At 73.6% G+C, this 110920-nt stretch carries 109 protein-coding genes and 2 pseudogenes (1 of these 111 cut by a window edge); 60 read left to right on the top strand and 51 right to left on the bottom strand.

Features of this window, described 5'->3' with window-relative positions; translation table 11 throughout:
- The 4 genes from ACFVU7_RS15120 to ACFVU7_RS15105 all read left to right on the top strand — a co-directional run.
- Positions 1-852, top strand: the 3' portion of a protein-coding gene (locus ACFVU7_RS15120; protein ID WP_388045350.1) for an amidase. Its footprint begins 540 nt before the window's first position; 852 of the gene's 1392 nt are visible here — the last part of the coding sequence; its start codon lies off the left edge, out of view; it ends in the stop codon at positions 850-852.
- 48 nt (positions 853-900) lie between these two features.
- Positions 901-1470, top strand: a complete 570-nt coding sequence (locus tag ACFVU7_RS15115) for a TetR/AcrR family transcriptional regulator (protein WP_117485868.1) — start codon at positions 901-903, stop codon at positions 1468-1470.
- 184 nt (positions 1471-1654) lie between these two features.
- Complete coding sequence (locus ACFVU7_RS15110) at positions 1655-2209, top strand: hypothetical protein (protein WP_388045349.1); 555 nt, start codon at positions 1655-1657, stop codon at positions 2207-2209.
- Positions 2210-2406: 197 nt separating this feature from the next.
- A complete protein-coding gene (locus ACFVU7_RS15105) occupies positions 2407-2529 on the top strand; it encodes a hypothetical protein (protein ID WP_388045348.1) in 123 nt (40 codons plus the stop codon).
- Between the two features lie 145 nt (positions 2530-2674).
- Here ACFVU7_RS15105 and ACFVU7_RS15100 read toward each other — a convergent pair whose 3' ends face one another.
- Together ACFVU7_RS15100 and ACFVU7_RS15095 are read right to left on the bottom strand one after the other, a co-directional pair.
- Positions 2675-3130 (bottom strand): hypothetical protein, encoded by a 456-nt coding sequence (locus ACFVU7_RS15100; protein ID WP_388045347.1) that lies wholly within the window; start codon positions 3128-3130, stop codon positions 2675-2677.
- 85 nt (positions 3131-3215) lie between these two features.
- Entirely contained in the window at positions 3216-3647 is a 432-nt protein-coding gene (locus ACFVU7_RS15095; RefSeq protein WP_387825353.1) for a GNAT family N-acetyltransferase, read from the bottom strand.
- Positions 3648-3794: 147 nt separating this feature from the next.
- Between ACFVU7_RS15095 and ACFVU7_RS15090 the strand changes: the two genes are divergently transcribed.
- The 15 genes from ACFVU7_RS15090 (at position 3795) to hypE (ending at position 18701) form a co-directional block, all read left to right on the top strand.
- Positions 3795-5483, top strand: a complete 1689-nt coding sequence (locus ACFVU7_RS15090) for an enoyl-CoA hydratase-related protein (protein ID WP_074002683.1) — start codon at positions 3795-3797, stop codon at positions 5481-5483.
- A 132-nt stretch (positions 5484-5615) separates the two neighbouring features.
- The gene (locus tag ACFVU7_RS15085) at positions 5616-6707 is read left to right on the top strand and encodes a hydrogenase expression protein HypE (protein WP_375873127.1); all 1092 of its coding nucleotides are present in this window, start codon (positions 5616-5618) and stop codon (positions 6705-6707) included.
- Positions 6708-6864: 157 nt separating this feature from the next.
- Positions 6865-8652 carry a nickel-dependent hydrogenase large subunit gene (locus ACFVU7_RS15080; RefSeq protein ID WP_375873128.1) on the top strand — a complete coding sequence of 596 codons (1788 nt, stop codon included), beginning with the start codon at positions 6865-6867 and terminating at the stop codon, positions 8650-8652.
- Positions 8649-9122: a hypothetical protein gene (locus ACFVU7_RS15075; protein ID WP_049652591.1), complete on the top strand. Its 474-nt coding sequence runs from the start codon at positions 8649-8651 to the stop codon at positions 9120-9122. The genes ACFVU7_RS15080 and ACFVU7_RS15075 overlap by 4 nt, the downstream gene beginning before the upstream one ends.
- The gene (locus ACFVU7_RS15070; protein WP_241852897.1) at positions 9119-9766 is read left to right on the top strand and encodes a DUF5947 family protein; all 648 of its coding nucleotides are present in this window, start codon (positions 9119-9121) and stop codon (positions 9764-9766) included. Before ACFVU7_RS15075 ends, ACFVU7_RS15070 begins: the two co-directional genes overlap by 4 nt.
- Positions 9763-10407 carry a DUF6084 family protein gene (locus ACFVU7_RS15065; RefSeq protein WP_388045346.1) on the top strand — a complete coding sequence of 215 codons (645 nt, stop codon included), beginning with the start codon at positions 9763-9765 and terminating at the stop codon, positions 10405-10407. The genes ACFVU7_RS15070 and ACFVU7_RS15065 overlap by 4 nt, the downstream gene beginning before the upstream one ends.
- The gene (locus ACFVU7_RS15060; RefSeq protein ID WP_388045345.1) at positions 10404-11831 is read left to right on the top strand and encodes a hypothetical protein; all 1428 of its coding nucleotides are present in this window, start codon (positions 10404-10406) and stop codon (positions 11829-11831) included. The genes ACFVU7_RS15065 and ACFVU7_RS15060 overlap by 4 nt, the downstream gene beginning before the upstream one ends.
- Positions 11828-12349: a hydrogenase maturation protease gene (locus ACFVU7_RS15055; protein ID WP_074002680.1), complete on the top strand. Its 522-nt coding sequence runs from the start codon at positions 11828-11830 to the stop codon at positions 12347-12349. The genes ACFVU7_RS15060 and ACFVU7_RS15055 overlap by 4 nt, the downstream gene beginning before the upstream one ends.
- Positions 12343-12447 (top strand): DUF6893 family small protein, encoded by a 105-nt coding sequence (locus ACFVU7_RS15050; protein ID WP_388045344.1) that lies wholly within the window; start codon positions 12343-12345, stop codon positions 12445-12447. The genes ACFVU7_RS15055 and ACFVU7_RS15050 overlap by 7 nt, the downstream gene beginning before the upstream one ends.
- Before the next feature lie 116 nt (positions 12448-12563).
- On the top strand, positions 12564-12920 hold the full coding sequence (gene hypA, locus ACFVU7_RS15045) for a hydrogenase maturation nickel metallochaperone HypA (protein WP_375873133.1): 357 nt from the start codon (positions 12564-12566) through the stop codon (positions 12918-12920).
- 31 nt (positions 12921-12951) lie between these two features.
- The gene (gene hypB, locus ACFVU7_RS15040; protein ID WP_388045343.1) at positions 12952-13773 is read left to right on the top strand and encodes a hydrogenase nickel incorporation protein HypB; all 822 of its coding nucleotides are present in this window, start codon (positions 12952-12954) and stop codon (positions 13771-13773) included.
- Entirely contained in the window at positions 13770-16118 is a 2349-nt protein-coding gene (gene hypF, locus ACFVU7_RS15035) for a carbamoyltransferase HypF (RefSeq protein WP_388045342.1), read from the top strand. The genes hypB and hypF overlap by 4 nt, the downstream gene beginning before the upstream one ends.
- 6 nt (positions 16119-16124) lie before the next feature.
- Positions 16125-16430, top strand: a complete 306-nt coding sequence (locus ACFVU7_RS15030; RefSeq protein WP_074002677.1) for a HypC/HybG/HupF family hydrogenase formation chaperone — start codon at positions 16125-16127, stop codon at positions 16428-16430.
- Complete coding sequence (gene hypD, locus ACFVU7_RS15025; RefSeq protein WP_074002676.1) at positions 16427-17596, top strand: hydrogenase formation protein HypD; 1170 nt, start codon at positions 16427-16429, stop codon at positions 17594-17596. Before ACFVU7_RS15030 ends, hypD begins: the two co-directional genes overlap by 4 nt.
- Positions 17597-17681: 85 nt before the next feature.
- Positions 17682-18701, top strand: coding sequence for a hydrogenase expression/formation protein HypE (hypE, locus tag ACFVU7_RS15020; protein WP_388045577.1), 1020 nt, complete (start codon positions 17682-17684; stop codon positions 18699-18701).
- Positions 18702-18767: 66 nt separating this feature from the next.
- Here hypE and ACFVU7_RS15015 read toward each other — a convergent pair whose 3' ends face one another.
- The 9 genes from ACFVU7_RS15015 to ACFVU7_RS14975 all read right to left on the bottom strand — a co-directional run bounded on the left by ACFVU7_RS15015 (position 18768) and on the right by ACFVU7_RS14975 (position 25379).
- Positions 18768-19589 (bottom strand): hypothetical protein, encoded by an 822-nt coding sequence (locus ACFVU7_RS15015; RefSeq protein WP_388045341.1) that lies wholly within the window; start codon positions 19587-19589, stop codon positions 18768-18770.
- A gap of 96 nt (positions 19590-19685) precedes the next feature.
- Positions 19686-19988: a hypothetical protein gene (locus tag ACFVU7_RS15010; protein WP_049652574.1), complete on the bottom strand. Its 303-nt coding sequence runs from the start codon at positions 19986-19988 to the stop codon at positions 19686-19688.
- Positions 19989-20112: 124 nt separating this feature from the next.
- Positions 20113-21063, bottom strand: coding sequence for an SDR family NAD(P)-dependent oxidoreductase (locus tag ACFVU7_RS15005; protein ID WP_388045340.1), 951 nt, complete (start codon positions 21061-21063; stop codon positions 20113-20115).
- 124 nt (positions 21064-21187) lie between these two features.
- Positions 21188-21676: a hypothetical protein gene (locus tag ACFVU7_RS15000; protein ID WP_388045339.1), complete on the bottom strand. Its 489-nt coding sequence runs from the start codon at positions 21674-21676 to the stop codon at positions 21188-21190.
- Positions 21677-21830: 154 nt separating this feature from the next.
- Positions 21831-22301 carry a prolyl oligopeptidase family serine peptidase gene (locus tag ACFVU7_RS14995; protein WP_388045338.1) on the bottom strand — a complete coding sequence of 157 codons (471 nt, stop codon included), beginning with the start codon at positions 22299-22301 and terminating at the stop codon, positions 21831-21833.
- Entirely contained in the window at positions 22289-22555 is a 267-nt protein-coding gene (locus ACFVU7_RS14990; RefSeq protein ID WP_388045337.1) for a hypothetical protein, read from the bottom strand. Before ACFVU7_RS14990 ends, ACFVU7_RS14995 begins: the two co-directional genes overlap by 13 nt.
- A 91-nt stretch (positions 22556-22646) precedes the next feature.
- Complete coding sequence (locus tag ACFVU7_RS14985; RefSeq protein WP_049649109.1) at positions 22647-23258, bottom strand: hypothetical protein; 612 nt, start codon at positions 23256-23258, stop codon at positions 22647-22649.
- 142 nt (positions 23259-23400) lie between these two features.
- On the bottom strand, positions 23401-24099 hold the full coding sequence (locus ACFVU7_RS14980; RefSeq protein ID WP_388045336.1) for a response regulator: 699 nt from the start codon (positions 24097-24099) through the stop codon (positions 23401-23403).
- A complete protein-coding gene (locus ACFVU7_RS14975; RefSeq protein ID WP_388045335.1) occupies positions 24096-25379 on the bottom strand; it encodes a sensor histidine kinase in 1284 nt (427 codons plus the stop codon). Before ACFVU7_RS14975 ends, ACFVU7_RS14980 begins: the two co-directional genes overlap by 4 nt.
- Positions 25380-25543: 164 nt before the next feature.
- Here ACFVU7_RS14975 and ACFVU7_RS14970 point away from each other — a divergent pair, with 164 nt between their 5' ends.
- From ACFVU7_RS14970 to ACFVU7_RS14960, 3 genes are all read left to right on the top strand, one after another.
- Positions 25544-26512 carry an ABC transporter ATP-binding protein gene (locus ACFVU7_RS14970; protein WP_388045333.1) on the top strand — a complete coding sequence of 323 codons (969 nt, stop codon included), beginning with the start codon at positions 25544-25546 and terminating at the stop codon, positions 26510-26512.
- On the top strand, positions 26509-27291 hold the full coding sequence (locus tag ACFVU7_RS14965; protein ID WP_053111925.1) for an ABC transporter permease: 783 nt from the start codon (positions 26509-26511) through the stop codon (positions 27289-27291). The genes ACFVU7_RS14970 and ACFVU7_RS14965 overlap by 4 nt, the downstream gene beginning before the upstream one ends.
- Before the next feature lie 126 nt (positions 27292-27417).
- Positions 27418-28065 (top strand): 2'-5' RNA ligase family protein, encoded by a 648-nt coding sequence (locus ACFVU7_RS14960; protein ID WP_049649113.1) that lies wholly within the window; start codon positions 27418-27420, stop codon positions 28063-28065.
- A 73-nt stretch (positions 28066-28138) separates the two neighbouring features.
- Here the strand turns inward: ACFVU7_RS14960 and ACFVU7_RS14955 are convergent, their stop codons facing one another.
- On the bottom strand, positions 28139-29041 hold the full coding sequence (locus tag ACFVU7_RS14955; RefSeq protein WP_380744691.1) for a dihydrodipicolinate synthase family protein: 903 nt from the start codon (positions 29039-29041) through the stop codon (positions 28139-28141).
- A complete protein-coding gene (locus ACFVU7_RS14950; protein ID WP_388045332.1) occupies positions 29041-29838 on the bottom strand; it encodes an aldolase in 798 nt (265 codons plus the stop codon). Before ACFVU7_RS14950 ends, ACFVU7_RS14955 begins: the two co-directional genes overlap by 1 nt.
- Before the next feature lie 297 nt (positions 29839-30135).
- Here ACFVU7_RS14950 and ACFVU7_RS14945 point away from each other — a divergent pair, with 297 nt between their 5' ends.
- Positions 30136-30717, top strand: a complete 582-nt coding sequence (locus ACFVU7_RS14945; protein WP_388045331.1) for a helix-turn-helix domain-containing protein — start codon at positions 30136-30138, stop codon at positions 30715-30717.
- 128 nt (positions 30718-30845) lie between these two features.
- Here the strand turns inward: ACFVU7_RS14945 and ACFVU7_RS14940 are convergent, their stop codons facing one another.
- Positions 30846-31658 carry a hypothetical protein gene (locus ACFVU7_RS14940; protein ID WP_388045330.1) on the bottom strand — a complete coding sequence of 271 codons (813 nt, stop codon included), beginning with the start codon at positions 31656-31658 and terminating at the stop codon, positions 30846-30848.
- 536 nt (positions 31659-32194) lie between these two features.
- Here ACFVU7_RS14940 and ACFVU7_RS14935 point away from each other — a divergent pair.
- The gene (locus ACFVU7_RS14935; protein ID WP_380744684.1) at positions 32195-34132 is read left to right on the top strand and encodes an ABC transporter ATP-binding protein; all 1938 of its coding nucleotides are present in this window, start codon (positions 32195-32197) and stop codon (positions 34130-34132) included.
- A 65-nt stretch (positions 34133-34197) separates the two neighbouring features.
- Here the strand turns inward: ACFVU7_RS14935 and ACFVU7_RS14930 are convergent, their stop codons facing one another.
- Positions 34198-35037 (bottom strand): SDR family oxidoreductase, encoded by an 840-nt coding sequence (locus ACFVU7_RS14930; RefSeq protein WP_388045329.1) that lies wholly within the window; start codon positions 35035-35037, stop codon positions 34198-34200.
- Positions 35038-35131: 94 nt separating this feature from the next.
- On the opposite strand from ACFVU7_RS14930, the gene ACFVU7_RS14925 reads away from it, so the two are divergent.
- The 3 genes from ACFVU7_RS14925 (at position 35132) to ACFVU7_RS14915 (ending at position 37697) form a co-directional block, all read left to right on the top strand.
- Entirely contained in the window at positions 35132-35497 is a 366-nt protein-coding gene (locus ACFVU7_RS14925; protein ID WP_388045328.1) for a winged helix-turn-helix transcriptional regulator, read from the top strand.
- A 158-nt stretch (positions 35498-35655) separates the two neighbouring features.
- A complete protein-coding gene (locus tag ACFVU7_RS14920; protein WP_388045326.1) occupies positions 35656-37107 on the top strand; it encodes a DUF4157 domain-containing protein in 1452 nt (483 codons plus the stop codon).
- A 179-nt stretch (positions 37108-37286) separates the two neighbouring features.
- Positions 37287-37697, top strand: a complete 411-nt coding sequence (locus ACFVU7_RS14915) for a hypothetical protein (RefSeq protein ID WP_387825417.1) — start codon at positions 37287-37289, stop codon at positions 37695-37697.
- Between the two features lie 309 nt (positions 37698-38006).
- Here ACFVU7_RS14915 and ACFVU7_RS14910 read toward each other — a convergent pair whose 3' ends face one another.
- Positions 38007-38465, bottom strand: coding sequence for a hypothetical protein (locus ACFVU7_RS14910; protein ID WP_388045324.1), 459 nt, complete (start codon positions 38463-38465; stop codon positions 38007-38009).
- A 467-nt stretch (positions 38466-38932) separates the two neighbouring features.
- On the opposite strand from ACFVU7_RS14910, the gene ACFVU7_RS14905 reads away from it, so the two are divergent.
- Both ACFVU7_RS14905 and ACFVU7_RS14900 read left to right on the top strand, forming a co-directional pair.
- Positions 38933-39523, top strand: a complete 591-nt coding sequence (locus ACFVU7_RS14905) for an isochorismatase family protein (protein ID WP_388045322.1) — start codon at positions 38933-38935, stop codon at positions 39521-39523.
- Between the two features lie 146 nt (positions 39524-39669).
- Complete coding sequence (locus ACFVU7_RS14900; RefSeq protein ID WP_388045320.1) at positions 39670-40470, top strand: ADP-ribosyltransferase; 801 nt, start codon at positions 39670-39672, stop codon at positions 40468-40470.
- 116 nt (positions 40471-40586) lie between these two features.
- Here the strand turns inward: ACFVU7_RS14900 and ACFVU7_RS14895 are convergent, their stop codons facing one another.
- Both ACFVU7_RS14895 and ACFVU7_RS14890 read right to left on the bottom strand, forming a co-directional pair.
- Positions 40587-41195 carry a recombinase family protein gene (locus ACFVU7_RS14895; RefSeq protein ID WP_388045318.1) on the bottom strand — a complete coding sequence of 203 codons (609 nt, stop codon included), beginning with the start codon at positions 41193-41195 and terminating at the stop codon, positions 40587-40589.
- 28 nt (positions 41196-41223) lie between these two features.
- Positions 41224-42072: an AraC family transcriptional regulator gene (locus tag ACFVU7_RS14890; RefSeq protein WP_388045316.1), complete on the bottom strand. Its 849-nt coding sequence runs from the start codon at positions 42070-42072 to the stop codon at positions 41224-41226.
- A gap of 93 nt (positions 42073-42165) precedes the next feature.
- On the opposite strand from ACFVU7_RS14890, the gene merB reads away from it, so the two are divergent.
- A complete protein-coding gene (merB, locus tag ACFVU7_RS14885; protein ID WP_388045314.1) occupies positions 42166-42873 on the top strand; it encodes an organomercurial lyase in 708 nt (235 codons plus the stop codon).
- Positions 42874-43051: 178 nt separating this feature from the next.
- Here the strand turns inward: merB and ACFVU7_RS14880 are convergent.
- The 5 genes and pseudogenes from ACFVU7_RS14880 to ACFVU7_RS14860 form a co-directional block, all read right to left on the bottom strand.
- Positions 43052-43447, bottom strand: a pseudogene (locus ACFVU7_RS14880) (Tn3 family transposase); the annotation flags it as partial.
- Between the two features lie 175 nt (positions 43448-43622).
- Complete coding sequence (locus ACFVU7_RS14875) at positions 43623-44108, bottom strand: NUDIX domain-containing protein (RefSeq protein ID WP_074003274.1); 486 nt, start codon at positions 44106-44108, stop codon at positions 43623-43625.
- A 124-nt stretch (positions 44109-44232) separates the two neighbouring features.
- On the bottom strand, positions 44233-45129 hold the full coding sequence (locus ACFVU7_RS14870) for a helix-turn-helix transcriptional regulator (RefSeq protein ID WP_388045575.1): 897 nt from the start codon (positions 45127-45129) through the stop codon (positions 44233-44235).
- 36 nt (positions 45130-45165) lie between these two features.
- Entirely contained in the window at positions 45166-45972 is an 807-nt protein-coding gene (locus ACFVU7_RS14865; protein ID WP_388045312.1) for an SDR family oxidoreductase, read from the bottom strand.
- A gap of 221 nt (positions 45973-46193) precedes the next feature.
- A complete protein-coding gene (locus ACFVU7_RS14860) occupies positions 46194-46487 on the bottom strand; it encodes a DUF1330 domain-containing protein (RefSeq protein ID WP_388045310.1) in 294 nt (97 codons plus the stop codon).
- A gap of 158 nt (positions 46488-46645) precedes the next feature.
- On the opposite strand from ACFVU7_RS14860, the gene ACFVU7_RS14855 reads away from it, so the two are divergent.
- Positions 46646-47548, top strand: a complete 903-nt coding sequence (locus tag ACFVU7_RS14855) for a LysR family transcriptional regulator (protein WP_388045308.1) — start codon at positions 46646-46648, stop codon at positions 47546-47548.
- A gap of 68 nt (positions 47549-47616) precedes the next feature.
- On the opposite strand, the gene ACFVU7_RS14850 is transcribed toward ACFVU7_RS14855, so the two are convergent.
- A complete protein-coding gene (locus tag ACFVU7_RS14850) occupies positions 47617-48120 on the bottom strand; it encodes an NUDIX domain-containing protein (RefSeq protein ID WP_388045306.1) in 504 nt (167 codons plus the stop codon).
- Positions 48117-49493 carry an NUDIX domain-containing protein gene (locus ACFVU7_RS14845; RefSeq protein WP_388045304.1) on the bottom strand — a complete coding sequence of 459 codons (1377 nt, stop codon included), beginning with the start codon at positions 49491-49493 and terminating at the stop codon, positions 48117-48119. The genes ACFVU7_RS14850 and ACFVU7_RS14845 overlap by 4 nt, the downstream gene beginning before the upstream one ends.
- 434 nt (positions 49494-49927) lie before the next feature.
- On the opposite strand from ACFVU7_RS14845, the gene ACFVU7_RS14840 reads away from it, so the two are divergent.
- Positions 49928-50494: a dihydrofolate reductase family protein gene (locus ACFVU7_RS14840; RefSeq protein ID WP_117485808.1), complete on the top strand. Its 567-nt coding sequence runs from the start codon at positions 49928-49930 to the stop codon at positions 50492-50494.
- Between the two features lie 532 nt (positions 50495-51026).
- Here the strand turns inward: ACFVU7_RS14840 and ACFVU7_RS14835 are convergent.
- A complete protein-coding gene (locus tag ACFVU7_RS14835; protein WP_388045302.1) occupies positions 51027-51758 on the bottom strand; it encodes a hypothetical protein in 732 nt (243 codons plus the stop codon).
- A gap of 580 nt (positions 51759-52338) precedes the next feature.
- Here ACFVU7_RS14835 and ACFVU7_RS14830 point away from each other — a divergent pair.
- A complete protein-coding gene (locus tag ACFVU7_RS14830; protein ID WP_388045300.1) occupies positions 52339-56889 on the top strand; it encodes an FG-GAP-like repeat-containing protein in 4551 nt (1516 codons plus the stop codon).
- A 200-nt stretch (positions 56890-57089) separates the two neighbouring features.
- Positions 57090-57869, top strand: coding sequence for an SDR family NAD(P)-dependent oxidoreductase (locus tag ACFVU7_RS14825; protein ID WP_117485803.1), 780 nt, complete (start codon positions 57090-57092; stop codon positions 57867-57869).
- Positions 57870-57908: 39 nt separating this feature from the next.
- Here the strand turns inward: ACFVU7_RS14825 and ACFVU7_RS14820 are convergent, their stop codons facing one another.
- The 3 genes from ACFVU7_RS14820 to ACFVU7_RS14810 all read right to left on the bottom strand — a co-directional run bounded on the left by ACFVU7_RS14820 (position 57909) and on the right by ACFVU7_RS14810 (position 60815).
- Positions 57909-58451, bottom strand: coding sequence for a HEAT repeat domain-containing protein (locus ACFVU7_RS14820; RefSeq protein WP_388045298.1), 543 nt, complete (start codon positions 58449-58451; stop codon positions 57909-57911).
- Positions 58452-58520: 69 nt separating this feature from the next.
- Positions 58521-59711, bottom strand: coding sequence for an alpha/beta hydrolase family protein (locus tag ACFVU7_RS14815; protein ID WP_388045296.1), 1191 nt, complete (start codon positions 59709-59711; stop codon positions 58521-58523).
- A gap of 252 nt (positions 59712-59963) precedes the next feature.
- Positions 59964-60815 (bottom strand): LysR family transcriptional regulator, encoded by an 852-nt coding sequence (locus tag ACFVU7_RS14810; protein ID WP_388045294.1) that lies wholly within the window; start codon positions 60813-60815, stop codon positions 59964-59966.
- Between the two features lie 126 nt (positions 60816-60941).
- Between ACFVU7_RS14810 and ACFVU7_RS14805 the strand changes: the two genes are divergently transcribed.
- Both ACFVU7_RS14805 and ACFVU7_RS14800 read left to right on the top strand, forming a co-directional pair.
- Positions 60942-61451, top strand: a complete 510-nt coding sequence (locus ACFVU7_RS14805) for a cupin domain-containing protein (RefSeq protein ID WP_388045292.1) — start codon at positions 60942-60944, stop codon at positions 61449-61451.
- A gap of 59 nt (positions 61452-61510) precedes the next feature.
- Positions 61511-61873, top strand: coding sequence for a DoxX family protein (locus tag ACFVU7_RS14800; protein ID WP_388045290.1), 363 nt, complete (start codon positions 61511-61513; stop codon positions 61871-61873).
- Between the two features lie 27 nt (positions 61874-61900).
- On the opposite strand, the gene tgmC is transcribed toward ACFVU7_RS14800, so the two are convergent.
- From tgmC to tgmA, 3 genes are read right to left on the bottom strand one after another with little or no spacing between them, the layout of a single operon-like run.
- Entirely contained in the window at positions 61901-63043 is a 1143-nt protein-coding gene (gene tgmC, locus ACFVU7_RS14795) for an ATP-grasp peptide maturase system methyltransferase (RefSeq protein WP_388045288.1), read from the bottom strand.
- Positions 63040-63984, bottom strand: a complete 945-nt coding sequence (gene tgmB, locus ACFVU7_RS14790) for an ATP-grasp ribosomal peptide maturase (protein WP_388045286.1) — start codon at positions 63982-63984, stop codon at positions 63040-63042. Before tgmB ends, tgmC begins: the two co-directional genes overlap by 4 nt.
- 20 nt (positions 63985-64004) lie before the next feature.
- The gene (gene tgmA / locus ACFVU7_RS14785) at positions 64005-64280 is read right to left on the bottom strand and encodes a putative ATP-grasp-modified RiPP (RefSeq protein WP_049649147.1); all 276 of its coding nucleotides are present in this window, start codon (positions 64278-64280) and stop codon (positions 64005-64007) included.
- Between the two features lie 635 nt (positions 64281-64915).
- On the opposite strand from tgmA, the gene ACFVU7_RS14780 reads away from it, so the two are divergent.
- Complete coding sequence (locus ACFVU7_RS14780) at positions 64916-67729, top strand: hypothetical protein (RefSeq protein WP_388045284.1); 2814 nt, start codon at positions 64916-64918, stop codon at positions 67727-67729.
- A gap of 286 nt (positions 67730-68015) precedes the next feature.
- Complete coding sequence (locus ACFVU7_RS14775) at positions 68016-68960, top strand: hypothetical protein (RefSeq protein ID WP_388045282.1); 945 nt, start codon at positions 68016-68018, stop codon at positions 68958-68960.
- A gap of 90 nt (positions 68961-69050) precedes the next feature.
- Here the strand turns inward: ACFVU7_RS14775 and ACFVU7_RS14770 are convergent, their stop codons facing one another.
- The gene (locus tag ACFVU7_RS14770; RefSeq protein WP_380742382.1) at positions 69051-69602 is read right to left on the bottom strand and encodes a hypothetical protein; all 552 of its coding nucleotides are present in this window, start codon (positions 69600-69602) and stop codon (positions 69051-69053) included.
- Between the two features lie 277 nt (positions 69603-69879).
- Between ACFVU7_RS14770 and ACFVU7_RS14765 the strand changes: the two genes are divergently transcribed.
- From ACFVU7_RS14765 to ACFVU7_RS14755, 3 genes are all read left to right on the top strand, one after another.
- Entirely contained in the window at positions 69880-70599 is a 720-nt protein-coding gene (locus ACFVU7_RS14765) for a DUF4232 domain-containing protein (protein ID WP_388045280.1), read from the top strand.
- 53 nt (positions 70600-70652) lie between these two features.
- Complete coding sequence (locus tag ACFVU7_RS14760) at positions 70653-70793, top strand: hypothetical protein (RefSeq protein ID WP_388045278.1); 141 nt, start codon at positions 70653-70655, stop codon at positions 70791-70793.
- Positions 70794-71029: 236 nt separating this feature from the next.
- On the top strand, positions 71030-71521 hold the full coding sequence (locus ACFVU7_RS14755; protein ID WP_388045276.1) for a glycosyltransferase: 492 nt from the start codon (positions 71030-71032) through the stop codon (positions 71519-71521).
- Between the two features lie 162 nt (positions 71522-71683).
- On the opposite strand, the gene ACFVU7_RS14750 is transcribed toward ACFVU7_RS14755, so the two are convergent.
- Positions 71684-72580, bottom strand: a complete 897-nt coding sequence (locus tag ACFVU7_RS14750) for a DUF2690 domain-containing protein (RefSeq protein ID WP_388045274.1) — start codon at positions 72578-72580, stop codon at positions 71684-71686.
- Positions 72581-72813: 233 nt separating this feature from the next.
- Between ACFVU7_RS14750 and ACFVU7_RS14745 the strand changes: the two genes are divergently transcribed.
- From ACFVU7_RS14745 to ACFVU7_RS14725, 5 genes and pseudogenes are all read left to right on the top strand, one after another.
- The gene (locus ACFVU7_RS14745; protein ID WP_388045272.1) at positions 72814-73536 is read left to right on the top strand and encodes a CHAP domain-containing protein; all 723 of its coding nucleotides are present in this window, start codon (positions 72814-72816) and stop codon (positions 73534-73536) included.
- 152 nt (positions 73537-73688) lie between these two features.
- Positions 73689-73916: a hypothetical protein gene (locus tag ACFVU7_RS14740; protein ID WP_049659115.1), complete on the top strand. Its 228-nt coding sequence runs from the start codon at positions 73689-73691 to the stop codon at positions 73914-73916.
- Positions 73913-74095 (top strand): hypothetical protein, encoded by a 183-nt coding sequence (locus ACFVU7_RS14735; RefSeq protein ID WP_388045270.1) that lies wholly within the window; start codon positions 73913-73915, stop codon positions 74093-74095. Before ACFVU7_RS14740 ends, ACFVU7_RS14735 begins: the two co-directional genes overlap by 4 nt.
- A gap of 66 nt (positions 74096-74161) precedes the next feature.
- Positions 74162-74611: pseudogene (locus ACFVU7_RS14730) on the top strand (alcohol dehydrogenase catalytic domain-containing protein); the annotation flags it as partial.
- 255 nt (positions 74612-74866) lie between these two features.
- Positions 74867-76030 (top strand): Fic family protein, encoded by a 1164-nt coding sequence (locus ACFVU7_RS14725; protein ID WP_388045574.1) that lies wholly within the window; start codon positions 74867-74869, stop codon positions 76028-76030.
- Positions 76031-76065: 35 nt separating this feature from the next.
- Here the strand turns inward: ACFVU7_RS14725 and ACFVU7_RS14720 are convergent, their stop codons facing one another.
- Together ACFVU7_RS14720 and ACFVU7_RS14715 are read right to left on the bottom strand one after the other, a co-directional pair.
- On the bottom strand, positions 76066-76707 hold the full coding sequence (locus ACFVU7_RS14720) for a nucleotidyltransferase domain-containing protein (protein ID WP_388045268.1): 642 nt from the start codon (positions 76705-76707) through the stop codon (positions 76066-76068).
- A gap of 90 nt (positions 76708-76797) precedes the next feature.
- Positions 76798-77424, bottom strand: a complete 627-nt coding sequence (locus ACFVU7_RS14715) for a class I SAM-dependent methyltransferase (RefSeq protein WP_388045266.1) — start codon at positions 77422-77424, stop codon at positions 76798-76800.
- Between the two features lie 259 nt (positions 77425-77683).
- Between ACFVU7_RS14715 and ACFVU7_RS14710 the strand changes: the two genes are divergently transcribed.
- Together ACFVU7_RS14710 and ACFVU7_RS14705 are read left to right on the top strand one after the other, a co-directional pair.
- On the top strand, positions 77684-78892 hold the full coding sequence (locus tag ACFVU7_RS14710; RefSeq protein ID WP_388045264.1) for a cytochrome P450: 1209 nt from the start codon (positions 77684-77686) through the stop codon (positions 78890-78892).
- Positions 78886-79119 (top strand): ferredoxin, encoded by a 234-nt coding sequence (locus tag ACFVU7_RS14705; protein WP_388045262.1) that lies wholly within the window; start codon positions 78886-78888, stop codon positions 79117-79119. Before ACFVU7_RS14710 ends, ACFVU7_RS14705 begins: the two co-directional genes overlap by 7 nt.
- Positions 79120-79169: 50 nt before the next feature.
- On the opposite strand, the gene ACFVU7_RS14700 is transcribed toward ACFVU7_RS14705, so the two are convergent.
- Both ACFVU7_RS14700 and ACFVU7_RS14695 read right to left on the bottom strand, forming a co-directional pair.
- On the bottom strand, positions 79170-79784 hold the full coding sequence (locus tag ACFVU7_RS14700) for a TetR/AcrR family transcriptional regulator (RefSeq protein WP_049653081.1): 615 nt from the start codon (positions 79782-79784) through the stop codon (positions 79170-79172).
- A gap of 95 nt (positions 79785-79879) precedes the next feature.
- Positions 79880-81103: a glycosyltransferase gene (locus tag ACFVU7_RS14695; protein WP_388045259.1), complete on the bottom strand. Its 1224-nt coding sequence runs from the start codon at positions 81101-81103 to the stop codon at positions 79880-79882.
- A 123-nt stretch (positions 81104-81226) separates the two neighbouring features.
- Here ACFVU7_RS14695 and ACFVU7_RS14690 point away from each other — a divergent pair, with 123 nt between their 5' ends.
- Complete coding sequence (locus ACFVU7_RS14690) at positions 81227-82141, top strand: hypothetical protein (protein WP_388045257.1); 915 nt, start codon at positions 81227-81229, stop codon at positions 82139-82141.
- Positions 82142-82174: 33 nt separating this feature from the next.
- On the opposite strand, the gene ACFVU7_RS14685 is transcribed toward ACFVU7_RS14690, so the two are convergent.
- Complete coding sequence (locus ACFVU7_RS14685; protein WP_388045256.1) at positions 82175-84841, bottom strand: NACHT domain-containing protein; 2667 nt, start codon at positions 84839-84841, stop codon at positions 82175-82177.
- A 247-nt stretch (positions 84842-85088) separates the two neighbouring features.
- Here ACFVU7_RS14685 and ACFVU7_RS14680 point away from each other — a divergent pair, with 247 nt between their 5' ends.
- The 6 genes from ACFVU7_RS14680 to ACFVU7_RS14655 all read left to right on the top strand — a co-directional run bounded on the left by ACFVU7_RS14680 (position 85089) and on the right by ACFVU7_RS14655 (position 91517).
- Positions 85089-86705, top strand: a complete 1617-nt coding sequence (locus tag ACFVU7_RS14680; protein ID WP_388045255.1) for an SMI1/KNR4 family protein — start codon at positions 85089-85091, stop codon at positions 86703-86705.
- A gap of 10 nt (positions 86706-86715) precedes the next feature.
- A complete protein-coding gene (locus tag ACFVU7_RS14675) occupies positions 86716-86886 on the top strand; it encodes a hypothetical protein (protein ID WP_388045254.1) in 171 nt (56 codons plus the stop codon).
- Positions 86887-87053: 167 nt separating this feature from the next.
- Positions 87054-88313 (top strand): phophatidylserine decarboxylase associated domain-containing protein, encoded by a 1260-nt coding sequence (locus ACFVU7_RS14670; RefSeq protein WP_388045252.1) that lies wholly within the window; start codon positions 87054-87056, stop codon positions 88311-88313.
- Positions 88314-88402: 89 nt separating this feature from the next.
- Positions 88403-90010 (top strand): M4 family metallopeptidase, encoded by a 1608-nt coding sequence (locus tag ACFVU7_RS14665; RefSeq protein ID WP_388045251.1) that lies wholly within the window; start codon positions 88403-88405, stop codon positions 90008-90010.
- A gap of 24 nt (positions 90011-90034) precedes the next feature.
- Complete coding sequence (locus ACFVU7_RS14660; protein WP_388045250.1) at positions 90035-90505, top strand: GNAT family N-acetyltransferase; 471 nt, start codon at positions 90035-90037, stop codon at positions 90503-90505.
- 37 nt (positions 90506-90542) lie between these two features.
- Positions 90543-91517 carry a D-alanine--D-alanine ligase gene (locus tag ACFVU7_RS14655; RefSeq protein WP_388045249.1) on the top strand — a complete coding sequence of 325 codons (975 nt, stop codon included), beginning with the start codon at positions 90543-90545 and terminating at the stop codon, positions 91515-91517.
- Between the two features lie 20 nt (positions 91518-91537).
- Here ACFVU7_RS14655 and ACFVU7_RS14650 read toward each other — a convergent pair whose 3' ends face one another.
- Positions 91538-91942, bottom strand: coding sequence for a hypothetical protein (locus ACFVU7_RS14650; RefSeq protein ID WP_074003226.1), 405 nt, complete (start codon positions 91940-91942; stop codon positions 91538-91540).
- A gap of 264 nt (positions 91943-92206) precedes the next feature.
- Between ACFVU7_RS14650 and ACFVU7_RS14645 the strand changes: the two genes are divergently transcribed.
- Positions 92207-92959, top strand: coding sequence for a sirohydrochlorin chelatase (locus ACFVU7_RS14645; protein WP_388045248.1), 753 nt, complete (start codon positions 92207-92209; stop codon positions 92957-92959).
- Positions 92960-93014: 55 nt separating this feature from the next.
- Here ACFVU7_RS14645 and ACFVU7_RS14640 read toward each other — a convergent pair whose 3' ends face one another.
- From ACFVU7_RS14640 to ACFVU7_RS14590, 11 genes are all read right to left on the bottom strand, one after another.
- Positions 93015-94025, bottom strand: a complete 1011-nt coding sequence (locus tag ACFVU7_RS14640) for a hypothetical protein (RefSeq protein WP_388045247.1) — start codon at positions 94023-94025, stop codon at positions 93015-93017.
- Positions 94007-95278: a hypothetical protein gene (locus ACFVU7_RS14635; protein ID WP_388045246.1), complete on the bottom strand. Its 1272-nt coding sequence runs from the start codon at positions 95276-95278 to the stop codon at positions 94007-94009. The genes ACFVU7_RS14640 and ACFVU7_RS14635 overlap by 19 nt, the downstream gene beginning before the upstream one ends.
- 36 nt (positions 95279-95314) lie before the next feature.
- Positions 95315-95638, bottom strand: coding sequence for a chaplin family protein (locus ACFVU7_RS14630; protein ID WP_388045245.1), 324 nt, complete (start codon positions 95636-95638; stop codon positions 95315-95317).
- 208 nt (positions 95639-95846) lie between these two features.
- Entirely contained in the window at positions 95847-97052 is a 1206-nt protein-coding gene (locus ACFVU7_RS14625) for a S8 family serine peptidase (protein WP_388045244.1), read from the bottom strand.
- A 42-nt stretch (positions 97053-97094) separates the two neighbouring features.
- Positions 97095-98561: an alkaline phosphatase family protein gene (locus tag ACFVU7_RS14620; protein WP_388045243.1), complete on the bottom strand. Its 1467-nt coding sequence runs from the start codon at positions 98559-98561 to the stop codon at positions 97095-97097.
- Entirely contained in the window at positions 98558-99736 is a 1179-nt protein-coding gene (gene eboE / locus ACFVU7_RS14615) for a metabolite traffic protein EboE (RefSeq protein WP_388045242.1), read from the bottom strand. The genes ACFVU7_RS14620 and eboE overlap by 4 nt, the downstream gene beginning before the upstream one ends.
- A 29-nt stretch (positions 99737-99765) precedes the next feature.
- Positions 99766-100653 carry a TatD family hydrolase gene (locus tag ACFVU7_RS14610; protein WP_388045241.1) on the bottom strand — a complete coding sequence of 296 codons (888 nt, stop codon included), beginning with the start codon at positions 100651-100653 and terminating at the stop codon, positions 99766-99768.
- Entirely contained in the window at positions 100653-101393 is a 741-nt protein-coding gene (locus tag ACFVU7_RS14605; protein WP_388045240.1) for an EboA domain-containing protein, read from the bottom strand. Before ACFVU7_RS14605 ends, ACFVU7_RS14610 begins: the two co-directional genes overlap by 1 nt.
- The gene (locus tag ACFVU7_RS14600) at positions 101390-102334 is read right to left on the bottom strand and encodes a sugar phosphate isomerase/epimerase family protein (RefSeq protein ID WP_388045239.1); all 945 of its coding nucleotides are present in this window, start codon (positions 102332-102334) and stop codon (positions 101390-101392) included. Before ACFVU7_RS14600 ends, ACFVU7_RS14605 begins: the two co-directional genes overlap by 4 nt.
- Complete coding sequence (locus tag ACFVU7_RS14595; protein ID WP_380776231.1) at positions 102331-103200, bottom strand: SCO3242 family prenyltransferase; 870 nt, start codon at positions 103198-103200, stop codon at positions 102331-102333. The genes ACFVU7_RS14600 and ACFVU7_RS14595 overlap by 4 nt, the downstream gene beginning before the upstream one ends.
- Positions 103197-104393, bottom strand: coding sequence for an inositol-3-phosphate synthase (locus tag ACFVU7_RS14590; protein WP_074003217.1), 1197 nt, complete (start codon positions 104391-104393; stop codon positions 103197-103199). Before ACFVU7_RS14590 ends, ACFVU7_RS14595 begins: the two co-directional genes overlap by 4 nt.
- A gap of 334 nt (positions 104394-104727) precedes the next feature.
- Between ACFVU7_RS14590 and ACFVU7_RS14585 the strand changes: the two genes are divergently transcribed.
- From ACFVU7_RS14585 to ACFVU7_RS14570, 4 genes are all read left to right on the top strand, one after another.
- Positions 104728-106842: a hypothetical protein gene (locus ACFVU7_RS14585; RefSeq protein ID WP_074003216.1), complete on the top strand. Its 2115-nt coding sequence runs from the start codon at positions 104728-104730 to the stop codon at positions 106840-106842.
- Complete coding sequence (locus tag ACFVU7_RS14580) at positions 106839-107879, top strand: ferritin-like domain-containing protein (protein ID WP_074003215.1); 1041 nt, start codon at positions 106839-106841, stop codon at positions 107877-107879. Before ACFVU7_RS14585 ends, ACFVU7_RS14580 begins: the two co-directional genes overlap by 4 nt.
- Positions 107880-108030: 151 nt before the next feature.
- Positions 108031-109428, top strand: coding sequence for a carotenoid oxygenase family protein (locus tag ACFVU7_RS14575; protein ID WP_388045238.1), 1398 nt, complete (start codon positions 108031-108033; stop codon positions 109426-109428).
- Positions 109429-109454: 26 nt separating this feature from the next.
- A complete protein-coding gene (locus ACFVU7_RS14570; protein WP_388045237.1) occupies positions 109455-110783 on the top strand; it encodes an aldehyde dehydrogenase family protein in 1329 nt (442 codons plus the stop codon).
- Positions 110784-110920: the final 137 nt, after the last annotated feature.

The raw sequence follows: 110920 nt of genomic DNA, 5'->3' as shown, positions 1-110920 counted from the left end.
AACGGGGTGGTCGGCCTCAAGCCGACCTACGGGCTGGTGCCCCGCCACGGCATCACCCCGCTGTCCTGGTCGCTCGACCACGTCGGCCCGATCACCCGCACCGTGGAGGACGCGGCGCTGGTCCTGGCCGCCCTCGCCGGGCACGACCCGCGCGACCCCGCCTCGGTGGCCGCCCCCGCCGTCGACTACCGGCCGGAGCGGGAGCCGGACCTGACGGGCGTGCGGATCGGCGTGCCGGTCAACCACTACGTCGACCACGTCGACCCGGAGGTGGCGGCCGCCGTCCACCACGCCGTCGCGCGGCTGGAGGCGCTCGGTGCCCGGCCCGTCGAGGTGGAGGTCCCGCTGGCCCGCTACCTCCTGCCCACCCTGTGGGGCCTGGTGGCGCCGGAGGCCTCCGCCTACCACGCCCGCACCCTGCGCACCGTCCCCGAGCTGTACCAGGCGGACGTCCGGGTCCTGCTGGAGGCCGGCGAGCTGATCGACGCGGGCGACCACCTGCGCGCCCAGCGCGCCCGGACGCTGATCCGCGACGCGTGGGCACGGGTCCTGGAGGAGGTCGACGTGATCGCCGCCCCGACGGTGCCGACCACGGCGGTCCGGGCCGGCCAGGAGACGGTCACCTGGCCGGACGGCACCTCCGAGGGCGTCGCCGACGCCTACGTCCGGCTCTGCGCCCCGGCCAACGTCACCGGCCTGCCCGCCCTGACCGTCCCGGCCGGCCACGACGCGGCGGGCCTGCCGATCGGCCTGCAACTGCTCGGGCGGCCCTTCGACGAGCGCACGCTGCTGCGGGTGGGCCACGCCTACGAGCGCACGCAGCCCGCGCGGGCGCTCGCACCGGTGGTCTGAGCGGGCCCGGCCCGCCTTAACGCAAAGGCGACGCTTTAAGATAACGGTATGAGTCCTCGCCAGATGGCCCGCCCGGGCGGGCGCAGCGCCCGCGTCCAGGAGGCGGTGCACACCGCGGTCCGCGAGCTGCTCGCGGAGGTGGGCCGCGAGGCGCTCACCGTACCGATGGTCGCCCAGCGGGCCGGCGTCACCCCGTCCACGGTCTACCGCCGCTGGGGCGACCTCGCCGAGCTGCTGTCGGACGTCGCGGTGGAGCGGCTGCGCCCGGACACCGAACCGGAGGACCGCGGCGGCCTGCGCGCCGACCTCACCGCCTGGGCCGAACAGTTCCTCGACGAGATGGCCTCCGCCTCCGGCCGCGCCTACGTCCGCGACGCCCTCCTCGGCGACCCGGACGGCGGCAACGCCGGCCAGTGCTCGGCCTACGCCGCCGACCAGCTCGGCCTCGTCCTCGCCCGGGCCCGCGCCCGCGGCGAGGACACCCCCGAGGTCGAGACCGCCATGGACCGCCTCGTCGCCCCCCTGATGTACCGCATCCTCTTCCGCCCCTCCGGCCTCACCCCCGCCTACGCCCGCCACCTGGTCACCGACCTCCTCGGCACCCCGGACGGGGCGTAGGGCCCGCCGACGGGCAGAGTCCGGCGCGGTGTGCCCGGCCCGTCCGCTGTGCCCGCCGGGGCGCGGACGGGTCCGGGCGGCCGCCGCGATCCGTCACGCCGTCCTCGCACGCCTCCCGGGCGGAGGCGCTCCGTGGCACCGTCAGTATGCAAAGCAGTTCGGGGTTCCCTCGTCGGAGGTTCGCATGAACGCTGTTCCGTCCCGAGTCGTGTTCTCCCGCCTGGCCGCCACGGCCGGGGCCGTGGCGCTGGCCGGCGGGCTCCTCCTCGTCCCGGCGAGCGCGCCGGCCCGTGCCCAGGGGGTGGTGGACGTGCAGTGCACCGGCACGTTCACCGACGAGTTCACCCCCGCGCTGACCAACCAGCCGCAGAACGTCACCATCGCCACCCAGAACTCCTACGCGACGTGCGTGACCGGCCTCCCCGGGTCGAGCTCGGTCACCAACAACGAGCCCGGCGAGACCTGCCTCAACGTGCTCCACACCCTCACCCCGTTCGACGAGACCATCACCTGGAGCGACCAGACCACGAGCACCGTGCACTGGGCCTCCGTGGAGGACACCGGCGGCGCCGCCACCTTCACCGGCACCGTCACCGCCGGCCGCTACCTGGGCGATGCCGCCGTGAAGGCCACCGAGGCCGCCGACATTACCGGGACCAACCCCGAACTGTGCCCGGTCGGGGGCGGAACCATCACCGGTGCCAGCGGCCCCGCGAACCTGACCCTGACCTCGGTGTGACGAAGTCCGGACCCGTCCGGCCCGTGGTCCGTCGGCGGCAACGCGTCCGAAATTCTGAAATGACATCAAGTCGACGATGTCATCGACAGGTTGGCATCAAGAGGGATGCTCTGGTCCACCGAGGGCGATAGCCCGGTGACGGTTGGTCATGGCAGGATCGGCGCGGGTCGACACCGTGTCGACCGAAAGGAGGAGCTATGGCCGAGGACAGCAAGGCGAAGCCGTCCGGCTCGTACGCGGGCACCGAGATCACGATCGAGGGCGAGGAGCACCTCATCCTTCGGGAGGACGAGATCCAGGTGGTCGCCGACTCCGAGTGACACGCCCACGCTTCGGTGCGGGAGAAGGGCCCCGCCGGTCGCCACCGGAAGGGCCCTTTCTGCTGCGCCGCCGCAGGACGTAGGCGCGCCCTCCGCCGTCTCCGGGCCGGATGAAACCGGCCGGGCGGACGGCCGAAGCGGCCGCCTACGGCTGCGGGGGCCCCGCGAGGATGATCGGCCAGTCGCCGTCGGGGCCGAGGAGGTCGTCGAGCGGGGCGTCCGGCGGGCCGAGGAGGACGGCGGCGCCTTCGGCGAGCCGCTCGGCCACGTCCGGGGTGACGGCGGTCTCGGCGCGCAGCACGAGGACGGCTGCCGGGTCGGCGGCCGAGCGGAGCGGGAAGCCGGCCGGGTCGATCTCCGCCCGTTCCAGGACGGCCGGGTGGACGGCGACGGCGACGGTCAGCAGGCCTCCGTCGTAGCTGTGTTCGGCCCAGCCGTCGGTCTGCACCAGGTAGAGGACCTCGTCGCCCTCGTAGCAGTGCCCGCCGAGGCGCTCCAGGGCCCGTTCCCCCGGGGTGCCGTCGGGGTCGACGACCAGGGCGGCCGCCGGGGTGTCCGGCTCGTCGGGGTCGAGGCCGGAACGGACGTGGAGTCGGGTCATCGGGGCACCTCCGGGGTCGTGCGGGCGGGCGGCGGGTCGGGCACCAGTACACACCGCGCCACCGACAGTGCGGGCCGTCGGGCCGTCAGCGCCCGCCCATCAGGCGGTACATGCCGATCGAGTCGTGGGCGGCGGTGTCCGCGAAGCCGAACTTCTCGTAGAGGAAGCGCGCGGGCCCGTCCGCGATCAGCGAGACGTACGCGGTGGCGGGTGCCCGGCGCTCCAGTTCCCCGGTGAGGGCGGCCATGATGCGCTTGCCGAGGCCGTGGCCCTGGTGCGCGGGGTGGACGCAGATGTCGGTGACCTGGAACGCGGTGCCGCCGTCGCCGATGATCCGCCCCATGCCGACGGGCTCGCCCTGGTGGTGGAGGACCACGCCGTACCAGGTGTTGGGGAGGGCGAGCGCGACCGCCTCGGGGGCCTTGTCGGAGAGGCCGGCGTCGGTGCGCAGGCGGCGGAAGACCTCGACGGTGGGCACGCCGGGGCGGATTTCGTAAGGGTCACTACTCGGAGTCATACCTTACATGCTACCCGCTCGGCCCCGCCGCCCGGCTCCGGCCGCTCGGGTGAACGCGCGGCGCGACATACCGGACGGGACGGGGCGTCACGGGGGCGGAAGCGATGATCGCCGGGTTCCCGGAACCCCACCCCGTCGGAGTCGTACATGCGGATTCTTCTCCTCGCCAGCGCGTTCAACAGCCTCAGCCAGCGGCTGCACGCCGAACTGCGCGACCGGCTCCACACCGTGGACGTCCAACTGGCCGGTGACGACGAGGAGTTGCTCGACGCGGTGCACCGCCTGAAACCCGACCTGGTGCTCGCGCCGATGCTGCGCACGGCGATCCCGCGCGAGCTCTGGTCACAGCTCACCTGCCTGGTCGTCCACCCCGGCCCGCCGGGCGACCGCGGCCCGTCCTCCCTCGACCGGGCCGTCCAGGAGGGCCGCACCGACTGGGGCGTCACGGTGCTGCAGGCCGAGGCGGAGCTGGACGCCGGGCCGGTCTGGGCCTGGGCGCCCTGCCGGCTGCCCGGGTACGGCAAGAGCGACCTGTACCGCAACGAGGTCGCCGACGCGGCGGTGGCGGCCGCGCTGCTCGCCGTCGAACGCTTCGCCTCCGGCGGGTACGCGCCGGAGCCGCAGTCCGGCCCCGGCTGGAGCGGCACCGTACGGACCCGGCCCGCGCTGCGCCAGGAGGAGCGCCGGATCGACTGGGCGGCCGACCCCACCGAGGCGGTGCTGCGCAGGCTCCGCGCGGCGGACTCGCGCCCCGGGGTGCTCGACGAGCTGTGCGGCGGCGCCTGGTACCTGCACGGCGGGCACCGCGAGCCGGTGCTGCGCGGCCGCCCGGGCGAGCTGATCGCCACCCGGGCCGGCGCCGTCTGCCGGGCCACCTCGGACGGCGCGGTCTGGATCCCCGAGCTCCGCCGCCGCACCCCCGGCGGCCCGGCGGGCGTCAAGCTCCCGGCGGCCACGGCCCTCGGCGGGCTGCTGCCGGCGCTGCCGGAGGTGGCGGCGCCGCTGATGCCGGGGGAGGGGGACGGCCCGGTCTGGTCGGACCTGCGCTACCGCGAGGACGGCCCGGTGGGCTTCCTGCGCTTCTCCTTCCCGGGCGGCGCGATGTCCACCGGCCACTGCCGCCGGCTGCTGGCCGCGTACCGCTTCGCCGCGGCCCGTCCGACCTCGGTGCTGGTGCTCGGCGGCGGCCGGGACTTCTTCTCCAACGGCATCCACCTCAACGTGATCGAGGCCGCGCCGGACCCGGCCGTCGAGTCCTGGGACAACATCACCGCGATGGACGAGCTGGTCGACGCGGTGCTCACCACCACCGACCGGCTGGTGGTCGCCGCGGTCGGCGGCAACGCGGCGGCGGGCGGGGTGATGCTGGCCCTGGCGGCGGACGAGGTGTGGTGCCGCGCCGGCTCCGTCCTCAACCCCCACTACCGGCTGATGGGGCTGCACGGGTCGGAGTACTGGACGTACACCCTGCCGCGCAGGGTCGGCGCGGCGGCGGCCGAGCGGCTGACCCGCCAGGCGCTCCCGGTCTCCGCGGCGACGGCCGAGCGGATCGGCCTGGTCGACCGGGTGCTGGCCTGCGGGCCGGAGGAGTTCGGGCCGTCCGCGGCCCACCTGGCCGGGCTGCTCGCCGCCTCGCCCACCGCCCAGCAGCGGATCGCGGCGAAGAAGGCCGCGCGCGAGGCCGACGAGCGGACGAAGCCGCTCGACGCGTACCGGGAGGAGGAGCTCGCGGTGATGCACCGGCAGTTCTTCACACCCGAATCGCCGTATCACGCGCTGCGTTCCGCGTTCGTCCACAAGCGCCCGGTGCCGACGGGGCCCGCCGCGCGAGCGTGACCCGAACGGCCCCGCCGGGCTTGCCTCCCCGGGCGCCGGCTCCCGCCGCGCGGACCGGCGCCCGGCCCGGACCGTTGCTAAGACTGGCTTCGAGCCATTCCCTCCGGCTCCCATCCCCGAGGAGGCATCCTCATGGGTGCTGCAACAGCTCCAACCGCTTCGACGGCCGGGACGGCCGAGGCCGCCGCGAAGCCCGACGCCGACGCGGTGCACATCCTCTGGATCAACGCGGGCCTCAGTTGCGACGGCGACTCCGTCTCGCTGACCGCCGCGATGCAGCCGAGCATCGAGGAGATCGTCACCGGCGCGCTGCCCGGCCTTCCCAAGGTCGCCGTGCACTGGCCGCTGATCGACTTCGAGTGCGGCCCGGTCCAGGGCGCGGACAACTTCGTCGAGTGGTTCTTCAAGGCCGAGCGCGGCGAGATCGAGCCGTTCGTGCTGGTCGTCGAGGGGTCCATCCCCAACGAGAAGATCAAGAAGGAGGGCTACTGGTGCGGCTTCGGCGACGACCCCGCCACCGGCCAGCCCATCACCACCAGCGAGTGGCTGGACCGGCTCGCCCCGAAGGCGACCGCCGTGGTGGCGATCGGCACCTGTGCCACGTACGGCGGCATCCACGCGATGGCCGGCAACCCGACCGGCGCGATGGGCGTGCCGGACTACCTGGGCTGGGACTGGAAGTCCAAGGCCGGACTGCCGATCGTCTGCGTGCCGGGCTGCCCGATCCAGCCCGACAACTTCGCCGAGACGCTCACCTACCTGCTGTACCAGCTGGCCGGCTCCGCGCCGATGATCCCGCTCGACGACAAGCTGCGGCCCGCCTGGCTGTTCGGCGCCACCGTGCACGAGGGCTGCGACCGCGGCGGCTACTACGAGCAGGGGCAGTTCGCCACCGACTACGGCACGCCCGAGTGCCTCGTCCGGCTCGGCTGCTGGGGCCCGGTCGTCAAGTGCAACGTCACCAAGCGCGGCTGGACCAACGGCATCGGCGGCTGCCCGAACGTGGGCGGCATCTGCATCGCCTGCACCATGCCGGGCTTCCCGGACAAGTTCATGCCCTTCATGGACCCGCCGCCCGGCTCGCACGTCTCCACCGCCGCCAGCAGCGCGTACGGCTCGGTGATCCGCCGGCTGCGCGCGATCACCCAGAAGACCCTCGACAAGGAACCCAAGTGGCGCCGCACCGGCAGCCGCCTGACCACGGGCTACCGCCCGCCCTGGTGACGCCGCGGGGCCGCACACCGCCCGGTGTGCGGCCGCCGCCTTCCCCCGCCCCGTCCGCCGGGATCCCCTCCGCGGAGACCCCGCTCCCACGGCCCCCGTCCGCACGGCCCCCGCTCGCCGAGGCCCCGCTCCCAGAGACAAGGACACGACAGACACGATGGCAACACCGACCACCAGGGCGGCCGGCGACGGCAGCGGCCTGACCGAGATGTCCTGGGACCCGATCACCCGGATCGTGGGCAGCCTGGGCATCCACACGAAGATCGACTTCAAGCAGAAGCGGGTCGCGGAGTGCTACAGCACCTCCTCGGTCTTCCGCGGCTACAGCGTCTTCATGCGCGGCAAGGACCCGCGCGACGCCCACTTCATCACCAGCCGGATCTGCGGGATCTGCGGCGACAACCACGCCACCTGCTCCGTCTACACGCAGAACATGGCGTACGGGGTGAAGCCCCCGCACCTGGGGGAGTGGATCATCAACCTCGGTGAGGCCGCCGAGTACATGTTCGACCACAACATCTTCCAGGAGAACCTGGTCGGGGTCGACTACTGCGAGCGGATGGTCCGCGAGACCAACCCCGGCGTCCTGGAGCTCGCCGAGCGCACCGAGTCCCCGCACGCCGGGGACCACGGCTACAAGACCATCGCCGACATCATGCGCTCGCTCAACCCGATCGAGGGCGAGTTCTACCGCGAGGCGCTCCAGGTCAGCCGGTACACCCGCGAGATGTTCTGCCTGATGGAGGGCCGCCACGTGCACCCCTCCACGCTCTACCCGGGCGGCGTCGGCACCGTCGCGACGGTGCAGCTGTTCACCGACTACCTGACCCGGCTGATGCGCTACGTCGAGTTCATGAAGAAGGTCGTGCCGCTGCACGACGACCTCTTCGACTTCTTCTACCAGGCCCTGCCCGGCTACGAGGAGGTCGGCCGGCGCCGGGTCCTGCTCGGCTGCTGGGGCAGCCTCAACGACCCGGACCACTGCGACTTCACGTACCGCAACATGACGGACTGGGGCCGGCGGATGTTCGTCACCCCCGGTGTCGTGGTGGACGGCAAGCTCGTCACCAACGACCTCACCGAGATCAACCTCGGCATCCGCATCCTGCTCGGCAGCTCCTACTACGAGGACTGGCAGGGCAAGGAGCTGTTCGTCACCCACGACCCGCTCGGCAACCCCGTCGACCCCCGGCACCCCTGGAACCAGCACACCATCCCGCAGCCGCAGAAGCGCAACTTCGACGACAAGTACAGCTGGGTGATGTCCCCGCGCTGGTTCGACGGCAAGGACCACCTCGCCCTCGACACCGGCGGCGGCCCGATCGCCCGGCTGTGGTCCACCGCGCTGTCCGGGCTGGTCGACATCGGCTACGTCAAGGCCACCGGCCACAGCGTGCAGATCAACCTGCCCCGCTCGATGACCAAGCCCGAGGTCACCTTCGAGTGGAAGATCCCGCAGTGGAGCAACGCCATCGAGCGCAACCGCGCCCGCACCTACTTCCAGGCGTACGCGGCCGCCGCCGCCCTGCACTTCGCCGAGAAGGCGCTCGACGAGGTCCGCGCCGGGCGCAGCCAGACCTGGGAGCGCTTCGAGGTGCCGGACGAGTCGATCGGCTGCGGCTTCACCGAGGCCGTGCGCGGCGTGCTCTCGCACCACATGGTGATCCGCGACGGCAAGATCGCCAACTACCACCCGTACCCGCCCACCCCGTGGAACGCCAGCGTCCGGGACAGCTACGGCACGCCCGGCCCGTACGAGGACGCGGTGCAGAACACCCCGATCTTCGAGGAGAACCCGCCGGACACCTTCAAGGGCATCGACATCATGCGCGCGGTCCGCAGCTTCGACCCCTGTCTGCCCTGCGGCGTGCACATGTACGTCGGCGGCGGGCGCACCGTGCAGACCATGCACGTGCCCACCGGCCTGAGCGGGCTCACCGCATGACGGCCGAGCAGACCGGGCTGCGGATCCAGCAGGCCCTGGACGCGCTGGCCGACAGCGGCGCCGACGCCGAGCGGGCCGGCGAGCAACTGGTCCGCGACCTCATGGAGTTCTACGGCCAGGGCCTGGCCCGGCTGGTGCCGGCACTGCCCCCGCCCGCCCTGGACCGGATGCTGGACGACCCGGTCGTGGCCGGGCTGCTGCTCCTGCACGACCTGCACCCCGAGGACCTCCCCGCCCGGATCGAGCGGGCGCTCGCGGCCCTGCCCGAGCGGGTCGAGGCGGCCGGCTTCGACCCGGCCACCGGCGTCCTGCGGCTGCGCCGCACGGCCACCGGCTGCGGCTGCGGCGAACAGGAGGCGCAGGCCGTCCTCGCCTGCCACGCGCCCGAGGTGACGGCCGTGGAACTGGAACGCGCCCCGCAGCTGCTCCAGATCGGCACCCGCCCGCCGCAGCCCGCGGAGGCGCGATGAACACCCGCCGGATCTCCCGCGACGGGACCGCCCTGCTGCACCGGCTGCGCGAACCGGCGCCGCCGCGTCCCGAGCAGTGCGCGTTCTGCGGCCGGGACCTGCCCGGCGGCCACCGCCACCTGGTGGACGTCGAGGACCGCGCCCTGGCCTGCGCCTGCACCGCCTGCGGCCTGCTGTTCCAGCAGCCGGGCGCGGCCGGCGGCCGCTACCGCACCGTGCCGGACCGCTACCTCGCCGACCCGGAAAGGGAGTTGGACCAGCAGGCCTGGACGGTGCTGGGCATCCCGGTGGGCACCGCCTTCCTGTTCCGCAGCACCGTGATGGACCAGCTGCTGGCCTTCTACCCCGGCCCGGCCGGCGCCACCGAGAGCGAACTGGACGAGCAGGCCTGGCACCGCGCCCTCGGCGGCAGCCGGCTGGCCGCCGCCCTGGAACCCGACGTGGAGGCGCTGCTGGTGCGCCGCACCGAGGAGCGCGTGGCGTGCTTCCTGGTGCCGATCGACATCTGCTACGAGCTGGTCGGCCGGCTGCGGCGGTGCTGGCACGGCTTCGACGGCGGTGCCGAGGCGCGGGCCGAACTCGACGCGTTCTTCGCGCGCCTGGCCGACCGGGCCCGCCCGCTGCCCGCGGAGGTGACGGCGTGACGGCGCTTGGCTTCGCCTGCACCGGCGTGCGGTCCGACCCGTACGCGGCCGGTCCGACCCTGGTGTTCCGGCTGCGGATCACGGCCCCGGCCGACACCCGGGTGCACGCCCTCGCCCTCCAGTGCCAGCTGCGGATCGAACCGGTCCGCCGGCCGTACGGCGAGGCCGAGGGCGGGCGGCTGGCCGACCTGTTCGGCGGACGGGAGCGCTGGGCGACCACGCTCAACCCGATCCAGTTCGCCACCGTGCCGCTGCTCGTCCCCGGCTTCACCGGCGAGACCGAGATCGACCTCGCGGTGCCCTGCACCTACGACCAGGACGTCGCCTCGGCCCGCTACTTCCGGGCGCTGGACGGCGGCGAGGTGCCGCTGCTGCTGCTCTTCTCCGGCACCGCCTTCGCCGGCCCCGGCGGCTTCCAGGTCAGCCCGGTGCCCTGGGACCGGGAGGCCCGGGTGCGGATGCCGGTGCGGGTCTGGCGGGAGGCGATCGACCGGCACTTCCCCGGCAGCGGCTGGCTGCGGCTGCCGGAGGATGTCATGGCCGAGCTGCTGGCCTACCGCTCGCGGCGGGCCCTGCCCTCCTGGGAGGCGACGGTGCGCGAGCTGCTCACGGCCGCGGCGATCGGGGAGGGGGCCCGGTGAGCGGCCTCCCGGAGCGGATCGAACGAGGCTTCGCGGCCGCCCGGCAGATCGCCGACGCGGTGCTGCTGGAGGGCTACGTCCTCTACCCGTACCGCGCCTCGGCGGCCAAGAACCGGCTGCGCTGGCAGTTCGGCGTCCTGGTGCCGCCCGAGTACACCGCGCAGGGCGGCGAGCACTCCCACCAGCGCACCGAGTGCCTGATGGAGGCGCGCGACGGGGACCGGCTGGCGGTCGAGCTGCGCTTCCTACGGGTCCAGCGGCGCACCGTCGAACAGGCCACCGCCGCCGGCTTCGAGTCCGTGGAACGGCTGGAACTGGCCGACCGGGACCTCGTCGAATGGGACGAGGGCGTCGAGGAGCGGATCGAACTCCTGGTACCGGTCGAGGAGTTGGCCGGCGAGGGGGTGCAGCGGCCGTTCCGGCTGCCGGGCGTCGGCGAGACCGGGCTGGTGCACGAGCGGGACGCCGTCGTCGGCCGGGTGATACGGCGCCGTGAGCAGGTCGACGGGCTGCTCTGGCTGCGGGCCGAGGAGCTGCCCGGCCCGTACCGGGCGCAGCGGCTGACCGTGGAGGTGGAGAACAGCTCCGCCTGGCGGCCGTCCCGGCACGCCACCCGCGACCAGGCGCTGCCGCGATCGCTGGTCTCCGCGCACCTGCTGCTCGGGCTGGAGTACGGCCGCTTCCTGTCCGTCACGGACCCGCCCGAGTGGGCCCGCCCGGCCGTCGAGCGGTGCCGCAACGAGCGCACCTGGCCGGTGCTGGCCGGGCCGGAGGGCGAGCGCGGGGTGGTGCTGTCCTCGCCGATCATCCTGGAGGACCACCCGCGGATCGCCCCGGAGAGCCTCGGCACCCTGTACGACGCCACCGAGATCGACGAGATCCTGGCGCTGCGGACGGCGGCCCTGACCGAGGAGGAGAAACGCGAGGCCCGGGGCACCGACGACCGGGCCGGCGCGGTGATCGACCTGGCCGAGTCCATGCCGCCCGAGGTGCTGGACCGGCTGCACGGCGCGATCCGCGGGCTGCGCGAGGCCACCGGCGGCACCGCCCTCGGCCGTCCCGAGCAGCCCTGGTGGGACCCGGGCGACGACCCCGGGGTCGACCCCGAGCGGGACCGGGTGCTGGTCGACGGCCACCAGGTGGGCGCCGGCAGCCGGGTGCTGCTGCGGCCCGGACGGCGGCGCACCGACGCCCAGGACCTCTTCCTGGACGGGCGGACCGGCATCGTGGAGGCGGTGCTGCACGACCTCGACGGCTCGGTGCACCTGGCCGTCACGGTGGAGGACGACCCGGGTGCCGACCTGTGGCGGGCCCAGGGGCGCTTCCGCTACTTCCAGCCCGACGAGGTCACGCCGCTGGACGGGACCGCCCCGGTGGACGGGGCCGCTGTGCTGGACGGAGCCGCTCCGGTGGAGGGGCCATGACGGACCGCACGGTGCTGGTCGCCGGGGTGGGCAACATCTTCCTCGGCGACGACGGCTTCGGGGTCGAGACCGTACGGCGGCTGTCCGCCCACCCGCTGCCGGCGGGCGTCGAGGTGGTCGACGTCGGCGTGCGCGGCGTCGACCTGGCCTACCGGCTGCTCGACGGCCACCGCACCGCCGTCCTGGTGGACGCCGTCCACCGGGGCGGGGCGCCCGGCACCCTCTACCTGATCGAGGCGGCCGCCGAACAGCCGCCGGAACCGCCCGCCCTCGACGGGCACCGGATGGGGCCCGACGCCGTACTGGCCCTGCTCGCCACGCTCGCCGCCGGCACCGGCGGCGAGCCGCCCGAACGCGTCCTGGTGGTCGGCTGCGAGCCGGCCTCGCTGGAGGAGGGCATCGGGCTCAGCGAGCCCGTCGCCGCCGCCGTGGCGGAGGCGGTGCGAATGGTCCTGCGGGTCGTGGACGAGGCCACGCAGCCGGAGAAGCAGCCGGAGAAGGAGACAACACCATGCTGAGGAAACTGTTCTGCGCGGCCCTGCTGGCCGGGATCGGCGCACTGGTCTGGCAGAACCTGCCGGACCTCAGGCGGTACGTGCGCATCTCCCGGATGTGAGGCGCGCACTGCTGCGAACGGCGCAGCCCCGCGGACGGTGGCGGCGCGGCTGCGGGCCGCCGCCGCCACCGAGCCCTGTAATGGGGCGCGTTGCCGCCCGCTCCGGGAAGGGACCCATGCACGAGATGTCGATCGCCGAAGCCGTCGTCGAGCAGGTGGACACGGCCGCGCGCGAACACGGGGCCCCCGGGGTGGCACGGGTGCGGCTGCGGGTCGGCGAGCTGGCCGGCGTGGTGCCCGAGGCCCTCGACTTCTGCTTCGAACTCGCCTGCGCCGGAACGCTGGTGGCGGGCGCGGCGCTGGACACCGAGTCCGTCGCGGCCCGGGCCCGCTGCGCCCCCTGCGCGGTCGAGTGGGCGGTCGGCATGCCGCCGGACCTCGGCTGCCCGAGCTGCTCCGGCGGTGGCGGCGTGGAGCTGCTGTCCGGCCGCGAGCTGCAGATCCTCGACGTCGAGTGGGCCCAGGAGCTTTGACGTCCGGGCCGAACCAGAAAGGCTGATGCCGATGTGCCGCACGGTCGACCTCCGTCAGGCGGTCCTCGCCCGCAACGACGACAGCGCCCGCGGACTGCGGGCGGCACTGGCCGCGCGGGGGACGGTCGCGGTGAACCTGCTCTCCAGCCCCGGCAGCGGCAAGACCGCCCTGCTGGAGGCCGAGTTGGGGCTCGCCCGGCGACGCGGGGTGCCCGTCGCCGCGCTGACCGCCGACCTCGCCACCGAGAACGACGCGCGCCGGCTGGCCCGCTCGGGCGCCCCGGTGAAGCAGGTGCTCACCGACGGGCTCTGCCACCTGGAGGCGCGGATGCTCGCCGGGCACCTGGACGGCTGGCTGCCGGACGACTGCCGGCTGCTGTTCGTGGAGAACGTCGGCAACCTGGTCTGCCCGGCCTCCTACGATCTCGGCGAGACGCTGCGGGTGGTGCTGGCCTCGGTGACCGAGGGCGAGGACAAGCCGCTCAAGTACCCGACGGCCTTCGGGCTGGCCAACCTGGTGCTGGTGACGAAGACGGACCTCGCGGCGGCGGCCGAGTTCGACGAGGCGGCGTTCCTGGCCAACGTCCAGCGGGTCAACCCCGGGGTGGAGGTGCTGAACACCTCGGCCCGGACGGGCGAGGGCGTCGGGGCGCTGCTGGACCGGGCGCTCGGCGTCCTGGCCGGGGCGCGGCCGCACCGGCCGGTGATGGCCGCGGCGGCGCCGCACGACCACGGGCACTCTCACGACCACGACCACGGGCACGGGCATGACCACGGGCACGACCACGGGCACGGAGATGACCACGGGCACGATCACGGCCACGGCCACTCCGCCGTGGGGGAGCGCGCGTGACGGCCGCCCACCCTGGTCTCGACCGCGAGCGGCGGCGGGTCGCCGTCCGCGGCCTGGTGCAGGGGGTCGGCTTCCGGCCGTTCGTCCACACCCTGGCCGGTGAACTCGGACTGGCCGGCACCGTCACCAACACCGGCGAGGGCGTCCTGGTCGAGGTCGAGGGCAGCCCGGACGCGCTGGACGCCTTCTGCCGGCGGGTGGCCGGCGACGCGCCGCCGCTCGCCCAGGTGCACGCGGTGGAGCACGCGCCGCTCGCCGCCACCGGCGCCACCGGCTTCCGCATCGTCCCCTCCCGGCCCGACGGCGCCCGCGCCACCCTGATCCCGCCCGACACCGCCGTCTGCGCCGACTGCCTGGCCGAACTCGCCGACCCGGCCGACCGCCGCCACCGGCACCCGTTCATCAGCTGCACCAACTGCGGCCCCCGGCACACCATCGTCACCGGCCTGCCGTACGACCGGGCCAACACCACCATGGCCGGCTTCCCGCTGTGCCCGGACTGCGCCCGCGAGTACGCCGACCCCGCCGACCGCCGCTTCCACGCCCAGCCCGTCGCCTGCCACGCCTGTGGGCCCCGGCTCGCGCTGACCGTGCCCGGACGCCCCGACCTCGGCGGGGAGCAGGCCCTGGCGGAGGCCCGGCGGCTGCTGGCCGACGGCGCGGTCCTCGCCGTCAAGGGCATCGGCGGCTACCACCTCGCCTGCGACGCGCGCGACGCCGCGGCCGTCGCCCTGCTGCGCCGGCGCAAGCGGCGCGGCCGCAAGCCCTTCGCCGTGATGGCCCGCGACCTCGCCACCGTCGAGGGCCTGCTGCCCGTCGACCCGGTCGAGCGGGAACTGCTCACCGGTCCGGTCCGGCCGATCGTCCTGCTGCGCCGCACCGGCCTGCCGGTGCCCGAGGGCGTGGCCCCGGGCAGCCCCGACCTCGGAGTGATGCTCCCGTACACGCCGCTGCACCACCTGCTGCTCGCCGCCCCCGGGCCGGACCTGCTGGTGATGACCAGCGCCAACCTCTCCGGCGAGCCGATCGTCACCGAGGACCGGGAGGCGCTGGAGCGGCTCGCCCCGCTGGTCGACGGCTGGCTCGGCCACGACCGGCCGATCCACGTGCCCTGCGAGGACTCGGTGGTGCGGGTGGTGGACGGCGAGCAGCTGCCGCTGCGCCGCTCGCGCGGGTACGCGCCGCTGCCGATCCCGCTGCCGGTGCCCGTGCGCCCGGCGCTGGCGGTCGGCGGGGACCTGAAGAACACGTTCGCGCTGGCCCGGGACGGCTACGCCTGGCTGTCCGGCCACATCGGCGACATGGACGACCTGGCCACCCTGCGGGCCTTCGACCGGGCGGTCGAGCAGCTCGGCACGGTCAGCGGCGTCCGGCCCGAACTGCTGGTCGCCGACCGGCACCCCGGCTACCGCTCGCTCCGGCACGCCGAACGGACCGCCGCCGGCCGGCCGGTGCACCGGGTGCAGCACCACCACGCCCACATCGCCGCGGTGATGGCCGAGCACGGACTGGACGGCAGCCGCCCGGTGCTCGGGGTGGCCTTCGACGGCACCGGCTACGGCGCGGACGGCGCGGTCTGGGGCGGCGAGGTGCTGCTGGCCGACTACGACGGGTTCCGCCGCCTCGCCCACCTCGGGTACGTGCCGCTGCCGGGCGGGGATGCGGCCGTCGAGCGCCCGTACCGGACGGCGCTCGCCCACCTGCGCGCGGCCGGGCTGCCCTGGCTGCCGGAGCTGCCGCCGGTCCGGGCCTGCGGAGCGGCGGAACGCGGGCTGCTGGACCGGCAGTTGGAGCGGCGACTGAACTGCCTGCCGAGCTCCAGCATGGGGCGGCTGTTCGACGCGGTCTCCTCGCTCGCCGGGGTCTGCCACCGAGCCGGGTACGAGGCCCAGGCGGCGATCGAACTGGAGGCGGCGGCCTGCGGGTCCGGCCGCGCGGACGGCCCCGGGGCCGGGTCGGCGGCGCGGGCGGACGAGGGCTACGCGTTCGGGTTGTCGGCGCGGGCCGGCGGCTGGACCGCCGACCCCGGGCCGGTGCTGGCCGCCGTGGTGGCCGACGTGACCGCGGGCGCCCCCGCGGGCCTGGTCGCCGTCCGCTTCCACCGCGCGGTGGCCGACCTGGTCCGGCGGAGCTGCGCGGCCGTCCGGGACCGGTACGGCATCACCACGGTGGCGCTCAGCGGCGGGGTCTTCGCCAACGCACTGCTCTCCTCGGCCTGCGCGAGCGGCCTCGGGGAGGACGGATTCACGGTACTGCGGCACCGCCGGGTGCCGCCCAACGACGGTGGTCTGGCGCTCGGCCAGCTGATGGTGGCCGCCCGGTCGACGGCCACCCGGGAGGAGTGAGAGCGGATGTGTCTGGCTGTGCCCGGCAGGGTGACGGAGATCGGGGAGCGGGACGGGGCGAGGATGGCGGTGATGGACTTCGGCGGAGTGGTCAAGGACGTGTGCCTGGAGTACCTGCCGGACCTGGCGGTGGGGGACTACGCGATCGTCCACGTGGGCTTCGCGCTGCAGCGCCTGGACGAGGAGTCGGCCCGGCGCACCCTCGCCCTCTTCGAGGAACTCGGGCTGTTGCAGGAGGAGTTCGGCGATCCCTGGGAGGCCGCCGGGGCGGCGGCGGGCTCTGGGACCGAGGCTGAGGAGGCCGGACGGTGAAGTACCTGGAGGAGTTCCGCAACCCCGAGCTGGCCGCCGGGCTGATCGCCGACATCAGGGCGACGGTCACCCGGCCGTGGGCGCTGATGGAGGTCTGCGGCGGCCAGACGCACAGCATCATCCGGCACGCCATCGACCAACTCCTGCCGGAGGAGGTCGAGTTGATCCACGGGCCGGGCTGCCCGGTGTGCGTCACCCCGCTGGAGACGATCGACCGGGCCCTGGTGATCGCGGCCCGGCCGGGGGTGGTCTTCTGCTCCTTCGGCGACATGCTGCGGGTGCCCGGCACCGACCGGGACCTGTTCCGGGTCCGCGGCGAGGGCGGCGACGTCCGGGTGGTGTACTCGCCGCTGGACGCCCTGCGGATCGCCCGGGAGAACCCGGACCGGGAGGTGGTCTTCTTCGGCATCGGCTTCGAGACCACCGCCCCGCCGAACGCCATGGCCGTCCACCTGGCCAGGAAGCAGGGGCTGCGCAACTTCAGCATGCTGGTCTCGCACGTCCGGGTGCCGCCCGCGATCGAGGCGATCATGGACTCGCCGGACTGCCGGGTCCAGGGCTTCCTCGCCGCCGGGCACGTGTGCAGCGTGATGGGCACCGCCGAGTACCCGGCGCTGGCCGAACGCCACCGGGTGCCGATCGTCGTCACCGGCTTCGAGCCGCTGGACATCCTGGAGGGAATCCGGCGCACCGTACGGCAGTTGGAGCGCGGCGAGCACACCGTCGACAACGCCTACCCGCGGGCCGTCCGCCCCGAGGGCAACCCGGCGGCCCGCGCCATGCTGGAGGACGTCTTCGAGGTCGCCGACCGTCCCTGGCGGGGCATCGGCGTGATCCCGCGCAGCGGGTGGCGGCTCTCCCCGCGCTACCGCGACCACGACGCCGAGCACCGCTTCGACGTCGGCGGGATCACCACCCGCGAACCCGCCGCCTGCCGCAGCGGCGAGGTGCTGCAGGGGCTGCTGAAGCCCCACCAGTGCGAGGCCTTCGGCACCGTCTGCACACCGCGCACGCCGCTCGGCGCCACGATGGTGTCCAGCGAGGGGGCGTGCGCGGCGTACTACCTGTACCGGCGGCTGGGCGTACCGGGGACGTCCGTCCGGGCCCAGGAGCCGCAGGAACGTCGGGAGCTTCAGGCGCCTCAGGAGGCGGGTCGCGTTGGCTGACACCGAACTGCTCAGCGGGCCCGGCACCGACCCGGGCACGGACCCGGGCGCCGAGCGGCCCGACTTCTCCGGCTGGAGCTGCCCGCTGCCGCTGCGCGACCACCCCCGGGTGGTGATGGGCCACGGCGGCGGCGGGGCGATGTCCGCCGAGCTGGTGGAGAACCTGTTCGCGCCGGCCTTCGGCGGCCCCGTGCTCGCCGGGCTCGGCGACTCCGCGGTGCTGGAGCTGGGCGGCGCCCGGCTCGCCTTCTCCACCGACTCCTACGTGGTGCGGCCGCTGTTCTTCCCCGGCGGCTGCATCGGCGACCTCGCCGTCAACGGCACGGTCAACGACCTCGCCATGAGCGGGGCCCGGGCGGCCTACCTGTCCTGCGGCTTCATCCTGGAGGAGGGGGTGGAGATGGCCGTGGTGGACCGGGTCGCCCGGGCGCTCGGCGCCGCCGCCCGTACCGCCGGGGTCGAGATCGCCACCGGGGACACCAAGGTGGTCGAGGCCGGGCACGGGGACGGTATCTACCTGAACACCGCCGGCATCGGGCTCGTCCCGGCCGGGGTCGACATCAGGCCGCAGCGCGCCCGCCCCGGCGACGTGGTGATCGTCAGCGGGTCGATCGGGCTGCACGGGGTCGCGATCATGAGCGTCCGGGAGGGCCTGGAGTTCGGGGTCGAGGTGCGCAGCGACAGCGCGGCGCTCGGCGGCCTGGTCGAGGCGATGCTCGCGGCCACCGCCGACCTGCACGTGCTGCGCGACCCCACCCGGGGCGGCCTGGCCGCGGCGCTCAACGAGATCGCCGTCGCCGCCGGGGTGGGCGTGGTGCTCAGCGAACGGGCCGTCCCCGTCCCGGAGCCGGTGGCCAACGCCTGCGCCGTGCTGGGCCTGGACCCGATGTACATCGCCAACGAGGGCAGGCTGGTCGCCTTCGTCCCGCGCCTCTCGGCGGACGCGGTGCTCGCCGCCATGCGCGCCCACCCGCTCGGCGCGGAGGCGGTGGTGATCGGTGAGTGCGTCGCGGAGCACCCGGGAATGGTCGTCGCCCGGACCGGCTTCGGCGGCACCCGGGTGGTCGACCTGCCGATGGGCGAGCAGCTGCCGCGGATCTGCTGAGGGCCCGACCGGTTGCGCCGCCGCCCCGGGAGGCGATTCCCGGGGCGGCGGCGTACGCGGTCGGGGTCAGTCCAGGAAGCGGCGCAGCGAGTCCGCCATGGCCCGGACGAAACCCTCCCGGACCTCCTCGGCGACCAGGTCGAGGGAGAGGTAGGGGTTGAGGTCCTCCAGCTCGACCAGGAGCAGGCGCCCGTCCGGCGCGCGGCAGGCGTCCACCCGCTGGATCCCGTGGGCGAGCGTGTTCCAGTCGACGAAGCCGCGGGCGAACGCGAGGTCGGCGGCGCTCGGCTCGTACGGCTCCAGGACCCAGCGCCGGGCCGGGTCGGGCGTGTGGAGGGCGTACTGGAAGGCGTCGTCCACGAAGTAGAACGAGACCTCGTACCGGAAGTCGATCCGTGGCTGGACCAGCACCTCGCCCCACTCGACGCCGTCCAGCTCCTCGCGGGTGAGGAAGCGCAGGCCTATGCTGTCGGCGCCCTCCTCGGGCTTGACCGCGTAGCGCTCGGCGGCGGGCAGCCGGTCGAGGTCCTGCGGCCGGTCGACGGTGGGGATGACCGGGTGGCCCGACGCGGTCAGGTCCAGCAGGTACCGCTTCCCGGCCATGTCGCCCCGCCCGGTCAGCGGGTTGTAGACGCGTACGCCGTCGGCCAGCGCCTGGGAGCGGAACCGGGCGTACTCCTCCCGGTAGTGCAGCACCGGGCCGCTGTTGCGCACCACGACCCCGTCGAAGCGGCCCATCAGGGACCGGGCGTCGAGCGGGTGGCACAGGGCCAGGTCGAAGTGCTCCCGCAGCCGGGAGGTGAGGAGGACGTCCTCGTCGCCGTAGCGCCGGCCGCGGGCGGGGTAGGCCAGGTCGGTCACGTACAGCAGGCTGGGCCGGTCGGGCACGGGGGCTCCCTCGGTCGGTGGTGAGGGAGCGAATCTACCGGCCGACCGGAATCCCGCCGTCCCCGCCGCCTGTCGGTGCGGCGTCCGTGCGTCGGCTCAGGCCTGGAAGGTCCATTCGTTCACCAGGTCGAGGTTGCGGAACACCGGCGGCCCGTCGCACAGGGCGGCGGCCCGCGCGGCGAACTCCGAGGTCTCAGGGCGGTCGGAGTTCCGCATCGCCGCCTCGTGGGAGGGGAACTCCACGATGTTCAGGTACACGTTCTCGCCGTCGCGGTCACGGGTCTGCAGCGAGCGGGTCGCCAGCCGGTGGCCCGCGTTCTTCTCGACCCAGCTGTCGAGCAGGGCGTTGAACTCGTCGATCCGACTCGTCCGGTACTCGATGATCTGGATGAACCTCACGGGTCAACCTCCTCGGCTCCGCGCGGGGCAGCTGGCCGCCCCCTCCAGGGTCCCCCCGGCGCGTGTGCCCTGCCACCTCCTGGGATGGACGGGCACCGGGGGAGCCGCTGGGACGAAGCCGCCGCTACAGGAGGGCCAGGTCGGGCTCGACGCCGGCCGCTTCGCAGCTGGCGTCCCACAGGCGCGCGGCGAGGGCCGGATCGGTCATGTGGGCGCGGACCGGCTCCAGCTCCGGTGCGCCGCGCAGGCCGAAGGCCCTGGGCCCCCACAGCTGTCCGCCGCGCACCCGCGGGTCCAGGACGGCCCGGACGATCGGCCAGGCCCCGCGGTCCTTGCCCTGGAGCAGCAGCCCGGCGGGCGCGCCCCGCAGCCGGCTGCCGCGGGTCGCCGCGTGCACCCCCGGGCGGGCCGGGGTCAGCGAGTCCAGGGCGCCGCCGGGATGCGCCACCAGGCTGAGCACGGTGCTGCCGCGGGCGCGCAGGCGGCGGTCGAGCTCGAAGGCGAAGGACATCTGCGCCAGCTTCGACCGGCCGTAGGCGCGCTTCGGGCGGTAGTCCCGGGCCGACTGGAGGTCGTCCGGGTCCAGCCGCTCGGAGCGCGCCGCGAAGCTGCCCACCGTCACGACCCGGGCGGCGGGCGCCGCGGACAGCAGCGGCGCCAGGGCCCGGGTCAGCGCGACGTGCCCCAGGTGGTTGACCCCGAACATCAGCTCGTGGCCGTCCTTCGTCGTGCACCGCGGCGGATCGTCGAGCGCGACACCGGCGTTGTGGACCACCGCGTCGAGGCGGTCGAGTCCGAGACCGTCCGCGGCGGTCCGCACGGACGCCAGGTCGGCGAGGTCCAGCCGGAGATGGCGCAGCCGCGCGCCGGGGACGCGGGAGCGGATCGAGGCCATGGCGGCCGAGGCCTTCGCCCCGTCCCGGCTCCCGAGCACCACGACGGCCCCGGTCCCGGCGAGCTGCTCCGCGACGAAGTAGCCGATCCCGGCGTTGCCCCCGGTGACCAGGAAGGACCTGCCGGCGGCGGAGGGCAGCCGGTGGACGTCCCACGGCCGGCTGGGGTAGGTGGAGGACATGACGGGGGCTCCTTCGGCTCGGGCGGTGCGTCGTCGGCGACGCACCGCCCGGCCAATGAACAACGCGCCACCCACAGACCGCTGATGGATCACCGTCACCACCGGCAGACCGCCGACACCGTGCCTAGTACAGGTCGGAGCTGCGGATCGTCGCCCAGCTGATGCTCCGGCCGCCGCTGGGGTTGACGAAGACGACCTTGAGGCCGCCGAGGGCGGAGACCGCGAGGCTGGCCTTCGCCAGGGAACTGGGCTTGAAGGTGTCGGCGCTCCAGCAGGGGTGGCTGTTGACGTCGTAGACGACGAAGTTCCCGTCGCCCTGCATGATCGCCTTGTAGCCGCAGCCCCAGGTCTTGGGCGCCTGCCACACGGCGTGGACGAGACTCGGGTCCTGGTAGGCCCGGTAGAGGACGAGGTTGCCGTCGTTCTGCAGGACCAGCTGGGTGTCGCCCGCCTCGATGTGGCCGCCGCGGTAGAGGATGCCGGGCTCGTCCAGGTACGAGGCGGGCGGGCCGTCGGCGTGCGCGGTCCCCGCCGACGCCACCGTCCCGACCAGGGCCAGCATGCCGGCCGCGATCCCGAGCACGGTGTGCCGCAGCTTCTTCGTCGTCCTCATGTCCCCGTGTGCCTCTCTCGTCCGTTCGCGCCCGTGAACGTGTGGGGCGCGCTCTGCGGGATCGATCGTGCGTGACGGCGGTAGACAGACGATCAACGCCCAGGTGGACCGGCGTCAGCCGAGGGCCCTGGGCGAGCGGACCTCGGCCATAGGCCTAAGCGGGCTCCACGTGGCTGTCCGCGGCGGCCGCGGTGGGGGCGGGGACCGTTCGGAGGGTGGGATCGCCGGGGCGGGACTGGGCGAGCAGCCAGTCGTAGACCTCGGGGTCGTCGTACGTCCGGGTCCAGGAGTCGTGGCCGACCCCCGGGTAGCGGGTGAACCGCACCGGGCCGCCCAGTGCGCGCAGCGCGTCGACCAGGCGCTCGGTGTGCGAGACCGGGATGACCTCGTCCTCCTCGCCGTGGAAGGTCCAGACGGGGACGGCGGTCAGGCGCGGAGCGGACTCCCGCAGCCAGGAGCCGCAGACCGGTACGGCGGCGGCGAACCGGCGCGGGTACCGGGCGGCGAGCGCCCACGAGCCGGTGCCGCCCATGCTGAGGCCGGTCACGTACCGGCGGTCCGGATCGATCCGGACCTCCCGCTCCACCTCCGCCAGGAGGGCGGCGAGGCTGCTCAGCTCCGCCACCCAGGAACTGTGGGCCGGGCACTGGGGGGCCAGCACCACGAACGGCAGCCGCGCCCCTCGGCGATCTGCCGGACCGGGCCGTGCGCGGCCAGGACCGCCGGGTCCTCGCCGCGCTCCAGGGCGCCGTGCAGGAAGAGCAGCAGCGGCCACGGCCCGGGCCCGTCCTGGTAACCGTCCGGCAGCGACAGCAGGTACCCCAGGTCGTTGCCGTCGTCGTCGACGGCGAACCGGCGGTGCTGGAACGGTGCGGACATGGGGTTTCCTCCCGGACGCCGGGTCAGGGGCGGGGCCGCCCCCGTCACCTGTACCCGGTCGGCGCCCCGGTATCGCCCGGTGGCGGCCGCGTCAGGAGGTGGTCCGGGCGGTGCAGGTGCCGAGCTGGTCGCCGGGCCGGAGGGTGCCGTCGCCGAAGGTCTGGTTCATGACGGTGGCGAACTCGGGCAGGACGCTCATCCAGATGTCGGAGAGCGCGAGGTTGACGCGCGGCGGCAGCACGGACTGCACGTCCGGGCTGATCCGGGGCCGGGTGGGGATGTTGTACACCGGGAGGCGGGTGCCGGCGGGATCGCTGCTGGTCTGCACGACGAACGTGCTGTCGCCGGAGAGGCTGCCTTCGAGGTTCGAGACCTGCACGTAGTGGCCGGAGGCGTCGGTCAGGGTGAAGCCGCCCTTGGCCGCCGTCCGGATGTAGACGGAGTTCGCCAGGGTGACGGGGTTGCCGACGGAGGTGAGGTCGATGGTGACCGTCCCGGTGGCGTCGACGTCCCGGAAGGACGCGGCGTTGCCGCCGGGTGTGAGGGCCTTGAAGGTGATGCCGGGCTTCGCCCAGGTGAGCGTGCACTCGGCGCTGCCGGTGGCCATGTTCAGGGTGACGGGGGCGCCCGCGAAGGCGACGTGGGCGAGGGCTATGGTGCCGACGAGGCCCGCGGCGAGGGCGGCGACGGTTTTCGGGGACATCTGCGGGGACTCCTGGTGTGGCGGGTGGCTCCCCCCGGGCTCCCAGCGTTCCGGGCCCGCTGACGGGCGGCAAACCCGCTGCGCCGAGTAGCGTCATCACCCGCTGTCACGGGTGGCGGGGTCCAGGAGCCCGGGGCGGCTGTCAGGCGACCAGGGCCGCCCGGTAGGCGGTGATCACCAGGTGGACGCGGTCGCGGGCGGCGAGCTTTGCCAGCAGGTGGCCGACGTGGGTCTTGACCGTGCCCGTGCTGACGCACAGCCGCTCGGTGATCTCGGCATTGGTGAGCCCGCGGCCGATCAGCGTGAGCACCTCCAACTCCCGTCCGGTGACGGCCTGGAGGACCCGCTGCCGCTCGCCGTCGCCGTCCGCCGGCGGTTCGGCGGGGCCGGTGGAGGCGGCGGTGAACGCGCGGATCAGCCGACGGGTGACGCTCGGGGCGAGCAGCGCCTCCCCGGCGGCGACCACCCGGATCGCGGTCAGCAGGTCCTCGGGCGGGGTGGACTTGAGCAGGAAGCCGGAGGCTCCGGCGCGCAGCGCGCCGTAGATGTACTCGTCCAGGTCGAAGGTGGTGAGGACGAGGATCCGTACGCCGCTCTCGGCGGTGATCCGCCGGGTGGCCGCGAGGCCGTCGGTGCCCGGCATCCGGATGTCCATCAGGACCACGTCCGGGTGCTCGGTGCGGGCCAGCCGGACGGCCTGCGCGCCGTCGGCGGCCTCGCCCACCACGGTGAACCCGTCGGCGGCGGCCACGATCCCGGCCAGGCCGGCCCGGACCAGCGCCTGGTCGTCGGCGACCACGACCCGGATCGGCGGGGCGGAGCGCTCCCCGGCCGCCGTCATGACGCGGCCTCGACCGCGGCCTCGGCCAGCGGCAGGACGGCCCGGACCCGGAAGCCGCCGTCCGGGCCCGGCCCGGCCTCCAGGCGGCCCCGGTACAGGCCGACCCGTTCGGCGATCCCGGCCAGGCCGTGCCCGCCGCTGCCTGTCGCGATGCCGCCTGTCGCGATGCCGCCCGTCGCGACGACCGGCGTGCCGCACCCGGGGTCGGTCACCTCCAGCACCAACCGGTCGTCCTCGTACGCCACGTCCACCCGGGCCGAGTCGGTGCGCGCGTGCCTGACCACGTTGGTCAGCGCCTCCTGGACGATCCGGAACGCCGACAGCTCGACGCCGTCCGACAGCGGCCGGACCCGGCCGCCGACCCGCAGCTCGACCCGCACCCCGGCCTCCGCGCTGGTGGCCACCAGCCGTTCCAGGTCGGCGAGTCGGGGCGCGGGGGCGAACTCGGCGCCCGCTCCACGGTCGGCGCCTTCGGCCGGGGCCCCGCGCAGGACGGTGAGCAGGCCGCGCATCTCCACCATCGCGTCCCGGCTCACCGCCTGGATGGCGTCCAGTGCCTGCTCGGCCTTCGCCGGATCCCGGCCGATCACGAAACGGCCGTACCCCGCCTGGACGTTGACCACGCTCATGCTGTGCGCGATCACGTCGTGCAGCTCCCGGGCCAGCCGGATCCGCTCCTCGGCGAGCTCCTCCGCGAGCTCGGCCCTGGCGAGGTCCAGCTGGTGGCGGCGCAGCTCCGCCCCGTACGCGCGGTAGCGGGCCGCCGCGCTGCCGAGCGCCCAGGCGGTGACGACCGCCAGCGCGGCGAACACCAGGTTGTTCCACAGCTCCCGCGAGCCGAACCCGCTCAGCCCGGCGCCCACCAGCCCGAACGCCAGCGCGGCCGCGCCGACCCGCGGCGCGCCGACCGCCGCGACCAGGTAGACCGTCATCGCGGCGGCGAGCACCACCTGGAACCCGGCCAGGTTGGCGATGGTCAGCCGTCCGGCCACCGCCACGACCACCACCCAGGCGGCGAACACCACCCCGGCGGCGGCCACCGGCGCGAGCCGCCGTAGGCCCGCCGCCGCGCCGACGACGACCACGCACCCCAGCACCGTCACCAGCTCGGCCGTGGTCGGCTCGGCGTAGCCCCGGTGGTGCGGGTCGAACACCCGGTAGGCGTCCAGCACCCGCAGCCAGGTGAGCACGGTCAGGGCCAGGGAGACCGCCAGGTCGACCAGAACCCAGTGGCCGGGGCGGAGCCTTCCGGTCACCGGCGGGCGCGGGATGTCGGACATCGCCCCAGGCTAGCGGCGGCCCGCCGCCGGGGCATCGCCCCCCAGGCCTACGACCACGGGCAGAGACCGGCCCCCGTCCGATGCCGGGATTCCGCCCACGGTGGGAGGCCCGGCCCCCGGTGCGGACGGGAGCGTGGAGGCACGCCACAAGGAAAGGCAGCACGATGATCGAGGTACGCGACCTCAGCAAGCGCTACGGCGGCACCCTCGCCGTGGACGGACTCACGTTCACCGTCCACCCCGGCCGGGTCACCGGCTTCCTCGGACCGAACGGCTCCGGCAAGTCCACCACCCTGCGGATGATCCTCGGCCTGGACGCCCCGACCGCGGGACGGGCCACCGTCAACGGCCGCCCGTACGCCTCGCTGCGCCACCCGCTGCGCGAGGTCGGCGCGCTGCTGGACGCCGGCGCCGTCCACCCCGCCCGCTCCGCCCGCCACCACCTGCTCGGCCTCGCCGTCACCAACGGCATCGGCCCCCGCCGGGTCCGCGAGGTGCTGGAACTCACCGGTCTGGCGACGGCGGCCCGGCGCAGGGCCGGGCGCTTCTCGCTCGGCATGAAGCAGCGCCTGGGCATCGCCGCCGCCCTGCTCGGCGACCCGCCCGTCCTGCTGCTCGACGAACCCGTCAACGGACTGGACCCGGAAGGCGTCCAGTGGATCCGCACCCTCCTGCGCGACCTCGCCGCCGAAGGGCGGACCGTCCTGCTCTCCTCGCACCTGATGAGCGAAACGGCCCTCACCGCCGACCACCTGGTGGTCATCGGGCGCGGACGGCTCGTCGCGGACCGCTCCACGGCCGACTTCCTCGCCGAGCACGCCCGCACCGACGTCCTGGTGCGCTGCGCCCGTCCGGCGGAGCTGGCCCGGCTGCTGCGCGCGGCCGGGGCGGCCTCCGTCGGCGAGGAGCCCGCCGGAGCGCTGGCCGTCGTCGGCCTGGAGCCGTCCGCCATCGGCGAACTGGCCGCCGGGCACGGCATCGGTGTCCACGAACTCACCGTCCGGCAGGCCTCGTTGGAGCAGGCCTTCATGGACGCCGTCGGCGGAGCGGTCGACTACCGGGCCACCTCCACGTCTTCCGTCATGACTCCCGCCACGTCTTCCGTCACGACTCCCGGAAAGAGGACCGCATGAGCACCGCACCGACCACCCGGGGCGCCCTGGCCGGGGAGTGGGTCAAGCTGCGCAGCGTCCGCGCGACCCCGCTCGCGGCGGCCGTGGCCCTGGCCGCCGCGCTGTTCATCGGCCTGATCGACTACGCGAGCGCGGCCGACAACTGGGCCTCCTGGAGCGCCGAGCAACGCGAGCGCTTCGACCCGGTCCGCTACGGCTTCTCCGGCGGCTTCTACGTCGCCGTGCTGGCCGTCGGCACCCTGGGCACGCTGGCCGCCTCCAGCGAGTACACCACCGGCCAGATCCGCACCACCCTCGCGGCCGTGCCCCGGCGCGGCCAGGTGCTCGTCGCCAAAGCCCTGGTGGTCGGCGGGGTTTCGGCGCTGCTCGGGCAGCTGCTCGCCTTCCTGACCTTCCTGCTCGGCCGGCGCGCCCTGAGCGGCCGCCACCTCGCCGTCCCGCTCGGCGCCCCCGGCGTGGCGCGCGCCGTGATCGGCTGCGGCCTGTTCCTGTCCGCCTTCGCCCTGCTCGGCCTCGCGCTCGGCTTCGTCCTGCGCCACACGGCGGGCGCGGTCGCCGCCCTGTTCGGCCTGTTCTTCCTCTCCCCGATGCTGCTGGCACCGCTCGGCGACGGGGTGTCACGGTTCGGCCTGCAGAGCGTCTTCGAAGGCCTCGGCACCACGGTCGCGTCGGCGGGCGCCGACCGCCTCGGCCCGGTCGGCTGCTTCGCCGCCCTGGCCGGCTACCTCGCCGTCGCCTTCACCCTGGCCGCCCTCGGCCTGTCCCGCCGGGACGCCTGACGCCGGGGCCGGTACGGAGCGGGGGATCCGCCCGTACGCTGAACCCCGTCGTACGGTCGACAGCCTCACCCCGGACGGGCCGCCGCCCCGCCGGGCCGCCACCGAACCGGATCAGCAGGAGGCGACGTGAAAGCGTTCCACCCGACCTTCGGACAGCGGCCCTGGCCGGACGGCCTGCGCGCCCTCCAGGTGTACGCCCTGCCCGACCTGCCGGCGGGCTCGGCCCTGCACACGCTCCTCGCCGGACTGCGCGAGGCCCTGGCCGGCTTCCCCGTCCTGCCGGTGCCGGACGAGCGGACGCACATCACCCTCGACATGCTCACCTCCGCCCCGGCGGACGCCGTCACCGACGCCGAACGCCGCGACCTCGCCGACCGGCTGCGGGCCGCGGTGGCCGGGAGCGGGCCGATCGCCCTCCAGGCCGGCTCGCCGCTCGCCCACCGCACCGGCGTCCGACTCGACCTCCACCCCGACGGCGAGCTCGCCGCCCTCCAGCACCGCGTCCGCGGCGCCGTCCACCGGGTGTTCGGCCCCGACTCCACCGCGTACCCGCTCGGTGTGCTCCACACCACCGCCGCCTACGCGGCCGCCGACACCGACAGCGACGAGCTGGCGCAGGCCATCCACCGGGTCCGGCCCGGCCACGCCCCGTTCACCGTGAACCGGATCATCGTCAACGAGGTGTTCTGGCGGCGCGTCCCGGTGGCCGGTGCGGACCTGCCGGGGTGGCGGATCTGCTGGGACACCGTCGCCACCGTCCGGCTCGACGCGTAGGCCCTGATGGTGCCGGCTCCCCTGTGCGGGGACCGGTGTCCTCGCACAGGGGCGCCGGTGGGGGCGGGCGCCGTCAGGCGGCGGAGGGCGGGAGGAGGCCGGTGAGCAGTTCCCGCAGCTGCGCCGTCTCCTCCGGGGGCAGCGGCAGCAGCGGCGGCCGGGGCGGCCCGGCGGGGCGGTTCCGGATCTCCAGGCCCGCCTTGACGGTCCGGGGGAGGCCGTGCCGGACGATGAACCGCAGGAAGGGCAGCAGCTCCCGCAACAGCGCGTCCGCGCGCTCCTGCTGTCCGCCGACGGCCGCGGCGTGGAGCTCCAGCACCGGCTGCGGGACGAGGCAGGGGGCGGCCGTGCACCAGCCGGCGGCTCCGGCGCGGAAGGCGTCCAGGGCGAGCGGGTTGCTGCCGTTGTAGACGGACAGCTCTCCGTCGGACAGTTCCCGGATGGCGCGGAAGCGGGACACCTCGCCCGAACTCTCCTTGACCATCGTGAGGTTGGGGATCTTCCGGGCGAGCGCGACCACCGTCTCCGGGCGCAGGTCCACGCCGCTGGTGCCGGGGTTGTTGTAGAGCATCATCGGCAGGTCGGTGGCGCGGGCCACCTCGTCGTAGTGCCGGGCGAGTTCGTCCTCGGTCAGCTTCCAGTACACCTGGGGCAGCACCATGATCGCGGTGGCGCCGTGGCGGGCGGCCACCCGGGCGCGGCGGACGGTGCCCTCGGTGCTCCAGTGGGAGACGCCGACGAGGGTGGGCACCCGCCCGGCCACCGCGTCCAGGGTGGTCTCGCAGACCGCGTCCCACTCCTTCCCGGTCAGGTAGGCGCTCTCGCCGGTGCTGCCCAGCGGGGCGACGGCGTGGCTGCCGGCGGCGACCAGGTCGCCGGTGAGCCCGCGCAGTGCGGCCAGGTCGACCTCGCCGGTGGCGGCGTCGAAGGGGGTGACCGGGTAGGAGATGATGCCCTGCAGGGGCGGATTGGCCATCAGAGGTCCACCTGTCCGTTGACGCAGTCGGGGTGAGTGCGCAGTGCCTTGCGCGCGTAGTACGCGAAGTTCGCCCGGCTGCGCCGGTCGGTGGAGGTCCAGTCGTGGGCCTCGCGGGCGAGCGCCGGGTCCAGGGGCTGGATGGTCCCCGCCGACATCGCCAGCAGTTGCAGGCGGGCGGCCCGCTCGATGAGCAGCGCCAGGGTGCACGCCTCCTCGATCGTGGAGCCGGTCACCAGCTGGCCGTGGTGGGCCAGCAGGACGGCCCGCTTGTCGCCGAGGGCGGCGGTGATGATCTCGCCCTCCTCGTTGCCGACCGGCACGCCCGGCCAGTCCTTGAGGAAGGCGCAGTCGTCGTACAGCGGTGTGGTGTCCATGTGGGAGACCACCAGCGGGACTTCGAGCATGGCCAGTGCGGCGGTGTGCAGCGGGTGGGTGTGGATGACGCAGTTGACGTCCGGGCGCGCCCGGTAGATCCAGGAGTGGAAGCGGTTGGCGGGGTTGGGCATGCCCGTGCCCTCCAGGACCTCCAGGTCCTCGTTCACCAGGAGCAGGTTGTCCTCGGTGACCTCGTCGAAGCCCAGGCCCAGGCGCTGGGTGTAGTAGGTGCCCGGCTCGCGCCCGCGGGAGCTGATCTGCCCGGCGAGCCCCGAGTCGTGGCCGCCGTCGTACGCGATCCGGCAGGTGAGCGCCAGCTTCTGGCGCGTGGTCAGTGTCGAGTCCCCGAAGTGCCGGTCCATCTGCCGCGCGGCGCGGTCGACGAGGACGTCCTTCGAGTCCTGCAGGGTGTTCGCCATGTATGTGCTCCGGTTCTCCGGCCTCGCCCCGGCGGCCAGGCCTGTGTCCGGAGCCGTGGCTCCGGAGGAAACATTGTTCACCATAGGACACAAGGTTTCCTGCGACAAGGGCGGCAGGGGCGACAGGGGTAGCGAGGGCGGCAGGGGCGGGGAGGGCGGCACGGGTCGCGAGGGTGGGCGGGGCGACGGCCGGCGGGCGGGGCCTCCCGGGTGGGCCGGTGGCGCCGCGGCGTAGCATGGCCCGCCAGAGGACACGGTGTGTCATCGGAGGTGGATGGCACGGGAGAGGAAGAACCAGTGATCAACCGGGTGCGGCAGCTGCGCAAGGAACGGCTGATGACCCTGGAGGCGCTGGCCGAGCGGTCCGGCGTCACCAAGAGCTACCTGTCGAAGGTCGAACGCGGCCAGAGCGTTCCCTCGATCGCCGTCTGCGCCTCCCTCGCCAAGGCCCTCGAAGTCCCCCTGGACAGCCTCTTCGCCGAGGCCGAGGAGCTGGGCGAGGTCACCGTCACCCGGGCCGCGGAGCGCCAGGCCCTGACCGCCCCGGACGAGCCCGGCACCCGCTACGAGGGGATGGCGCTCGACGCCGGCGCCAAGGGCATGACCCCGTTCATGCTCTACCCGCCGCTCGACGACGGCCCCGCCCCGTTCCGGAACCACCCCGGCGAGGAGTTCGTCTTCGTCCACGAGGGGCGGGTCGAACTGGTCCTGCCGTCGCGCGCGATCACGCTCGACCCGGGCGACTGCGTCTACCTCAAGGCCACCACGCCCCACCGGCTGCGCTCGCTGGGGGCCCGGCGCGCCACGGTGCTCCTGCTGGTCTCCAGCGACCACGGGGCTCCGGACGACGCCCGGCCCCCGTACTCCCGGCTGCCCTGAGCCGCGGCGGGCGCGCCTGTCCGGGCTCGCGCTCCGCCGCGGGCGGTGACGCCGAGGTCGCCGCCGGCGCCACCGCCCCGGGGGCTCGTCGTCCCGGGCGGGCCGACTACCCGGCGCTCATCCGACGCTCACCTGGCGGTCTTCGACAGCGGCACCGCCAGCTGCATGAGGTTCGGCAGCCGGCCGAGGATGTTGTCGCCGCTGAGGAACAGCAGCCGGTCGCCGAGCCGCGTCACCACGATCTCCTCGCTGTGGTACGGGCCTTGGGGTACCTTCTTCACGTCGACGGCCTCGTCGCCGAGCCCAGGCACCGGCTGCAGCGTCACGGTCAGCGGAATCGCCTTCCCGTCGATCCCCTTGCCGGTGAAGGACGTGCAGCGGTCCGCGTACGCCCGGATCTCGCCGAGCAGCTTGGCCGCGTCGCCGGCGTGGTAGGCGCCCAGGTAGACCTCGACCCTGTTCTCGCCGTCGTAGACCTCGTTCGTCGCGCCCGAGGCCCTGTAGTCCAGGGAGAGGACGCTTCCGGCGAGGCGCATCTGGGTGCACGGCTCCTGGGGCAGGACCGGCTTGGCCGGCTCCTCCAGGACGTAGGTGCCGGAGTCGTTCTCGCTGCCGTTGCCCTCGATCCGCCACCCGGCGGGCAGCGTGGCGGTGGTCGGCAGCAGCTCGCGCAGGGCGGCTCCGGTGGGGATCGGCGGGCCGGTCGGCGCACTGCTGGGCGAGCCGAACGCCGGGGCGCCGGACGCCTGGAGCGTCGGTGTGGACGTCGGGGCGGCACCCGGGGAGCCGGCGCCGCCCGAGGTCGCGGACGGTTTGTCGGGGACGGCTCCCGGGCCGGTTTCCGACCCCGCTCCGGGGTCGGAGGAGCACCCGGCGACGACGGCCGCGGCCATCGCGGCCGCGCCGACCACGAGGGGAATCCTGACGTTGTTTCGGACCATGGACACAAGAACCCTTCCGCACAAGCTCACTGACGGTGAGCATCGTGCCCGATCCAGTTGGCCCGGGACATGAGTATCCGTACTCAACTCCTGCCACCCCACCCGCCTCAGGGGCCTGGCGACGCGGCAGCCCCTCGGGCGGCAGACCAGCCGAACGGGTGAATCCGGCGACGGCCGTCCGCCGCCCGCCCGCTTGGCATATGCGCTGAACCATGCCCGGAACGTGCTCGAAAAGTCCCCGTTCGACCCGGGCTCGCCCGGAGGCGAATCCACTTGAACGCCGCGCTCGAACAGCACCATCATCGGACGCCCAGCCGCCCGTAACGACTCCGTCGAACCGGTCAACTCAGCCTGAGGAAAGGCTACTTGAGCTTTCCTGTCGGCCGGGGCCGGTGAGTCCGCACGTCCGCGCACCGCTCCGCTCCTGGAGGATCTGTGGCCTGTTCCCCCGCCCCGTCGATCCACGTCCCACCCGTCCCCGGGGCCCTGGTGGCCCGCCTGCCGCTGGCCCCCGCTCCGCGCGAGGAGGCGAACGCTTGAGCACCACGACGGCGTCGGCCGAGGCCGCCGACGAGGAACTGCAGTGGCTCGCCGACGGACGCCGCATCGCGGCGATCGAGGCGATCAGCGTCAGCGCGATGGCCCGCCGCCTGCCCGCGCTCGTCGTCCGCGCCTTCCGCCTCGGCTGGCGCATCGACCGCACCTCCGTCGCGCTGCTCCTGACCTGCCAGGCCGTCTCCGCGGTGCTCGGCGCGGCCGGCCTGTTCGCGACCACCGGCACCATCTCGGCCCTGTTCGGCCCGGGGCAGGTCGGCGACAAGCTCACCCGCGCGGCGCCGTCGATCCTGGTCATCGCGGCGGCGGCCGGCGCCCGCTCCCTGCTGGGCATCACGATCCGGACCATCACCATCCACCTGTCGCCCCGCATCTCCCGGGAGGCGGAGGCCGCGGTGCTGCGCGCCACCGTGGCGGCCGAACTGACCGCCTACGACCACGCCGGCTACAACGACGAACTGGAGGCCGCCGACCGCGGCGCCGAGGTCTGCGTGGACATCGTCGGAGAGGCGCAGAACCTGCTCGCCTCCCTCGCCTCGCTCCTCGGCGCGGCCGGCGTGCTGACCGTGCTCCACCCCGCCCTCCTGCCGCTGCTGGTGCTGGCGGCGCTGCCCCAGGGCATCGCGTCGGTGCACGCCGCCCGGGTGCAGTTCCTGGCGAACCGGGCCGCCGTCGGCGACCGCCGGATCATGGCGAACCTGCGCTGGTACATCCACCTCAAGCGCAACGCCGACCAGGTCCGCTCCGACACCATGGGCGAGTTCCTGCTCGTCAAGTACGACCAGGTCGGCCGGCGGCTGGACGCCACCTCGCGCCGCGCGGCGATGCAGAGCGCCCGGGTGTCGGTGATCGGGGCCGCCGCCTCCGGCCTCGGCACCGCGGTGGTGTGGGCGGCGATGCTGTGGCTGGTCAGCACCGGCCGGATGAGCCTGCCGCGCGGCGGAGCGGCAGTGTTCGCCCTGACCGCTGTCAGCACCAGCCTGCGCGGCATCGTCGGCTACGGCGCGGACCTCTTCCGCACCGGCATGTACCTGGACGACTGGTCGAGCTTCCTCGACACCGCCGGCGGCCACCGGCCCAAGCGCGGCACCGGGACGCCCGAGGCCCCGCACCGGATCGCGGTGGAGAACCTCGACTACGCCTACCCCGCCTCCGACCGCAAGGCGCTGGACGGGGTGAACCTGCACGTCGAACGGGGCGAGATCCTGGCCCTGGTGGGGGAGAACGGCTCCGGCAAGACCACCCTCTCCAAGCTTCTCGCGGGGCTCTACCTGCCCGACGCCGGAGCGGTGCGGTGGGACGCGGCCGACACCCGCGACCTCGACCCGCACGCCCTCTGGCGCCAGGTCGCCGTCGTCCCCCAGGACTACGCCCGCTGGCCGCTGACCTGCCGCGAGAACATCACCCTGGGCCAGCCCACCGCCGAGGGCGACGCGGCGGTGCTGCGCGCCGCCGACGCCTCCGGGGCCGCCGACGTCGTCGCCCGGCTCCGCCGGGGCCTGTCCACCCTGCTCGCGGTGGAGTGGATGGGCGGCGAGGAACTGTCCGGCGGCCAGTGGCAGCGCCTGGCCATCGCCCGGGCGTTCCACCGCGAGGCCGGGCTGCTCGTCCTGGACGAGCCGACCGCCGCCCTCGACCCGCGCGCCGAGCACAGGATCTTCCAGAACCTGCGGGCGGTCGCGCGGGAGCGGGCGGTCGTCCTGGTCACCCACCGGCTCACCAACGTGGCCGTCGCCGACCGGATCGTCGTCCTGGAGGACGGGAAGGTCCTCCAGGAGGGCACGTTCGCGGAGTTGGTGGCCGAGGAGGGCGGCCGGTTCAGGGAACTGTGGGACCTGCAGAACGAGCGCACCGGCCTTCCCACTCAGCGTGGAGGTGCCGCGGTCCGGTGCGCTGTGCCGGAGGAGGACGCGTCGTGAACTCCCGCATCCGGTGCCGGTAGTGGACCGACAGGCCCTGGACGTTCCGGCGGTGCCGACCGGGTTCAGCGGAACGCGGCGGCGTGCCGGGCGGCCCAGTCGGCGAAGCTGCGCGGGGCGGTGTCGAGGACCCGCCGCACGTCCGGGCTGACGCGCAGCTCGGCGGGGTTCGGGGAGCCGAGGATGTCCAGGGTGTCCTCGGCGAGCTCCACCGGCATGCTCCGGGCCATGGCGGCCCGGGCCTCGTCGCGGGTGAGGTCGTGGAACCGCACCGGCGTGCCCAGCGCGGCGGCGACGGCCTCCGCCTGCCGGCGCGGGGTGATCAGCTCCGGGCCGGTCAGCTCGTACACGGCGCCGGTGTGCCGGTCGTCCACCAGGCAGGCCGCCGCGACCTCGGCGATGTCCGCCGGGTCGACGATCGGCACACCGACGTCGCCGAAGGGGGCGGCGACGACCCGGTGCGCGCGGACGGACTCGGCCCACCACAGGGCGTTGGAGGCGAAGCCGCCCGGCCGCAGGATGCTCCAGTCCAGTCCGGAGTCCCGCAGCGCGTCCTCCACCGCGCGCATCGCGATCCGCGTCGGGCCGAAGGGCCTGGTCGCCACGCCCTGCGAGGAGAGCAGGACGATCCGGCGGACCCCGCCGGCCGCGGCCCGGCCGATGATGTCGGCCGGGCCGGCTCCGGCGGCGTGCAGGTCGCCGGACAGCAGCAGGAACAGCGCCTCCGCCCCGGCCAGCGCCGGTGCGAGGCCGGCCGGATCGGCCAGGTCGGCCGCCACGTGGCGGACACCGTCCGGCACGGGCGCCGCGTGCCGCGACACCGCCGTCACCGGCAGGCCCGCCTTCGCCAGCGCCCGCGTCAGCGGTCGGCCCACATTCCCGGTAGCCCCGGTCACCACGATCATGGTCAGCTCCTTTTGCCCGATGGACTCTGTGGCCTTCACGTTAGGAGCGGCGGCTAACCCTTGGTAAGGACGTACCTTGACGTAAGCTCAGCACATGGAGGTAGGTGCGCAGGACAAGCAGGCCGAAACCGGGCGGCGGTATGAGGTGTTTCACACCGACTGCCCCGCGCGCGACATGGTCGACCACGTGACCAGCAGGTGGGGCATCTGGGTGCTGATCTCCCTGCGGACCAGCGACCTCAGGTTCTACGAGCTGCGCGAGAGCATCCAGGGCATCAGCGAGAAGATGCTCGCCCAGACCCTGCGCGCGCTGGTCCAGGACGGCCTGGTCTGGCGGAAGGTCGAGCCGACGACGCCGCCCCAGGTCACCTACGGGCTGACCGAGTTCGGCCGGGACCTCGGCGAGCCGCTGGAGGACCTGTTCGGCCGGATCACCCGACGGCTGCCGCCGCGCGGCTGACGGTTCGCCCGGGTCGGGCTCGGCCGTCGGTGCTCGTCGGGACGGACGTGTTGCCCGTACGGGCAGTGCATCGTGCCCTCGCGCCCCTTACCCGCGACCGCCGCACCGGGTATGTAGGGGGAACGCCACGAAACTGCCGTCCCGACGAGCGGAGTTCCATGCACGCGCACGAGCCGACGAAGGACGAGAAGCAGCCGCAGCGCACCCCCAGGAGCGCGGCCACACGGTCCGGGGAGGCCCCGGGCAGCCAGGCGCCCGACGAGCTCCTCGGACTGCAGCGCACCGTCGGCAACGCGGCCGTCGTCCGGATGCTCCAGCGGAGCGGGCACGGGCACCGGCACGGCGCGGGCTGCGGCCACCAGCCGCCCACTGAGGAGCCGGTGCAGCGCTCCGCCGTGCACGACGTGCTGCGCACGCCGGGCAGGCCGCTGGACGAACCGCTGCGGCGGGACATGGAATCCCGCTTCGGCGCCGACTTCTCCGACGTCCGTCTGCACACCGGATCCGCGGCCCGCGACTCCGCCGCCGAGGTGGGCGCCCGCGCCTACACCTCCGGCAGCCATGTCGTCATCGGCGACGGCGGCGCTGACAAGCACACCCTCGCCCATGAGTTGACGCACGTCATCCAGCAGCGCCAGGGTCCGGTGGCCGGGACGGACAACGGGTCCGGGCTGAGCGTCTCCGACCCCGGGGACCGCTTCGAGCGCGAGGCCGAGGCCAACGCGGTCCGGGTGATGAGCCGGGTGCCCGAGCAGAGCGACCACGGCCTCGAAGAAGCCCCCGTCCAGCGGAGGGCGGACACCACGGCCCGGGGTACGGCGCGCGCCGCCGGCGCGACGGCCGTCCAGCGCTACGCCCAGGTCACCACCGAGGAGTTGGGGCCCGCACGGGTCTCGCAGAACGGCCTCTACCTCCTGACCGCCGATCCCGGGGCGGACACCACCGTCATCTGGGTCGCGGAGGGCGCCCCGGCGCCCCGGTACTGCAAGGCCACCGGGCAGAGCGGGCAGATCGCGGGACGCACGTACGCGGAGTACGAGCCGAAGACGTCCTTCCTCGCGGACTGTGCCCACACCGCCGAGGAGATCATGCACCGGCAGCGGCTGGCCCTCGGGCAGGACGCCAGCGAATTCGCCCTGGGCGGCCACCAGTTCGGCCTGGGCGACGCGGAGAACGCGCAGGGAGCGGCGGCCTACGCGAACGCCCGGCCCGGCGGCCCGAACGCGAACGGCGAGGAACGGCCGGGCCCCGGCCAGGCGTTCGCCATCGTGGAGACCGCGTGGGACGAGGACTTCGAGCACCCCGACAACACCAGCGGGTGGCCCTACCACGTGGCGGCGGTCGTCGCCGAGGACGGCGACGACCGGATCACCGTGGAGCAGGCCGCGGACGGCAACGACGCCAAGGCCCGGCAGGGGTACGAGGGCATCGTCGACATGTATACGGCGGGCACGGACCCGACCAACGGGCAGGCGCTGCCGCACAGTTTCCACGGGCGGAACACCGGCGGCCCGGTGCAGCACTTCTCGGCCGGCGCGATCACCGTCATCCTCCAGCCGATCAACGTGGGTGCTCTGAACAAGGAGGGCGGCAGCCGGAAGCTCATGTGATCCGGCCTGGCCTGTCTGCCCTGACTCTGATGGCGAACTCGACTGCTGTTACAAGGAAGTGACGTTCCGTCCACAACCGACATGCCGAGCGGGGCGTCCCTATAGGTGACAGAGCCCGAGTCACGTCGATCGCATCGATCGGGCCTCGGGCCGAACCCTCCTGTGAAAGGAGTGCACCCGTGATCGTCTCCAAGCGGAACTCCCTGCGCCTGGCCGCCGTGGCCACCCTCAGCGCGCTCACCGTCGGGCTGGCGGGCACCGCCATGGCGGCCACCCCGGCCGTCCAGCCCGTGTCCGCCGCCCAGTCGGCCGCCGCGCAGGCCGGCATCACCGCCAAGCCGTCGGTCTCCTCCGTCCAGGCGTGGCAGCTCTTCCGGGTCACCGGCACGACCACCGGCCTCAAGGCCGGAAGCACGGTGACCCTGCAGCAGAAGCAGCACGGCGCGTGGGTCACCCTTCCCGCCTCCGTCCACACCAACAGCAAGGGTTCCTACTCGCTCGGCGTGAAGCTCGGCATCAAGGGCCTGAACGAGCTGCGCATCGTCAGCGGCAGCACCGCCTCGCCCGTGTTCACCGTCACGGTGCGCTGACCCGCACTCCACGACGCCGACCCGCACGGCGTGCCGAGGTGGCCCGGCCCCGAGGCCGGGTAGCCGGATCGGTGCCCCGTGCGGGTCCCGGCGTGCTCGTACGGCCCGGCACCGGGGGATGCCCGGGCCGTACGCCGCTCGACCGGGAGGCGGTGGTGCCGCGCTGTCGCCGGTCCTCTGGATGGGTGTACCGAGTGCGTCGAACAGGCCGAGGGCCAGGCGCAGTTCGTGTTCGGCCCGGGGCGGGTGGCTCCTGGTGTGCCGCCCGTCCCGGGCCGCGAGTCGCGGAGAAGGGGGCCGTGACCGGTGTCAGCGCACGGTGACGGTGAAGACCGGGGAGGCGGTGTCCCCGCTGACGATGCGCAGCTCGTTCAGACCCGTGATGCCGAGCTTCACGCCGAGCGAGTAGGCGCCGCTGCTGGTCGTGGGCACCGAGGCGGGCAGGGTGACCCACGCGCCGTCCTGCTTCTGCTGCAGGGTCACCGTGCTCCCCGCCTTGAGCCCGGTGGTCGTGCCGGTGACCCGGAACAGTTCCCACGCCTGGACCGTGGTGACCGACGGCTTGGCGGTGATGGTGGCCTGCGTGGCCGCCGCCTGCGGGGTGGCGGGCTGGGGCGTGACGGGCGGCGCGGTGACGGACGGCCCGGCGGGCGCGGGGTCGGTGGCGGTGGGGCCGGCCGCCAGGGCGGTGCCCGCCAGGCCGAGGGCGAGGGTGCTGAGGGTGGCCACGGCGGCCAGGCGCAGGCGGTTCCGCTTGGAGACGATCACGGGTACCCCTTTCCGGGGGAGGTGGTTGCTCGCCCGAAGGCGTGGATGCCGCGATTCGGGCTCTGCCATCTGTGGGGACGTCCTGGGCCGCCCATCGATCATGGGCGAATTGTCACCGGATAGTAACAGTCAGCGATCAAAGCGGGTCGAAAGGCGACCGGGGCGCGCTCGCTTCACAACAGTACGGAGCGCGATCGGCGGCCATGACCGAAAGGTCGGAACTGCCCCGTAGTGAACCGCTGTTGACCACTTCTGATTGCTGATGGCCGTGAATGCGCCGATCCGCCCGGAATCCCCGAAGGTGCCCCGACGGCCCGGTCCACAGCGGGTCCGGTTCCCGTCCGGGTGAGCGGAGCCGCACCTCCGAGGTTGCGCGGCCCGGGTGAACATCGCGCACGGGAGGCGCGGGCCGCCGTCCGGCAGGGCACGGGTGGGGGACCGAGACTCCCGTGAGAAAGGCCTGTGCCGTGGGGCGTGCACTGATCGTCGTCGATGTGCAGAAGGACTTCTGCGAGGGCGGAGCCGTTCCGGTCGGAGGCGGTGCCGGGAGGGCCCGCGCCATCGCCGAGCTCGTCGAACGCACCGCCGGCCGCGAGTACACGCACGTCGTCGCCACCCGCGACCACCACCTCGACCCGGGCGGCCACTTCTCCGACCACCCGGACTTCAAGGACTCCTTCCCCGTGCACTGCGTCGTCGGCACCGAAGGAGGCGAGTTCCACCCCGACTTCGCGCCCACGGCCGAGACGATCGTGGACGAGGTCTTCTACAAGGGCGCGCACTCCGCCTCCAAGAGCGGTTTCGAGGGCTTCGCCTCGGACGGGACCGCCCTCGCGGACTGGCTGCGCGCACGGGACGTCACCGAGGTGGACGTGGTCGGCATCGCCACCGACCACTGCGTGAAGGCCACCGCGCTCGACGGGGTGCGGGCCGACTTCGCCGTCCGGGTCCTGCTCGACTACACCGCGGGCGTCGCCGCCGACACCACCGCCCGGGCCGTCGCCGAACTCGGCCGGTCCGGTGTCGAGTTGACCGGTGAGCCGGTCGTCGTCGGCTGACGGTGGGGAGGCGGGCCCGCCGTGGAGCGAGCCCGCCCGATCCACGCGGACCGGGACGCCTGAAGGCGTCCACCGAAGCCGCTGACACGCCCTCGATCGGGTGAGTTGCGGTACCCCCGGGGCAGCGGGCGGCCAGGGTAACGGCCGTGATCAACATTCGAATCCGCACGGCCGCCGGCGCGGTCGCCCTCGCCTGCGCCGTCGTGCTCACCCCCGAGAGCCTGGCCGCCGCCGCCCCCGCTGCCCAGGCCGACGCCGCCCCCTTCCGCTGCCTCGACCCCAGCGGGGACGCGCTCTGGAGCGGCCCCCAGTGCGACGGCGTCATCGTCCACGAACTCGGTACCGAAGCCGTCGCCATCGTCCTGGACGGTCGGCGCATCGACTTCGCCGACGAGGCCGAACTGCGTGCCGACGACTGCGCAGACCGGCCCGCCGTCACCCTCCCCGCCAGCACCTTCGAGAGCATCCCGGAGGGCCCGGACCCGCTGTACGCCGCCGTGGACCGCAGGGTGGACGTACCCCGCATCACCCCCACGCCGCACTGGCGCAAGAACTGCCACCCGCTCTTCCGCTCGGACGGCCGCGACCCGTCCGTCATCTTCGAGCAGGGCTTCGCGCCGAAGGACACCGTCAACGGCCAGTACGACATCACCAGTTACGTCCTGCAGAACCAGCCCTCGCCGTTCGTCAGCACCACCTACGACCCCGAGCTGTACAAGAAGTGGAAGAAGGTGCCCTGGGACTACTTCATCGACGCCCCCGGCGGCATCGACGTCAACGCGACCATCGGCGACCAGCACCAGTACGCCGACCAGGTCGAGGTCGCGTTCCCCGGCGGCGTGGACCGGCACTTCATCAGCCGGGCCTGCCCGGTCGACCGGGCCACCGCCTCCCTGGTCGAGTCCGGCTGCGTGGACAACCCGAACTACCAGCCCTGGCTGCACTGACCCGCCGGCAGTCCGCCGCCGACCGGCCGCCCGAGGGGTGTGGCGCGCCGCCACGGTACCCCTGGAAGAGGCCCCGGTGTCCCAGCTCGGACACCAGCCGCAAAGTAGCGGGGTGATCACATGCTCGCCGCCGTGGCGGCCTGCTCGTCGTGTTCGCGGAGCATCCGCATGACGGTGGCGGGTGAGGGGTGCCGGCCCTTCTTCGCCCCGATGGTGATGACGAGCCGCTTGGCGATATCGCGCAGGCTCATGTCCTGGTCGCGGAGGTGGAGGGCCATGGACAGCATGGAGCCGTCGGTGACGCCCGCACCGCCGATGGTCTTGCCGCGCTTGCGGGCGGACTCGTGGCCTTCGAGGGTGCGGTCGCAAATGTACTCGCGCTCCATGCCGGACACGGCCGCGAGCACAGTGAACACGATGCCGGAGGGGTCGTGTGAGCCCTTCAACTCCCCGGTGAGGAACTCCAGGCCGACGTTGCTGGCCTTGAGCTCTTCGGCGAGCATGGCGAGTTCGATGCCGCGGCCGAGCCGCTTGTGCTCATGGACGACGAGGGTCACGGCGACGCCGGAGGAGCGGATCTCTCCGGCGAGCTTCACGGCGGCCTCCAGCTCGGGCCGGCGGGTGGCGCGGGTGGAGATCTTCTCCGAGAAGACCCGGGTCACCCCGGCCTCGGCGAGGGAGTCGAGCTGTGCGTCGAGGGACTGCCGGGCGGCGCGGTGTTTCACGAGCGACCACCTATGAAACACGCCCTGGTCACGGCCGCTGGCCTCCTCTGTGGAGCGCCGTGCGGTAGGCGGCTGGGGTGACGCCGTAGGTGCGGGTGAACCATCGGGTGAGATGGGCCTGGTCCGCGAAGCCGGCCTCGGCGGCCGCCGTCGCCGGCACCGTGCCCTCGGCCAGGAGCGCACGGGCTCGGCGCAATCGCAGATCGCGCTGGTAGTCGCTGGGTGCGAAGCCGTACGCCGCGCGGAAGCCCCGGTAGAGCGCGAAACGGCTGCACCCGGCCGCCCGGGCCAGCTCGTCGGCGCCGACGTTCTCGGCGAAGCGCTGCCGCAGCAGACCGCGGGCCCGTGCCACGGCGGCCAGGTCCACCCGGCCCCGCTGGTCCGGAACCGGCGCGGACCGCGTCGCGGCACGGCGGGTCAGAGCCAGCACGGAGGCGGCGAGGCGTTCCTCGACGATCAGCCGGGATGCGTTCTCGGCGACGGCAGTATGGAGGCGGGCCACCGCTCGGGCGAGGGCCGGGTCGTCCACCACCGGAGTGTCGAAGAGTGGCAGCCCGGCGTCGCCGGGCGCCGCGTCGGCGAGGACCTCCCGGACAAGACCTTCGCCGAGGTGCAGCATCCGGTAGCGGTAGCCGTGCTGGACCGCCGACCGCCCGTCGTGGGGATCGTCCGGATTGAACGCCATGACCAGCCCGGCCGCGCTGACGTGCCGCCCTCCCCTGCACACGAACGACTGCGCGCCGTCGTCGGTGACGCCGAACGAGTACGTGTCGTGGGCGTGCATCGGATACGCGTACCGCTCGAAGCGGGCGTCCATGGCCTCCAGCGCAAGCCCGGGAACCCGCCAGTAGGCGGCGCGCTCCCCGGCAGACGTCATGTCCCCAGTGTGCCGCACGAGCGTTCAAGCCCCCGCGCGCTTCCACGGCGCACGCTGGACACCAGCACCTCGACCAGCGAAGGAACCAGGGGAATGACCGAAAACGCCTCAGCAGCACCGACGAGCCCTCACGCCACGGAGCGGGTCCGCCTGGCCGTCTACCACGGATTCGCCCGCACCGGACACGCTCCGAGCGTGCCGGAACTCGCCGCGATCACCGGACTCGCCCCCGATCAGGTGCGCCAGGAACTGCGCGCCCTTCACGCAAGCCACGACGTGGTCCTGGACCCGCAGGACGACGACCAGGTCGTGATGGCCCACCCCTTCGCGTCCGTGCCGCTCGGCTTCTCCGTCATGGGGACACACACCCTATGGTGGGGCGGCTGCGCCTGGGACTCGTTCGCCATGCCCCACCTGCTCAAGGACGAGCCCGACGTCCTGGTCGCCACCCGCTGCCCGGCCTGCGACACCCCGCACGCCTGGGTGGTCGGCCGGGAGGCACCCCCGAAGGGCGACCAGGTCGCCCATTTCCTCACCCCCATGCACCGGGCCTGGGACGACGTCGTGCACACCTGCGGCAACCAGCGCCTGTTCTGCTCCACCGACTGCGTCGACACCTGGCTGCGGAAGACGGGCCAGGAACGCGGCTACGTCATGGATCTGGGCACCCTGTGGCACTTCGCCGGCGACTGGTACACCGGACGCCTGGACCCGGGCTACACCCGCCGCGACCCCGCCGCCGCCGGCGCCTACTTCGCCGAGGTCGGCCTGCACGGCTCCTTCTGGGGACTGCCCGACTGAGGCCTGGCTCCTCCTGCCGCCCCCCTGAAACGGGGCGACGAGCTGTGTGCCCTCTCGCCGCCCGGTCCGACTCTGCTCGACACGGCTGCGTGCGGCGTCCGCACCCGTCGGATCGGTCAACCCGACAAGTGTGTCCGGGCGACCGATTGGTCGGCGGTGCCGGCCGGCAGGCGTTTTTCCGCTCGACGTGCCAGTAGATCATCACGCCGTCGCCGCCGTAGCGGGTGTGGTACTCGGTCATGAAGTTCGAGGACCAGGACCCGAACTTCTTCGAGTCCGACGCGCACGCGGTGCCTTGCCCCCACCATGCGGTGTCGCGGGCGGCGAAGGTGGAGTTCACCAGCCTGGTGACGGCGGCCCGCAGGTTGTCGACGGTGATGAAGTGCCGCAGCGCGGCCTCGCTCTCGCCATGCTCGCCGGTCGCCACGATCGCCCGGATGCCCATGTTCGTGCCCAGCGCGAAGAGGGCCAGCAGGAGGCGGCGCTGGAGGACGTCACGCTCGATGCGCTCGTACGCGGCTACCGAGGAAAACTCCTCGGTGAAACCGGTCAGGAAGTCGGCGCTCTTCAGCACGTCCAGCACGTCCAGGACGCCCCAGCGGCGTGCGACCTCCTCCTTGAGGGCCGCCAGGCCGGTGGGCTCGGCCAGCGGCTCTCGTCCCGCTACCCACGACCTACTTCGCGGCTGGTGTCTGAGCTAGGACACCGGGGCCGAAGCGGGCGGCCCGGTCGGCGGCGGCCCGCCGCTGTCACGCGCCGATCAGGGCCCGTGGGTCGAAGCCTTCGTCGTCCCAGCCGTAGGTGGAGAAGCCCCTTCCGCCGGAGAGGTGGTGGGTGAGGGCGGCGTGGGCGGTCGGGAACATCGGCAGCGGGAGCCCGTCGGCCGGGGACCAGACCGCGTCGAGGTGCTTGTCCGGCTCGGTGTTCGTCAGCTCGCCGCGCCACGCGGTGGCGAGGAACACCGACAGCAGGAACGGGTGCTCGCCGTCCCAGCCCGTGCGCACCTGGACGGTGTGCACGAGCCGCAGGTCCGCCGGCTCGACGAGCAGCCCGGTCTCCTCCCGCAGCTCGCGCGCGGCGGCCTCGTCGAGGCGCTCACCGACCTCGACCTTGCCGCCGGGGATCGTCCACGCCGACGCCGTGATCCAGCTGTTCGCGGCGTAGTGCAGGGTCGCGACCAGGTTCCGGTCGCGGTCGTGGGCGATCACGGCCACGGCCTGGAGAAGGCTCTCCACGGTGCTGCCTCCGGGGTGGGTGAGCGGACGGTGGTCGGGGCTCGAGGAACATCCATGCCAGTGCCGGCCCTGTCCGAGCCACCGACACGGCGTCAAGCATCATCGCGCCGCCACGGCGCCACCTTCAACGGTTGGACTGTCCGTCATCCGCTTCGAGCTCGGTCGCCGGCGCCTGGTGGGTGGCCGCCCACGAGGCCAGGAGCGCCAGATTGTCAGCGGTCGGTGTGCCCGCGGGTGCCGTGTAGACGTTGAGGAACAGGCCGGGTTCGGCGGGCAGTTCCAGGGACTCGACGTCCAGGTCGAGCCGGCCCACGATCGGATGGCGAACCCGCTTGCGGCCGGCCCGGTGCAGTCGCACGTCCTGGGATGCCCACCGCTGCCGAAACAGCTCACTGCGCGTCGACAGTTCGCCGACCAGGGCGATCAGCTCCTCGTCGTGCGGATCGCGGCCGGCTTCCATGCGTAGCTTCGCGGCCACGTCACCGGCGATCTGGTCGTAGTCGACGAAGAAGTCCCTGGCCGCCTCGGGGTTCAGATAGACGAACCTCGCCGTGTTCGGGGGCCGTCGCGGGTCGGCCAGCACTGGTGAGAACAGCGCGCGAGCGAGTTTGTTCGTGGCGAGCACGTCATAACGGCCGGTACTGATCCAGGCCGGTGCGTCGGAGACCGCGTCGAGCACCTGCTGCAGCGTCGAGCGCACCGTCACGGCGGGCCTACGCCGGCGTGGGCCGCCGGGCGTCCTGGACTGGCGTGCGAGGTGGAACAGGTGGTGGCGCTCGGCCTCGTCGAGTCGCAGGGCGGAGGCCAACGCGTCCAGCACGCCATCGGAGGCACCGGCGAGGCTGCCGCGCTCCATGCGCACGTAGTAGTCGACCGACACCCCCGCCAGTAGCGCCACCTCTTCGCGGCGCAGACCTTTGACCCGACGGTTGCCGCCGTAAGCGGGCAGGCCCGCCTGCGCGGGTGCGATGCGGGCGCGACGCGAGCTGAGGAACTCCCGGATCTCGGTGCGTGGATCCATCGTGGCCATCTCCTCACCGTAAGTCCGTTCCGCAGTCTAGGGGGTACCCGATGCGGTCGTCGCGATGCCGCCGTCCACCGGGATCACGGCGCCCGTGAGGTAGGAGCCGGCCCGGCCGGCGAGGAACACGGCGATACCCGCCATGTCGTCGTCGCGGCCGATTCGGCGCAGAGGGGCCGCCGCCGCGATCGTGTCGCCGATGGCATCGAGTGCGGACGCCGTCATCCGCGACGGGAACACGCCCGGTGCTACCGCGTTCACCGTGACGTGCTGGGGGCCCAGTTCCCTGGCAAGCACTCTGGTGAGTTGATGGAGGCCCGCTTTGCTGCTGGCGTACGAGTAGTTGGGCGACTCGGCGACGTGGATGGCGGCGATACTGCCGATGTTGATGATCCGCGCGGGATCATCGGCGGTGCCCGCCCTGCGAAGTGCGGGGAGCAGCGCCTGCACCAGCCAGAACGGCGACTTGAGGTTGAGGTCGATCACCGCGTCCCAGGCCTCGTCCGGGAACGTCGCCAGCGGCTCGCGCCACATCGCTCCCGCGTTGTTGACGAGGATGTCCAGGCGTTCCGAGTCGCCCTTGACGAGATCGGCGAGGCGCTGACACTCGTCGTGCCTGGACAGGTCGGCGGGGATTGCCTGAACGTCGCCGAATTCGGACAGTAGACGCTGTGCCTCCGCGCACCTGTCCGCGTCGCGTGAGCTGATGACGACGCGGGCGCCCGCCTGGAGAAGGCCGCGCGCCATCATCATCCCGATGCCACTGGTGCCGCCAGTGACGAGGGCGTACTTCCCACTCAGATCGAAAAGCTCTGTGTGAGTGGTGAACTGGCTGTCCGCCATTGGTCTCCGTCCCCTTCTGTCGTGGACGAACGCGCCGACATGGTCGCGGATACGGGGCAGCTGAATCGACCTGATGGAGGTAGAGCCGCGGTGCGTGTCCATGGAGTGTTGTCGGCGCGTTCGACTCAACCAGGTTGGCAGGCGTTTCGGACGTCTGGGAGGCCCTGGTGATCCAGGTACTGTGAGAGCCCCCGATGCTCGGCGACGGCCGGGCCCGCCGGTCAGTCGATGCCTTCGATGATGCGGACGTCGCGCTCGACGCTGCCGGAGAGGGCCACCAGCGCCTCCTGGTACGCCTCGCTCTCGTAGGCCGCGACGGCCAGTTCGAAGCTGTCGAACTCGATCAGAACGACGCGTTGCGTGATTCCGGCCTCGTGGGCGACGACCCGACCGTCAAGGGACAGGAGGCGCCCGCCCCCGGCCCGGACTGCCGGACCAGCCAGCTCCGCGTAGGCGGTCAGCCTCTCGGGGTCGGAAACGGCGGGGTAGGCGCTGACCCAGTAGCCCTTGGCCATGGAAACCTCCTGTGTTCGGCCGGGCACGTCCGACGTCGGACCGACAATCGGATCGATCGATCCCGGCATGCGCAGGCTAGGGCTTGACGGGCGGTCGAGGGAAAGACCGGTACGGACTAGGCTCAGAACGGATCGTTATCAATCGGCGGGGAGGGCGCATGGCGCCGGACACGGTGAGCCTGCGGTACTTCCTGGTGCTGGCACAGGAGTTGAACTTCACCCGCGCGGCCGCACGGATCGGTATCGCACAGCCCGCACTCAGCGCGCGGATGCGCCGGTTGGAGGCGGAACTCGGGACGGCCCTGCTGGTCCGCAACACGCGCAGCGTCGAACTGACCACGGCCGGTGCGGCTTTGGCGGAGTCCGCTCCGCCCGCGCTGGCGGCGCTGGACCGGGCGTGGGACACCGCCCGGAGCGCGGCGGCCGGCGCACTGGGCACGCTGCGCATCGGATACAGCCTCAGCGCCGGGGCCGAGACGGCACCGGCCCTGGTGGACAGGCTGATTCGCGACAACAGCGGACTTGAGGTCGGTGCGGTCCCGATGGCGACACCGGAGATCTCCCCGGCGGTCGCCGACGGCCGCATCGATGCCGGGATCACCCGCGGTGAACAACCGGGCGATGGCGTGCGCCGGTTCCTGCTGCGGCGTTCGCGCATCGGGGTCCAGCTGGCGCAGCACCATCCGCTGGCCGAACGCGGGGAGATCGAGATCGCCGACGCGGCCGCGTACCCGCTGCGGCTCCCGGACCGTGCGGCCAACCCCGTGGTCCACGATCAGCTGTCCGCGCTGTTCCGGGACATTCGACCGCAGCCCCGATTCCACACGCCCGCTGTCGCTTTCGACCTGTCCCAGCGCGACCTGCGGGACGGGCTCACCCTCGCCCCGGCCGGAGAGGCCGCGGCCACGGTGCAACCGGCCGGTCTCACCTGGCGACCGCTGAGGGGTGCGCCCGGCCTGACGCTCCACCTGGTCCTCCCACGCGAGCAGTCGCCCCTGCACCGCCGCATCCGCGCCGCCGCCGAGGCCCTGGCACACGAACTGCACTGGCTGCCGGACTGACGCACGGGAGGTCGAGCGAGAGGGACCTCCGCGGCTGGTCGGTGCGATGGGGTTCGGTGGTGCCGGCGTCACACCGGCCAGCCGTGGGCGGAGAGCCGGTTGCCGTGGGTGATCTCGCGGAGGGCGTGTGCGGTGTAGGGCACGGTGTCGGCCGGCAGCCCGTCGAGCGGCCACCAGCGCAGTTCCGCGCACTTGTGCGGCTCCGCGTTGCGCACCTGACCGGTGTGGCGGGCCGGGCGGAAGAACAGCTGGAGGCGGCTGTGGTCGGTGTCGAGGTGGTGCAGGGTGTGGACGAGTTCGAGGTCCTCCTCGGCGATGGTGATGCCGAGTTCCTCCTCCGCCTCGCGCGTCATGGCGCGGGTGACCGGCTCGCCCCGCTCCATGTGCCCGGCCGGGAGGTGCCACAGCCCGTTGGCGTAGCTGGTGTTGCGGCGCCGTCCGAGCAGCACCGTGCCGCCGTCGAGCAGGACGAGGTGGACCCCGACGACCAGCATGAGCGGGTCCGTACCCGGTGCCCCGGCGGCCGTGTCCGCGAGGTGGCCGGTGTGCTCGGTGGGGTCGGCGCGGTTCATGCGGTGCTCCCGGTGGACTGGTCGGCTGCGGCGGCGAGCAGGGGCAGGTAGTGGTGCAGGTAGGGCGGGACCTTGAGGCCGAGCACTTCGTCGAGGGGGACCATGCGGACGGCCAGGCCCTCGTCGCCGAGCCGCAGGTCGCTTTCGGGGCCCTCCCAGACGGCGTGCAGGACGCGGGTGAGCGGGAGGCCGTGGTCGTGGTGCGGGTCGGGGAGGGGCCGCAGGCCGGTGATCTCGAGGCCGGCCTCCTCGCGGACCTCGCGCACCGCGGTCTCCCGGGCGCTCTCGTCGGCCTCCCGCCAGCCGCCGATCGGAGTCCAGTAGCCGGGCCAGGCCATGCCCGGCCTGTCTTCGCGCAGGTTCATCAGCAGTCGACCGGCGCGGTCGGTGACGAAGACCAGGACGCCCTCGAAGTCGTCGTCGGTCGGCGTGGGGCGCTCCAGGTAGAGCGGGACACCGGAGCGGTGGGCGCGCAGCACCTGCCGGAGCCGCTGGTACCGGGCGGGGGTCAGCCGGGCGTGCCAGTCGTGGGCCGTCTCGAAGCGCCACTCGGTGTGCTCGGCCGGATCGAGGCGGATCCGGGCCTGCTGCTCGCGGGTCAGGACGCCGCCGTCGAAGACGTAGCCGCAGGCGGGGACGGGCTGGTCGGCGCCGGCCTGTTCGTGGATGACGGCGACCAGGCGCCTGCGGGCGACGGCTTCGGGGTTCTCCGCGGCGAGGTCGAGGCCGAGCTCCTCCCGGGCCTCGCGCAGGGCGGTGCTGAAGGGGGTCTCGCCGTGCTCGACGTTGCCGCCGGGGAAGTTCCACACGCCGGGGTCGACGGCGGAGCGCATCCCGAGGACGCGGCCCCGCGGGTCGGTGACCAGGAAGCAGCCGTAGGCGCTGGGTCGGGCGACGGTGGTGAGGTAGCCGCCGGCCGGCCGCCAACCGGGTACGGCCAGACGGCCGGTGAGCCACTCGATCACCGCGCGCTGCCCTTCGCCGGTCGGCGGCAGCCGCTCGGCGTCGGCCCACTGGTGGCCGTCATGGTCGGGCGAGAGGACGACCGGGGTGCCGTCCGGAACCACGGCGGTGAAGACGAACTGGCGCACGCGCAGGCCCCGTTGGCTGCTGAAGTCCAGGTGCCGCGCGTACTCCAGCGGCAGGCCGGTGAGCCCGGTCTCCTCGGCCAGTTCCCGCGCCGCCCCGGTCGGCACGGGTTCGCCGTCCTCCCGCCCGCCGCCCGGGTACTCCCACAGGCCGGGCAGGACGTCGTGCGCGGCCCGGCGGATCATCAGGATCCGGCCGGAGGCGTCGCGGACCACCACACCGACGCCGATCCGCTCGACGCCCTCGCGGAAGGCCAGCTCGGTCAGCACCTGGAAGTCGATCACCTGGCGGACTCCTCGGACTCGCGGGCGGGCGCGGGGGACTGCTGCTGCGGCACCGCTCTCGTCAAGACGCATACCCGGAAGTCGAGTTCGGGTATGTGCCGGGGACGTCGCAGGCAACCGATGATGGAGCTGTTCGAATCCGGCGTTCAAGTGGACCGGCTCTGGGCGAGCCCAGGTCGAACGGGGACTTTTCGAGCATCCGCGGCACAGGGCAGGGCAGCCTCCGACCGGCCTTGTCCCTCATGGCCGGTCTCAGAACCGGTGGCATTCCCCCGTGAGGGTGAGGTCGGATCAGGCGGTTTGCCAGTGTCGGTCGAGTGCACCAGGCTGAGCTCGAAGCACGAGGACTGCCGGCGAGCCCGGATCGCGCACCGATGAGTGTCCCGAGCCGCGCCGGTCCGTACGCCGGACACCCACGGACGGAAGGCTGGGCCATGCGGAAACTGGTCTACGGCATGAACCTGACCCTGGACGGCTACATCGCCGCGGCCGGCGACGACATTGCCTGGAGCGGACCGCCGAGCCCCGAGCTGTTCCAGTGGTGGCTCGACCAGGGGCGGGCGAGTGGCCTGTCGCTGTACGGGCGCAAGCTGTGGGAGACGATGAGCTCCTACTGGCCGACCGGCGACCAGCAGCCCGACGCCACCCCGGCGGAGGTCGAGTTCGCCCGGAACTGGCGGGACACGCCGAAGGTGGTGTTCTCCTCGACGATCAGCGAGGTCGACTGGAACACCCGCCTGGTCACCGGCGACGCGATCGCCGAGATCGCCCGGCTCAAGGCCGAGGACGGCGGCCCGATGGACATCGGCGGTGCGACGCTCGCCGGGGCGGCCATGCGCGCCGGGCTGATCGACGAGTACGTGATCGTCACCTATCCCGTCCTGGTGGGCGGCGGCACGCCGTTCTTCACCGCGCTGGACAGCTGGGTGAACCTGAACCTGGTGGAGACACGGACGTTTCCCGGCGGCGTGGTCCTGACCAGGTACGAGACGAGGCGCTGAGCAGCAGGTTCGCCGGCCCCGGCGTCCGCCCGCCGCATCCTGGAGCTGTTCCCCGCGCGGCGAGGACAGGACGTGCCGGGAACGCGCGGGAACGCGAGAGGACCCGGGAGCGTAGCCTGCTCCCGGGCCCCTGTTTGCCGCCCAATTGCGCACACCGGCACGTTTAAGGGTCGCGGATCAGGTTGAAATCGACGCGTTCTACCTTTGAACTACCGTGCCACGGAGCGGCACAGACAGGACTTGAACCTGCATTCGTCGATATTCGTCCGCACCCGGTCGATCCGGTGTTCGGCGGCGAATGCTGAGACTGGAGCGAGAGTCTGAGATTGACAGGGCCTGCCTCTGCCTGATTGGGCTACCCCGGCCGGTGGTGCCGGGGGGAGGGCTCGAACCTCCACTGTGACCCCTGGTCAGCTTCAACATCAGTGTCAGCTTTTCGCACCGCGCACGGGCCCACCCATCCGGCTTCCCAGGCAGGGGACTTGTCGCGCTCGGCGCACCCGACCGGCTCCCCGGGCGGGCGATCATGAGGCTACCGGAACAGGTAGCCGAAGACGGCGTCACCCACCCGCTGGTCGGTGACCTCGACGGCGTTGGCCTCCTCGCGGGCGAACTTGACGGCCTGCTGGAGCTTCTCCACGCGCTCGGCGAGCTCGTTCACCCGGCGGGCCGGCAGCGCGCCGGAGAACTTGACCGTGGTCCAGTAGCCGACCGCGACGTCCTCGTAGTAGACCTCGACCTGGGCCGGGTGCTTCTCGGTGGCCTCGGCCTTGACGTGGTTGCGCGGCACCTTCTTCGTCCGGATGGTGCGCACCGGCTCGGTCTTCCAGGCGTCGGTGGACGGGTCGAGGTTCCAGGACTCGGAGGCGTCCAGCACCGGGAGCTTCTTCACGAAGGTGAACAGGTCGGTGAGCTGCTTCTCCAGGAAGAGCAGGTACGGCACCGGCACCCCGGAGAGGAGCACTTGGCCGTCCACCACGACGTCGGCGCGGGCGTCGATGTTGGCCCAGTCCTTGGTGGCCGTCACGTCGAAGAGCCGGGTGAGGGTGTTCGCGGTGGACCGCAGGATGTCCTCGGCCTTCAGCTGCACCCGGGTCGACTCCGGCGGCAGCTGCTCGCCCTCCTCGTCCTTGGGCTGGTACGCGCGGGAGATCCCGGCCAGCAGCGCGGGCTTCTGCAGGTCCTGGTGGGCCTGCGTCAGCTCCTGGAAGGACTTGGACTTGACGCCCTTTTCAACGGCGATGATCTGGTTCAGCTTTGCCACGTCCGGGACGCTATCAGTCCGGGACTGATCGGCGACACCCAATTATCGACCGGCTGTTCGGTGCTCCCGCCGGCCACCTGGCCTGGGGTCATGGTGCCTCGTCCACCTGGAGACTGCCCGGTCGCGATGCCGTTGCGGACGATGCCGATCGAGTGGGCATTGGCCGGCGCGAGGGCCGTAGCGCCTGCGGCGATCGACCGTGTGCGACGCAATGGGGTTTGGGGGGCTTGGCCGTGATGCCCCGGCGCTCGACGGTCGGCCTCGGTCCTCGCGGGCTGACGACGAGTCCGGGGTCCGCATGGCAAGTGGACTTGAGTCCAGATTCGTATTGCAGTACATATTAGTACTCGGGTTCGTCGATCGGGGGGATCGCCGTCACGGAGCTCCGCCGAACCGGGCGTCACGAGCCACCGCGCACATCATCAGCACCGCACGTCGGGTCCGCCACGTGATCCACCCTCCGGAAAGGGGTTTCGAGGAAGTCGTGAGCACTGTCCGTACAACACCAATGCGAGGTCTGCGCACACCGGGAAGCGGGGTGCGCGGTGTGGCGGCCGCGCTGGTCACAAGCCTTCTGGCCATGACGCTCGTCGTCCTGGCCGGGCCGGCGGCCCAGGCACAGCCGCGAGAACTCGCCGGTCAGCGCAACATCATCACCTGGAACATGCAAGGCGCGACCGCGACGGGCACGGGTGGCACCTACGAACGAGTCCACCAGATCTACAGCAGGGCCGTCGACGCTGCCGCCCGTGACGGCGGCGCGGCCGACCAGCAGCGGGTGGTCATGGCCCTTCAAGAGGCCGGAGTCCCGCCCACGTCCTGGGCCGCTCTCACACCCGCCGATCGGGGGGATCTCGACATCCCGGCCGGGCTGAGGGGCTACCGGAGGAAAGTGGGACGGACGTACAGCTACCTCTTCCTGGCACCGACCACCGGCGGCGACCCCTCCGGGCGGGTCAACTCCGCGATCATCACGAACCAGCTGCCCCAACGCCTGGTCTACATCCCGGCGATCGCCGACAGGCTCCGCCCCCTCATCGGCGTGGGCTACGGCGAGGGGGGTGCGGACGGGGAGTACTACCTCTCCTTCCATGCCTCCTCCGGGAACGGCGGCAGAGACATCATGGGAATACTCCGTGACTTGACGGAGGAGATGGGTCTCCTGGAATCCACCGTCCATTCCGGACATTCTGTCAACTGGTACATCGGCGGCGACTTCAACGTGAGCCCGGACGTCCTCAGGAGGCGCCTGGACGGCCAGCGGGCGACCGACCTCTTCATCGCGGACCCGGCGGGCCCCACCCATCGGGGTGCGAGCAAGAGCACCCTGGACTACGTCGTCACCAACGACCCTTCGATGAGCCGCGTGCGGGGTGTGGTCACCGACCAGTCAGGGTTCTCCGACCATGACTCGGTGTCCTACGGCCGGCGGATCGGCGGCAACGAGCCCTGCGATCCGCTGCGCGTGACGGTACGGGAGGTCACAGAAGCCACGGGTACGGCGGCCGCACCCTGCCCCCTTCCGCGACCGGCCGCCGTCGTCTCCATGGGCGACAGCTACATCTCCGGTGAGGGCGGCCGCTGGGCCGGCAACGGGGACTACCCGGGTTCCGGCTCCGGTCTCGGCACCGACCGCGCCGTAACGGACTGCACCGGGGAGGTCGCCGAGGCGGAGACCTGCCGCTACGACCTGACGAAGGTCTACGGCGGCACCTCCTACCAGGGCGGCAACGGGTGCGACCGCTCGGACGTGGCCGAGATCAAGGGCGTCGACCTCTACGGCATCCCGCCGGCGAACCGCTTCAACATCGCCTGTTCCGGGGCCGAGACGAGGCACGTCCGCAGCGAGGGATTCAAGGGCGAAGCGCCGCAGGTCCAGCAACTGCGCGAGCTGGCGAAGCAGCAGGACGTCAAGGTGATCGCGCTGTCCGTCGGCGGGAACGACCTCGACTTCTCCGGCATCCTGAACCGCTGCGCCCAGCGGTTCCTGCTCGGCCGGGGCGCCTGCCACGAGGGCGAGGACGCTCCCCTGAAGAGCAAGGTGGCGGGCCTTCAGGGCAGCGTGGAGGGCACGGTCGACGACATCCGCGCCGCCATGCGGGACGCGGGGTACGAGGACGGCGACTACACCCTGGTCGTCCAGTCCTACCCGAGCCCGTTCCCGCAGCCCCTGGGCATGCGCGAGACCGGCGACACCTACGACCGGTACACCAAGGCGGGCTTCCCCTTCTACGACGAGGACGCCGCCTGGACCAACCGCACCGTAACCCCGGCGATCTCCGACGCCCTCAAGAAGGCCGCGGTCGCGAAGAAGGCCGTCTTCCTCGACCCGCGGTCCGCCTTCGCGGGGCACGAGCTGAACTCCAAGGACGCCAGGACGGCCGGGGTGGAGAACTCCCCGCGGTCCCCGCTGGCCGCCGATGCCGCCGAGTGGGTGCGCTGGGTCGACCACCTGCCCGGCGTGCCGAGCACCCGCAAGCAGGGCGAGGCGCAGGAGTTCGTCCACCCGAACGCCTTCGGGCAGCAGGCCCTCTCGGAGTGCCTGAGCCAGACGGTGCGGCAGCACGACGCGCACCCGCAGTACGGCACGTTCGCCTGTGACGGACGGGCCGGGGCGGCACCGGGTGCGGTGACCGTCCGGCACACAGGGCTGGAGAGCCGGGACCCGTGGGACGTGCCGAAGCTGACGGTGATGCCGCTGGGCGACTCGATCACCCAGGGCGTGGGCAGCGCCAACGACAGCCTGGGCTACCGCAAGGAGCTGTGGCAGGCGCTGAAGGACCACACCGGCAGCCTGGACTTCGTCGGCTCCCTCAAGCACGGTGACGGCGGCTTCGACGGCGACCACGAGGGCCACTCGGGCTGGCGGATCGACGAGTTGACGGACAACGCGGGCTACCGCGAGGGGGACCTCGACACCTGGCTGCCGGCGGCGAAGCCGAACGTGATCACGTTGATGGCGGGCACCAACGACCTCAACCGCGGCGCCCCGACCACACCCCGGGACGCGCGCGACCGGATGGACACCCTGCTGGGGAAGATCCACGCCATGGCGCCGGACGCGACGGTGGTGCTCGGCTCGGTTCCGCCGACCGACCCCGCCACGCCGTGGGCGCGCTTCCAGCCCCTGTTCGAGGCCTACAACAAGCTCCTGCCGCCGCTGGTGGACACCTGGCGGGGCAAGGGCATGAAGGTGCGCTTCGCGGACATGGGCGCCGTCACCGCGGGCGACATGAGGGGCGGCGACGGCCTGCACCCGACCCCGAGCGGCTACACGAAGATCGCCGACGCCTTCTACGAGGGTGTCGCCGCCGCGGCCGCCGACGGCTGGATCACCGAGAACGTCGAGGTCAAGCCGGCCCCGTACAACGGGGGCGTCCTGGGCGACGGCCCGGTGGACATCGACGGTGACGGCAAGGCCGACTACCTGGTGGTCGGCGACGACGGCTCGGTCCAGGCGTGGCTGAACCGGGGCACCGACGCCAAGGGCGGCGGAGGCTGGAAGGGCGTCGGAAGGATCGCCGCCGGGGTCGCGCCGGGCGGCAAGGTCCGCTTCGCCGACCTCGACGGCGACGGGAAGGCCGACTACCTCGTCCTGAACGACGACGGCTCGGTGCAGGCCTGGCTCAACCGGGGGACCGACATGCCGGGAGGCACCGGTGCCCCCGGCGGTGGCGGGGGGATGGACCCGTCGACCGGCTCCGGCGGGACCACGGGTACGGGCACGCCCGGTGGAGGCGGGGGCATGGACCCGTCCGGCGGATCGGGCGGAACCACCGGCACCGGCACGCCCGGCGGAGGCGGCTGGCAGGCCATCGGCACCGTGGCGGCCGGCGTCGCCCCCGGCGGCAAGGTCCGCTTCGCGGACGTCAACGGCGACGGCAAGGCCGACTACCTCGTGGTCGAGGACGACGGCTCCGTCTCCGCGTGGCTGAACACCGACGGCCGGGGCGGCTGGACGGGCGTCGGGCGGATCGCGGCCGGAGTGGCCACCGGGGACAAGGTCCGCTTCGCCGACTTCGACGGCGACGGCAAGGCCGACTACCTGGTGGTCGGCGACGACGGCTCGGTGAACGTCTGGCTGAACAAGGGCACCGACATGCCCGGCGGAGGCGGCTGGAGCGCTCTCGGAAAGGTCGCCGCGGGGGTCGCGCCGGGCGGCAAGGTCCGCTTCGCGGACGTCGACGGCGACAAGCGGGCCGACTACGTCGTGGTCGGCGACAACGGTTCGCTGGACGCGTGGCTCAACAACGGAGGCGACACCGCCGAGCGCGGCTGGACCGAACTCGGTCAGGTCGCTACCGGCGTCGGTCTGCCGAGCAAGTACGTGTGGCTGGGCGACATCGACGGGGACAAGAAGGTCGACTACCTCGCCAGCAAGGGCGGTGGGGTTTTCGACCAGTGCATGCTGTTCAACCGGGGCGGCGACGGGCGCGGCGGCTGGGAGGAGCCGGTCCCGAAGGAGTCCTCCTGCGACCGAGGTTCCGAGGAACTCCCGGACTCCACCTCGTACTTCACGGACTTCGACGGCGACGGCAAGGCCGATCACCTGGAGGTGATGCCGGACGGCCGGGTCATGTGCTGGGCGGGTACCGGGAAGGGCGGCTTCCGCAGCGGTGGCACGGTGGCCGCAGGCGTCGCCCCGGCCGCGAAGGTACGACTCGCCGACTTCGACGGTGACGGGAAGGCCGACTACCTCGTCCTGGAGGACGACGGCTCGGTGAGCGTCTGGCTGAACAAGGGTGGTGACGGGTACGGAGGCTGGGAGGCCATCGGCCGGGTCGCTGCCGGCGTCGCCCCGAGTGGGAAGGTGCGCTTCGCCGATGTCAACGGCGACCGACGCGCCGACTACCTGGTCGTGGAGGACGACGGCTCGGTCAGGGCGTGGATCAACAACGGCGGTGACGGGCACGGTGGTTGGCGGGAACTCGGGCAGATCGCCGCAGGCGTCGCCCCCCGCGACAACGTGCGGTTCGCCGACTTCGACGGCGACGGCAGGGACGACTACCTCGTCCTGGCGGACGACGGCGCGATGAGGGTCTGGCTCAACCACGGCGGCGACGCCCCGGGCTGGATCGAAGCCGGCCGGATCGCCGCCGGTGTGGCTCCGGCCAACCGGGTCCGGATCTGACCCCTCCGCCACGACGGCCACGACGGCCTCGATGGCCCCGGCACGGTACCGCCCGTGCCGGGGCCGTCGTCGTGCCGCCGCCCGCCGGGTGGCATCAGCGCTCCGGCGCCGGGAATGTATGAGGGGTTGTCCGGCATCGGGCCGTGACGATCCGGAACCGGCCCCGGGATCGGCCGGGGCGGTACGAAGGAGCGGCGGCCATGGGCGAACCGGACGGCAGGACGGCACTGGTGACGGGCGGGTCGCGCGGGATCGGGCGGGCGGTCGCGCTGCGGCTCGCCGCCGACGGGGCGCTGGTCGCGGTGCACTACGGCGGCAACGAGGAGGCCGCCGCGGAGACCGTGGAGCTGATCGCCAAGTCCGGCGGCCGGGCGTTCGCGGTGCGGGCCCGGTTCGGTACCAGTGGTGCGCTGGACGAACTGTTCGAGGGCCTCACGGCCGGGCTGGCGGAGCACGGCGAGGACGGCCTGGACGTCCTGGTGAACAACGCGGGCATCCACCTGGCCGGTTCGATCGGACAGATCACCGAGGAGGAGTTCGACCGGGTGATGGCGATCAACGTCCGCACGCCGGTCTTCGTGATCCAGCGGGCCCTGCCGCTGCTCCGGGACGGCGGGCGGATCGTGAACGTGGCCTCGGCCGCTGCCCGGATCGGCTCGCCCCTCCAGATCGGCTACAGCGTCAGCAAGACGGCGCTGGTGGCCCTCGCCGCGCCCCTCGCCAACGAGCTCGGCCGGCGCGGGATCACCGTGAACACCGTCAACCCCGGCGTGATCCTCACCGACATGACCTCCGCGTGGACGAGCGCCCCGGAGGCGATGGCCGGACTGGAGTCCATCACCGCCCTGGGCCGGATCGGCCTGCCGGAGGACGTCGCGGACGTCGTGGGCTTCCTCGCCGGCCCGCAGGGCCGCTGGGTGACCGGCCAGGCCATCGACGCCTCCGGCGGCACCTACCTCGGCCCGATCCCACCGGCGTGACCGGACCGGGCCCCCTTCGGGGACGTCAGGGCTGTCCCGTCACCCGGGCGGGTGAGGGGCGGTCCGTTCGTAGACGGCCCCTCCGGGGATGAACCATCCTGCCTTCTTCCGGACGGCCGGGCTCGGGTCCTGCGCGGAGGACCTGCGCAAGGCGGCGACGGCTCCGGCATCGGTGTGGGCGAACTTGCCGACGAGCTCGGCGGCCATCGCCCTGGCCCGCGGGTCGGGGTCGGAGGCTAGGTGCCGCAGCGCTGGTTCGAGGACCCGGTCCGCGCCCGGTGCGCACGTGTCCCCCTTGCACCGGTCGCACGCCAGGGCGTGGAACGCGGCGATCCTGACCCGGGCGTCGGGATCGTCGGCCATGGAGATGAGCTCGCCCATGGACTCGGTATCGACCAGGTGGTCCAGAAGCCGGCAGCAGCCTTCCCGTACGGCTGCGCTCTCGTGGGACAGGCCGGCGCGGATGGCACCGAGCGCGTCCTCCGCGCGCCGCAGCAGCTCCCGGTAGGCCGCTACGGCACGTTGCGGGTCGCCCAGGCACGAGACGAGGGCTTCGTTGTCGGTCCTGACGAATCCGAGCATGGGCTCAGTGTCGAACCACGCGAGGCGGCCGGGCAAAGGGATTTCGCATTGGCGGAGGGGCCGCCGGGCTCAGTGGAGGGGCTGCTGGAAGAGGACCTCCGGGTACGCCGCCGACGGGCGGTCGAGCAGCCGCTGGGGGATGCCCTTCAGTTGCAGGTCGAAGAAGGCGCCCACGTAGGACCGGGTGATCTTCTCGGCGCGCAGTGGGGCGAGCGTGGCCTCGGGGTCGGGCAGGCCCGCGCGGGCGCCGATGAGTGGTGCGTCGGTGAAGCTGCCGTGGTCGGAGCCGGTCACGGACAGCCAGCGCTTCCAGCCGTCCGTGCGGGCCCAGGCCTCGTTCCAGGTGGTGTCCCAGCCCGAGGGGTTGTGGACGGACTGGGTGCCGAGCATCAGGAAGGGCCGTCCGCCCAGCCCGCCGGCGGGGAACGGGTCGAAGAACTTGCCGTCCATGTTGACGCCGGCGCGGATCCGCTGGTCGGCGGCCATCGTGCTGGCCGCGGAGTTGCCGCCGATGGAGTGCCCGGCCATGCCGATCCGGTCCCGGTCGATCATGCGGGCGTGCGGCCAGGCGGGGCGGGGGCCGGTCAGCTGGTCGAGGACGAAGGAGATGTCCTTGGCCCGGCTCGGGGGGACGGCCGCGATCTTGTCGTCGTTCAGGTCCTGGCAGACGGCGCAGGTCAGGGTGCGCCCGTCCGGGAAGGTGGTGCCGGAGGTCTCGTAGGTGTGGTCGACGGCGGCGACGACGTACCCGCGGCTGGCCAGGTCCTCGGCGAGGCCGGTGAGGGTGCCGCGGGGGAGCGTGAACCCGGGGGAGAGGACGACGAGCGGGTACCTGCCCGGCGCCGGGCGCGCGTCGGTGCGGGCCCACGGGTGGAGGCCGGTGGCCGCCTCGGGCGGTATGGTGCCGCCCGGCACCTGGAAGTCCAGCAGCAGCCGGGCCTCCTCGGCGGTCAGGTACGGGGTCGCCGGACCGCCCGTCCCGGGGCGGGCCGGGTAGTACATCGACACCATCAACTGCCGCGCCCCCGCGGTCGGCACCCACGGGTCCGGGCGGTCCCGGTCGACGAGGTGCAGTGTGCTGCGGCCGACGGCCTGCGACCCCGTCGGCCGGGGCAGGTCGAGCTCTGCGGCGGACACCTCCGCCGAGGAGGCGGCGGGAGCGGTGGCGGTGGCCGCGAGCGCCGAACTCGCCCCGGCGATCGGTAGCGGCAGGACGAGGGCGAGCACGGCGGCAACGGCGGTGCGACGGAGTCTGGTCATGTGAGAAACGGTAGGTCGCGAACTCCGATCCGACCTCGCCGTGAAGACTGAGACACCGTCATCTCCGAGGCGTAGCAAGGCATCACCTCCACGGATGACAGGAGCCCGCGATTCCCGGCCGGACGGTGGGCAACCGGGCAGCGGGCGTACTGCGCATGCCGTACCACGGCAGCCGTTCAAGGTGTTGCGGGCGAAGGCGTTCGCCCGCGCCCGAGCGAGGGCGGTGGCACCGGCCGGACCGGTTGCCGGTGCTCAGCGGCGGTACGCGGCCGTCGCGAGCTCGACGAAGGACCGGATCAACGGGTTGGTGTCGCCCTCGTTCCACGCCGCCACCACGCGGCTCGGCGCCATGTCGGTCAGTGGTACCACGGCCAGCTCCGCGGGCAGGTCGTGTCCGAGCGGGGCCAGGCCGACGCTGCCGTTCCACAGGACGGCCTGCTGGCACTCCTGGACGGTGCGCACCACGGCGCCCTCGCGCGGCCTGCCGCCGTTCCAGTACGACTGCCAGACGGGGTCGGTGCCCTGGGGGAACTGGAACCAGCGGCGGTCGTCCAGTTCGGCGAGCCGGAGTCGGCCGCGGCCGGCCAGCGGATCGTCGGCGCGCAGGACCACGCCGACCGGGTCGCTGCGCAGAGTGCGCACCGTCAGGGCGGTCTCGTCGAACGGTGCCCGGGTGAGGGCGACGTCGACGAGTGCGGCGCGCAGCCCGCAGGTGGGGTCGGTCAGATCGGTGTCGCGGATGCGGATGTCGATGCCGGGGTGGCGTCGTCGGTAGGCGGCCGCCAGCCTGGTCACGCCGGGGTCGGTGAGGTTGCCGAGGATGCCGACGGTGATGGTCGCGGCGCCGGCTGCCGAGCTCACCCGGGCACGGACGCGGTCGGCGTGGTCGAGCAGGGCCCGCGCCTCGTCGAGCAGCACCGTGCCCACCGGGGTGAGCGAGACGCCGGCGGGCGAGCGGTCGAACAGCAGGGCCCCCACCTCGGCCTCCAGCTGCTTGATCGCCCGGCTGAGCGGCGGCTGGGTCATGTGCAGTCGGGTGGCGGCCCGGCCGAAGTGGAGTTCCTCGGCGACCGCCACGAAATACCGCAAGGTACGAAGCTCCACGCTGGAACGATACCCGCCGGGTATCGATACCGCAGGACGGGTCTTGGACACCCGTGAGGCCCCGGCGGTGCACTGGTGGACATGAGCGAAGAGACCACGCCCGAAGAAACCACGACCGAAGAAGCCATGGCTGAAGGAACCAGGACCGAGGAAACACGGAGCAACGGACCGCAGGTCGGCCCCGCCCTCTCGGTGGTGGGCCCCGGCGGCGGCGAGACGATCGTCCTGGGCACCACGCGCATGCGCGTCCTGGAGGACGGCAGCCACACCGGGCACCGCCTCGCGATCGCCGAGTCCGTCCTCGCCCCGCACACCCAGGGACCGCCGCAGCACCGCCACGCCCGGCACGACGAGGGCTTCTACATCCTCTCCGGCACCGTGCGGTTCACCGTCGGGGACGAGGACCACGACGCCACCGCGGGGACGCTCGTGATGGTCCCGCCCGGTACCCCGCACACCTTCGCCAACCCGACCGACCAACCCGCCACCATGCTCAGCACGTTCACCCCCGACCTGTACGTGCAGTACTTCCGGGACCTCCAGCAAGTGCTCGCCGACGGCCGGCCGCTGACGCCGCAGGCCAATGCCGACGCGATGAGCCGCTACGCGACCGAGCCCGCCACCGACCTCGCCTGAAGCAGTCGACCGGTCCCCGTAAACCGGTGACACGTGAACAGGAACACCGAACGGAAACCATGAACACCGCCTACTGGATCCTCGCGGCACCGCTCGCCCTCTTCTACGCCTACGCGGGCACCCTGAAGGCGACCCGCAGCCCCGACCACCTACGACCGATGATGGCCTGGGTGGACCGCGTACCGTTGCCCGCCCTCAGGGCATTGGGGACGGTCGAAGTGCTCGGCGCGATCGGCCTGGTCCTGCCGCCGCTGACGGGCGTCGCGCCCCCGCTGGCAATGGCCGCGGCCGTCGGCCTCGTGCTGCTCCAGGCCGGTGCGGTCGCCGTCCACCTGACCGGCGGCGACCGCCGGATCGCACTCAACCTCGGGCTCGTCACCACCGCGGCCGTGACCGTCTGGCTGGCCGCCGGACTCTGGTAGGGCACTGCCCTCCACCAGTGCAACCGCTCAGATCGGCAGGTTCCAGCCCGGGCCGTCCTCCGTACCGATCCACACCCGTTGTCCGGCCGCCGAGACGGTGATCCCGAAGCCTTCCTGGTGCGGCTCGCCGGCCCGCTGCCAGAGCTGGACGGCCTCTTCGACGCGGTCCCACAGCCGCAGCGGGCCCCGTTGGGTGACGGTCCATCCCCCGTCGGGGCCGGGCGCGGTGCGGGCCTGGGAGCCGGTGGCGACGTCGGAGAGGATCTGGGTCACGCCGTTGCCCATGCGTTCGGCGGAGGGGGCGGCGAGCTGGGCGACCCAGCTGCCGGTCCAGGTGTCGACGACGGCCGGGTCGATCAGGCTGGGCCGTTCGTCGCCGGGCAGCATGGCGAGGGTCGAGCGGGGCGGGCGGTCGTGCGGGCGGGCGATCATGAAGCTGGTGTAGCCGGGCAGGAACCGGCCGGTGGCTTCGCCGGGGCCGGTCACGGTGAGCTCGGCCAGGCCGGAGGCGTAGCTCCAGCCGGACAGGGTGACCAGGATGCGGCCGCCCGGCTTCACCTGGTGCAGCCAGGGCATCGGCAGGTAGCGGACCGAGCAGGTGGCGATCAGCCGGTCGTAGGCGCCGCCGCCGGGGTCTCCGCGCAGTCCGTCGCCGACGAGGAGGCGGGGCCGGTAGCCGGCGGCCCGGAGTGCGGCGGCGGCGCGTTCGGCGACCCGCGGGTCGTACTCGATGCTGGTGAGGTTCCCGTCCCCGAGCCGGTGGGCGCCGAGGGCGGTCGAGTAGCCGGTGCCGGTGCCGATCTCGAGGACGCGGTGTCCGGTGTCCGTGCCAAGCCGCTGCCACATCCCGAGGACGAGGGACGGCAGGGTGGAGGAGGACGACGGGGCGCCGACCACGGGTTGTCCGTCCGCCTCGTCCGCGCCGGTGTGGCCGTCGAGTTGGGTGATGAGCGTCCGGTCGGTGTAGATCCCCTCGAGCCAGCCGGGGTCGCCCTGCCGGACCGGCCGGTAGGCGGTCGGGTCGCTGCCCTCGACCGGGAGGAAGTACGCCCCGGCGAAGGCCTCGCGGGGGACCGCTTCGGCCGCCTTGATCCATGCCGGGTCGGACAGCGCGCCGTTCTCGGCGAGGTCGGCCGTCAGGGCGGCGCGCAGCTCTTCGGACGTGCTCATGCGTCGGGGCCTTTCTGCAGCTCGTCAGCGAGTGCGTGTGCGATGCGGTCGGTGGTCTCGGGCGGTTGCCAGGCCCACTGGCCGTTGGGGTTGCATTCGAGGAACGACCAGGTGCCGTCCGGCGTGACGGCGAAGTCGAACGCGCCGAACACCAGCCGGAAGTGGCCGAGGTAGTCGGCCACGGACCGCGCGACCGGTTCGGGCACGGCGATCGGCGTGCAGGTCATCAGGTCCTGCCGGTGGCGCCAGTCGAGGTCCGGGCTGTCGATCCGCACGCCGAACAGCCGGTCGCCGACGGCGGTCACCCGGGCGTCGTACGCCTTGGGGACCCGGGCCTGGAACAGGTGCGGGCAGGCCCGGACCGCGTCCGTGATCTCCTGCGCCCGGACGTCCCGCACCCACACGGCCCGCGGTTCGCCGTCGACGGAGTACGGGGTGTTCCACACGGGCTTGTAGACCGCTCCGGCCCGCTGGAGGGCCACGAAGTCCCGTGCCTCCTGCGGGTCGTTGGTGACGAGGGTGTCCGGGACGGCGAATCCGGAGCGCTGCGCGGCGGCGAGTTGTGCGGGTTTGTGTTCGGCGGCGCGGTTCGCCCACGGGTGGTTGACGTAGTGCGCCCCGGGGAGGGAGGCGAGGATGCCGCCCGCGCCCCACACGGACTGCGAGGCCGCGAAGCGGCGTTCCTGGCCGTCGAGGTCGGCCGGCCCCTCGTAGGGCGAGGCCCGGCGCACCCACACGGCCCCCACCTCGGTGAGGTCGAGCTCCCGGCTCGGGGTGCGCAGGGTGCCCCGCCGGCCGCCCGTACGGAACGAGGCGGTCAGCGAGGCGCCCGTGTGCAGGTCGGTGCCGGGGTCGAGACGGACCACGGGGGAGCGGCGGTGCGCGAGGACGCGCAGGACCACGTCCGCGGTGACGTCGTAGAGGTTGGTCAGCACCAGCACCGGCCGACGGTGTCTCGGCGTCAACTGCCGCTCTGATCCTGGTCGTAGGACTCGGTACTGTCGGCGTCGGTCGCACCGCCCGGCGCGGCCCCGTCGCCGGGACGGGTGCTGGTCGGGGTGAGTCCACTGGTGCTGGTGCCGTGGGAACCCAGTTCCACCGTGCGGCCGTCCTCGTCCACGACGACCGCGATCTGCGTCTCGGGGTCGATCACGGGCGTGAGCGCCGGGAGCGTGGCAGTGGTGGCCGCGTACGGCGTCATCCTGCCGATGCCCCACGGTACGGGCGTCTGCGTCATGCATCCTCCTCGTATCGATGGTGCCGGTTCACTGGCGACCACTTTGCTGGTGCACGAAGGTGCTTTCAAGCCCGTTCCGGCGGACGGAATATGCCAGGTTGCGGAGGCGATCTCCCGGGCCCCGCCCCGATGGCCACGGGGCGTGGGCCCGTCGGCGTCGCCGGCCCGTGGCCCGTCGGCGAGGGCTGCACCGGGGACCGGTCACGGCCGCCGTCGGGCGGGTGGCCGTCGGGGCGGCGCCCCTGGCGGGCGTGGCTGTGCGGTTCCGTCCGGGGCAACGGTTGGGGCGGCTTGGCGGGTTCACCGTTTCGAGTAGAGAATTCCGGAAAGAGAAGTTGCCTGGTCAAGGGCGTGCGGTGAAGCCGGAGTTGTGAAGTGCGCATGGCATTTCGACGACTTGCCGCCGGCCCGGATCCCGCCAATGCAAGGAATTCGCTCAGTGCTTAGTTGATTCGTGCGAATCCCTTCCGTTCCTCGATCGAATCTGACAGCATCGTCCGCTATCCGGCGACCGATTGCCGGTGATCAGTGCGCCGCACGCGACCGCGATCGCGGCCGCCCCTGCTGCTGTCGGCCTTCCTCATCGGACGCCGCCGTCGAGACGTGGCCGCCCGCACGCGCCACGTGGAGGAGATGTGACCACCCAGGCCGGCACCCGCGTGCCCACCCCCGACACCGCCCGGCGCCCCGCGCGCTGGGTCCGTACCAGGCTGCGGGCGAACCCGCTGGCCGCGCTGCTCATGGCGGCCCTCGCGTTCGTCACCGTCTTCCTGGCGGCGGCCTTCCCCCTCGTCATGGACCGGGGCGCGGACACGGCGCTCCAGTCCTTCGTCAGCGAGAAGGGCGTCAACCCGACCAGCCTGCGGACCACCTCCAAGACGCGGGAGGACGACAGCATCGCCGAACTCGACCGGGTGCAGCGCCAGCTCGTCGAGCAGGTCGACGGGCGGCTGACGCTGTCCCCGTCGGGTCAGGCCTACGGCGCCCGCGCCCTGGCCGACCGCTACATGACCAACCCGGGGTACGCCCACCTCTCGGACAAGGAGCCGTACCCGGCCCTCAGCCTGCTCTACCTGCACGACCTGGCCGCCCGGGCCACCCTCACCGACGGCACCTGGCCGACCCCCGGCGCCGTCGGCGATCCGCTGCCGATCGTGGTCAGCAAGAAGGCCGCCGAGACCATCCGCATCAAGCTCGGTGACGTCATCGACAACGGCGACGAGGGCGCGGGTGTCCGGCGGACCACCGTGGTGGTCGGCCTCTACGAGGTCAACGACCCCCAGGACCCCTTCTGGGACGACCTCGGCTGCCCGGCCCGCGCCTGCCTGAACACCGACGCCGAGCACGAGCACTGGACGACCAGCGGGTTCGTCGACGGCGGCAGCCTGTCCGCGTTGGTCCACTGGGGTTCGAACGCCGAGAACTTCTGGCGGCTGCCCGTCGACCCCGCCTCGCTGCACGCCGACCAGCTCGACCGTACCCGCGGCGTCATCACCTCCTTCCTGACCGGGCACGATGCCACCGTTCTCCACGACGCGATCGGGCGCCCCGACCTGCACACCGTCTCCGGCCTGCGCGACGTCCTCACCAGGGCGGACGAGCGCTACCGGGCCTCGCTGCCGCTCAGCGTGATCGGACCGGTCGGCGTCGCGGGCGTCGCCACCGTGGTGCTGTTCCTGGCCGCCGCGCTCACCACCGACCGGCGCGCCGCCGAGATCCGGCTGCTCCGGGCCCGCGGCGGATCCGTCGCCGGGGTGCTGCGGCGGTTGATCGGCGAGGGGTCGGTCACCGTACTGCCCGCCGCCGTGCTCGCCACGACGCTCGCCCTGGTGCTGCTGCCCACCCCCCGGTGGGACCGCGCGGTGCTGGCGGCCCTGGTCGCGACCCTGATCGCCCTGCTGGGCTTCCCGGTCCGCGCGGCCCTGCTCTGGGTACGCCGGCGGCCGGTCAGCGGACGACGCCGACTGGTCGGCGAACTCGCCGTCCTGGCGGTCACCGCCGCGGCCGTCGCGGAGGTCCGGCGCCGGGGCGTCGGCCACCCCGGGGCCGGGGTGGACCCGCTGCTGGTCGCCGCACCGCTGCTGCTCGCCGTCACCGGCGGACTGCTGCTGGCCAGGATCGAGCCGGTGGTGGTCGGCCGGCTGGCCACCCTCGTCGGCCGGGGCCGCGGCCTGATCGGCTTCCTCGGCCTCTCCCGGGCCGCCCGCGACGCCTCGGGCCGCCGCAGGCCCTCCGTGCTGCCGCTGCTCGCCCTGCTGATCGCCGTCACCACGACCGGCTTCGGCGCCACCGTGCTCGACACCGTCGACGACGTGCGGACCCGCGCCGCGCGCATCACCACGGGCGGGGACATCGGCGTCTCCCTCCCGGACTACGCCACCCTGACCGAGCCGTTCACCAAGGCCGCGGCCGCCCTGCCGGGCGTCCGGACCTCGACCGGGGTCTGGATGGAGACCAAGGCCCGCGTCTTCGGCGGCGACCAGGACTACACCGAGGCCAACCTGGTGGTGGTGACCGATCCGACGGCGTACGCCGAGATCGCCCGGGCCCTCGGGGCCGGCGAGTTCGACCCGGCGAAGCTGGCCGGGACGCCAGGCGGCCGGGACACCCCGGTGCCCGCCCTGGTCAGCCGCGACCTGGCCCAGCACCTGGCCGCGGGGCCGTCCCGGGTGCGCACCCTCAACGGCAACGACCTGCGCCTCACCGTCGCCGACACCGTCGGCGCCACCCCCGCGCTGCCGGACCCGGGCAAGCCGTTCGTCGTCGTCCCCGCCGGCCCCACCTGGGAACGACTGCCGGACGCCAAGCGGGTGAACCAGTGGTTCGCCGTCGGCGACATCGACCCCGACCAGGTCAGGACGGCCCTGCGGGACAACGGCGGAGCCAGGCCCGTCGGTCTGGCCAAGCTGATCGCGGACGGCTCCACGGCCACCGGCAAGGACACCCACGGCCTGCCCGCCGGGTACACGGTGCACAGCAGCCGGGAGACCGCCGCCGCGCTCGGCGCCGACCCGCTGCAGCACGCCGCCGAGCGGCTGTTCTGGTACGCGGCCGCCGCCGGAGCCGGATTCGCCCTGCTCGCCGTCCTGCTGACGCTCTTCCGGGCCGCCCCCGACCGCACGGCCGTGCTCGCCCGGCTGCGCACCATGGGCCTGCGGCCCCGGGACGGGCTGGCGCTGATCATGACCGAGGCGCTGCCGCAGACCCTGGCGGCGGCCGTCGGCGGCGGCCTGGTCGCGCTGGCGGCGGTCGCCCTGCTCGGCGGCGCCTTCGACATCTCGACGCTGGTCGGCGCCAAGGTCGGGGACGTCATCACTCCCGTGCTGCTGCCGGTGCTGCTGCCCACCGCGGGCCTGGCCCTGCTGGTCGGCCTCGGGGTGGTGCTGGAGACGCTGGTCGCCGGCCGGCGCCAGATCGCCACCGAGCTTCGGGCGGGGGAGCAGGCCTGACGGCGGGGCCGGCGCCGGGAAGCCCCGTCGTCGGCCCGTCGCCCGGATCGGTCGGCCCGTCACCCGGATCACTCGAAGAGGCGATTTCGGTGCGGTGACGCCACGGGGGCGCGGACCGGCGGCCGGGCCGGGCGGCGCCTTACCGGAGCGGCCCGAACGCCGGAGGAGTTCCGTGGACCGGTCGGTGACGATTCACCCGATGGGCTGACAGGGCATCGGCCCGGGGTGGCTCCGACCGGTATACGTGACGTCATCCATCGTTCGGAGAACCACCTGCGAGGGGCCCATGACCGATACGGCCGACACGTCGTCAAGGACGGCCGCCGAGAGGCTGCCGGCCGCCTACGCGCCCCGGGTGGCCCTGATCCGGGGCGCGATGGAGGCCGGGAACACGGCCCTCGCGACCCGCCTGGCCGAGGAGCTCCACCGGTACGTCGCCCTGGAGCGCGGCGCCCTGCACCCCGAGACGCTGCGGGCGCAGGAGGTGCGGGCGTACGTCGCGGCGGTCGGCGGCGACCCCCTGCGGGCGGCCGACCTGTTCGCCGTGGCCGCCACCGCGTGGGCCGGGCTGGGCGCGTCGGAGCAGTGGGCGGCGTCGCGCAACGCGGAGGTCTGCCGGCGCCGGGCGGAGTCGGCGGCGGCCGCCCCCTCGGCGGTCCCTCTGGCGGTCCCCGGCGCCCGGCGGCCGCCCGGCTGCCCGTCCCCGGTCCGGGCGTTCGGGCGCGGCACGGTCGTCGCGGTCGTCCTCGCGACGGCACTGCTCTCGGGAGCGGCGGACGCCGGCCCGCGGGCCTACCTCGGGATGGGCCCGCGACCGGTCCCCGACGACCAGCCGGTCGCCCCCGCCGTCGTGGGGGTCCTGGAGCGCTCCGCGCCCTCGGCCTCGCCGGTGCCGGTCCCCGTGCCGTCCCCGTCCGAGCTCGCGACCGCGGAGCCCGTCCCCGCGCCGGACGCCGGGCCCGCCGGCGACCAGGAGGACCAGGCCGCCGACCAGGGCGACGGCGGGCCAGGGCGCACACCGGTGCCGAGCCCGGGGCGGCGACCGGGCTTCCCGGCCGCCGGCTCCCGACCGCGGCCCGCTCCCGAGGCCGGGCGGCCGGCCGGCGGCCAGGCCGCCGACGCGGACCCCTGCGCCGCCGCCGGCGCGTACGGCGGCCAGTTCCTCGGCTCCCTCGTCGAGCTGTGCCACCGCGCCGCCGGGGTGTCGGGCAAGCGGTCACCGGCCCCCTGACCCCGTCCTCCGGGCGGGAGACGAGCCGCGGACGCCCGGCAGCGGGCAGCGCGGCTCGTCCACGGCAGCGCGGCCACGGCTCCGGCGAGGTCAGCGGTCGAGGGCCCACAGGTCGTCATCGCACAGGCCGGTCCGGCAGCACACGGGCAGCCAGTCGGCCGCGAGCTCCCGGACACGGTGCAGGCGAGCCCTGTCGGGCTCCACCACCGTGAGGATCTCGAAGGCGGTGCCCGCCCCGACGAGGGACCGATTCGCCATCACCTCCCCGTAGAGCAGCCAGAGACCTTGCGCGGCAACGTTTCTGCACAGCTCCGGAAGATCGAGTCCTCGTCGGGCGGACTCCGCGTCCGTGCCCTCGCCCGCCACCAGGCACTGAAGGAGCTCGAGGAACCGCGCGCGGGCCGCCGGTGCGACGTCATCGGCCAGTGCCGCCAGCGCAACGGACGCCACCGCGGGAGCCGGCTCCCACAGGACGACCGGGGACCAGACATGCCATTCGAGGTCGACCTGGCCCGGCTCCGCCCCGGACCCCCCGCCCGCGAGCCGCAGCAGATCCCGGGCCAGGTGCTCCGCCGAACCGCCGCAGCCGCACAGCATGCCCTTCCAGTCCTGCCGGGCTGTCTCCATCTCGACCAGTCGCATAGCTCCCACACCCTAGACGCACTCGCGAGGCCCGACGACCCGCGGGGCGCCTCGGCCCCGTGCCCTCCGGCAGCTGCCCCGTCCGTCCCCTCGGCGTCCCCTCCGCGTCCCATTCCGGCGTTCCAGGCCGGCCTCGTTCCCGCTGGTCAGAGCCCCCTTCGCCGTCCCACCCTCCCTGGTGCGGCGCCAGACGTGGCGGCTGGGACGGACCGTCGCGCAGGCTTCGGCCGTCCGACCGACGCAGCACCCGAGCCCATGCCGAAAGGGGCGCGACCACATGTCCGTCCGTACCTCCCGCACCCGTCTGGTCAGCGCCGCCGCGAGCGTCGTGGTCGCCGCCTTCTCGCTCACCGCGTGCAACGACAGCGGGGTCATCGATACGGCGACCGGCCCCTCGCTCAGGGCTGCGGCGCCCGCCGCTGCGGCCGCCTCGACCTCCACGGCCCCGTCTGCCGACGCCGGTGGCACCACCGGTTCCGCCAGTCAGGAGCCGGCCGCCGCACCCCGGCCCACCGCCCCGAAGCCCGCCACCGGCACCCCGACGCCGAAGACCCCCGCGGCCGCCAAACCGGCCACCTGCGAAGGCTCCAACACCGCGACCACGGCCGCCCCGCTGAACCGCCCCGTGAACCACCTGCTGCTCACGGTCACCAACACCGGCTCCGGCACCTGCTACCTCTACGGCTACCCGGCCGTCCGCTTCGGTGAGGCCCAGTCCGTACCCCCCGTCATCACCGACTCGAAGCCGCAGGCCGTGGTCACCCTCCAGCCCGGCGAGTCCGGCTACGCCTCCGTGAACCTGTCCTCCACCGACGGCACCGACGGCTCGAACGGCCACACCGTGAACTCCCTGACCGTCTACTTCCACGGCCCCTCCGGCAACGAGAGCGTCGGCGCCGGGGCCCACCCGTCGCTGCCCGCGGAGGGCGCCTACGTGGACGACTCCCTCAAGGTCGGCTACTGGCAGCAGTCGCTGGACGACGCCGTCTCCTGGTGACCCGGGCAGCCTCCGACAAGCCGACAGCACCCTACGAGAGCAGGCACTCCACTATGCGCAGCACGCCCCGCAGGATCGCCCGGCTCCTGGTCGCCTACGGCGGCGCGGCCTTCCAGGTCCTCGTCCTGGGCCGTCAGGACGGTCCGGGCGCGGCCCCGTCGCGGAAGCCGCCGTCACCCGGTGCCGGTTCCTGACGCCCCGTCGCAACCCGCCGACCTCGGCAAGCGGGCCCGGATTCCGTGCGCTCGCAAAACGCTGTTTGGAGTCCCCATGGCCCTACGGATAGCCGTCACCGCCGAGCCGATACCGTCGCACGTGTCCGCGCTCGACTTCGTCATCGGCCCGCGCGGTCCGGCGCACCGTCGCGGCGTTCCGGACCACCGCCCCCGAGCGGCCGGACCGTCCCGACTCCTCCCGCCCGCTCGTCTACGTGAGCCTCGGCACCCTGACCACCGCGATGCCCGGTCTGCGCGGCGTCGTGAGGAGCGTGTACCGGGAGGTCATGGCCGCCCTCTCCGCGACCGGCAGTGAGGCGATCGTGTCCGCCGGACACCTCGCGCGGGACCTGCCGAGCGCGGACCCCCGCATCACGGTCGTCGAGCACGTCCCGCAGCCCGCGCTCCTGCGTCAGGTGGACCTGTTCGTGACGCACGGCGGGCAGGCCTCCCTGCTCGACGCGGTGCAGGCGACGACACCCGTCCTGGGCCTGGGCGTCCTCGCCGACCAGCCCGGCAACACCACCGCGTTCGCCGGGCACGGCCTCGGCCGCGCGCTGGAACTCACAGCGACGCGCGACGAGATCGCCGACACCGTCACGGCCCTCCTCGCCGACTCCCGCTACGCCGCCGCCATGGCCGCCGCCGACGCCGAACTGTCACGGCTGCCACCGCTGGACATCGCGGAACTGCGGGCGTGTGTGTGACCCATGGGCCTCAGCACGCCGCGCGCTGCGGGGACGACGCCTGGACCTCGTATCCCCGGATCGCGAGGAGGGAAGACGCCGGATCCGTTCGTCCTTGACGGGCGGTCACCGTCGACTTCCATCCGAGCGGCTCGCCGACCCGGCTGCGCCCGCTCTCCCGCGTCATCCCGTGGGGGCTTCCCGGGGTGCGGCGCAGACGGTGCCCCGGTTGTCGACGACGGCGCAGGCGCGGGCGTCGGCGGGGCGGGCGGCGCGGACCATCTTGCTGTGGGCGTCGTGGCCGGACTGTTGGCGGTACTCCTCCTGCTCGGGCGGAGTGCCGAAGACCTGGACGCGGTCGCCGGGGGAGCCGCCGCTCATCTTGGCCCAGGCGGCGTGGCAGGAGGGGCTGTAGCGCAGTTCGATCAGGACGCCGAAGTCGCGGTCGGCCGCGGCGGTGGCGGCGTCGCGGTCGCAGACGGTGCCGACCGGGTCGACGTGCAGGCAGGACGCCCCGTCGCAGGAGGCGGCCGCCGTGGGTGCGGGCATCGCCTGCGGGGCGGGCGCGACGGTGGCGCCGGTGTCCGGGCCCGCCAGGGCGTAGAGGAGTGCGCCGGCGGCGGCCGCCGCCACGGCCGCGCCCCCGGCGGCCCACGCCGCCCGGCTCCGTCGCCTGCCACCGGGCTCCTGACCGGCCGTCGGCTCGGCACCGGGCGCCGGTGTCTCCGGTGCGGTCGCCGCCGCAGGCTCCGGTGCCGGCTCCGGTGGCGGCGCGTCGCCCGTGCCGCCGTCGATCGCCGCCCTGAGCCCGAGCGCGCGGACGAGCTCGCCGTCGGCGACCGCGTAGTACGCGGCCAGGGCGTGGAGCGCCGCTTCCGGTGCCGGGTACCTGCCGTCGGGGTTCTCGTAGCGGGAGAGGGTCGTCTGGGCGACCGCGGTGCGCCGGGACACGGTCACCTGGGTGGGGTTCCCGGCCTCCTGACGCCACCTCCGCAGCGTCCGGGCCAGTTCGGCGCGGGCGGCGGTGGCCGTCGGCTGGTCCGGTTCATCGGCTGCCTGCGGCGGCCGGTTGTGCGTCATCGGCTCGGTTCCTCTTCCCTCGGCTGTGCGTAGGCCCAGGTCAGGGCCGTACGGAGGCGCTCCGCATATGCATGGGTAACCAGGCGTTCACACAGCGTAGGAGTCCGGCGGTCGGGCGTGCAATCGTGGTGGTCGGCCGGAGGACGCATCCCCGGCGGAAACCCCACCTCCTCCCGTGTCCGGGGCAGGCCGCGGCCTGCCCGGGGTGTGGAGGGCGCATCCAAGGAGAGATCATGAACATGACACGCCCGCGTCTGCTCGCCGCCCTCGTGGGCCGCGCCGGAAGGACCGCCGTCGTCGCCCTGGTGGCCGCCGGGACGCTCGGCGGCCTCGGCACCGCCGCCGCGGCCACCATCGCCCCCCTCCCGGCCGGTGCGCACGCCGTCCGGACCACCACCGACACCGAATCCGCGACCGCCACCGTGTCCGATGGCGCCACCGCCCGTTCCGCGCTGCGCGAGCGGATCGTCTCCATCGCCCGCGGTCAGATCACCCCGGCCGGCCAGGACCCCGAGAAGACCGGCACGTGCGACAAGTACTTCGCCTACGCCGACGGGACGGAGAAGCAGAGCAAGTGCGCCAAGACCGCCTGGTGCGCCGCGTTCGCCGACTGGACCTGGCACCAGGCGGGTGTGAAGCCCGCGCCGACCACCCTGTCTGGACGCGGCGTCGGCAAGTGGGGCCAGGAGCACCACCTCTTCCACAACCGGCAGCCCGCGCGCGGCGAGCACCCCTACACCCCCGTCCCCGGAGACCTCGTCGTCTACGGTCCGCCCGCCTACGCCAAGGGTGGCCACGTCGGGGTCGTCGTCGCCGTCAACCACGACGGCACCATCGACACCGTCGAGGGCAACGTCGGGGACAAGGTGACGCACCGCCACGTCAAGCCCGTGGACGCCCGCGGCGGTGGGCAGAAGTTCCACATCTCCGGCTACGTCAGCGTGCCCGGCGCCTGACCGGCCCGCCTCCACCAGCGCCGGGGCCCGGGCGGATCATCCGTCCGGGCCCCGGCCGTCGCCGCCTGGCCGTCGCTGCCCGGCCTCGACCGGTAGGTTCACCGTGGCGCGTTCGAGCACGTTCGACGCACTTCACGAGGGGGAGACCACCGGTGGACGTACTGGCGATCATGGAAGCACTGGCCGAACAGGGCATCACCGTGCTGCTCAAGGCCGACGCCGAACGGATGGCGGAGCAGCGCAAGCCGTGGACGTTCGTGGCCAGCGGCGCCCCGCTGCGTGACGACATCCTCGTGCGCACCGATGCCGCCTCGGTGGAGCAGTGCCTCGAAGCCTGCCTGCCCCGCCTGCGGGAACTGGGCATCTCGCTGCCGGAGTGACGAGAGCGGCCCCGCTCCGGTCAGTCGCCGGCCGGTCGGTCGGCGGGTGCGGCCGGGTCGTCATCGACGAGGAGGACCGGCCCGCCGCGGAGAGCGCCGTGTGGGTCGCCTGGGCCGCGACCCTGCCCGCCGAGGGGCCCACCGGCGGCGTCTTCTACGACGGCGAGCGCCTCGCCTGACAGCGGGGGGCCTGCCGCCGTGTTCAACCCGGTGTCCCACCGCTGCCGTTCGGAACGGAGTCCACGATGAAGTCAGTACGGTTCAGCCGTTTCGGCGGCCCCGAGGTCCTGGAGGTCGTGGACCTTCCCGACCCGCACCCGGGCCCCGGCCGGATCCGCGTCGCGGTACGCGCCGCCGGCGTCAACGCCAGCGACTGGAAGAAGCGCGCGGGCCTGATGGACGAGGAACTGCCGCAGACGCTGGGACACGAGGCGGCCGGTGTCGTGGACGAGGTCGGCGAGGGCGTCACCGACGTGTCCGTCGGCGACCGCGTTGTCGGCCTGTCCGAACGAGGGGGCGCCCAGGCCGAGTTGGCCGTGCTGTCGTACTGGGCGCCGCTGCCCGCGTCCGTCCGCTTCGCCGCCGCCGCCGCCCTGCCCGCCGCCCTCGAGACCGCGGCGCGCGGCCTCGACCGGCTGGGCGTGGTCGGCGGCACCGTGCTCCTCGTCAACGGCGCCTCGGGCAACGTCGGCAGCGTGGAGTGCGGGAAAAGGTGTTGCTCGCGCCCCCGGGCCCCGTGGCACCCTGACCCGGTGCTCAACACGCTCCACCCCACAGACCTGACCTGGGACGACGTCGACCCCGCCGACCACCCCTTCGACCCCGCCTCGGTGGCGGGGGTGATCCGCTCCCTCGGGCCGGCGCGGCGGGTGCCCTCCCGGCTTGACCCGGCCATCGATCTGACCAGGGTCAACTGGGCCTGGGAGGTGGCCAAACCCTGGTCCGACGCCATGACGCACGTGCTGATGGAGCGCTACGGCCGCTGGGCGGCCGGGTGGCGCTGGTCGCTCGGCGAGGGGGACGTCGACGGCGGGCCGGTCGGGAACTGGTGCTGCGGATCGCACTCGATCACCACCCCGGAGCAGACCCTCGACCGGGTCGTGGCGGCGCTGTGCGAGTGGCGTGACTGGCTGGAGCGGCTCGCGGAGTGGTTCGAGGCCTACCCCCTGGACCCGGAGACCCTGGACGCGGACCGGATCCTGTGGGAGCGCGCCGCCCGCAACCTGATCCTGCAGGTGGCCGACCGGACGGGCGCCGAGAGCGGCTGGTACGGGCACTGCCGGCAGGTCCTGGAGTGGTTCCTCGGCTACTGGGGCGTCGCCCCCGAGCCGGCCGAGCGACTGGTTCGACAGGCGGTCGGCGGCCGGTTCAAGAGCTGGACCGCACCCGACACCGTCCTGGCCGATGAGGTCGCGGAGCGACTCGTCGGCCCACTGCGTCCGCAGGACATTTACTGGTCGCCGGACCCGGGCGAGCTCCCGGACCACCTGGAACGCTGGCTCGCCGTGCGCGAGAGCGTGCCGTGGTCGGACGGCGCCGACGGCGAGGACGGCACGGACAGCGGGCCGGTGACCCCCGCCCGCGACGGAGCGGCGGAGGACTTCCGCTTCTTCGATGCCGCCGTGGACCCCGCCCGCGCCGCCGGCCTGCTCACCGCACTGGAGCTGGTGCGGGCCGACGCGGCGCGTGGTGCCGTGCTCGACTTCGAGCTGCTGCGCGGCTGGCAGCAGCACGTGCTGGGCACCCCCGAGCCGCCGCCGCTGCGCACCCGCCCCGCCTTCGCCAAAGGCGGCGAGGAGCGCTACGGGATCGGCCCGGACACCCGCGCCCGCCTCGACGCGTGCCTGGCGCAGGCCGCCGACGGCCGGATCCCGCTGGCCGCGAGGGCGGCCCGGGTCTACCTGGATGTCTGCTTCTTCCACCCGTTCGACGACGGCAACGCCCGCGCCGCCCTGCTCACCCTGCTGTTCGTGCTGGCCCGCGCAGGCGTCACCCTCGACTCGGTGCTGCTCATCCGCCGGTTCGGCTACCGGGCCGACGACCCGCACGACGCGCTGAGCCTGTGCCGCTCCGTCGAGATCCACCTCAGGCAGAGCCGCGCCGCCGCTCAGTGACCGGCGGCAGTTGACACGGGGCGCAGTGGGGGCGGCTACAGGTCCGCGAGCCAGGGGTGCCCCGGGTGTACGCGGGTGAGCAGGCCGGTCAGGGTCTCGCGCTGAGCCGGGGTCAGGTGCGGGACGGTCGCGTCGAAGTCCGACTGGTCCTTTTCGCGGACGTGCTTGGCCTTGAACAGCAGGACCAGTTCGGGGGCCAGATACGGGATGCCGTCCCGGGTGTGGTGGATGATCTCGCGGTAGGGGAGCCGGATCGTCTCGTCGCGCCGGCAGATCCAGGTGTCGCCGTCGTGCGGTTCGCGGAACACGTCGAGCAGGTAGTCGCCGGTGGCCGGATCGCGGAGCCAGGTCTGGTGGACGGCGGCCAGTACCTCCGGCGCGGCGTCCGCCCAGATCCGGCCGCTGCCCGCCGCGTCGAAGGCGTACCCGGGGAAGCGGTCGCGGACCTCGGGGAAGCCCGCGGCCGGAATCCCGATCTCGATGTCCCCGTGAGCGCGCGTCCGCCTGCCGCGGAACAGGTCCAGCGCCCACCCCGCGGCCACGTACCAGGGCGTGCCGATCCCGGCCAACCGCTGCGCGACCTCACCCGGAGTCCAGCAGGACGACCACCTGGCGGGGAGGGCCTCGATCTCGTCGGGGGACAGTTCGACGCCGCCGTCGGGCAGTTGCTCGCTCATCGCTGGAACCTATCAGCGGAGGGCCCGCCGTGGTTGTGGGCGGCGTACATCCCGCGACCGCTCCGCTCTGCCACGGCCCCGCACGGCCCGTCAGCTCACGGGCCGCCGCGCCCAGAACAGGACGTGGCCGTTGTCGCCCTCGGGGACGAACTCCTCGTGCGCCACCTCCAGGCCGGCGCACAGCAGCCAGGACCGGTTGGTCGCCGCGTCCGCGTGACTCCACCACATCGCGGCCCCGCCGCCGAGCCAGTCCTCGTCGGTGCCGGTCCAGGCCTGGTGTCCGGTGGTGACGAGGAGCCAGCCTCCCGGCCGTAGCCACGAGGCGATCCGCCCCAGCAGGGCCGGCTGCTCCCCGACCGGAATGTGGATCAGCGCGTACAGGCAGACCACGGCGTCGAAGGTCCCCGGCGGGAACGCCAGGGTCGTGGCGTCCGCCCGGATGAACTCGGCCTCCGGCACCAGCTCCCGTGCCCGCCGGATCTGGACGTCGCTGATGTCGACGCCCGTGACACGGCGCCCTGTTGCGGCGAGGGAGCGGGCCACGGGGACTCCGGTCCCGCACCCCACGTCCAGCACCGTGCCCGCCTCCGGGAGCCGCCCGAGCAACTCCTCGATCCACGATCCGTACTTCGTCTCGCTGTTGAACGCGCGTTCGTAATGCGCGGACAGCAGGTCGTATCCACGCCGGACCAGGTCCTTCGGGTCTTCGTCATCCACAACGGCGCACCGTAGCCGTCCCTGACCGGCGGAGCGACAGCATTTCGGCTGCCGCCGGCCTCGACGGGTGCCCTCCTCCCGGCAGCGTTCTGGAGGCTGACTGTGCGTGCCGGTGGTGTTACGCTCCCAGTAAGAGAGAGTCGACTCTCACTTGTTGGCCGGAAGGGCACTCGTCCGCCCTGGTCCGGACGGGCAAGGAGAGCACGGCTCCGTCAAGCGTTCACTGCTCTTGTGGCCCTTCGGCCGGCGAGGAGAGACCATGACCGCCCCCGCACCGCAGTTACCCTTCGAGCGCCCCAACGCCCTGGACCTGGCGCCGCTGCTCGCGCGCCTGCGCGAGGAAGGCCCGATCGCCCGGGTGACGACACCCGCCGGCGACCCGGCCTGGCTGGTGACCCGCTACGAGGAAGCCCGGGAGATCCTGAGCGACACCCGGTTCTCCCGGCTGCGCCCCGACACCGAGGGCGCCCCGAGGATCTCGTCCTCGGCGCTGCACACGCGCCCCGCCCCCTCGCCCGAGGAGGAGGACCGGGAGCACACGCGGATGCGCCGGATGCTGGCGCCCGCGTTCAGCGCGCCGCGGATGCGGCGGCTGGGCGAGCGGATCGGGGAACTCGCCGCGTCCTGCCTGGACGCGATGGACGAGGAGCGCTCGGGAGATCCGCGACGCGCCGTCAACCTGCACGACCACCTGTCGTTCCCGCTGCCGGTGATGGTGATCTGCGAGCTGCTGGGCGTGCCGGTCGAGGACCGTGGCCTGCTGCGCGGCTGGTCCGAGCGGATCGCCGCGCTGTACGGCGGGGCCGACGGGGCCGCCGCCATGGCCGAGTTCGAGGCGTACGTGTCCGCCATCGCCGAGGAGAAGCGCAAGCGGCCGGGCCAGGACGTGATCAGCGACATCCTGGCCGTACAGGCGCAGGACCCCTCGTTCACCGAGGAGGAGATGGCCCGCCTGGCGGTGGGACTGCTGTTCGCGGGCCACGAGACGACCTCGGCCCGGATCGACCTGGGAGTCCTGTTCCTGCTGAGCGACACCGGCCGGCGGGACCGCTTCGCCGCCGACCCCGAGGGGTCGGCCCGCGCCACCGTGGAGGAGGTCCTGCGGATGGCCGCGCCCGGCGCCCTGGGCCTGACCCGCTACGCCCGCGAGGACGTCACCCTCGCGGGGACGGCGATCGCGAAGGGCGAGGCGGTGCTGGTGGCGATCAACGCCGCGAACCGGGACGGCCGGGCGTTCGAGGAGCCGGACGCCTTCGACCCGTCGCGTTCCCCCAACGCGCACCTCGCCTTCGGGCACGGCGGCCACTACTGCATCGGCAACGCGCTGGCCCGCACCGAGATGCAGATCGCGCTGACCGCGCTGTTCCGGCGCTTCCCCGGCCTGCGGCTGGCGGTGGACGCGCACAGCCTGCGCGACCACTCCGAACGGCTGGCGGGCGGCCTCGGCGAGGTCCCGGTCCTGTGGTGAACGGGGAGCGGCAGCGCGAGCAGGCCACCGTGCGGGTGGTGGCGGACACCTCGCGGTGCGTGTCGTCGGGGCAGTGCGCGGTGACCGCGCCGTCGGTGTTCGACCAGGACGAGGCCGGGCAGGTCGTCGTGCTCGCCGCCGAGCCCGTCGGACGGGCGGCGGAAGAGGCCCGGGAGGCGGCCGCCAGGTGCCCGGCCTCGGCGCTCCGGCTGGATCCGGCGCGCTGACGGCCGGTGGTGTCGGCGGCCCGGCGGGGCCGCCGACACCAGGCGGGGCGTCAGGGCGTGCGGGAGTGCAGTGCGGGGGCGGGGCAGGGCAGTGGGCGGGCCCCGGCGGGGGAGAGGCCGTCGAGGACCAGGGCCAGGTACCGGCGCCAGCCGTCCTCGCGGGGGTCCATCGTCCACAGCACCGAGACCAGCATGACGACGATGCGGTGCAGGTCGTCGGGCACGAGGTCGGCGCGGATCACGCCCGCGCTCTGACCGCGCGCCAGGAGGGCGTCCAGGGCGGCGAAGAACTCCTCGCCGGTCGCCGGGGTCAGGACGCCGGCGGCGCGGGCGGCGGCCAGGACGTTGTAGTCGCCGGCCACCGACTCCAGGGCCGCCGCCAGCACCCGGGCCAGCCCGGACGCGGGGTCGGGGTCGTCGGCGGCGGACTGGATGACGGGCCGGACGCGCTCGCCGAAGCCCTGGTCCAGTACGGCCCGCAGGAGCGCGGCCTTGTCGGGGAAGCGGCGGAACAGCGTGGCGGCCCCGACACCGGCCCGGCGCGCCACGTCGTCGAGGTGGGCGTCGGGGCCCTGTTCGGTGAAGACCTCCCGGGCGGCCCGGATGATCTTTTCCGCGTTGCGGGCGGCGTCGGCGCGCAGCAGCCGGGGGGCGTCGGGGATCATCCCGGCAGCCTATCCAAGAGTGGGTGGACCGCCGCCGGCCGTCCGGGGCGCGTGCCCTGGCCGGGTGTCAGACCGTCCAGGCTCAGCTGCCGGGGTTAGCGGCCAGGGGCCTCGGCGATCCGGGCGACGTGGGCCAGGACGGCACCGGCGCCGTCCTCGCCCGCCATGAGCCCGGCGACGGCGGCCGTACGGCGGCGGACCGGCTCGGCCAGAGCGGCCGTGATCGCGGCGGCGAGGCGCTCGGCGGTCAAGTCGGCGAACGGTACGGGCTGCGGGGCCACTCCCAGCCGGTGCAGCCGGGCCGCCCAGAACGGCTGGTCGGCCATCACGGGCACCGGTACGGCGGGGACCCCGGCGCGCAGCGCGGCGCCCGTGGTGCCCGCCCCGGCGTGGTGGACGACGGCGGCCGTGCGGGGGAACAGCCAGTCGTGGGGCACGTCGCCGACGCAGAACACGCCGTCACCCGCCGCCTCCAGCCCGGCCCAGCCCGCCTGGACCACCGCGCGCACCCCCGCCCGCCGTACCGCGGCCGTCACCAGCTCGCCGAGCCGCTCGCCCTCCCCGGGGGCCATGCTGCCGAAGCCGATGAACACCGGGGCCGGACCGGCCTGGAGGAAGTCGACCAGGTCGCCCGGAGGCTGCCAGCCGAGCGGCCGCGCGGGCCACCAGAAGCCCGCCACGTCGACCGGGGCCGGCCAGTCCGCCGGGCGCGGCAGCAGCACGGGACTGTAACCGTGGACGACCGGACGGGTGTGCCCGACCGGTTCCGGCGACGTCGTGCCGGGAAGGCCGAGGCGCTCGCGCATCCGGTCCACGGCACTCGAGAACATTCGGTCCGCGCCCCGGAGCCGCTCCTGGCCGGCGGCGAGATTGCCCTCCGGTCCCAGGTCCGCGCCGCCGGCGGGGCCGGGCAGCGGGAACTCCGTGGTGGCGAAGGCGGGCGTGAGGTACGTGCCGAGGACGGGCACACCGTACGCGTCCCCCGCCGTCAGGCTGAGCGGCGACGGGGCGAAGGCGGTGAGCAGCAGGTCGGCCCCGCCCGCGACGGCGTCCGCCACGCCGTCGGCGAGCCCGTCCACGAACGCGGTCATCAGCGCGCGGATCTCCTCCGGGGAGGTCGCGCGGGCCCTGGCCCGGATGAGCTCCTCCGGATCCCCCGGCAGCGGCCGGTGCTCCAGGCCGCAGGACTCGAGCAGCGCCGCGAAGGTCGGATGGGCGACCACGGCCACCCGGTGCCCGGCGTCCACCAGACGCCGGCCCAGGCCCGTGAACGGTGCGACGTCCCCGCGGGAGCCGGTGGTGACGATCAGAATACGCATGGGGCAATTCTCCACGCCGGGGCCGGTGTTGATCCAGGCTTGGCCCCGGAGGGGGAGCCTCCGTCCACGTGAGGCCGGTTCGTCCGAGCCCGGCCCAAGAGGGCGTATCAGGAGAGAAGAGCCATGCCCACCGCACCGATCACCCCCGGCGACTTCCCCACCAGCCCGCTCGCGCTGCGCTTCGCCGACCCGGCCCGGCAGGCCAAGGCCCGCGCCTTCGCCTCCGAGCAGGCGGCCGCCGCCACCGAAGCGGCGGACCTGCTGGCCCAGTTGTGGGACACCGCCCCGGGTCGGCCGGCCCGGGCGGCCGCGCTGGCCACCGTCCACGAGCGGCTGGTCGACTGGCGCTACCGTCTCGCCGTCGCGATGGGCCCGCCTCCCGGCCCTGCCGGTGCCTTCTTCAACCCGGAGCGCTTCCGTACCCCGATCCGGGAGGGCGACACCAACTTCGACCGGCTCGGCGAGGTCGGCCGTCTGCGCGAGGGCGCGGAGTGGGACCAGGCCACGCGCGCCTACACCGGGGGCCTGGCGACCCCGGCCTCGGAAGCGATGCTTCGCTACGGCCGTCTCGCCGAGCGGCGCTTCGCCGCCGAGGGCGTCGAGGGCGACACCCTCCAGAACTGGGTGCTCCTGCCGGACGGGCGGCGGATCGCCGGCAACCGCCTCCTGCGGGGTGAGGCCGCGCACCGCGCCGACGCCGAACTCGTCGCCCGCTACGCGGCCCGGGGCCTGGACGCCTCCCGGATCGAGACCGGCGGCAGGCCGGTCTACTCGGCCACTCCCACACCGCGGGACAGCGCCGTCCTGCACTCCGCCGCCCTCGACCTCCTCGCCCGCCCCCACCTCACCGTCGCTGACTACCTGTCGGCCCGCTACCTGCTCTTCCAGGCCCCACAGAACAAGAAGGGGAGCGACGCCGTGACCAGGACGTTCATCGTCACGGTCGGCGCCGTCGCCCTTCCCGGTACCGCGCCCGTCCTGCCCGAGGACGTCGACCTGCGCTGCTACGTGCTCGGCCAGAGCCCCTGCCATCCGTAGCCGGGCAGAGCCCTCTCCGGCCCTTGGCCCGCGTCACGGCCGCCAGCGCCCGCCGGAGAGCTCGGCGAGCGCCTCGGTGAGGTCGGGAGGCAGGGTCCGGACGACGTTCATCGGCTGCACCAGGTACCACCCGTCCCGCCCCCGCCAGCGGGCCGGGGGCAGGGGCGCTCCCGTCCGCGGCCGAACGTGGATGCCGTGGACGGGGGTGTCACGGCCGCGGAGGTGCACCCGGCGGACGGCGACCTCGTCCACGTCGCGCCACTCGTAGCGGCAGCGGTGCCGGCCCGTCCGGGCGGCGATGAAGGTGTCGGTGATGTGCAGTTCGATGTGCCGCCGGCGCAGGAGGCTGATCAGCATCACCAGCAGGCCGAGGGCGGGCACGCCGACGATCGGCTTCCAGGAGTCGAGTCGGTCCCAGGTGCCGCTCACCGTGATCCGGACCAGGTGCAGGCCCAGCAGGGCGCCGAGCGGGCCCCAGTGCGCCAGCATGACGGCGCGGACGCGGCCGGTGAGCAGGTACGAGTCCGGGTCGCGCCGTACGGTGAGGCCGCGCCAGGTGGAGGCCGGGGGCAGGGTCAGGTCGGCGAGGGGACCCGTCGCGACCGTCGTCGCTCCGTCCGGCGTCGCCCGGGGCGCGGGGACCCCTGCGGCCCCCGAACCTCCCTGACCTCCCTGGCCTCCCGAGCGGGGCCCGGCCTTGGCGGCCAGGTGCTGCTGGAGCCGCAGGTTGCGGAAGCGGTACGTCCCGGCGGTGCGCTGGAGCAGGCCGGCCCGGTGGGCGTCCCGCAGGAAGGTCATCAGCGGCCAGGGCAGTCGGCCGACGAGGGCCAGCGAGCACCGGGCCAGCAGCCACCGGCTCCACGGGCTGAGCAGCAGGAACGTCGCGCCCGCCCCGCACCAGGTCGCCAGCGGGTAGGACCAGTCCACCTGGTGGTACCGGTAGAGGTGGGTCCGCGACCAGTCCATCAGCCCGATCCCGGCGGCGAGCAGCGGTGCGAGGACGAGCAGCGTCACCAGGACCGAGGTCCGCTCCGAGCGCAGCAGCGAGTCGGGGGTCGCGGCGTCCACGGTGTCCGAGGGGGCCGCCAACGCGACCATCAGATAGGCGGACAGCAGCACCGCCGCCACCAGTGCGAGACCTTCCTCCGCCGGTGCCAGGAGCTGGAGCACGACCAGGGCGAGGATCACCGGCGGCCCGCCGATCACCACCGTGAGCCGCCAGGCCCGGCCCAGCCTCCCGTTGCGGCCGGCCGAGCGCAGGGCCCCGGCGAAGCGCAGCGGGTTGACCCGCCGTCGGGGTGTCGAGGTCTCGTCCCCGAACCAGCCCTGCCCGGCCGTGCGGACCAGGCCCGCGAGGGCGACGCCGAGGCCCACGGCGGTGCCGAAGCCGAAGGGGTGGCCGGAGCCCCCGACGGCCCCGAGCCCCAGGTCGATCAGCACCGACAGGGCGATCCCCACCACGATCAGCGCGGGCGCCGCCAGCGCCCGCGGCAGTGGCGCGCCGAACAGCCGCCACCAGGCCAGCTCGGCGGTCTCCTGGCGGTTCATCAGCCGGGCCAGGAAGGACAGCCAGGCCCGGGCCCGGTCCGGTTCCCACCGCCGGGGCGGGTGCAGGCGGTCGGGCGCCGGCGGCAGCGGGGGGAACGAGGCGGGCACGATCCGGTCGAGCAGGTGCTGTTCCACCTGCCAGGCGGTCGCGAAGCGCCCGCGGTCCAGCAGCTCGCCCGGGTCCGCCGGGGCCCGCTCGTACCCGCGCCGCAGCAGCCAGACCATCAGCGGCGTCGACAGTGCCCGGCTCACCGGGCTGTCGGGCGCCGTGCGGAGTTCGGCGAGCAGCGGCGCCCACTGCGCGGCGCGCGAGGGCTGCCGGGCCCGGTGCAGGTAGGAGGCGACGTCGCCGGGGGCCAGCGGCAGCGCCTCGATCGCCGAGTCCACCCGGAGCACGTCCCGCTGGGTGGCCACCAGTTCGCGGTAGGGCTCGGTCCGGCAGATCAGCACCACCCCGCCCTCCTGGCCCAGTTGGCGTCCGAGGGCGCCGAGCACGGCGGTCCGCCGGTGCTCGGGCAGTTCGTCGAGGCTGTCCAGGACGGGCAGCAGGCGGCGCTCGCTCACCAGTCGGCGGGCGGGGTGGAGCCCGTCCACCCGGGGCAGACCGGGGTGCTCCTCGGTGATCCGGCCGGCCAGCCAGTCGTGGAAGTTGACCCGCTCGGCGTCCCAGGACTCCAGCGAGAGCATGACGGGCACCGGGACGTCCTCGCCGCGGGTGAGCCGGCGGGCGAGCAGCTCCAGGGTGAGCAGCACGGCGAGGGTCGTCTTGCCCGCGCCGGCCCCGCCGAGGATCAGCAGGCGGCGGTGGTCGAGTCCCAGCAGAGCCTCCGCCATCGTGCCGACCCGGTCGCCGCGCCCGCCGAGTTCGGCCCCCGGCGCGAGCGCGGTGCGGCTGTGCACCCAGCGGACGGCCAACGGTTCGGGGTCGGCCATGTCCCAGGCGTCGGCCTCGGCCCGCCACTGGTACAGCAGGCTGCGGGCGAGCCGCTCCTCGGCGAGGCCGAGCGGTGTCTCCGCCGCCACGGCCCGGGGCGGCACGGTGAGGTGCAGCTCCCCGTTGAGCACACCGATCTGCACCAGGTAGTGGACCGTACTGTCGGTGACGACGTTCCGGATGTTCGTGGGCCCGTGGCCGTCTTCGAATTCCACCACTCCCCGGCTCCGCCCCTGTGTCGACCGCTGCCGCGCGAACTCCCTTTCTACCAGGGCCCGTCCACCCTGTTCGACGGACCGTCGGTTCTCCCGCGGTTCCGATCCGGGCCGGGCGGACGGGCCCGGCCCGAACCGGTAGGGGAGGTACTCGGCCGGAAGAGCACCAGGCCGGCCGGTTTCACCCAGCCCGTGCGCCCGGCACTCCGGCCCACGGGTCTGTCAGAGCCCCCTGAGATGATCACCGGCAGTGTCGACAGAACCGGAGCAGAGCATGGCCGAGCAGGTGGAGCAGGGCGTCGCGCGGGTGGCCGAGAGCATCGCGGCGAACGCACCCGAGGGATGGACGGAGGCGGTGCTGGCCAGCCGCCAAGGCCTGTTCGGCCTGGGCGTCTCCGGTCGGTACACGATCGCCGGTGAGAAGCCGCGGCCGGTCCACGGGGCCGCGATCTTCCAGGGCCTGGACGACGTGACGGCGGCGGTGGGCGCGGCCCGCGGTTGGGAGCGCACGAATCTGGAGATACGGTGCCGGCCGTCCGGCGCGTTTGCCCTGACGGCGTCCCGGCAGGTCGTCTCCCGCCTGCACGATGCCCGTCCCGGGTTCCTGGCCGTCCTGGACCACGACTGTCGGCTGTCCCAGCCGGGTTTCGCCCAGGAGGAGAGCGGCGCCGCCCCGGCGGGCGATCCGGATCTCGCGGTCACCCGGCTGCGGGCCTACCTGGAGCGGCGTGCCGACATCCTGGGACACGCCGAGAGGCTGCCACCGCCGGTGACCACCACGGCACTCGACGACGCCGAGCGCCGGCTCGGCCGGCCGCTGCCCGCCGACCTGCGAGCGCTCTACCTGATCGCCGACGGCAGCGGAGACGAGGCGATCGGCCTCTTCGGCAGCCTCGCCTGGATGCCCCTGGCACGCCTGGTCGCCGTCAACGCGAACCTGTGGGAGCCGGTGTGGTCCGGCTGGGAGACCTCCTGGGACTCGGTCGTCCTCGACGCCGAGCCGCTCGACACCGTCCGGCGCTGCCACGAGCACCCGGGCTGGCTGCCGTTCGCGACCGCCGACGACGGCAACTACCTGGCGGTCGACATGTCCCCGGCCCGGTCCGGACGTCCCGGCCAGGTGATCCAGATCGGCCGCGACTACTACGACGGGCCGCTCTACGTCTGCGACTCCGTCACCTCACTCCTCGCCCGCTATGTGGACCTGCTGGAGCGGGACGCCTACGAAGTGGAGGAGGACGAGGTCGACTACATCGAGTTCGTGGAAGGCCCACGTGAATTCGGCTCCAGCCCCGAGCTGGTGGCGGACGGAATTCCTCAGGACGTCCCGCCCGGCGTTCAGACCGTCCTGATCCACTGCAACGCCCCCGGTGGGCTCATGGACCTCACCCCGCTCACCGCCGCTCCCCACCTGCGGCGCCTCGAACTCCACCGCCGTCCTGTCGAGGACCTGTCCCCGCTTCGGGAGCTGCCCGTCGAGTTCCTGGGCGTCACCCTGCACGGTGGCGACCTCGCGCCGCTCGCGGGCCACCGGCACCTGACCGCCCTCGACCTCGCCACATCCGGGCCCGTCGACATCGCCCCACTGCGCACCGTCCCGAACCTCCGCGGCCTGGACCTCTCCCGGGCGGAGGTCCGGAACCTCACCGCGCTCGCCGAGCGCCCCGACCTGCGCTACCTGGCCCTCACCGCCGGCCAATGGGCCGTCCTGCTGGACCAGGGCGCACTCCCGGCCACCCTGGCCGCCGCCCGCCTGGCCGGAGCGGAGGTGCCCGATGACGTGGCGCTGGCCTGGGCCGAACGACTCGGCCGGTTCGTCGGGGAGCCGTTCACCGTCACCGGGACCCTCGCTCCTGACGGCGGGTGAGAGCGGCCGCGTGCACATCCACCGGCTGCGCAGGATCCTGCGCATCGGGGACAGCCCGGACTCGGTGACCGGGCACGACCGGGGCGGCTACCGGCTGGTCACCGGCGCCGCCGAGGTGGACCTGGCGCGGATGGAGGACCTGGTCACCGCCGGGCCGTGGCCCGCGGCGCGACATCCTTGAACGGCTCAACTCGCATATCAGCTGAGCAGATTACCGATCTCCTTCGTCCTTTCGGGTTCTCTTTCCGGTCGGGCCGTGATTCCCGGCCCCGCCCCGGCGGGCCCGGCCGAGACTGGCCAGGAATCCTGCCGGATCGTCACCGATCGAATGCCATGACGGAGGAAAGCATGCTCGGAGATCTCACGGGCGCAGTGACCGACGCCCGCTACCGTGCCTCGTTCGGGCGGGTCGCCGGTTACCTGCCGAAGGACCGCCGGGCCGTCGACGTCTGGCTGGCGGACCTCGCGGACCGCGCCCAGGCGCGAACGGGGCCGCACAGCCCCGCCGTTGCGGCCATGGAGAAGCTGATCGAGACCGACAGGAACACCCGGTCGCTGGTGGCCGGCACGCTGGAGCAGCTCCCGCGCGCGCTCCAGCCGATCCAGGGCGTCGGCCACCTGCTCCAGTGCGTGGACCTGATCATCACGACCGCGCCCGAGTACCGCGCCAAGTCCGAGGAGCGGATCCTCTTCCCGCTGTCCGCGCTGTTCGCGAACCTGGCGCTGACGAAGGCGGGCGAGAGCCTCCTGCGCACCCCGGCGTTCAACTCCGCGCTCCAGCAGGTCCTCCGCGAGTGGTGCGTGTTCCTGGACAGCCCCGCGAGCCGCTCCGTGCTGACCGAGGCGGACAACGGCTGGCTGTCCCCGTACTCCGTCGAACGCCACCGGCTCGACGACTACGAGATCCCCGACCGCGGCGGCGAGCACTGGGGCTTCGCGTCGTTCAACGACTTCTTCCACCGCAAGCTCAAGCCCGGGGCCCGGCCGGTCTCCACCGAACCGACGGCGGTCCTCGCGCCGAGCGACGGCACCCTGGTGCGCCACGAGCGGAAGGTGGGGAAGAACGCCGGGTTCACCCTCAAGGGCCAGACCTTCTCCCTGGCGGAGACGCTCAACAACAGCACCTACACGGACCGCTTCGTCGGCGGCGACGTCCTGCAGTTGGTGCTCCCCGCCACCGGCTACCACCGCTGGCACGCGCCGGTCGACGGCGTGGTCCGGCACGTGGAGGTCGTCCCCGGCCTGGTGTTCGGCACGGCCGAGCTGGACGGGTCGGGTCCCGTGCCTCAGGGGGTGTCGTTCGGCGGCGCGGCCGCGTCCAGTACGCGTGCCCTGGTATTCATCGAGAGCACCGCTCCCCGTATCGGCATGGTCTGTCTGGCGGCCGTCGGCATCGGCGAGATCTCCTCGGTCACGCCTGTGGTCCGCGAGGACCAGGAGGTGCGGAAGGGCGACGAGCTCGGCTACTTCAGCTACGGCGGATCCACCCACTTCATGGCCTTCGAGCCGGGCAGCGACGTGGAGCCCACGGTCGAGCCGAGCGAGGACGTCGACCCCGAGGACGACCCCCAGGTCGCCACCAACGCCCCCCTCGCCAAAGCTGGTTGACCCCCTCGGGTGCCGACCGGTCGTTCGCGCCCGGTCGGCACCACCGGCCCGCCAAGACCGAGAACACCACCGAGGAGCCCCCGTTGCGGATGACGAACCCCCACCGCGCACGCCACCGGTCCACCCGGTCGGCCGCCGCCTTCGCGGTCCTGGCCGCCGTGGCCCTGACGGGCGCACAGCCTGCGGACGCGTCCGCTCACACACCCCCCGGCGCCGTACGGGCCGCGGGCGCCGGAGCGCTGCTGTCCCCGCAGGAGCACGCCGAACTGCTGAAGGAGGCCGCCCGGATCGCCGTCGAGCTGGCGAAGGCGCTGCACCTGGACCCGCGCGAGGTCCTGAAGCCCGTCGACGCCGCCCAGGACGCGGACGGCACCGTCCACTTCCGCTACAACCGCACCTTCGCCGCGCTGCCGGTCCTCGGCGGCGACCTGGTCGTCCACCGCACCGGGCAGGGCGCCCTGTCGGACACCCGCGCCCACCGGGCGTCGATCGGCGTGCCGAGCACCACGCCGGTGGTCCCGGCTACCCAGGTGGCGCAGTCGCTCCACACCACGCTGCCCCCACGCCTGGTCGTCTGGTCCGCCGCCGGAACCCCGGCACTGGCCTGGGAGTCGGTGCTGGAGGCGACGCAGGAGGACGGAACCCCGAGCGAGCGGCACGTCGTGACCGACGCGACCACGGGCGGGCAGCTGTACGCCTACGAGGCCGTGCACACCGGCATCGGCCAGGGCCAGTACAACGGCACGGTGCCCCTGGGCACCACCCACACCCTGCTCGGCTACGAGATGAACGACACCGCGCGCGGCGGCCACCGCACCTACGACATGCACCACGAGGCCAAGGGCCGAGGAGACCTGTTCACCAACCAGACCGACCGGTGGGGCAGCGGCGACCAGAGCAACGACGAGACCGCGGGCGTCGACGCCCACTACGGCGCCGCCCAGACCTGGGACTACCTCCAGGACGTCCACGGCCGCACCGGCATCCGCGGCGACGGCGTCGGCGCCTACAGCCGGGTCCACGCCGGCTCCAACTACACGAACGCCTTCTGGAGCGACAAGTGCTTCTGCATGACCTACGGTGACGGGCCCGGCAACGCCAAGCCCCTGACCGAACTCGACGTGGCCGCCCACGAGATGATCCACGGACTCACGTCCGCCACCGCCGGCCTGGAGTACACCGGGGAGTCCGGCGGCCTCAACGAATCCACCAGCGACATCTTCGGCACCGCGGTCTCCTTCCACGCCGACAACCCCACCGACGTCCCCGCCTACCTGATGGGCAAGCACCTCGACCTCGACGGCAAGGGCACCCCGCTGCGCTACCTGGACCAGCCCTCCAAGGACGGCCACTCCCCGGACTACTGGTACGACGGCATCGCCGGCCTCGACGTCCACTACTCCTCGGGCCCCGCCAACCACTTCTTCTACCTGTTGGCCGAGGGCAGCGGCCCCAAGACCGTCAACGGCTACGACTACGACAGCCCCACCGTCGACGGCCGGGTCGTCACCGGCATCGGCCGGGCGGACGCCGAACGGATCTGGTACCGCGCGCTGACCACCTACATGACCTCCACCACCGACTACTCCGGCGTCCGCGCCGCCACCCTCCAGGCCGCCGCCGACCTCTTCGGCCCCGACAGCGCCACCGTCACCGCCGTCGCCGACACCTGGTCCGCGGTCAACGTGAACAGCTGACACCCATCCGAGAGGCGGCCCCGGATGACCGCTCCCCCCGTACGGCCCTCCGGTCCCGAGGACGCCGACGAGCTGCTGCGCCTGCGCGTCGCGGTGCTCGACGGCGCCCGGCCCGGCGACGACTGGCGGGCCGCCTTCCGCGACGAGATGCGCGCGCGGCTCGGCACCGACCCGGACCTGCTCGCCTTCGTCGCCCCCGCCGACGGCGGCGCGCTGGCGGCCTGCGCCATCGGCGTCGTCCACCGCTGCTACCGGGGCCCCAGCCACCCCACCGGCCGGTGGGCCCGGATCCACACCGTGGTCACCGACCCGGCCCACCGGCGCCGGGGCCACGCCCGCGCCGTCACCACCGCCCTGGTCCGGGCACTCCGGCTCCGCGGCTGCGGCTCGATCGAACTGCGCGCCACCGAGGCCGGCGCCCCGCTCTACCGCGCCCTCGGGTTCCACCCCGTGGACGGCTACATGACGCTGCGGCCCGGCCCGGCCGAGCTCTGACCCCGCCGGTTGCGCGAAGGGGGCCCGAAGGAGAAAGGTGCCCCAGCCCACGAAGCCCGAGACGCATGACCGTCGGCCCGCCGACACCGTCGTCGGCGTCCTCACGGGAGGACCGAGCCGCGAACGCGACCGCTCCCTCGCGACGGGCGCCGACGTCGCGCAGGCACTGACCACCCTCGGATACCGGATCCGGGTGCTCGACACCATTGATCCCGCGTTCGCGGACCAGGTGCGCGCGGTGGACGTGGCCTTCCTGGCGCTGGCGGGCCGGCACGCGGAGGACGGCAGGCTGCAGGGCTTCCTGGAGACGAGCGGCATCCCCTACACGGGCTCGGGTGTCCGGGCCAGCGCCCTCGCCATGCACAAGCCCACCGCCAAGATCGTGGCCGGCGCGGCGGGCGTGCCCGTGCTGGCCGGAGTCCTCGTGCCGGACACCCAGGCCGCCGCCGCGGCCGCCGAAGACGTCCTCGCCCGGCTGGCCGCCCCGGTCATCGTCAAGGCGCGCGCCGAGGGCAGCTCGATCGGCATCGCCGTGGCCCGCGACCGGAGCGGGCTGACGCAGGTGCTCGAGGACCTTCGCGCCGCCGGCCACCGCCTGTTCGTCGAACCGTTCGTCGAGGGCCGGACCGTGACGGTCGGAATCCTGGAGTCGGACGGCGACCCGGTGCCCCTCCCCGCTGCGGAGGTCCTCACCGCCGGCGAGTTCTACGACCACGCGGCGAAGAACAGCCCGGACCTGCACTCCTTCAGGTGTCCGGCCGACCTGCCGGACGGGACGGCACGGGGGATCAGGGAGGCCGCCCGGCGAGCACACACCGCACTCGGCTGCTCGAGCCACTCGCGAAGCGACTTCGTCATCGCCCCGGACGGGGGCTTCCACTGGCTCGAACTCAACACCCTGCCGGCGCTGCGCCGTACCGCCACCCTCCCGCTGACGGCCGCCGCTGTGGGCATCGGCTACGAAGAGTTGGTCGAGCGGGTCCTGCGCGGTGCCTTCGCACCGCGCGACTGAGGAGGGAAAACGATCACCTGTCAGAGGTGCTGGACGAGGCCGACGCCCAGGGCGATGAGCGCCGCGGCGAGGAGGAGGGCTCCGCCCCGGGTGAGGTGGGTGCCGGGGGAGGAGTGGCCTTCGGTGCCGAGGGCGAGGTGCAGGAAGAAGCCGCCGGACTGGGCGAGCACTCCGGCCAGCAGGAGGATGCCGAAGAGCCACTCCGTTCCGGAGGAGAACCCCGCGCGGGGCAGGTAGAGGAAGTAGACCAGCGACAGGATCAGCAGCACGCCGGCGTGGGCGTGGCCGGCGCGGAAGGACCGTTCGCGCAGCGGGGTGAGCGTGCCGTTCTGGACGGTGGTCAGCTGAAGCAGCGCGTGTCCGCCGAACTCCACGGTCACCAGCGAGAAGACGGCGACAGCCGGCAGGAGTGTGGACGCTTCCATGGTGGGCCGCCTTCGAGGTGTCGGGCCGGGCAAGTGGTCGCAGGCTACGGGGGCATCCGCCGGGCTCCCGCCGGTCGCGGGCGGGGCCCGGTACGGGTCCACCCGGATGCGGGGCGCGAGGAGAGGTCGAGGGCCGGTAGGACCTGCTCGTGGCCGCCTGCGCGGCGCACCGGCAAGGCTGGTCACGGACGGTAATCTGACGGTCACTTGCTTGTATTCGCAGTACTCGCACCGCATGACGAGGGTGGTACGACAGTGACCGACGTGATCAAGACGCCCCAACCGCTCGCCGAGCAGGCCCCGAGCGCACTGCTCCTGCTGGCGCACGGCAGCCTCGCTCCCGAGGCACAGGAGTCCACCCGGGCGCTCGCCCGCGCGGTCGAGGCCTCCCACGGGAGCCGGGTCGAGGTGGCCTTCCTCCGGCACGCCGGCCCCACGGCCCGTGAGGCGTTGGGCGCGCTCGCCGAAGCCGGGCACGAGGAGGTGGTCGTGGTGCCGTTGCTGCTGACCGCCGCCTTCCACGCCCGGGTCGACCTGCCCAAGGCACTGCTCGACCCGCCGGGCAAGGCACCGATCGTGGCGCCGGTGCTGGGCGGTCCCACCGGCGTGCCCGACGGACGGCTGGTCGCGGCGCTGCGGCGCCGGCTCACCGAGCTGGACGTCGAGTTCGACGCCGTGGTGCTGGCGGCGGCGGGCAGCGTCGACGCCGCCGCGTCCTCGTCGGTGGCCGCGATGGCGTCCGCGCTGGGCAAGGAGCTCGGCCTGCCGTGCCGGGCCGCTTTCGCGTCGGCCACCGAGCCGACCCCCGGCGAGGCGGCGGCGGAGCTGCGCCGGACCGGGGCCCGGCGGATCGCGGTCGCCTCCTACTGTTTCGCCGCCGGCCTGCTGTTCCGTGTGACCGTCGAGGCGGCGACCGCGGCCGGCGTGGTCGGCGTCTCCCAACCGCTGGTCGACGCACCGGAGTTGGTCGAACTCGTCCTGGAACGCTTCCACCAGGCCCGCGACGCGAAGGTCTGACCGGCGGCGCCTCCGCCCGGCCGGTGATCCGCCGCTGAGCCCGCTCGGCGGCGGATCACCGGCAGGAGGGGAGCGGGACGCCCGGGTGCCGTGGATCGACGGCGGGCGCGCCGCAGTCCGGGGCGGGAGCCAGGAGATCGCCGTGGTGTCGGTGGAGGAGGCGTTCGTGCTCCGCGCTGAAGTGCTCGCGCCAGCCGCCCACGGCGAGTTCGCCGCTCCCGGCGCCGGGGGCCTCGGGCAGGGCGGCGAGGGCCGCCGCCGGGCCGGGGTGGCCGGTGGCGGTCAGGAGCCGGCGCAGAGCGCGGTCGCGGGCCTCGGTGGTGCCGCCCTGGGCGGGGCCGGCGAGTTCCTCGTGGGTGAGGACGCAGACGGCGGGGTGGCGCAGCAGCCACTGGCACTGGCGGGCTTCGCGGATGCCGGGGAAGCCGGGGTCGGTGAGGGCGAGGGTGATCCTGGCGTCCATGGTGGGCAGGGCGCTGACGATGTCGCGGTAGACGAGGTGGTCGGGCAGGGAGCCGACGCGCCCGGCGGGTTGGGAGAGCAGGTGGATCTGCTGGACGACGCGGTCGCGTACGTCGCGGTGGTGGTAGACGATCGGCGGCCGCGTGGTGGCGTGCCAGGTGCGCAGGAGGCCGGCGTCGGCGCGTTCCAGGTCCAGGCTGTTGACGTACCAGCAGCCGTGGCCCGGCAGGAGTCGGGGCAGGTCGGTGTCGGGGACGCGGGTGAGGCGCTCTTCGAGGGCGGTGTCGACGGGTGAGGCGGCGGTGACGGGCTGGCCGAGCCGGGTCCACCACACCCGCCACAGGGCGTTCACGGCCTGCTGGAAGGCGGCTTCCAGGTCTTCCCGGTGGTCGCGCTGCCCGCGCAGCAGGCGTGCGGCCTCGTCCTGGCCGTAGGCGGCGCGGAGCAGGCGGGAGACCTCGCCGGGGCCGGGCCGTTCGCCGTTGTCGGGCTGGGTGCCGCTCATCGTGCCGTAGGGGGTGTAGCCGAGCGCGGTGGTGATACGGGCCAGCAGGGGGGTGCCGCTGCCGCGCGGCGAGACGACGATCAGCTGGGGTACGGCCATGGCGGATCTCCCGGAGAGGCTGCGGGGGCGAGGAGGAGGTCCTCGTAGGTATGGTGACGGCGGGTGGTGACGCGCTCGTGCAGCAGGGTGGCGGCGCGGGCGTGTTCGCCGGTGTCGATCAGAGCGCGGGCCAGGGTGTCCTGGACGATCTCGCGTTCCACCCGTACGCCGCCGATCCGTTCCACCCGCGCGCCGAGGCGGGTCAGGAGGTCGACGGCCGCCCGGGCGCGGCCGGCGGTGACGTGGGCGAGGGCCTGGACGACCGGGGTGAGGACCTCGCGGTAGTCGGGGCGCTCGTCGGCGGCCGTCCGTCGGGCCAGGGCCTCCAGGTCCTCGGTGGCCGCCTCGACGGCCAGCGCGAGGGCCAGGTTGAAGGTGTGGAAGACCTCGGCCATGCCGCCCGGTCCGGCCAGCAGGCTCCGGACGTGGTCGAGGTCGCAGCGGCCGGCGGGTCGCTGCCCGGCCAGCAGCAGGCGCCAGTTCGTCGCTGACCGCATCCCCACGTCGGCGCGGCTCAGGACCTCGTCGGCCCGGCGGCGCGCGTCCGTGAAGTCCCCGCAGGCCAGTGACTGCAGGGCGGCGTGCCAGGTGAGGTGTTTGAACTGCATCGCCTGCGGGTCGACGGCCAGCCACCGGTCGAGGAAGCCGGTGGAGGCGGGGCCCGCTCCCAGTTCGTGCTCGGCGTGCGCGCGGGCGTGCGCGGCGAGCCCGGAGCGCGGGTAGCGGGCCAGGGCGTGCCCGGCCAGTTCGAGCGCCTCCTCGACGCGCCCCTGCTCGGCCCGGGTCCACGCGAGCCTGCCCGTCCACGGCCAACTGTCCGCGCCGGCCAGGGCGTACTGCTGTTCGGCCAGCGCGTCGCCGTGCGCGCGGTAGCCGGCGTCCCCGCAGGCGTGGAAGGCGTCCAGCATGAGGGAGGCCACCTCGTCCCCGGGCCACCGCGCGAAATGCGTCACCAGGTGGTCGGCCGTCAGCCGGAACTGTCGGTGGGTGTAGAGGAAGACCCCGTACACCAGGCTCGCCGACCGCGCGTCCGCCGCCTGGGCGTCCCGGTACGCGACCACCAGCTCCTCCCGCAGCGCCCCATCGCTCAGGCCCCCGGCCGTCGCCAGCACGAGAAGCGCCCGTGCCACCCCCAGCCGTGGACGCTCGGCCACCCAGTCCCGTACCAACGGCACCGCGCGCCCGCTCATCGCCGCCAGCTCCCGTACGGCGGCGTTCTCCAGCGACACGCCCGCCGCTCCGGGGCCGGCCACGACACCACCGCCTCGCATCACGTCGGGCCCGCCGGATCAGTACGGGGACATGAACACGGCGGTGCAGACGATCCCGCTGCTGCCGCAGTGGTTGCGGGGCAGGGTCAGCGGCAGGCCGAGCTGGTTGCCGCTCGCCGTCCCGCTGTCGGAGACCGTGCCCCCGAGGGCCTGCGCGCCGACGTCGTGGTTCTCACAGGAGTTGCCGAACACCGCGTTGCCCACCCCGACGACGCCGGCCTGTGCGGCGCCGGCTGGGACCAGCACCGCCCCCACGGCCGTACCCAGCACCGCCATCCGCTTGCCCGCGGTGCGCGCACTGCTGCCCGCGCCCTGGCGCTCCGTGCCCGCCACCCTGCTCATCGCACTCCCTCCTCGCGCGGGCCCGGCGAACGCCGGTGCCCGTGCAGGCCAGGTCCCGGGCGAGCGCCCGGGACCTGGCCTGGTCAACGACGGAATCTCGCTCCGGATACGCACTGTTGAGGCGGTGCACCCGGCTTGGGGACCGTCGGGACGCCGTGCGGACCGGTTGCCGGCCGCGGTCGTCCCGTCGCGGAGTCCGGAGGCGGTGCTACAGGTCGTCGGTGAACAGCAGGAGGTTGGGGGTGCCCTCGCGCACGTCGGTCAGGACGTCCGGGGTGGCGGTGTACTGGAGGAAGTCGGAGACGTCGATCGGCTCGGCGTCCGGGTGTTCCGCGAGGTAGAGGGCGGCGGTGCCGGTGACGTGCGGCGCGGCCATGGAGGTGCCGCTGAGGGTGGTGCTGCCGCCGCCCAGCTTGGCGGACAGGATCGCCTGGCCGGGGGCGTGGAGGGCGACGCAGGAGCCCCAGTTGGAGAAGTCGGTCTCCTCGTCCCGCTGGTTGGTGGCGGCGACGGTGACGACCCCGTACGCGGAGGCGGGGGAGACGGTGCAGGCGTCGACGGCGTCGTTTCCGGCGGCGACGACGGGCAGGACGCCCTGGTCGGAGAGCGCGGTGGCGGCGTCGTTGACGGCCCGGGAGCGTTCCTCGCCGAGGGAGGCGTTGAGGACGGCGGGGTACCGGGCGTTGCGGGCGACCCAGTCGAGGCCGGCGATCGTCTGGGCCTTGTCGCCGCTGCCGGTGCAGTCCACGACGCGGACCGAGACGAGGCGGGCCCGCGGGGCGACGCCGTAGGTGCGGCCGGCGACGGTGCCGGCGACATGGGTGCCGTGGCCGTGGCAGTCGAGGCCGTCGCGGCCGTCGCCGATGGCGTCGAAGCCGGGGACGGCGCGCCCGCCGAACTCCGGGTGGGTGTAGTCGATGCCGCTGTCGAGGATGTAGGCGGTCGCGCCGGCGCCGTGGCCGCGGGTGGTGAACTGGCCGTCCAGGGGCAGGTACCGCTGGTCGATGCGGTCCAGGCCCCAGGTGGCGGCCGGAGCCCGGGTGGTGTGGCCGGGCCGGTCCGCACCGTCGACGGGAGTGGGGAGGCGGAAGGCGGTGTTCTCCTCGACGGCCTCGACGGCGGGACTGGTCCGTACGGTGTTCAGCAGGATCGGGTCGAGGGCGGCGGCGAAGCCGTTCAACGCGGCGCGGTAGGTGAACCTGGGGGTGATGCCCAGCGCTCGCAGGACCTCACCGGGGTCGCGGCCGTGCTTGAGGGTGACGATGTACTGCCCGGGCACGGCCCGGGCGGAGTGCGCCACGGCCAGGGGCGCGGCGGGGGCGGGCGGTTGGGCGCCGTACGCGGCGGCGGGGGTTGTGGCGGGCAGCAGGGCCAGCAGCAGGGCCGCTGACGCCCGACGGAGGTGTAGGTACACGGATGTGCTCCGATCGGTCGGGATCATGGTGGCGAACGCGGACTACCCGGACGGGCGTCGGGTGCCCGAGCGGACGCGGGGTGCGGGGTGTTCCTCTCGGCCCGTGCCGCCCGCGAGTCGGAGGAGGAGGTCGGGCAGATCGGTGGCGGCGTAGCGTGGCTGGACGCGGGGGAGGCGGGTGGTGTCGGAGAGGAGGAGGACGGGGCCGTCGTCCGGGTCGTCGGGGAGGCGGCCGTGGCTGCCGCGGATGTGGGTGGCGTCGAGCGGGACGACGGACAGGGTGGAGCGAAGGCCGAGCCGGCGGCGGGCGAGGGCGGCAGCGGCCCGGAGTCGGACGAGGCGGTCGGCGGGGTCGAGGAGGAGTTCGGCGGGGTCGTAGCCGGGTTTGCGGTGGATCTCGACACAGCGGGCGAAGTCCGGGGCGCGGGTGTCGTCCAGCCAGTAGTAGTACGTGAACCAGGCGTTGGTGGTGGCGACGGCGACGAGTTCGCCCGTGCGGGCGTGGTCGATTCCGTACGCGGCCTTGCCCGCGCTGTCGAGGACGCGTTCCACTCCGGGTAGCGCTCGGACGAGCTCCGCGACGCGCGGCAGGTCGGCGGGGTCGGGCACGTAGAGGTGGGCCACCTGGTGGTCGGCGACGGCGAACGCCCGGGACGTGTACGGGTCGAGGTACTCCATCCCGGCCTGGGTGTACACCGTGAGGAGGCCGGCCGCGCGCAGCGCGCGGTTGATGTGGACGGGGTGGTCGACCGCGGTGATGCCGTACTCGGACAGCGCCACGACGGTGGTCCCGTGCTCCCGGGCCAGGTGGAGCAGGGGCGCGAGGACGGTGTCGAGGGCCCTGGCCGCGGCGGCGGCCTGGGGTGCGGCGGGGCCGAAGCGCTGGAGGTCGTAGTCGAGGTGCGGCAGGTAGGCGAGGGTCAGGTCGGGTGCGGCGGTGCGGATGACGTGCTCGGTGGCCCGCGCGATCCACCTGCTGGAGGCGATGGAGGCGCGGGGCCCCCAGTAGTCGAAGAGCGGGAACGGTCCGAGGGCGTCGGTCAGTTCGTCGCGCAGGCCCGGTGGGACGGTGTAGCAGTCGGGGGACTTGTGGCCGTCCGCGTGGTAGACGGGGCGCGGGGTGACGGTGATGTCGGTGCCGGCGCCCATGGCGTACCACCAGCAGATGTTGGCGACGCGGTAGCCCGGGTGGCGCCGCCTGGCGGTGTCCCACACCTTCTCGCCCTCCACCAGCGGGTTGTGCTGGCGCCACAGGAGCACCTCGCCGAGGTCGCGGAAGTACCAGCCGTTCCCGACGATCCCGTGTCGGCTCGGGGGGAGCCCGGTCAGCAGGCTGGCCTGGACGGAGCAGGTGACCGCGGGGAAGACCGGTTCCAGCTGGGCGCCGTGCCCCGGGGTGTCGCCGTCGGGTTCGGCGACGGCCCGCAGGTGCGGCATGTGGCGCAGGAGGCGGGGGGTGAGCGCGGCGACGTTCAGCACCAGCAGGGGCGTGGGGCGGCCGGTGGTCACGAGGTGTGCTCCCGCAGTCCGGCGGCGAGCAACTGCTGGCGGGTCCAGGCGAGTTCGGCGGCGATGCCCGCGACCAGTGCCTCGTCGTCGGACGGCCGGTCCCGGCCCGGGAGCACCGACCAGGTGTACGTCTCGACCTCCAGGTGGTCGGTGACGGGGTGCGGGCCGTGGACGAGGGCGCGGATGGCGTCGGTCAGCACCGGCCCGGTCGCGGTGAGCGGCGGTTCCGGGTCGGCGTGCACGGGGACGTGGAAGTGCACCCGCCACGGGCGCGGATCGGCGTCGTCGGCCGGGGAGCGGAGGGCGAGGTCGAGGTCGTCCCACCGCTCCGGGCGGGGGCCGGCGGGCTCGGCGCGGGTCTGGTGCAGGAACCGCGGCTCGGCGAAGCGCGCGAGCGCCCGTCGTACGGCGGGGTCGGAGGGATCGTCGGCCTGGAGGGCGCTGGAGAGCTGGGCCTTGACGACGGGCAGGCCGGCGTCGGCCAGGCCGCGGAGGGCGGACGGCGGGTCCTCGAAGTCGACGGCGAGGTGGCAGACGTCCAGGCAGACGCCGACGCGTTCGGTGTCGAGCCCGGTGAGCCGTGCACAGGCGTCGCTCACGGTGGAGACCACGCACCCCGGTTCGGGTTCCAGACCGACCCGGACGCGGCGGCCGGAGTCGGACTCCGACTTGGCGAGCCCTTCGGCCAGTTCGTCCAGGCCGCGGCGGGCGCGGTCCTGGTGTCCGGGCGTCCAGCCGGCCCGCCAGCCCAGGGGGAGCGTGGAGATGCTCCCGCGGGCCGCGTCCTCGGGCAGCAGCGCGGACAGCACCCGGGCCAGGTCGAGGGTGTACGCCAGGCGGGCCGGGTCGCTCCAGTCCGGCCGGTAGACGGCCCGTTTGACGACCGGCTCGTGGAAGCCGCGGTAGGGGAAGCCGTTGAGGGTGACGACTTCGAGCCCCCGGGTGGACAGTTCGCGGCGCAGCCGGTCCAGGGCCGTCGCGTCCGTCGCCAGGGTGCGCGCCACGTCGTGGGCGAGCCACAGGCCCAGGCCCAGGGACGGCGCCGCGAGCCGTTCCCGGACGGGCTCGGCGTGGACGGCGAGTTGAGCCAGGACGCCGTCGAGGTCCTCCGCGGGGTGGACGTTGGTGCAGTAGGCGAGGTGGACGGTGCTGCCGTCGGGGTGGCGCAGTCGCATCGGGGGCGGTCTCCTTGCTCCGGGAAGGGCTACTCGCCGCGGGCGATGGAGTTCCCCAGGTACACGGCGTCGCCGGGCCGCTCGTGGGGCTCCTCGCGGTGGTCCGGCGTGTCGGGATCGTCCACCGGCAGGGTCAGGCGTCCGCTCTGGCCGTAGAAGGCGACCGGGTTGCGCCACATCACCTCGTCGACCTGGTCGGCGGTGAAGCCGGCTTCGAGCATCGCCTCCGCCGTGCGCCGGGTCGCCAGCGGGTCGCTGCGGCCCCAGTCGGCCGCGGAGTTGACCAGCACCCGGTGGGTTCCGTGGCGCTTGAGGAGCTGCACCAGGCGGTGGGGGTCCATCTTGGTGTGCGGGTAGACGGAGAACCCCGTCCAGCAGCCGGTGTCGGCGACCTCCGCCACGGTCAGCTCGGTCAGGTGGTCGACCAGGACCAGGTCGGGAGCGATCCCGCACTCGCGGAGCACGGCGAGCGTGCGCCTGGTCCCGACGGCCTTGTCCCGGTGCGGGGTGTGCACCAGGACGGGCAGTTCGTGGTCCATGGCGAGCCGGACCTGGGTGGCGAGCGCGTGGTCCTCCTCCGGGGTGACGGAGTCGTAGCCGACCTCGCCCACCGCCACCACCGCGTCCTTGTCCAGGTAGCGGGGCAGCACGTCGAGGACGGCGGTGCAGCGGGGGTCGTTGGCCTCCTTCGGGTTGAGGGCCAGGGCGCAGTGGTGGCGGATGCCGAACTGGGCCGCCCGGAAGGGTTCCCAGCCGATCAGGGAGTCGAAGTAGTCGACGAAGCTGGCGACGTCTGTGCGGGGCTGGCCCAGCCAGAACGCCGGTTCCACGACGGCCCGGATGCCGGCGTCCCGCATCGTCTGGTAGTCGTCGGTCGTCCGCGAGGTCATGTGGATGTGGGGGTCGAAGATGCGCATCAGGTCTCGGCAGGGTGAGGGGGCGGAAGGGGGTCGGTCGCGGCCGGTCGGGGGCCGGCCAGCGCGCGCACGTCGCCCGGTACGGGGCGTCCGGCGCTGGTGAGTTCACGGGCGTGCGTCGCGGCCATCCGGGCCAGTTCGGCGTCGGTCCGGTGGGGCAGCCCGGCCACGGCCCGCAGGGGGAGGGAGCAGTGCAGGCACTTCAGGACGGCCTCCCGGTAGGCGGGCGCCGGCAGGTGCCGCGCCCCGTAGGGGCCCAGTGCGGCGGCCAGCAGCCGGGGGTCGTTGGTGCGCAGCGCGTCGGACACCAGGGGGACGGCGTCGTCCCGCAGGCCGTACGGGGCCAGCAGGTCCAGCGGGCCGAGGGCGCGGAGCACGCCGCGCCGTTCCGCGGCGTCCCCGTGGCGGTAGACGGCGGACGCCCGGACGGCGGGGCCGTCGGCGGGGGCCGGGGCGGCGGCCAGCAGCAGGGCCCGTACGGCGTCGTCCACGGTCCAGGCCAGCGCTTCCGCGGGGACCGCGGGCGCCGGGTCCTGATGCGGTGCGGGGGCCGCCGCCAGCAGTGCCCGGCCGCCCCGGCGGCCCGCCTCGGCGAAGCGCCGGGGCAGGGCCTGGTCGGGTTCGGCGGCCACCTCGGTCAGGGCCGTGGCCAGCCAGCGGGCGGCGTCCGGTGTGAGCTGCCGGTCGAGGGCGGCGCGCAGGTCGCGGACGGTCACCCGGGCGGCGTTGCCGAAGCTCATCGCGGTGTCCGGGTGCCGTGCGCCGCGCCGGCGGCGGCTCGCAGGAAGGCCAGCGAGCGCGCGGCGAGCTGCGGCGCGGCGTGGCTGTGCCGCGGCAGTTCGACGCTGACCAGTCCCGGGAAGCCGGTGCGGCGCAGCGCGTCCAGCACGGGCGGGAAGTCGATCTCGCCCTGCCCGAACTCCAGGTGCTCGTGCACGCCCCTGCGCATGTCCTCGATCTGGACGTTGACCAGGTGCGGCCCGGCCCGTACGACGCAGTCGGACACCGGGGCGGCCTCCAGACAGCGGCAGTGGCCGATGTCGAGGGTCAGCCCGAGAGCGGGCGGATCGCCGAGGCGGCGGCGCAGCAGCTCGTAGGCGTCCAGGGTGTCGACGAGCATGCCCGGCTCCGGCTCGAAGCCCAGGACGACGCCATGGCGGTCCGCCTCCGCCACCGCCCACCCGCAGCCGTGGACCAGTCGTTCCCACGCCACCCGGGACGGCACGCCCGGGGCGGGCACGCCGCTCCACAGCGACACGGCCCCCGCGTTCAGATCGGCGGCCACCTGCATCGCCAGACCCAGGTACTCCAGCCGACGGCTCGGATCCTCGTCGACGAGCGTGGGGGCGTGCTTGGTCCACGGGTCGAGCAGGTAGCGGGCGCCGGTCTCCACCACGGTCTCCAGGCCCGTCTCGGCGAGTCGCCGGGCGACCCGCGCGACCCGCCGGGACAGCCCGGGGGCGAACGGGTCGAGGTGGCAGTGGTCCAGGGTGAGGGCGATCCCGTCGTAGCCGAGGTCCGCCAGCACGGCGATGGCCTCGGTCAGGCGGTGCCCGGCGAACCCGTTGGTGCCGTAGCCGAACCGCAGCCCCGTGTCCGCGCGTACGGCGTTCGTCCGTACGGCGTCCGTCCGTACGGGGCCGGGCTGCGCGTGGCCCTGGTCGGTGACCGTGCCGGTCATGTGGGGGACAGCTTTCGGAACAGGCGGCGGGCCACCGGCGCCGCGGCGAGCAGGGACAGGGCCACGGGCAGGGCGTCGGCGCGGCAGGCGCACGCGGCCTGGAGGGGGAGGACGGCGGCAATGCCGGCGGTGACGGCCTGTTGGAGGCGTCGAGGGTCGAGCCGGCCCGCCGCGGCTTGGGCGCCGCCGAAGCCGGCGACGTACACGGCGAGGGCGGCGAGGCGGACCGCCCGGCGACCCGGGGCGCCGCCTGCACCCGTGGCGGCGGCCACGGCGACGGCGCAGGTGGCGGCCGCGGTGGCGGGGAGGAGCAGGCCGTCCGCGCCCCGGACTTCGTGGCGGCTGAGCGCGCAGACCACCAGGGTGTGCGCGCCGACCACCGCGGCGGCGGGCGCGGTCGCGCGCAGCCCGTGGCCCCCGGTGCCCAGGAGGACGTCGAGGCCGCGGGCGGCGGCCATGGTGACGGGCCCGGCGACGGGACGGCCCTTGAGGCCCAGGTCGTAGCTCCAGACCACGGCCGCCAACGGCACCGCGACGGACAGGGCCCCGCGCCCACCGCCCGCCGCGGCGAGGGCGAGCCCCGTCCCGGTGAGGCCGGCGGCCAGCGACAGGGCGACCGAAGGCTCCACCCGGCCGGAGGGGATCGGACGGTGCGGACGCTCGACCGCGTCGGTGTGCCGGTCGGCGTAGTCGTTGAGGGCCATGCCCGCCCAGTAGAGGCAGACCGAGGACATGGCCAGCAGTCCGGTGGCCGGTCCGAGCGGGCGGCCGGCCAGCGTCGCCCCGACCAGGGGGTCGCCGGGCACGGTGATCGCGGCCGGTGCCCGGACGAGTTCGGCGACGGTGCCGAGGCTCGGGATCCTCATGTGCGCGGCCCGCCGCCCGCGGTCGCCGCCGCGGTCTCCGCCGCGAACGCCCGCAAGGCCTGGTACTGGTCGGTCAGGGCGTAACCACCCGAGCCGACCGGGTCCTTGAAGAAGAAGCCCAGGGCCCCGAGCGGGCCCGAGACGCCCGCCGCGTGCGCGGTGGCGGTGAGCCGGACGAGATCCAGCACGAGCGGTGCGGCCAGTGCCGAGTCGCAGCCCTGCCAGGTGAACTGGAGGCTCATCCGCGCCCCGAGGAACCCTTCGAAGGCCACGTGGTCCCAGGCGGTCTTCCATTCGCCGAGCGCCGGTACGCAGTCGATGTGCACCGAGCCCTCCACCGGGTGCCCCAGCATGCGGCCCAGGCCCCGCCGCTTGGACGCCGTCTTGCTGGCGGCGGCGCCCGGATCGGCCAGGGTGGCGCCGTCCCCGCCGCCCAGCAGGTTCGTGCCGGACCAGGCCCGCACCTCCAACGCGCGGACGGCGAACATCGGTGCCAGGACCGACTGCACCAGCGTCTCGCCGGTCTTGGCGTCGCTGCCCGCGTACGGCAGGCCGCGCGCGCGGGCCAGGGCGTCCAGCGCGGGCAGCCGGGCACCGGTGGAGGGGGTGAAGTCCACGTAGGGGCAGTCGGCGGTGAAGGCCGCGTAGGCGTAGAGCGAGCTGGCCGGCAGGACGTCGGCCGGGCCGCGCAGGGCCGCCTCCAGCAGGTCGAGGTCGTGGTGTTCGGGGCGGTCCGGCACCGGCGCCTCGGTGGAGGCCACGTTGACGACCACGACGCGGTCCAGGCCCAGGCGCCGCCGGAAGCCCTCGATGTCGACGGCGAGCGCCCGGGCCGCCACCGCCTGGGGCAGTCCGCTCCGACCGGTGGCGTAGCCCGGGCGGATCTCCTGGTCGGCGGCGACGACGGCCTTCTCCAGCGGTTCGAGCAGCCGCTGCGGCACCACCCCGGCCTCGGCCAGCTCGGCGGCCCGGACGGGCAGGGGGACGGAGCCGGTGTCGTGCCCGCCGAACACCAGGGCGCCGAGCGGCGGCAGCCGGGCCCCGGGGAAGTCCTCGCTCGCGGTGACGCACCCCGTCGGCTCGGCCAGCCCCGCACCGACCGCCGCCGCGCCCACCACGGTGGTGGTGGCCACCGAGCCGCGCGCCCCCACCAGCCAGACCCCCGTCCGGGGCCCCGCTCCCGGTTCCGGCATGTGTCAGGCTCCTTCCGCTCGCCGGTCCGCGGTCACTCTCCGTCGATTCGGCGGAAATACCGCAGGACCCTATCCGTTGTCACGTCGTCAACGATCCATCTATGCCGACGGCGGACGTTCCACTCACATCGGTGCGGCAGGAATCACCCGAATCGGCCTGAGCCGGAATCATGCGATCGCGGGGTGACTGACGCCGAGTGAACACCCTCGGCTGTCCGGGTCGAGGCGGGCTAGGGATCAAGGTGCGGTGGTACATCGCTGGCGGCTTCCCGCCAACCCCCTAGGAGGTGCTGTGAGCGTCCTTTCCGTTCCCCGGGTTTTCTTCCGGGGTCAGATGACCTTCAATCCGGCGACCATGAACAACAACGGCCTGTTCCCGACGTACGACTTCCGGACGGCGGAGCTGAACTGGAATTATCTCAAGGACAAGAAAATCACCCCGGACAATTTCCGGGAGGCCTTTCCGAAGTGGGCGTTCAGCATGCAGACGGGCCAAGGCCCGGACGGGAAGGAGACGGAGGAGCCCCCTTCGGGGTGGAGCGCCTACGGCGGCAACGACTGGTGGCTCCACGTGCAGCCCCGCGACGCGCCGGACGGCAAGGGCGTCCTCACGACCGTGACCGGGGGGCAGACCGCGTACGGAGCGGATCCGTCGATCCCGGGCGACCCGCTGCTCGGCGCCGTCGTCAACCTGGCCGGGGACTCGTTCCCGATCGCCGACCTCACCCCGGAGGAGCAGGCCGGCGACGGCCACTTCCCCAGGGCCGCGTTCCACACCAGCGCGAGCATGGCGGACAACAACCCGGATTCGGTCTGGAGCCCCTGCTTCTTCGCCAGGCGCATCCAGATCGGCAGCAGAACCAGCCCGGAGGGATTCTTCTACGGCGACATCGAGGACGGCCTCCAGCTGCCGGCGCGCTGGCAGAATTTCAGCCGCAACCTGAATCTGAAAGGGGACGTCTACCGCGACGGGGTCGGTGCCACCGTCGTCCAGGCGTGCGTGGGCCGGGACAATCTCCACTTCACCTCCGACAAATCGCCACTGCTGAACGCGCTCAAGAAGGAGATGGATTCCCAGAAGGCCCGCGGAATCATGATGCGGTACTCCGTCTATCTGACCCACTACTTCAACGCACTCGAGTTCGCCGGCTGCAAGACCCAGAAGGAGCGGTTCGAGAAACTGCTGGACCTGTGGGAGCAGGACCGAAAAGCGGGGAATCCGCCACGTCGGAACACCTGCCTTTCCCGGGTGGTCGGCACGATCGGCCTGTGGCACGAGAGCGAGCCGGCTTCGGTACCCGGCGGGCGGTTCCTGGCGCCGGCGAACTCGGTGAAGGTCCTCGATTCGGAGAAGAATCCGGTGGACGCCTGGTTCGGGCCGGCGGTGGCGGAGGTCAACCGGAATGCCGGGGGCACCCGCTACGTCAGCCTCGACCTGGGGGCCACGATCCCGGAGAAGGACGCCAGCGGTGACAAGGAGACGTCCTTCGGAACTCTGGAGCTCGTCGTCGCCGGTGCCGCCACCATCGAGACCGTGGCGGAGATCAAGCCCGATGTCTACGACAGGAGCGGCTACGAGCTGACCTCCGGCATCATCGACGTGCCGGTCGACGGCAAGGTGACCGACGCGGACCTGGCCGACGGGGTCCTGGGCATCCGGTGCAAGCCGAATGCCGAGCAGGTCACGATGCTGACGGAGAAGGTGCTCACGGCCCAGACCGAATTGCGATCGATCTACGTCGACCAGAGCGACAAGGACCGGGTGGTGGTGGTCGAGGTCCGGGACCGGGGTGCGATCCCCACCCGCAAGGTCGGGCTGGTCGTCCAGCAGTACCTGCCGGACCCGCCGCCACCCATGCAGAACGGCTCCTTCTGGAAGAAACCGGAGAAGAAGGAGGAGGAAGTCCTCACCATCACCAAGGTCGGGCCGGTGGTGAACGGCCGCGCGGAGATCGGGTTCACCGTGGTGAGCGGTCTCGAAGCCCCCAACCTCCCGGTCATCGCCTTCTTTCCCTACTATCTCGACGGGAGTCCGGACGTTCCGCCGGAAAGGGTGGGGTTCGTGGGAGCGCCGTGGTCCTTCGTCTCGGCGTTCTACTGCTGTGTGCGGATGCTGCCCTTCGACGACCAGCTCCCCGAGGACTTCCGGAAGTACTGCGAGGAGCACCACAACGACCCGGTCGCCGCCTGGGACTACGTCTACAAGAGGGTGCTCTACGTGTACGACATGATCTTCCCGGTCATGAAGTACTACGCCGCGCTCGACCTGGGGGACAGGACGGCCGTCGAACGGAACATCGACCAGATCCTGGAACTGTCCTCGGTCTCCATGGCGAACTCCTCGCTCTACATGCCCGTCACCAGGGACCTGTCCAGCGGCAAGCGCAAGGTTCTGGAGATGTACCGCACCCTGCTCAGGACCGGAAAGCCGAAGGAGGTCACCTCATGACCTTCGAGGACGACATCAAGAAACTGCGGGAGATGCTGCAGAGCGCCTGCCTGGTCGAGTTCTCCACCATCCCCGCCTACCTGACGGGCTGGTGGTCGATCAAGGACCGTCGGAGCACCGCGGCCAAACTCATCCGGGAGCTGGTGACCGTCGAGATGCGGCACCTGTCGATCGCCGCGAACGTCCTGATCGCCACCGGTGCCGACCCCGACATCAAGGCCGTCGCCTCCCTCCCCTATCCCCGCTTCTTCAGTGCCCCCGGCCCCATGGAGATCCAACTCCAGCCCTTCGGGGACTCCTTCCTGGCCATGGGCATGTGCATCGAGTCCCCGGGGCTCGTCGACGAAGGGACCCTGCCGGAGGGGCTCAGGGCCGCACTGCCGGTCACCGCCGAGTTCGACCCGCGGCTGCACACCCCGATCCTCCCCGACCCGGGTGAGACGATCGGGCAGTTCTACCGGGACCTCATGCAGCACCTGAAGGACTGCGTCCACCTGTACGGGGAGAAGGCCGTGTTCCCGGCCGGGCGCCTCGACCGCCAGTACGCCTACTTCGGGCAGGACTGCATCACCGTGGAGGGCCTGGACGACGCGCTGACGCTCATGCAGGACATCATTTGGGAGGGCGAAGGGGACGGCGGAGGAATCCTGGACTCCAACCGCGATCTGTCGCACTACTTCACGTTCCACGAGCTGAGCGTCGGAAGGTTCTACCAGCAGGACGACAAACCGCTCGACCCCACCGGCGACGGCTTCCACGTCCCGAAAGGGGACGAGGTCGTGAATACACTCGTGAACCCCAAGCTGGCGAATTACGAGGAGAGCCCGGACGCCCTCAAGGCCGCCCTCGGCTTCACGGAGCTCTACCGGAAGATGATCACAGACCTGGATGCCGGGTTCCGAGGACGCCCGGCCCTGATCGACGTGGCGATCGGACGGATGCGCCAGCTCCTGGCCCGCGCCGACGAGGTGCTGGTCTGCAAGCTGAAGGGCATGGACTACTACGCGGCCCCGACCTTCGAGCTGCCCGACCAGTGAGCCGGCGGTGCGGCGGACCCCCGGCTCCTCCTCCAGGCTCCCTCCCGCCGTTGCCCGGCGGGCCGTCACCCGCCGGGTGGGTGGCTCGTTGAGCCGGGTGCGCCGCCCCGCGTGCGCAGTGGTAGTCGGAAGCGGCCTGAGGGAGTCTGCGGTGTCCACCGTCACCAACCCGTTCACCGGTGGCTACGCCCCGGTGGAGGAGGAAGTCACGGCCTTCGACCTGCCGGTCACGGGGACGATCCCGGCCGAGCTCAACGGCCGGTACCTGCGCAACGGGCCCAACGGGATGCGGCCGGAGGACCCGCGGCCGCGGCACCTGTTCGCCGGGTACGCCATGGTGCACGGGGTGCGGCTGCTCGACGGGCGGGCCCGGTGGTACCGCAACCGGCTGGTGCGCAGCGCCGCCGTGGCCGAGGCGCTGGGGGAGCGGCCGCGCCCCGGCGCCGTGCCGCGGATCGCCGACGTCGCGCCCAACACCCACGTGATCGGGCACGCCGACCGCACCCTCGCGCTGGTCGAGGGCGGCTTCCGCCCGTACGAACTCTCCTACGAGATCGAGACGGTGGGGGCCGGCGACTTCTGCGGCACGCTGCCCGACGGGTTCGCCGCCCACCCCAAGCTCGACCCGGTCACCGGCGAGCTGCACGCGATCACCTGGCAGCGGGACGACAGCGAGAGGCTGCGCCACCTGGTGGTCTCCCCGGAGGGCGTCGTCGTGCGCGCCGTGGACATCCCGGTCCCGCACCGGCCGGTGGTGCACGACATGGCGCTGACCCGGAACTTCGCCGTCGTCCTCGACCTCGCGGGGCGCGTCAGCGTACCCGACAACCTGGCGCGCAAGACGTATCCGGCGGTCTGGGACGAGACCCGCGGCGCGCGGGTCGGGCTGCTGCCCCGCAACGGCACCGAGGTCCGCTGGTTCGAGGTCGAGCCCTGCTTCGTCTTCCACACCCTCAACGCCCACGAGGACGGCGACCGGGTCGTCATCGACGTGGTCCGCTACCCGAGGATGTTCGCCGGCGGCGCGGTGGACGGGCAGAGCAGCCCCACCCTGGACCGCTGGACGGTCGACACCGTCTCCGGCACGGTCACCGAGACCCGGCTGGACGACCGGCCGCAGGAGTTCCCGGCGGTCAACCCGGCGGTGGTCGGCGGTGCCCACCGCTACGGCTACTCCACCGTGGCCACCCCCCTGCTGCGCCACCTCGCCGCGACGGCCGACGACCTGGACGCGCTGCCCCCGGAGGCCGCCGGGGACGCGCTGATCAAGCACGACCTGCGCCGGCAGTCCAGCACCGTACGGCAGTTCGGCGCGGGCCGGTACACCGGTGAGGTCTCCTTCGTGCCGAGGGAGGGCGCCCGCGGCGAGGACGACGGCTACCTGCTGACCTACGTCCACGACCCCGAGCGGGGCGCGAGCGACCTGGTCGTCCTCTCCGCCGAGGACTTCACCGGCGCCCCGCTCGCCACCGTCCACCTGCCGGTGCGGGTGCCGGCCGGCTTCCACGGCAGCTGGATCCCCGACCCCGTCCGAGAGGACTCCCAGTGAACACGCCGGCTGTGACCGTGCCCTCCGTGACCGCGCCCTCCGTAGCCGCCCCGGCCGAGACCGTCGCCCGGCTGCGCGCGGCCTTCCGCACCGGCCGCACCCGGCCGCTCGCCTGGCGCACCGAGCAGCTGGCCGGGCTGCGCGCCCTGCTGACCGGCCACCGCGAGGAGATCGCCGACGCCCTCCACGCCGACCTGCGCAAGCCGCGCGCCGAGACCGACATCGCCGAAGTCGACTTCACCGTACGGGAGATCGACCACACCCTGCAGAACCTGGAGCAGTGGCTGCGCCCCGAGCCGGTGCCCGCCGCCGCGCTCACCCGGCTGCCGCCGGGGACCAGCGCCCACACCGGCCACGCCCCGCTCGGGACCGTCCTGGTGATCGCGCCCTGGAACTACCCGGTGCAGCTGCTGCTGGTGCCGGTGGCGGGCGCGATCGCCGCCGGCAACACGGTGCTCGCCAAGCCGAGCGAACTGGCCCCGGCCTGCTCGGCCCTGCTGGCACGGCTGCTGCCCCGGTACGTCGACCCGGCGGCGATCGCCGTGGTGGAGGGCGGCGGGGAGACGACCACCGCCCTGCTCGCCGAGCGCTTCGACCACATCCTCTACACCGGCAACGCCCGCTTCGGCCGGACGGTGCTGCGGGCCGCCGCCGAGCACCTGACCCCGGTCACCCTCGAACTGGGCGGCAAGTCACCGGTGTTCGTGGACCGCGGCGTCGACCCCGGGGCGGTCGCCGCCCGGCTGGCCCGCGCCAAGTTCGCCAACGCCGGGCAGACCTGCGTGGCCCCCGACTACCTGCTGACCGACCCGGCCACGGCCCGCGCGCTGGAAGGCGCCCTGGCGCGCGCCGTCACCGAGCTGTACGGCCCCGACCCGGCGCGGTCACCGGCGTACGGGCGCATCGTCGACGAGCGGCACTTCGACCGGGTCGTCGCCCTCCTCGACTCGGGCCGTACGGTCTTCGGCGGGCAGCACGACCGCGCGGACCGCTACATCGCGCCCACCCTGCTGGCCGAGGTGGAGCCGGACGCCCCGGTCATGCGGGAGGAGATCTTCGGCCCCGTCCTGCCCGTCGTCGAGGTCGCCGGCCTCGACGAGGCGATCGCCTTCATCAACGACCGGGACCACCCCCTCGCCCTCTACGCCTTCACCGGGGACGGGCACGCACGCCGCCGCCTGGCCGAGGAGACCGCCTCCGGCGCCCTCAACTTCGGCCTCCCGGTGGCCCACCTGGGCATCCCGGAACTCCCCTTCGGCGGCGTGGGGGAGAGCGGCTCCGGCCGCTACCACGGCCGCTGGTCCCTCGACACCTTCAGCCACCGCCGGGCCTGCCTGGACGCGCCCCTGGTGTGACCGGCTGGGTCCGGATCCCCGAGCTAGGGCCTGTGTGATGTTGTGATCAATCTTCGGGTTCTGCCCCGCTCCGGGGCAGAACCCGGTAGGACTGTTGGATGTGACGCGCAGGCAACTCACCGACGAGCAGTGGAGTT

The sequence above is a fragment of the Kitasatospora sp. NPDC058046 genome (assembly GCF_042885595.1).
In the GTDB taxonomy this organism is placed as follows: domain Bacteria; phylum Actinomycetota; class Actinomycetes; order Streptomycetales; family Streptomycetaceae; genus Kitasatospora.
Note: the sequence above shows the minus strand (reverse complement) of the source record. Positions and strands in the feature narration are given on the sequence as shown.

What these genes read in the sequence shown, in the direction of transcription:
- ACFVU7_RS14650 (WP_074003226.1), bottom strand. Translation starts at nt 91,942, where the DNA reads ATGGAAGCGTCCACACTCCTGCCGGCTGTCGCCGTCTTCTCGCTGGTG.
- ACFVU7_RS14770 (WP_380742382.1), bottom strand. Translation starts at nt 69,602, where the DNA reads ATGCGACTGGTCGAGATGGAGACAGCCCGGCAGGACTGGAAGGGCATG.
- ACFVU7_RS14950 (WP_388045332.1), bottom strand. Translation starts at nt 29,838, where the DNA reads ATGGCGAACACCCTGCAGGACTCGAAGGACGTCCTCGTCGACCGCGCC.
- ACFVU7_RS14855 (WP_388045308.1), top strand. Translation starts at nt 46,646, where the DNA reads ATGGCGCCGGACACGGTGAGCCTGCGGTACTTCCTGGTGCTGGCACAG.
- ACFVU7_RS14590 (WP_074003217.1), bottom strand. Translation starts at nt 104,393, where the DNA reads ATGCCGGAACCGGGAGCGGGGCCCCGGACGGGGGTCTGGCTGGTGGGG.
- ACFVU7_RS15100 (WP_388045347.1), bottom strand. Translation starts at nt 3,130, where the DNA reads ATGACCCGACTCCACGTCCGTTCCGGCCTCGACCCCGACGAGCCGGAC.
- ACFVU7_RS14840 (WP_117485808.1), top strand. Translation starts at nt 49,928, where the DNA reads ATGCGGAAACTGGTCTACGGCATGAACCTGACCCTGGACGGCTACATC.
- ACFVU7_RS15095 (WP_387825353.1), bottom strand. Translation starts at nt 3,647, where the DNA reads ATGACTCCGAGTAGTGACCCTTACGAAATCCGCCCCGGCGTGCCCACC.
- ACFVU7_RS14600 (WP_388045239.1), bottom strand. Translation starts at nt 102,334, where the DNA reads ATGACCGGCACGGTCACCGACCAGGGCCACGCGCAGCCCGGCCCCGTA.
- ACFVU7_RS14710 (WP_388045264.1), top strand. Translation starts at nt 77,684, where the DNA reads ATGACCGCCCCCGCACCGCAGTTACCCTTCGAGCGCCCCAACGCCCTG.
- merB (WP_388045314.1), top strand. Translation starts at nt 42,166, where the DNA reads ATGACCGAAAACGCCTCAGCAGCACCGACGAGCCCTCACGCCACGGAG.
- ACFVU7_RS14630 (WP_388045245.1), bottom strand. Translation starts at nt 95,638, where the DNA reads ATGAGCAGGGTGGCGGGCACGGAGCGCCAGGGCGCGGGCAGCAGTGCG.
- ACFVU7_RS14920 (WP_388045326.1), top strand. Translation starts at nt 35,656, where the DNA reads ATGCACGCGCACGAGCCGACGAAGGACGAGAAGCAGCCGCAGCGCACC.
- ACFVU7_RS15030 (WP_074002677.1), top strand. Translation starts at nt 16,125, where the DNA reads ATGTGTCTGGCTGTGCCCGGCAGGGTGACGGAGATCGGGGAGCGGGAC.
- ACFVU7_RS14830 (WP_388045300.1), top strand. Translation starts at nt 52,339, where the DNA reads ATGACGCTCGTCGTCCTGGCCGGGCCGGCGGCCCAGGCACAGCCGCGA.
- ACFVU7_RS14955 (WP_380744691.1), bottom strand. Translation starts at nt 29,041, where the DNA reads ATGGCCAATCCGCCCCTGCAGGGCATCATCTCCTACCCGGTCACCCCC.
- ACFVU7_RS14760 (WP_388045278.1), top strand. Translation starts at nt 70,653, where the DNA reads ATGCGCAGCACGCCCCGCAGGATCGCCCGGCTCCTGGTCGCCTACGGC.
- ACFVU7_RS15080 (WP_375873128.1), top strand. Translation starts at nt 6,865, where the DNA reads ATGGCAACACCGACCACCAGGGCGGCCGGCGACGGCAGCGGCCTGACC.
- ACFVU7_RS14605 (WP_388045240.1), bottom strand. Translation starts at nt 101,393, where the DNA reads ATGAGCTTCGGCAACGCCGCCCGGGTGACCGTCCGCGACCTGCGCGCC.
- ACFVU7_RS14870 (WP_388045575.1), bottom strand. Translation starts at nt 45,129, where the DNA reads ATGGATCCACGCACCGAGATCCGGGAGTTCCTCAGCTCGCGTCGCGCC.
- ACFVU7_RS14595 (WP_380776231.1), bottom strand. Translation starts at nt 103,200, where the DNA reads ATGAGGATCCCGAGCCTCGGCACCGTCGCCGAACTCGTCCGGGCACCG.
- tgmA (WP_049649147.1), bottom strand. Translation starts at nt 64,280, where the DNA reads ATGACGCAGACGCCCGTACCGTGGGGCATCGGCAGGATGACGCCGTAC.
- ACFVU7_RS14815 (WP_388045296.1), bottom strand. Translation starts at nt 59,711, where the DNA reads ATGACCAGACTCCGTCGCACCGCCGTTGCCGCCGTGCTCGCCCTCGTC.
- ACFVU7_RS14700 (WP_049653081.1), bottom strand. Translation starts at nt 79,784, where the DNA reads ATGATCCCCGACGCCCCCCGGCTGCTGCGCGCCGACGCCGCCCGCAAC.
- ACFVU7_RS14750 (WP_388045274.1), bottom strand. Translation starts at nt 72,580, where the DNA reads ATGACGCACAACCGGCCGCCGCAGGCAGCCGATGAACCGGACCAGCCG.
- ACFVU7_RS14765 (WP_388045280.1), top strand. Translation starts at nt 69,880, where the DNA reads ATGTCCGTCCGTACCTCCCGCACCCGTCTGGTCAGCGCCGCCGCGAGC.
- ACFVU7_RS15055 (WP_074002680.1), top strand. Translation starts at nt 11,828, where the DNA reads ATGACGGACCGCACGGTGCTGGTCGCCGGGGTGGGCAACATCTTCCTC.
- ACFVU7_RS14800 (WP_388045290.1), top strand. Translation starts at nt 61,511, where the DNA reads ATGAACACCGCCTACTGGATCCTCGCGGCACCGCTCGCCCTCTTCTAC.
- ACFVU7_RS14975 (WP_388045335.1), bottom strand. Translation starts at nt 25,379, where the DNA reads ATGTCCGACATCCCGCGCCCGCCGGTGACCGGAAGGCTCCGCCCCGGC.
- ACFVU7_RS14930 (WP_388045329.1), bottom strand. Translation starts at nt 35,037, where the DNA reads ATGATCGTGGTGACCGGGGCTACCGGGAATGTGGGCCGACCGCTGACG.
- ACFVU7_RS15115 (WP_117485868.1), top strand. Translation starts at nt 901, where the DNA reads ATGAGTCCTCGCCAGATGGCCCGCCCGGGCGGGCGCAGCGCCCGCGTC.
- ACFVU7_RS14670 (WP_388045252.1), top strand. Translation starts at nt 87,054, where the DNA reads ATGCTCGGAGATCTCACGGGCGCAGTGACCGACGCCCGCTACCGTGCC.
- ACFVU7_RS15075 (WP_049652591.1), top strand. Translation starts at nt 8,649, where the DNA reads ATGACGGCCGAGCAGACCGGGCTGCGGATCCAGCAGGCCCTGGACGCG.
- ACFVU7_RS14640 (WP_388045247.1), bottom strand. Translation starts at nt 94,025, where the DNA reads ATGGCCGTACCCCAGCTGATCGTCGTCTCGCCGCGCGGCAGCGGCACC.
- ACFVU7_RS15085 (WP_375873127.1), top strand. Translation starts at nt 5,616, where the DNA reads ATGGGTGCTGCAACAGCTCCAACCGCTTCGACGGCCGGGACGGCCGAG.
- ACFVU7_RS14820 (WP_388045298.1), bottom strand. Translation starts at nt 58,451, where the DNA reads ATGCTCGGATTCGTCAGGACCGACAACGAAGCCCTCGTCTCGTGCCTG.
- ACFVU7_RS14660 (WP_388045250.1), top strand. Translation starts at nt 90,035, where the DNA reads ATGACCGCTCCCCCCGTACGGCCCTCCGGTCCCGAGGACGCCGACGAG.
- ACFVU7_RS15005 (WP_388045340.1), bottom strand. Translation starts at nt 21,063, where the DNA reads ATGTCCTCCACCTACCCCAGCCGGCCGTGGGACGTCCACCGGCTGCCC.
- ACFVU7_RS14745 (WP_388045272.1), top strand. Translation starts at nt 72,814, where the DNA reads ATGAACATGACACGCCCGCGTCTGCTCGCCGCCCTCGTGGGCCGCGCC.
- ACFVU7_RS14985 (WP_049649109.1), bottom strand. Translation starts at nt 23,258, where the DNA reads ATGTCCCCGAAAACCGTCGCCGCCCTCGCCGCGGGCCTCGTCGGCACC.
- ACFVU7_RS15000 (WP_388045339.1), bottom strand. Translation starts at nt 21,676, where the DNA reads ATGAGGACGACGAAGAAGCTGCGGCACACCGTGCTCGGGATCGCGGCC.
- ACFVU7_RS14940 (WP_388045330.1), bottom strand. Translation starts at nt 31,658, where the DNA reads ATGGTCCGAAACAACGTCAGGATTCCCCTCGTGGTCGGCGCGGCCGCG.
- ACFVU7_RS14990 (WP_388045337.1), bottom strand. Translation starts at nt 22,555, where the DNA reads ATGTCCGCACCGTTCCAGCACCGCCGGTTCGCCGTCGACGACGACGGC.
- ACFVU7_RS14775 (WP_388045282.1), top strand. Translation starts at nt 68,016, where the DNA reads ATGACCGATACGGCCGACACGTCGTCAAGGACGGCCGCCGAGAGGCTG.
- ACFVU7_RS15105 (WP_388045348.1), top strand. Translation starts at nt 2,407, where the DNA reads ATGGCCGAGGACAGCAAGGCGAAGCCGTCCGGCTCGTACGCGGGCACC.
- tgmC (WP_388045288.1), bottom strand. Translation starts at nt 63,043, where the DNA reads ATGAGCACGTCCGAAGAGCTGCGCGCCGCCCTGACGGCCGACCTCGCC.
- ACFVU7_RS14585 (WP_074003216.1), top strand. Translation starts at nt 104,728, where the DNA reads ATGACCTTCAATCCGGCGACCATGAACAACAACGGCCTGTTCCCGACG.
- ACFVU7_RS14690 (WP_388045257.1), top strand. Translation starts at nt 81,227, where the DNA reads ATGCCCACCGCACCGATCACCCCCGGCGACTTCCCCACCAGCCCGCTC.
- ACFVU7_RS14720 (WP_388045268.1), bottom strand. Translation starts at nt 76,707, where the DNA reads ATGAGCGAGCAACTGCCCGACGGCGGCGTCGAACTGTCCCCCGACGAG.
- ACFVU7_RS14725 (WP_388045574.1), top strand. Translation starts at nt 74,867, where the DNA reads ATGACGCACGTGCTGATGGAGCGCTACGGCCGCTGGGCGGCCGGGTGG.
- ACFVU7_RS14580 (WP_074003215.1), top strand. Translation starts at nt 106,839, where the DNA reads ATGACCTTCGAGGACGACATCAAGAAACTGCGGGAGATGCTGCAGAGC.
- ACFVU7_RS14970 (WP_388045333.1), top strand. Translation starts at nt 25,544, where the DNA reads ATGATCGAGGTACGCGACCTCAGCAAGCGCTACGGCGGCACCCTCGCC.
- ACFVU7_RS15110 (WP_388045349.1), top strand. Translation starts at nt 1,655, where the DNA reads ATGAACGCTGTTCCGTCCCGAGTCGTGTTCTCCCGCCTGGCCGCCACG.
- ACFVU7_RS14695 (WP_388045259.1), bottom strand. Translation starts at nt 81,103, where the DNA reads ATGCGTATTCTGATCGTCACCACCGGCTCCCGCGGGGACGTCGCACCG.
- ACFVU7_RS14890 (WP_388045316.1), bottom strand. Translation starts at nt 42,072, where the DNA reads ATGACGTCTGCCGGGGAGCGCGCCGCCTACTGGCGGGTTCCCGGGCTT.
- ACFVU7_RS14805 (WP_388045292.1), top strand. Translation starts at nt 60,942, where the DNA reads ATGGCTGAAGGAACCAGGACCGAGGAAACACGGAGCAACGGACCGCAG.
- ACFVU7_RS14965 (WP_053111925.1), top strand. Translation starts at nt 26,509, where the DNA reads ATGAGCACCGCACCGACCACCCGGGGCGCCCTGGCCGGGGAGTGGGTC.
- ACFVU7_RS15090 (WP_074002683.1), top strand. Translation starts at nt 3,795, where the DNA reads ATGCGGATTCTTCTCCTCGCCAGCGCGTTCAACAGCCTCAGCCAGCGG.
- ACFVU7_RS14865 (WP_388045312.1), bottom strand. Translation starts at nt 45,972, where the DNA reads ATGGCGGACAGCCAGTTCACCACTCACACAGAGCTTTTCGATCTGAGT.
- ACFVU7_RS14665 (WP_388045251.1), top strand. Translation starts at nt 88,403, where the DNA reads ATGACGAACCCCCACCGCGCACGCCACCGGTCCACCCGGTCGGCCGCC.
- ACFVU7_RS15050 (WP_388045344.1), top strand. Translation starts at nt 12,343, where the DNA reads ATGCTGAGGAAACTGTTCTGCGCGGCCCTGCTGGCCGGGATCGGCGCA.
- hypB (WP_388045343.1), top strand. Translation starts at nt 12,952, where the DNA reads ATGTGCCGCACGGTCGACCTCCGTCAGGCGGTCCTCGCCCGCAACGAC.
- ACFVU7_RS14825 (WP_117485803.1), top strand. Translation starts at nt 57,090, where the DNA reads ATGGGCGAACCGGACGGCAGGACGGCACTGGTGACGGGCGGGTCGCGC.
- ACFVU7_RS14850 (WP_388045306.1), bottom strand. Translation starts at nt 48,120, where the DNA reads ATGAACCGCGCCGACCCCACCGAGCACACCGGCCACCTCGCGGACACG.
- ACFVU7_RS15070 (WP_241852897.1), top strand. Translation starts at nt 9,119, where the DNA reads ATGAACACCCGCCGGATCTCCCGCGACGGGACCGCCCTGCTGCACCGG.
- ACFVU7_RS14860 (WP_388045310.1), bottom strand. Translation starts at nt 46,487, where the DNA reads ATGGCCAAGGGCTACTGGGTCAGCGCCTACCCCGCCGTTTCCGACCCC.
- ACFVU7_RS14980 (WP_388045336.1), bottom strand. Translation starts at nt 24,099, where the DNA reads ATGACGGCGGCCGGGGAGCGCTCCGCCCCGCCGATCCGGGTCGTGGTC.
- ACFVU7_RS14610 (WP_388045241.1), bottom strand. Translation starts at nt 100,653, where the DNA reads ATGCGCATCTTCGACCCCCACATCCACATGACCTCGCGGACGACCGAC.
- eboE (WP_388045242.1), bottom strand. Translation starts at nt 99,736, where the DNA reads ATGCGACTGCGCCACCCCGACGGCAGCACCGTCCACCTCGCCTACTGC.
- ACFVU7_RS14925 (WP_388045328.1), top strand. Translation starts at nt 35,132, where the DNA reads ATGGAGGTAGGTGCGCAGGACAAGCAGGCCGAAACCGGGCGGCGGTAT.
- hypA (WP_375873133.1), top strand. Translation starts at nt 12,564, where the DNA reads ATGCACGAGATGTCGATCGCCGAAGCCGTCGTCGAGCAGGTGGACACG.